The 115,343-nt window shown below is 40.0% G+C and carries 104 protein-coding genes, 3 pseudogenes and 1 riboswitch (1 of these 108 running past the window's edge); of the genes and pseudogenes, 63 read left to right on the forward strand and 44 right to left on the reverse strand.

Features of this window, described 5'->3' with window-relative positions:
- The first annotated feature begins 673 nt into the window (after positions 1 to 673).
- The 6 genes from JN080_RS04415 (at position 674) to JN080_RS04440 (ending at position 8,804) form a co-directional block, all read left to right on the forward strand.
- On the forward strand, positions 674 to 2,056 hold the full coding sequence (locus JN080_RS04415; protein WP_256234709.1) for a dihydroorotase: 1,383 nt from the start codon (positions 674 to 676) through the stop codon (positions 2,054 to 2,056).
- A gap of 3 nt (positions 2,057 to 2,059) precedes the next feature.
- On the forward strand, positions 2,060 to 3,445 hold the full coding sequence (locus tag JN080_RS04420; RefSeq protein ID WP_256234710.1) for an MmgE/PrpD family protein: 1,386 nt from the start codon (positions 2,060 to 2,062) through the stop codon (positions 3,443 to 3,445).
- Positions 3,426 to 4,616, forward strand: a complete 1,191-nt coding sequence (locus JN080_RS04425) for a M20 family metallo-hydrolase (RefSeq protein ID WP_256234711.1) — start codon at positions 3,426 to 3,428, stop codon at positions 4,614 to 4,616. Before JN080_RS04420 ends, JN080_RS04425 begins: the two co-directional genes overlap by 20 nt.
- 52 nt (positions 4,617 to 4,668) lie before the next feature.
- Positions 4,669 to 6,138 carry an NCS1 family nucleobase:cation symporter-1 gene (locus tag JN080_RS04430; protein WP_256234712.1) on the forward strand — a complete coding sequence of 490 codons (1,470 nt, stop codon included), beginning with the start codon at positions 4,669 to 4,671 and terminating at the stop codon, positions 6,136 to 6,138.
- 326 nt (positions 6,139 to 6,464) lie between these two features.
- Complete coding sequence (locus JN080_RS04435; protein ID WP_256234713.1) at positions 6,465 to 7,772, forward strand: Zn-dependent hydrolase; 1,308 nt, start codon at positions 6,465 to 6,467, stop codon at positions 7,770 to 7,772.
- Between the two features lie 300 nt (positions 7,773 to 8,072).
- A complete protein-coding gene (locus tag JN080_RS04440; RefSeq protein WP_256234714.1) occupies positions 8,073 to 8,804 on the forward strand; it encodes an IclR family transcriptional regulator in 732 nt (243 codons plus the stop codon).
- Positions 8,805 to 8,968: 164 nt separating this feature from the next.
- On the opposite strand, the gene JN080_RS04445 is transcribed toward JN080_RS04440, so the two are convergent.
- A complete protein-coding gene (locus JN080_RS04445) occupies positions 8,969 to 9,136 on the reverse strand; it encodes a hypothetical protein (protein WP_256234715.1) in 168 nt (55 codons plus the stop codon).
- A 239-nt stretch (positions 9,137 to 9,375) separates the two neighbouring features.
- Here JN080_RS04445 and JN080_RS04450 point away from each other — a divergent pair, with 239 nt between their 5' ends.
- Complete coding sequence (locus JN080_RS04450) at positions 9,376 to 10,254, forward strand: LysR family transcriptional regulator (protein WP_256234716.1); 879 nt, start codon at positions 9,376 to 9,378, stop codon at positions 10,252 to 10,254.
- A 55-nt stretch (positions 10,255 to 10,309) separates the two neighbouring features.
- On the opposite strand, the gene JN080_RS04455 is transcribed toward JN080_RS04450, so the two are convergent.
- On the reverse strand, positions 10,310 to 11,491 hold the full coding sequence (locus JN080_RS04455) for a YeeE/YedE family protein (protein WP_309144658.1): 1,182 nt from the start codon (positions 11,489 to 11,491) through the stop codon (positions 10,310 to 10,312).
- A 306-nt stretch (positions 11,492 to 11,797) separates the two neighbouring features.
- On the opposite strand from JN080_RS04455, the gene JN080_RS04460 reads away from it, so the two are divergent.
- Complete coding sequence (locus JN080_RS04460; protein WP_256234718.1) at positions 11,798 to 13,051, forward strand: ATP-binding protein; 1,254 nt, start codon at positions 11,798 to 11,800, stop codon at positions 13,049 to 13,051.
- A 66-nt stretch (positions 13,052 to 13,117) separates the two neighbouring features.
- Here the strand turns inward: JN080_RS04460 and cysK are convergent, their stop codons facing one another.
- On the reverse strand, positions 13,118 to 14,041 hold the full coding sequence (gene cysK / locus JN080_RS04465; RefSeq protein ID WP_256234719.1) for a cysteine synthase A: 924 nt from the start codon (positions 14,039 to 14,041) through the stop codon (positions 13,118 to 13,120).
- 290 nt (positions 14,042 to 14,331) lie between these two features.
- Positions 14,332 to 15,201 (reverse strand): LysM peptidoglycan-binding and 3D domain-containing protein, encoded by an 870-nt coding sequence (locus JN080_RS04470; RefSeq protein WP_256234720.1) that lies wholly within the window; start codon positions 15,199 to 15,201, stop codon positions 14,332 to 14,334.
- Between the two features lie 503 nt (positions 15,202 to 15,704).
- Between JN080_RS04470 and JN080_RS04475 the strand changes: the two genes are divergently transcribed.
- Together JN080_RS04475 and JN080_RS04480 are read left to right on the forward strand one after the other, a co-directional pair.
- Positions 15,705 to 15,881, forward strand: coding sequence for a hypothetical protein (locus tag JN080_RS04475; RefSeq protein ID WP_256234721.1), 177 nt, complete (start codon positions 15,705 to 15,707; stop codon positions 15,879 to 15,881).
- Positions 15,882 to 15,907: 26 nt separating this feature from the next.
- A complete protein-coding gene (locus JN080_RS04480) occupies positions 15,908 to 16,369 on the forward strand; it encodes a zinc ribbon domain-containing protein (RefSeq protein ID WP_256234723.1) in 462 nt (153 codons plus the stop codon).
- Here JN080_RS04480 and JN080_RS04485 read toward each other — a convergent pair.
- Positions 16,335 to 17,237, reverse strand: coding sequence for a CPBP family intramembrane glutamic endopeptidase (locus JN080_RS04485; protein WP_256234724.1), 903 nt, complete (start codon positions 17,235 to 17,237; stop codon positions 16,335 to 16,337). The genes JN080_RS04480 and JN080_RS04485 overlap by 35 nt on opposite strands.
- Before the next feature lie 503 nt (positions 17,238 to 17,740).
- On the opposite strand from JN080_RS04485, the gene JN080_RS04490 reads away from it, so the two are divergent.
- The 3 genes from JN080_RS04490 (at position 17,741) to JN080_RS04500 (ending at position 20,642) form a co-directional block, all read left to right on the forward strand.
- On the forward strand, positions 17,741 to 18,682 hold the full coding sequence (locus JN080_RS04490; RefSeq protein WP_256234725.1) for an L-lactate dehydrogenase: 942 nt from the start codon (positions 17,741 to 17,743) through the stop codon (positions 18,680 to 18,682).
- 223 nt (positions 18,683 to 18,905) lie between these two features.
- Complete coding sequence (locus tag JN080_RS04495; protein WP_256234726.1) at positions 18,906 to 20,126, forward strand: MFS transporter; 1,221 nt, start codon at positions 18,906 to 18,908, stop codon at positions 20,124 to 20,126.
- Between the two features lie 258 nt (positions 20,127 to 20,384).
- Complete coding sequence (locus JN080_RS04500) at positions 20,385 to 20,642, forward strand: hypothetical protein (RefSeq protein ID WP_256234727.1); 258 nt, start codon at positions 20,385 to 20,387, stop codon at positions 20,640 to 20,642.
- 94 nt (positions 20,643 to 20,736) lie between these two features.
- Here the strand turns inward: JN080_RS04500 and JN080_RS04505 are convergent, their stop codons facing one another.
- The 7 genes from JN080_RS04505 to JN080_RS04535 all read right to left on the reverse strand — a co-directional run bounded on the left by JN080_RS04505 (position 20,737) and on the right by JN080_RS04535 (position 25,685).
- Positions 20,737 to 21,111: a FixH family protein gene (locus JN080_RS04505; protein ID WP_256234728.1), complete on the reverse strand. Its 375-nt coding sequence runs from the start codon at positions 21,109 to 21,111 to the stop codon at positions 20,737 to 20,739.
- A 183-nt stretch (positions 21,112 to 21,294) separates the two neighbouring features.
- The gene (locus JN080_RS04510) at positions 21,295 to 21,759 is read right to left on the reverse strand and encodes a sigma-70 family RNA polymerase sigma factor (protein WP_256234729.1); all 465 of its coding nucleotides are present in this window, start codon (positions 21,757 to 21,759) and stop codon (positions 21,295 to 21,297) included.
- 360 nt (positions 21,760 to 22,119) lie between these two features.
- Positions 22,120 to 22,425: a hypothetical protein gene (locus tag JN080_RS04515; protein ID WP_256234730.1), complete on the reverse strand. Its 306-nt coding sequence runs from the start codon at positions 22,423 to 22,425 to the stop codon at positions 22,120 to 22,122.
- 392 nt (positions 22,426 to 22,817) lie between these two features.
- Positions 22,818 to 23,780, reverse strand: coding sequence for an LCP family protein (locus JN080_RS04520; RefSeq protein ID WP_256234731.1), 963 nt, complete (start codon positions 23,778 to 23,780; stop codon positions 22,818 to 22,820).
- A 611-nt stretch (positions 23,781 to 24,391) separates the two neighbouring features.
- A complete protein-coding gene (locus JN080_RS04525; RefSeq protein WP_256234732.1) occupies positions 24,392 to 24,850 on the reverse strand; it encodes a universal stress protein in 459 nt (152 codons plus the stop codon).
- A 114-nt stretch (positions 24,851 to 24,964) separates the two neighbouring features.
- Complete coding sequence (locus JN080_RS04530; RefSeq protein ID WP_256234733.1) at positions 24,965 to 25,258, reverse strand: DUF2653 family protein; 294 nt, start codon at positions 25,256 to 25,258, stop codon at positions 24,965 to 24,967.
- Positions 25,259 to 25,271: 13 nt separating this feature from the next.
- Entirely contained in the window at positions 25,272 to 25,685 is a 414-nt protein-coding gene (locus JN080_RS04535) for a hypothetical protein (protein ID WP_256234734.1), read from the reverse strand.
- Between the two features lie 741 nt (positions 25,686 to 26,426).
- Here JN080_RS04535 and JN080_RS04540 point away from each other — a divergent pair.
- Entirely contained in the window at positions 26,427 to 27,182 is a 756-nt protein-coding gene (locus JN080_RS04540) for an REP-associated tyrosine transposase (RefSeq protein ID WP_483861535.1), read from the forward strand.
- A gap of 63 nt (positions 27,183 to 27,245) precedes the next feature.
- Here JN080_RS04540 and JN080_RS04545 read toward each other — a convergent pair whose 3' ends face one another.
- Positions 27,246 to 27,824: a TerD family protein gene (locus JN080_RS04545; RefSeq protein WP_256234735.1), complete on the reverse strand. Its 579-nt coding sequence runs from the start codon at positions 27,822 to 27,824 to the stop codon at positions 27,246 to 27,248.
- Positions 27,825 to 28,945: 1,121 nt separating this feature from the next.
- On the opposite strand from JN080_RS04545, the pseudogene JN080_RS29745 reads away from it, so the two are divergent.
- The 3 genes and pseudogenes from JN080_RS29745 to JN080_RS04555 all read left to right on the forward strand — a co-directional run.
- Positions 28,946 to 29,122 (forward strand): annotated as a pseudogene (locus tag JN080_RS29745) (HAMP domain-containing protein); the annotation flags it as partial.
- 120 nt (positions 29,123 to 29,242) lie between these two features.
- Positions 29,243 to 30,061: a methyl-accepting chemotaxis protein gene (locus JN080_RS29750; protein WP_375141584.1), complete on the forward strand. Its 819-nt coding sequence runs from the start codon at positions 29,243 to 29,245 to the stop codon at positions 30,059 to 30,061.
- A gap of 221 nt (positions 30,062 to 30,282) precedes the next feature.
- Positions 30,283 to 31,086: a formate/nitrite transporter family protein gene (locus tag JN080_RS04555; RefSeq protein WP_256234737.1), complete on the forward strand. Its 804-nt coding sequence runs from the start codon at positions 30,283 to 30,285 to the stop codon at positions 31,084 to 31,086.
- Positions 31,087 to 31,631: 545 nt separating this feature from the next.
- On the opposite strand, the gene JN080_RS04560 is transcribed toward JN080_RS04555, so the two are convergent.
- The 3 genes and pseudogenes from JN080_RS04560 to JN080_RS04570 form a co-directional block, all read right to left on the reverse strand.
- A complete protein-coding gene (locus JN080_RS04560; protein ID WP_256234986.1) occupies positions 31,632 to 32,936 on the reverse strand; it encodes a sensor domain-containing diguanylate cyclase in 1,305 nt (434 codons plus the stop codon).
- A pseudogene (locus JN080_RS04565) lies at positions 32,934 to 34,052 on the reverse strand (PAS domain S-box protein); the annotation flags it as partial. The gene JN080_RS04560 and the pseudogene JN080_RS04565, both read right to left, overlap by 3 nt.
- Positions 34,053 to 34,576: 524 nt before the next feature.
- The gene (locus JN080_RS04570; protein ID WP_256234738.1) at positions 34,577 to 35,914 is read right to left on the reverse strand and encodes an MFS transporter; all 1,338 of its coding nucleotides are present in this window, start codon (positions 35,912 to 35,914) and stop codon (positions 34,577 to 34,579) included.
- A gap of 429 nt (positions 35,915 to 36,343) precedes the next feature.
- On the opposite strand from JN080_RS04570, the gene JN080_RS04575 reads away from it, so the two are divergent.
- Both JN080_RS04575 and JN080_RS04580 read left to right on the forward strand, forming a co-directional pair.
- On the forward strand, positions 36,344 to 37,579 hold the full coding sequence (locus tag JN080_RS04575) for a serpin family protein (protein WP_256234739.1): 1,236 nt from the start codon (positions 36,344 to 36,346) through the stop codon (positions 37,577 to 37,579).
- 117 nt (positions 37,580 to 37,696) lie between these two features.
- Positions 37,697 to 38,533 carry an aldo/keto reductase gene (locus tag JN080_RS04580; protein WP_256234740.1) on the forward strand — a complete coding sequence of 279 codons (837 nt, stop codon included), beginning with the start codon at positions 37,697 to 37,699 and terminating at the stop codon, positions 38,531 to 38,533.
- 173 nt (positions 38,534 to 38,706) lie between these two features.
- On the opposite strand, the gene JN080_RS04585 is transcribed toward JN080_RS04580, so the two are convergent.
- Positions 38,707 to 39,030, reverse strand: coding sequence for a BC1872 family protein (locus JN080_RS04585; RefSeq protein ID WP_256234741.1), 324 nt, complete (start codon positions 39,028 to 39,030; stop codon positions 38,707 to 38,709).
- Positions 39,031 to 39,401: 371 nt separating this feature from the next.
- Here JN080_RS04585 and hpaB point away from each other — a divergent pair, with 371 nt between their 5' ends.
- Together hpaB and JN080_RS04595 are read left to right on the forward strand one after the other, a co-directional pair.
- A complete protein-coding gene (gene hpaB, locus JN080_RS04590) occupies positions 39,402 to 40,856 on the forward strand; it encodes a 4-hydroxyphenylacetate 3-monooxygenase, oxygenase component (protein WP_256234742.1) in 1,455 nt (484 codons plus the stop codon).
- A gap of 44 nt (positions 40,857 to 40,900) precedes the next feature.
- Positions 40,901 to 41,974 carry an LLM class flavin-dependent oxidoreductase gene (locus JN080_RS04595; protein WP_256234743.1) on the forward strand — a complete coding sequence of 358 codons (1,074 nt, stop codon included), beginning with the start codon at positions 40,901 to 40,903 and terminating at the stop codon, positions 41,972 to 41,974.
- 258 nt (positions 41,975 to 42,232) lie between these two features.
- Here JN080_RS04595 and JN080_RS04600 read toward each other — a convergent pair whose 3' ends face one another.
- Positions 42,233 to 43,720 (reverse strand): aldehyde dehydrogenase family protein, encoded by a 1,488-nt coding sequence (locus tag JN080_RS04600; protein WP_256234744.1) that lies wholly within the window; start codon positions 43,718 to 43,720, stop codon positions 42,233 to 42,235.
- A gap of 445 nt (positions 43,721 to 44,165) precedes the next feature.
- On the reverse strand, positions 44,166 to 44,603 hold the full coding sequence (locus JN080_RS04605; RefSeq protein ID WP_256234745.1) for a carboxymuconolactone decarboxylase family protein: 438 nt from the start codon (positions 44,601 to 44,603) through the stop codon (positions 44,166 to 44,168).
- 248 nt (positions 44,604 to 44,851) lie between these two features.
- On the opposite strand from JN080_RS04605, the gene JN080_RS04610 reads away from it, so the two are divergent.
- From JN080_RS04610 to JN080_RS04630, 5 genes are all read left to right on the forward strand, one after another.
- Positions 44,852 to 45,529: a response regulator transcription factor gene (locus JN080_RS04610; protein ID WP_256234746.1), complete on the forward strand. Its 678-nt coding sequence runs from the start codon at positions 44,852 to 44,854 to the stop codon at positions 45,527 to 45,529.
- A complete protein-coding gene (locus JN080_RS04615; protein ID WP_256234747.1) occupies positions 45,526 to 46,869 on the forward strand; it encodes a sensor histidine kinase in 1,344 nt (447 codons plus the stop codon). Before JN080_RS04610 ends, JN080_RS04615 begins: the two co-directional genes overlap by 4 nt.
- A 158-nt stretch (positions 46,870 to 47,027) precedes the next feature.
- Entirely contained in the window at positions 47,028 to 50,252 is a 3,225-nt protein-coding gene (locus JN080_RS04620; protein WP_256234748.1) for an efflux RND transporter permease subunit, read from the forward strand.
- Between the two features lie 325 nt (positions 50,253 to 50,577).
- Positions 50,578 to 50,766, forward strand: a complete 189-nt coding sequence (locus JN080_RS04625; protein ID WP_256234749.1) for a hypothetical protein — start codon at positions 50,578 to 50,580, stop codon at positions 50,764 to 50,766.
- A gap of 17 nt (positions 50,767 to 50,783) precedes the next feature.
- Complete coding sequence (locus JN080_RS04630; protein WP_256234987.1) at positions 50,784 to 52,247, forward strand: MDR family MFS transporter; 1,464 nt, start codon at positions 50,784 to 50,786, stop codon at positions 52,245 to 52,247.
- Between the two features lie 71 nt (positions 52,248 to 52,318).
- On the opposite strand, the gene JN080_RS04635 is transcribed toward JN080_RS04630, so the two are convergent.
- From JN080_RS04635 to JN080_RS04655, 6 genes are all read right to left on the reverse strand, one after another.
- Positions 52,319 to 52,921: a sulfotransferase family protein gene (locus JN080_RS04635; RefSeq protein WP_256234750.1), complete on the reverse strand. Its 603-nt coding sequence runs from the start codon at positions 52,919 to 52,921 to the stop codon at positions 52,319 to 52,321.
- A 79-nt stretch (positions 52,922 to 53,000) separates the two neighbouring features.
- Complete coding sequence (locus tag JN080_RS04640) at positions 53,001 to 54,110, reverse strand: molybdopterin-dependent oxidoreductase (protein ID WP_256234751.1); 1,110 nt, start codon at positions 54,108 to 54,110, stop codon at positions 53,001 to 53,003.
- Positions 54,111 to 54,313: 203 nt separating this feature from the next.
- Complete coding sequence (alr, locus tag JN080_RS29590) at positions 54,314 to 55,018, reverse strand: alanine racemase (protein WP_309144654.1); 705 nt, start codon at positions 55,016 to 55,018, stop codon at positions 54,314 to 54,316.
- Positions 54,984 to 55,502: an alanine racemase gene (locus JN080_RS29595; RefSeq protein WP_309144655.1), complete on the reverse strand. Its 519-nt coding sequence runs from the start codon at positions 55,500 to 55,502 to the stop codon at positions 54,984 to 54,986. The genes alr and JN080_RS29595 overlap by 35 nt, the downstream gene beginning before the upstream one ends.
- A 73-nt stretch (positions 55,503 to 55,575) precedes the next feature.
- Entirely contained in the window at positions 55,576 to 56,709 is a 1,134-nt protein-coding gene (gene ald / locus JN080_RS04650; protein WP_256234752.1) for an alanine dehydrogenase, read from the reverse strand.
- A gap of 130 nt (positions 56,710 to 56,839) precedes the next feature.
- Complete coding sequence (locus JN080_RS04655) at positions 56,840 to 58,078, reverse strand: PucR family transcriptional regulator (protein ID WP_256234753.1); 1,239 nt, start codon at positions 58,076 to 58,078, stop codon at positions 56,840 to 56,842.
- A gap of 468 nt (positions 58,079 to 58,546) precedes the next feature.
- On the opposite strand from JN080_RS04655, the gene JN080_RS04660 reads away from it, so the two are divergent.
- Positions 58,547 to 59,947: an amino acid permease gene (locus JN080_RS04660; RefSeq protein WP_256234754.1), complete on the forward strand. Its 1,401-nt coding sequence runs from the start codon at positions 58,547 to 58,549 to the stop codon at positions 59,945 to 59,947.
- 90 nt (positions 59,948 to 60,037) lie between these two features.
- Here JN080_RS04660 and JN080_RS04665 read toward each other — a convergent pair whose 3' ends face one another.
- A complete protein-coding gene (locus tag JN080_RS04665) occupies positions 60,038 to 61,294 on the reverse strand; it encodes a benzoate/H(+) symporter BenE family transporter (protein ID WP_256234755.1) in 1,257 nt (418 codons plus the stop codon).
- A 230-nt stretch (positions 61,295 to 61,524) separates the two neighbouring features.
- Here JN080_RS04665 and pdxR point away from each other — a divergent pair, with 230 nt between their 5' ends.
- From pdxR to JN080_RS04690, 6 genes are all read left to right on the forward strand, one after another.
- Positions 61,525 to 62,958 (forward strand): MocR-like pyridoxine biosynthesis transcription factor PdxR, encoded by a 1,434-nt coding sequence (gene pdxR / locus JN080_RS04670; protein WP_256234756.1) that lies wholly within the window; start codon positions 61,525 to 61,527, stop codon positions 62,956 to 62,958.
- Positions 62,959 to 63,285: 327 nt separating this feature from the next.
- Positions 63,286 to 64,164, forward strand: a complete 879-nt coding sequence (locus JN080_RS04675; RefSeq protein ID WP_256234757.1) for a hypothetical protein — start codon at positions 63,286 to 63,288, stop codon at positions 64,162 to 64,164.
- Between the two features lie 281 nt (positions 64,165 to 64,445).
- Positions 64,446 to 64,574 carry an RNA polymerase factor sigma-54 gene (locus tag JN080_RS29755; RefSeq protein WP_375141576.1) on the forward strand — a complete coding sequence of 43 codons (129 nt, stop codon included), beginning with the start codon at positions 64,446 to 64,448 and terminating at the stop codon, positions 64,572 to 64,574.
- Positions 64,575 to 64,875: 301 nt separating this feature from the next.
- Entirely contained in the window at positions 64,876 to 66,741 is a 1,866-nt protein-coding gene (locus JN080_RS04680) for an LPXTG cell wall anchor domain-containing protein (RefSeq protein WP_256234758.1), read from the forward strand.
- A gap of 269 nt (positions 66,742 to 67,010) precedes the next feature.
- On the forward strand, positions 67,011 to 69,176 hold the full coding sequence (locus tag JN080_RS04685; RefSeq protein WP_256234759.1) for a beta strand repeat-containing protein: 2,166 nt from the start codon (positions 67,011 to 67,013) through the stop codon (positions 69,174 to 69,176).
- A gap of 115 nt (positions 69,177 to 69,291) precedes the next feature.
- Positions 69,292 to 69,843, forward strand: a complete 552-nt coding sequence (locus JN080_RS04690) for a hypothetical protein (RefSeq protein WP_256234760.1) — start codon at positions 69,292 to 69,294, stop codon at positions 69,841 to 69,843.
- 125 nt (positions 69,844 to 69,968) lie between these two features.
- Here JN080_RS04690 and JN080_RS04695 read toward each other — a convergent pair whose 3' ends face one another.
- A complete protein-coding gene (locus JN080_RS04695) occupies positions 69,969 to 70,166 on the reverse strand; it encodes a hypothetical protein (RefSeq protein WP_256234761.1) in 198 nt (65 codons plus the stop codon).
- 262 nt (positions 70,167 to 70,428) lie between these two features.
- Here JN080_RS04695 and JN080_RS04700 point away from each other — a divergent pair, with 262 nt between their 5' ends.
- Complete coding sequence (locus JN080_RS04700; protein WP_256234762.1) at positions 70,429 to 71,232, forward strand: prohibitin family protein; 804 nt, start codon at positions 70,429 to 70,431, stop codon at positions 71,230 to 71,232.
- Between the two features lie 188 nt (positions 71,233 to 71,420).
- Positions 71,421 to 72,578: a metallophosphoesterase family protein gene (locus JN080_RS04705; protein ID WP_256234763.1), complete on the forward strand. Its 1,158-nt coding sequence runs from the start codon at positions 71,421 to 71,423 to the stop codon at positions 72,576 to 72,578.
- Positions 72,579 to 72,992: 414 nt separating this feature from the next.
- Here the strand turns inward: JN080_RS04705 and JN080_RS04710 are convergent, their stop codons facing one another.
- From JN080_RS04710 to JN080_RS04720, 3 genes are all read right to left on the reverse strand, one after another.
- Positions 72,993 to 73,226 carry a hypothetical protein gene (locus JN080_RS04710; protein ID WP_256234764.1) on the reverse strand — a complete coding sequence of 78 codons (234 nt, stop codon included), beginning with the start codon at positions 73,224 to 73,226 and terminating at the stop codon, positions 72,993 to 72,995.
- A gap of 599 nt (positions 73,227 to 73,825) precedes the next feature.
- Positions 73,826 to 74,809, reverse strand: a complete 984-nt coding sequence (gene guaC / locus JN080_RS04715) for a GMP reductase (protein ID WP_256234765.1) — start codon at positions 74,807 to 74,809, stop codon at positions 73,826 to 73,828.
- A 70-nt stretch (positions 74,810 to 74,879) separates the two neighbouring features.
- A complete protein-coding gene (locus JN080_RS04720) occupies positions 74,880 to 75,392 on the reverse strand; it encodes a DUF3189 family protein (RefSeq protein WP_256234766.1) in 513 nt (170 codons plus the stop codon).
- Positions 75,393 to 75,598: 206 nt separating this feature from the next.
- On the opposite strand from JN080_RS04720, the gene JN080_RS04725 reads away from it, so the two are divergent.
- Positions 75,599 to 76,552 (forward strand): methyl-accepting chemotaxis protein, encoded by a 954-nt coding sequence (locus JN080_RS04725; RefSeq protein ID WP_256234767.1) that lies wholly within the window; start codon positions 75,599 to 75,601, stop codon positions 76,550 to 76,552.
- A 196-nt stretch (positions 76,553 to 76,748) separates the two neighbouring features.
- Positions 76,749 to 77,534, forward strand: coding sequence for a sugar phosphate isomerase/epimerase family protein (locus JN080_RS04730; RefSeq protein WP_256234768.1), 786 nt, complete (start codon positions 76,749 to 76,751; stop codon positions 77,532 to 77,534).
- A 622-nt stretch (positions 77,535 to 78,156) separates the two neighbouring features.
- Here the strand turns inward: JN080_RS04730 and JN080_RS04735 are convergent.
- The 3 genes from JN080_RS04735 to JN080_RS04745 are packed head-to-tail and all read right to left on the reverse strand — an operon-like array spanning position 78,157 to position 81,946.
- Positions 78,157 to 78,699 carry a 4Fe-4S dicluster domain-containing protein gene (locus tag JN080_RS04735; protein WP_256234770.1) on the reverse strand — a complete coding sequence of 181 codons (543 nt, stop codon included), beginning with the start codon at positions 78,697 to 78,699 and terminating at the stop codon, positions 78,157 to 78,159.
- Entirely contained in the window at positions 78,692 to 80,716 is a 2,025-nt protein-coding gene (locus JN080_RS04740; protein ID WP_256234772.1) for a molybdopterin-dependent oxidoreductase, read from the reverse strand. Before JN080_RS04740 ends, JN080_RS04735 begins: the two co-directional genes overlap by 8 nt.
- An 18-nt stretch (positions 80,717 to 80,734) precedes the next feature.
- Complete coding sequence (locus tag JN080_RS04745) at positions 80,735 to 81,946, reverse strand: PucR family transcriptional regulator (protein ID WP_256234773.1); 1,212 nt, start codon at positions 81,944 to 81,946, stop codon at positions 80,735 to 80,737.
- Between the two features lie 259 nt (positions 81,947 to 82,205).
- On the opposite strand from JN080_RS04745, the gene JN080_RS04750 reads away from it, so the two are divergent.
- The 13 genes from JN080_RS04750 (at position 82,206) to JN080_RS04810 (ending at position 95,304) form a co-directional block, all read left to right on the forward strand.
- Positions 82,206 to 83,522 (forward strand): radical SAM protein, encoded by a 1,317-nt coding sequence (locus JN080_RS04750; protein ID WP_256234774.1) that lies wholly within the window; start codon positions 82,206 to 82,208, stop codon positions 83,520 to 83,522.
- A gap of 27 nt (positions 83,523 to 83,549) precedes the next feature.
- Positions 83,550 to 84,266, forward strand: a complete 717-nt coding sequence (locus tag JN080_RS04755) for a TorD/DmsD family molecular chaperone (RefSeq protein WP_256234775.1) — start codon at positions 83,550 to 83,552, stop codon at positions 84,264 to 84,266.
- A gap of 15 nt (positions 84,267 to 84,281) precedes the next feature.
- On the forward strand, positions 84,282 to 86,861 hold the full coding sequence (locus tag JN080_RS04760) for a molybdopterin-dependent oxidoreductase (RefSeq protein ID WP_256234776.1): 2,580 nt from the start codon (positions 84,282 to 84,284) through the stop codon (positions 86,859 to 86,861).
- Positions 86,862 to 86,882: 21 nt separating this feature from the next.
- The gene (locus tag JN080_RS04765) at positions 86,883 to 87,425 is read left to right on the forward strand and encodes a DMSO/selenate family reductase complex B subunit (RefSeq protein WP_256234777.1); all 543 of its coding nucleotides are present in this window, start codon (positions 86,883 to 86,885) and stop codon (positions 87,423 to 87,425) included.
- Between the two features lie 20 nt (positions 87,426 to 87,445).
- The gene (locus tag JN080_RS04770; protein ID WP_256234778.1) at positions 87,446 to 88,279 is read left to right on the forward strand and encodes a dimethyl sulfoxide reductase anchor subunit family protein; all 834 of its coding nucleotides are present in this window, start codon (positions 87,446 to 87,448) and stop codon (positions 88,277 to 88,279) included.
- A gap of 181 nt (positions 88,280 to 88,460) precedes the next feature.
- Positions 88,461 to 88,706: a twin-arginine translocase TatA/TatE family subunit gene (locus JN080_RS04775; protein WP_256234779.1), complete on the forward strand. Its 246-nt coding sequence runs from the start codon at positions 88,461 to 88,463 to the stop codon at positions 88,704 to 88,706.
- Positions 88,707 to 89,163: 457 nt separating this feature from the next.
- The gene (locus JN080_RS04780) at positions 89,164 to 89,874 is read left to right on the forward strand and encodes a TorD/DmsD family molecular chaperone (RefSeq protein WP_256234780.1); all 711 of its coding nucleotides are present in this window, start codon (positions 89,164 to 89,166) and stop codon (positions 89,872 to 89,874) included.
- Positions 89,875 to 89,889: 15 nt separating this feature from the next.
- The gene (locus JN080_RS04785; protein WP_256234781.1) at positions 89,890 to 92,472 is read left to right on the forward strand and encodes a molybdopterin-dependent oxidoreductase; all 2,583 of its coding nucleotides are present in this window, start codon (positions 89,890 to 89,892) and stop codon (positions 92,470 to 92,472) included.
- Between the two features lie 18 nt (positions 92,473 to 92,490).
- Positions 92,491 to 93,033, forward strand: coding sequence for a DMSO/selenate family reductase complex B subunit (locus JN080_RS04790; protein WP_256234782.1), 543 nt, complete (start codon positions 92,491 to 92,493; stop codon positions 93,031 to 93,033).
- Between the two features lie 19 nt (positions 93,034 to 93,052).
- A complete protein-coding gene (locus tag JN080_RS04795) occupies positions 93,053 to 93,886 on the forward strand; it encodes a dimethyl sulfoxide reductase anchor subunit family protein (protein WP_256234783.1) in 834 nt (277 codons plus the stop codon).
- Positions 93,887 to 93,928: 42 nt separating this feature from the next.
- Positions 93,929 to 94,852 carry a 4Fe-4S dicluster domain-containing protein gene (locus JN080_RS04800; RefSeq protein WP_256234784.1) on the forward strand — a complete coding sequence of 308 codons (924 nt, stop codon included), beginning with the start codon at positions 93,929 to 93,931 and terminating at the stop codon, positions 94,850 to 94,852.
- A gap of 14 nt (positions 94,853 to 94,866) precedes the next feature.
- On the forward strand, positions 94,867 to 95,112 hold the full coding sequence (locus JN080_RS04805) for a twin-arginine translocase TatA/TatE family subunit (RefSeq protein ID WP_256234785.1): 246 nt from the start codon (positions 94,867 to 94,869) through the stop codon (positions 95,110 to 95,112).
- 33 nt (positions 95,113 to 95,145) lie between these two features.
- On the forward strand, positions 95,146 to 95,304 hold the full coding sequence (locus JN080_RS04810) for a hypothetical protein (RefSeq protein ID WP_256234786.1): 159 nt from the start codon (positions 95,146 to 95,148) through the stop codon (positions 95,302 to 95,304).
- 369 nt (positions 95,305 to 95,673) lie between these two features.
- On the opposite strand, the gene modB is transcribed toward JN080_RS04810, so the two are convergent.
- Positions 95,674 to 96,330: a molybdate ABC transporter permease subunit gene (modB, locus tag JN080_RS04815; protein WP_256234787.1), complete on the reverse strand. Its 657-nt coding sequence runs from the start codon at positions 96,328 to 96,330 to the stop codon at positions 95,674 to 95,676.
- A 5-nt stretch (positions 96,331 to 96,335) separates the two neighbouring features.
- On the reverse strand, positions 96,336 to 97,145 hold the full coding sequence (modA, locus tag JN080_RS04820) for a molybdate ABC transporter substrate-binding protein (RefSeq protein WP_256234788.1): 810 nt from the start codon (positions 97,143 to 97,145) through the stop codon (positions 96,336 to 96,338).
- Positions 97,146 to 97,298: 153 nt separating this feature from the next.
- Here modA and JN080_RS04825 point away from each other — a divergent pair, with 153 nt between their 5' ends.
- Together JN080_RS04825 and JN080_RS04830 are read left to right on the forward strand one after the other, a co-directional pair.
- A complete protein-coding gene (locus JN080_RS04825; RefSeq protein ID WP_256234789.1) occupies positions 97,299 to 98,234 on the forward strand; it encodes a substrate-binding domain-containing protein in 936 nt (311 codons plus the stop codon).
- Between the two features lie 116 nt (positions 98,235 to 98,350).
- The gene (locus JN080_RS04830; RefSeq protein WP_256234790.1) at positions 98,351 to 98,701 is read left to right on the forward strand and encodes a VOC family protein; all 351 of its coding nucleotides are present in this window, start codon (positions 98,351 to 98,353) and stop codon (positions 98,699 to 98,701) included.
- 121 nt (positions 98,702 to 98,822) lie between these two features.
- Here the strand turns inward: JN080_RS04830 and JN080_RS04835 are convergent.
- From JN080_RS04835 to JN080_RS04855, 5 genes and pseudogenes are all read right to left on the reverse strand, one after another.
- Positions 98,823 to 99,542 (reverse strand): annotated as a pseudogene (locus tag JN080_RS04835) (sensor histidine kinase); the annotation flags it as partial.
- Entirely contained in the window at positions 99,515 to 99,679 is a 165-nt protein-coding gene (locus tag JN080_RS04840; RefSeq protein ID WP_256234791.1) for a response regulator, read from the reverse strand. The pseudogene JN080_RS04835 and the gene JN080_RS04840, both read right to left, overlap by 28 nt.
- The gene (locus tag JN080_RS04845) at positions 99,673 to 99,969 is read right to left on the reverse strand and encodes a hypothetical protein (RefSeq protein WP_256234792.1); all 297 of its coding nucleotides are present in this window, start codon (positions 99,967 to 99,969) and stop codon (positions 99,673 to 99,675) included. The genes JN080_RS04840 and JN080_RS04845 overlap by 7 nt, the downstream gene beginning before the upstream one ends.
- Before the next feature lie 232 nt (positions 99,970 to 100,201).
- Positions 100,202 to 100,738 (reverse strand): PilZ domain-containing protein, encoded by a 537-nt coding sequence (locus JN080_RS04850; RefSeq protein WP_256234793.1) that lies wholly within the window; start codon positions 100,736 to 100,738, stop codon positions 100,202 to 100,204.
- A gap of 17 nt (positions 100,739 to 100,755) precedes the next feature.
- The gene (locus JN080_RS04855) at positions 100,756 to 101,457 is read right to left on the reverse strand and encodes an EAL domain-containing protein (RefSeq protein ID WP_256234794.1); all 702 of its coding nucleotides are present in this window, start codon (positions 101,455 to 101,457) and stop codon (positions 100,756 to 100,758) included.
- Positions 101,458 to 101,541: 84 nt separating this feature from the next.
- Positions 101,542 to 101,624: riboswitch (cyclic di-GMP riboswitch) on the reverse strand.
- Between the two features lie 314 nt (positions 101,625 to 101,938).
- On the opposite strand from JN080_RS04855, the gene psiE reads away from it, so the two are divergent.
- The gene (psiE, locus tag JN080_RS04860; protein WP_256234795.1) at positions 101,939 to 102,382 is read left to right on the forward strand and encodes a phosphate-starvation-inducible protein PsiE; all 444 of its coding nucleotides are present in this window, start codon (positions 101,939 to 101,941) and stop codon (positions 102,380 to 102,382) included.
- A 110-nt stretch (positions 102,383 to 102,492) separates the two neighbouring features.
- Here psiE and JN080_RS04865 read toward each other — a convergent pair whose 3' ends face one another.
- The 3 genes from JN080_RS04865 to JN080_RS04875 all read right to left on the reverse strand — a co-directional run bounded on the left by JN080_RS04865 (position 102,493) and on the right by JN080_RS04875 (position 103,358).
- Positions 102,493 to 102,636 carry a YvrJ family protein gene (locus JN080_RS04865; RefSeq protein WP_256234796.1) on the reverse strand — a complete coding sequence of 48 codons (144 nt, stop codon included), beginning with the start codon at positions 102,634 to 102,636 and terminating at the stop codon, positions 102,493 to 102,495.
- Positions 102,637 to 102,780: 144 nt separating this feature from the next.
- Entirely contained in the window at positions 102,781 to 102,999 is a 219-nt protein-coding gene (locus tag JN080_RS04870) for a DUF2922 domain-containing protein (RefSeq protein ID WP_256234797.1), read from the reverse strand.
- 137 nt (positions 103,000 to 103,136) lie between these two features.
- On the reverse strand, positions 103,137 to 103,358 hold the full coding sequence (locus JN080_RS04875; protein WP_256234798.1) for a DUF1659 domain-containing protein: 222 nt from the start codon (positions 103,356 to 103,358) through the stop codon (positions 103,137 to 103,139).
- Between the two features lie 414 nt (positions 103,359 to 103,772).
- On the opposite strand from JN080_RS04875, the gene JN080_RS04880 reads away from it, so the two are divergent.
- The 9 genes from JN080_RS04880 to JN080_RS04920 all read left to right on the forward strand — a co-directional run bounded on the left by JN080_RS04880 (position 103,773) and on the right by JN080_RS04920 (position 114,693).
- Positions 103,773 to 105,212 carry a GntP family permease gene (locus JN080_RS04880; RefSeq protein WP_256234799.1) on the forward strand — a complete coding sequence of 480 codons (1,440 nt, stop codon included), beginning with the start codon at positions 103,773 to 103,775 and terminating at the stop codon, positions 105,210 to 105,212.
- 88 nt (positions 105,213 to 105,300) lie between these two features.
- A complete protein-coding gene (locus tag JN080_RS04885) occupies positions 105,301 to 106,086 on the forward strand; it encodes a 3-hydroxybutyrate dehydrogenase (protein ID WP_256234800.1) in 786 nt (261 codons plus the stop codon).
- 131 nt (positions 106,087 to 106,217) lie between these two features.
- Complete coding sequence (locus JN080_RS29600; protein WP_256234801.1) at positions 106,218 to 107,639, forward strand: sigma-54 interaction domain-containing protein; 1,422 nt, start codon at positions 106,218 to 106,220, stop codon at positions 107,637 to 107,639.
- Positions 107,640 to 107,905: 266 nt separating this feature from the next.
- Positions 107,906 to 108,607: a CoA transferase subunit A gene (locus JN080_RS04895; protein WP_256234802.1), complete on the forward strand. Its 702-nt coding sequence runs from the start codon at positions 107,906 to 107,908 to the stop codon at positions 108,605 to 108,607.
- A 31-nt stretch (positions 108,608 to 108,638) separates the two neighbouring features.
- Entirely contained in the window at positions 108,639 to 109,292 is a 654-nt protein-coding gene (locus JN080_RS04900) for a 3-oxoacid CoA-transferase subunit B (protein ID WP_256234803.1), read from the forward strand.
- A gap of 418 nt (positions 109,293 to 109,710) precedes the next feature.
- Complete coding sequence (locus tag JN080_RS04905; RefSeq protein WP_256234804.1) at positions 109,711 to 110,385, forward strand: uracil-DNA glycosylase; 675 nt, start codon at positions 109,711 to 109,713, stop codon at positions 110,383 to 110,385.
- A gap of 262 nt (positions 110,386 to 110,647) precedes the next feature.
- Entirely contained in the window at positions 110,648 to 112,021 is a 1,374-nt protein-coding gene (locus JN080_RS04910; RefSeq protein ID WP_256234805.1) for a sigma-54 interaction domain-containing protein, read from the forward strand.
- A gap of 186 nt (positions 112,022 to 112,207) precedes the next feature.
- Positions 112,208 to 113,200, forward strand: coding sequence for an agmatinase (gene speB / locus JN080_RS04915; RefSeq protein WP_256234806.1), 993 nt, complete (start codon positions 112,208 to 112,210; stop codon positions 113,198 to 113,200).
- Between the two features lie 101 nt (positions 113,201 to 113,301).
- Positions 113,302 to 114,693 carry a purine-cytosine permease family protein gene (locus JN080_RS04920; RefSeq protein ID WP_256234807.1) on the forward strand — a complete coding sequence of 464 codons (1,392 nt, stop codon included), beginning with the start codon at positions 113,302 to 113,304 and terminating at the stop codon, positions 114,691 to 114,693.
- Positions 114,694 to 114,830: 137 nt separating this feature from the next.
- Here the strand turns inward: JN080_RS04920 and JN080_RS04925 are convergent, their stop codons facing one another.
- On the reverse strand, positions 114,831 to 114,995 hold the full coding sequence (locus JN080_RS04925) for a hypothetical protein (RefSeq protein ID WP_256234808.1): 165 nt from the start codon (positions 114,993 to 114,995) through the stop codon (positions 114,831 to 114,833).
- A gap of 212 nt (positions 114,996 to 115,207) precedes the next feature.
- Between JN080_RS04925 and JN080_RS04930 the strand changes: the two genes are divergently transcribed.
- Positions 115,208 to 115,343, forward strand: the 5' portion of a protein-coding gene (locus JN080_RS04930) for a hypothetical protein (RefSeq protein WP_256234809.1). Its footprint extends 329 nt past the window's final position; the window shows 136 of its 465 coding nt (coding positions 1-136); its start codon is at positions 115,208 to 115,210; its stop codon lies off the right edge, out of view.

Here is a 115,343-nt window from a genome sequence, read left to right on the forward strand (position 1 = left end):
GGACAACCTGTAAAGGGTTGTCCTTTTTTAGTAGACTAGTGCCTCGATGCCGTCGTAAGCAAATAGTAGGTTTTCGTAAAAATTCAACTTAGGCAACCACCATCCTGACGGTAAAGGTTAGGAATCAATGGAGAGAAGTTATACCTAAATTCCACCTCATTCGACTTGTTTTTTAAGAATTAAGTCTTAATCAATCATTTGATTAATAACCTTTTAAATACTTAAAATACTGACTTACTTTCTCACCAAGTAGAAAAAGAATGTCGGATTTTCAATTTAAATAGCTGATTGGACAACCAAAGGCACGTATACATTTCACCATTCATGTTTTATGAATGTTCTGAAATGTGTTCGGTGCCTTTTTTGTTTGCTTAAGGCTTGGAGAGGAGGAGATATGGGGACGGTTCTTGTGTCCGGTTAGTGGGACACAAGAACCGTCCCCATGAAAACCCCCATGAAAACCCCCATGAAAACCCCCATGAAAACCCCCATGAAAACCCCCATGAAAACCCCCACGAAAACCCATGTAAAAAGTATTTGACAATTCAAAAATAAAAGTTTAATCTAAACTAAATAATGATAAGTGATAATCAATTATCATTATTTGATAAATATATTGAAAAGCAAGTTTAATAGATTAAAGACTATCAAGAAGATAGAGGGGAGTATTCAGATGGAACAAATGGATTTAGTTGTGAGAGGAAAGCTCGTTTTAGAAGATGAAGTGATCAGCGGTGAAGTTGGTGTTAAGGATGGAAAGGTAGCGGTCGTAAATGATACATATGGATCGTTAACTGGAGAAAAAACGTTAGATTTTGGAAACGCTTACGTTTTTCCTGGGATGATTGATACCCACGTGCATTGTTACAGCAATCCTGATGAAGGGATCATAGCAACAAGTAAATCTGCTGCAGCGGGAGGTATCACTACCTTTGTAGACATGCCATATGATTTGCCAAATCCGATCAACAATGTGGATCAATTTCAAAAGAAAGTGAGCACGGTTGAAGAAGAAGCGGTGGTGGACATGTGCCTTTGGGGAACCATTGCCAAAAGGGGCGGTACAGATCAGATTGTTCCTCTTGCAGAAGCTGGAGCAGTCGCATTTAAGATGTCGACATTTGAAACGGATGAATATCGTTTCCCAAGAATTCCTGATTCTGAAATTTTAAAAGCGTTTAATCTCCTTAGGGAAACAGGTCTTAGGGCTGCGTTCCACTCTGAGAATGATGAGCTTGTCGTAGACATGCTAAAAGGATTTCAAGAACAAAATAAAGTGTATCCACGTGCCCACATGGAGTCACGTCCACCGGTAACAGAAACCAGTGCAGCAATCAAACTGATGGAATTTGCTTATTGGACAAAATCAAAACTTCATATCGTTCATGTTAGTCACCCAAGAACGATTGAACTCGTTCGCATGTTTAAAGAGCAAGGCGTCGATGTGACGGCAGAAACTTGTTATACCTATTTACTTCTTGATGTAAACGACTTAGAGAAGTATGGTCCAATTGCAAAAAATAACCCACCTCTAAGGAATCCCGAGGATTCTGAAGGATTATGGAAGTATCTCCAATCAGGAGACATCGAATTGGTAACCTCCGATCATGTCGCTTGGGGACTGGAAAAGAAAATTTCCGGCAAAGATAATATTTTTAAAGCAGCGTCAGGGATGCCTGGTCTTGAAGTGATGGTTCCATTGATGTTTGACAGAGGCGTTTCAAAAGGCCGGCTAACACCTGTTCAATTAGCAAAGGTTCTGGCACAGCATCCGGCAGAAGTCTTCCAAATTCCAAACAAGGGAAAAATTGCGGTTGGCTATGATGCGGATTTCACCGTTATTGATCCTGAACAGACATGGACGATCGATCAAAATGATTTCCATTCGAATTCGAAACTATCTCCATTCCATGGACAAACCGTGAAGGGGAAGGTCATGCAAACCATTGTTCGCGGTGTAACCGTTTATGATGGGGAGGATATTACCGTCCAACCGGGATTCGGAAGTTTTGTTCCGGGCAGTGCTTATAAAAAAGCCTTAGTAGGGAGGATCTAAAGGTTGTCCATAAAAAATTTTACTGAGATGCTGGAATATCTTCTTAACGTAAAGTGGGAGGATATCCAGGATAGTACGATTGAACGGGCAAAATGGATGATTGCGGATACCCTTTTTGCTGCTTGGTACGGCGTACGATCTCCTGAAATTCAAAGGTATATTCAAAATGCTGGTACGACACAACGAGATCCACTAAACACCATCCCAATTGTCGGAACGAACTTTTATACAACCCCATCAAATAGTGCCATGATCCATGGCACTGCAATGGTCTGTAACGAATTAGATGAAGGAAACCAATTTGCAAAAGGTCATCCAGCATCCCATTTGTTTGCTCCCGCCTTCATTGCAGCCATTCAAAATGATGTATCAGGCCGAGATTTCATTCGGGCGTTCATTATTGGGTACGAGGCTGCTGCACGGCTAGCTTATGCAAGCAATATGAATGATGATATGCACCCGCATGGAACTTGGGGTATCATTGGAGGAACAACAGCAGCAGGCTTGCTTCAGCAAAAAGATAATAAGGAAATCATCGAAGCTGTGCTTTTATCTGCTACGTTCCCTTTGGCTACATCATGGGAAGCGGCAGCTACCGGGATGACGGCAAGAAATTTATATACAGGATTAGGAAGCCTGCATGCATGGCAGGCATTGGAATTACAAGCTTATGGGTTTCAAAGCAGTGCTCACGTCATCGATCATGTATGGGGAGAAATCATGTCAAAGGGAATCGATTATGACTTGTTCTTAAAAGATCTATGGTCCCCGCCCCTTCTGGAAAAGAACTACTTTAAATTGTATCCGTCCTGTCGTTTTACCCACTCTGCTATTGATGCTTTAGTAAATTGCATGCTGGAAAATGACATTGATGTTTCGCAAGTTTCGTCTGTTTTAGTAGAAACATATGGTTTGGCAGCCCGTCTTGGTGACCCGGATCCCAAAAATCGTTTGGCGTCGAAGTTTTCCATCCCGTTTGTGCTTTCTGCTTTATTGCATGGGAATACACTCTTTGACAGTGATAAAGAACCAGTTTTCTCGGATCCTTCTATTCGTCGTTTAGCAAAGAGGATCTTGGTTAAAGAGGATCCTGACATGACAGCGATGCTTCCGGATAAGCGGGCAGCAAGGGTAACCCTTAAAATGAGTGATGGCATTCAAGTAAGCTCTTTTGTAAGAGATGCATCAGGTGGATATGACCAGCCACTGCCAAAAAATAGATTAGTAGAAAAGTTTGAAAATATGTTAAATTCTACTGAAAGAGTTGAAAAAGTGGAATTGGTTCTTCAAGCTACAATGCAATTGGATAAGATTCATTTTAAACAGTGGCTGGAGCTGATTATGAATAAAAGTTCGGAGGAATATCGAAGTGAAAAAGTTACAGATTAATATAGAGCGTCTTAAGAAGAATCTCCTTGAATTGGGTTCAATCGCGAATGCCGGGGATAGGGGGTATACAAGGGCAGCTTTTTCATCAGAGGAAAAACAAGCTTTAAACTGGCTTAAAGGAAAACTCTCCGATCTTCCGTTACACGTATCCCAGGACAAACTGGGTAATGTATTCGGAAGATGGGGGGACCTAAAACAGGCTGCTGTAGCGTTCGGCTCCCATCTTGATACCGTTCCTGAGGGCGGCCTGTATGATGGAGCTCTTGGAGTTGTTGTTGGGTTAGAATGTTTACAAACGTTGGTCGAAGAAGGCTACGAGCCTAAAGTACCTCTTGAGTTAACGGCTTTTGTTGGAGAAGAAGCGAATCCGCTGGGCGGAACATTTGGAAGCCGGGCGGTAGCGGGTTTGCTATCCCATTCGGAAGAGTTTGAAAAGAAATTACAGAATTTTGAAATTACATGGAATGACATTCTTTCTGTCAGTAGTACGAGCAATGATTATCGCTGTTTTCTTGAACTGCATATTGAGCAGGGGGCTGTGTTGGAAAACAATCAGAAGGAAATCGGAATTGTAACGGCGATTGCCGGTATTTTAAGATTATTTGTCACTGTCCATGGACGTGCAAGTCACTCTGGAACCACCCCAATGGGTTTAAGAAAAGATGCACTATTGAATGCTTCTCAGCTAGTTCAGGAAGTAAATAAATTAGCTGTAGAAGCAAATAGTGATATTGTGGCTACCGTTGGGGAAATGAAAATCTTTCCTAACCTTGCCAACGTCGTTCCTGGTGAAGCTGAATTAATGCTCGAGATTCGCGGCAGCAAGTGGGATGAAATGAAAGGCATCGAAGAGTCGATCCGAAGATGGTCAGAGGAAAACATTGACGCAGAGATTACGGTATCTGTGGAGAAACATCCAAATTCGTTGTCAACGTCTATCCAGGAAAATATCGAAAAAGCATGCCAAGAGGAAAACGTGTCCTATCAATATATATTAAGTGGAGCGAACCATGATGCGAATTCCTTAACCCATTTAACGGATGTTGGCATGATTTTTGTCCCTAGTAAAGATGGTGTAAGCCATCATCCGGATGAATACACATCATGGGAGGATATCGAAAAAGGGGCAAATGTCATGCTTCAAACCATTGTTTCTTTATCAAAAAATTGATTAAGCTGCTTTTTGCAAGTTTAAAAATTCAACTATAAAGGAAGTGTTAGGATTGGAAACAAAAGGAGTTCAGAACTATGATAGCCGGCTTATGAATGAAGATTTGAAACCGATACCAAAGGGTCAAAGAAAATGGACTTGGTTCAGTTATATGGCCCTTTGGATGGGGATTGTTCATAATATTTTTAACTATTCAGTAGCTGCCTCGCTCATTGTCTTAGGGATGAATATTTGGCAGGCCCTCTTAACGATTTTTGTGGCTAATATCGTTTTAATGGTTCCGTTAGCACTTAATGGACATGCCGGGAGTAAATTTGGTATTTCCTTTCCCATTTATGCACGTTTATCTTTTGGTGTATTTGGCGCCAATGTTCCAGCACTCATTCGCGCATTTGTAGCGATTGGCTGGTTTGGCATCCAATCCTATTTAGGTGCAATGGCCCTGAATGTTTTGATGCTAAAGGTGATTCCTTTTTGGAGTGATTTATCAACGGTCTTCTTCGGGCTGCCAATCAACAGCTGGATTTCCCTTATTGCCTTTTGGATTTTAGAAGCAGTACTTGCCATTCATGGGATGGAAGTCATTCGTCGTTTTGAAAACTGGGCAGGCCCTGTCATTTTAGTTCTGATGTTAGGTCTTGTTTATTGGGCCTATAACATTTTACATGGTGTTGGTCCGATCCTTCATCAACCGAGTAAATTTCATTCAGTCGGTGAATTTTTGCCTGTGTTTTTCCCAGCAGTTATCACAGTTGTCGGTTCCTTCGCCACGATGGCCTTGAACATACCGGACTTCACGAGATTTTCCCGCTCTTCTAAAGATCAAGTAATTGGGCAAATACTTGGTCTGCCAATCACTACCTTTTTCTTTTCTTTAATGAGTGCGTTCATCACCTCTGCGACGGTTATTGCCTATGGAAAAGCCATCTGGGACCCGGTTGAACTTTTTAAACACTTTGACAATACAATTGTATTAGTTATTGGAGCCGCTTGTTTGGCTGCAGCAACGATCTCCGTCAATGTCGCTGCAAACCTGGTTTCACCGATCTACGACTTAATCAACGCTTTTCCAAAGAAGCTTAACTACAAAAGGTCAGCGATCATCAGCATTGTCTTGGCCTTTCTCATCATGCCGTGGAAATTAATGCAATCGCCTGACTCTGTACACCTGCTTTTAAATACGGCCGGGGCATTTTTAGGACCGGCAACAGGGATTGTCATTGCCGACTTCTGGATCATTCGCAAATGTCAGGTGTCCGTTGACGATCTATATAAGGTAGAAGGAATTTATGAATACAAAAAAGGATTTAACATCTATGCGCTCATTACCATGGTAGTAGGAATGATTTTATCATTTGGGGGGAACTTTATTCCTGCCTTAAAGTTTGTATCAGGTTACGGATGGCTGATCGGAATTTTAGTCGGATTCTTTGGGTATTATGCGTTAATGAAGCTCACTGGCACAGGCCCATTGCAAATAGATACCGCCGAATATGAAAAAAATGAAGCACAGAAGTTATAATTTAATCGTGTTATTTTTTGGCTTTGTTATTCCATAATGTTGATATTGTATAAAAATATTTAGAATCATGAGGGGGATATGTTGACTGGCCTTCATCAAGCTTTATGAAGGACAAACTTCATAGCTTGAACCAAGAAGCTGTCCTTCATTGGCTTTATGAAGGACCAAATCGACAGCTTGAACCATTAATTTATCCGTTAAGAATATCAACAATAAACATTTGTAAAAAAATCATTTTGTAAAACAAATAAGTAGAGCCGATGACTTTCGTTTCAGAGGCTGGGTATAAGTTATTTTTTCCAAAATGTAAGAAGGGATGATAGGTTATGTTGCAGACATTAGATCCATTAAACCTGCAGGAAAGATTACTGGAGACATATGATCATGCTCTTGATCATTCTGGGATCAATGGGGACAGGCTGGCAGCAAGACTCGCGGCATTATCATCGATTGGCTTGACGAAAGATGGAGGCTCCTATCGTCTTGGTTTTTCGAAAGAGGAAAAAATGGCCAAGGATTTAGTCAAAGGCTGGATGAAAGAAGCGGGGCTTGCTGTAAGAGAAGATGAAGTTGGAAATGTATTTGGGCTTCTTCGGGGTAAACAAAAGGATGGGTCCGTAGTATTATCCGGTTCCCATGTAGACACTGTCCCAAATGGAGGACATTTCGACGGAACTTTAGGAGTACTTGCCGCATTAGAAGTCGCTGAAGCATGGAAGGAAGTCAACTATCTTCCTGACCAATCATATGAAATCGTTATCTTCTCTGATGAAGAAGGTGCAAGGTTTGGCGGTGGTTTTATTGGCAGTGAAGGGATTACAGGTGATCTTGATATTGGTGATTTAAAACAAAGGAAGGACTTACACGGAATCCCATCTGAAAAGGTTTTTGAATTGTATGGCTTAAACATTGAGAAATTTGGAAAGGCAAAAAGAGATTTAAAGAAAATATCTGCTTTTGTTGAACTCCATATTGAGCAAGGAAAACAACTTGAAAAAGCGAATGTATCAACGGGAATTGTGAATGGGATTGCTGGTCCATGCTGGTTGGAATTCACCTTTTCGGGAGCCTCCGGACATGCGGGTGGTACGCCGATGAATGATCGAAATGATGCATTGGTGGCGGCGGGAGAATTGATTGCAGCGGTCAATCAGCTTCCCCAACAGGTAAGCCCTACTGCGGTTGCAACGATCGGGAAATTGGATGTCTACCCGAATGGGATCAATGTTATTCCGGGACAAGTCATTTTATATGTTGACATTCGTGATATTCACCTGGAAACAAGAGACCGGTTAGTGAATCTAATCATTGAAAAGGCGGAAGCCATTTCGAAAAGCCGACGGATTCATCTATCTTATCAGGAAACATTACGTGTCAAACCGGTCCCCATAAAGCAGGACATGCAACTCAAATTGGAACAATGTGTCAAGGATCATAATATGGAACCAGCCTTCCTGCCAAGCGGAGCAGCCCATGATGCGATGAATTTAGGGCAGTACTTGCCTGTTGCGATGATTTTTGTCCGCAGTAAGGATGGGATCAGTCATAATCCGAAAGAATGGTCCACATTAAATGATTGCGTTAAGTCCATACACGTTTTAAATGACTTTTTAAAAAAATTGCTATCCTCGTAAATCTGTAGAGAAACTATAAATCCAAGGGCCAGGCTTACAAGGGTATTTCTGAATTTTTCAAAATATAGCGCATTTGCGCTTTTTTTTGATAGTAAAAAAATATCCAACAGGAAGGTAAGAAGGGCTTCTAGCAAGAACTAGGGATTGTGAACTTTAAAGTAATTGACGCTGTACTAGCATTGAAATAGAATGAAGGGGGATATATCCCAATAACTGATAATCAATTCTTAATTATTGGAAATTAGGATAAAACTCAGGTGCTTTTTTTTATAAAAATCAAGCAGAAAAAGGGATGAAATAGTGAGTGCGGAGAAAACTTTAGAAATATTAGATTTGTTTACTTTCGAGACTAGGGAATTAAACGTACGGCAGATTGCTGAAATGTTAGAACAGCCGCAAAGTTCCGTTTATCGGCATCTTCGGGTTCTGAAGGAAAAAGGGTATGTGATTGAAAATAATGGGGGCTTTTACAAGTTAGGCTATCGATTTTTGGAGCTTGCTAAAATTGTGAAAACAGACATCAGTATTTCCTCTATTGCTTTTCCAATTATGCAAAAGCTCACGTACGAGACAGAGGAAACTTCTATTCTTACGATTGCTTCGGGACTGCATGCCGTTTGTTTAGAAGTGATTACAACACCTCAACCGATTAAAGTATCTTCTGCCCAAGGGAGAATATCACCCATCTATGCAGGTGCATCTTCTAGGATTCTATTGGCGTATATGCCAAGTACAACTGTAGATGAATTAGTAAACCAGGGCTTATTAAAAGGTTTTACGCCGAATACGATCGTTGATCCAGAGAAACTCAAAGAAAGTCTTGAGGGAACTCGTCAAAGAGGTTATGCTGTTTCAGACTCAGAAGTTGATGAAGGAGTTGTCGCTTATGGGGTTCCCATCCGGGACATGGACAATCAGGTTGTTGCTGCGTTAAGCATCGCAGGACCGAGGGAAAGAATGCTCAAAAAAAATGAACAGAAGCTCATTGACACCCTTCTGTCAGCAACAAATGAAATACAGAAGTATTTGTAGGGAAAGATTATGGAAAGATCATGGGGACGGTTCTTGTGTCCTATAAGTGTGACACAAGAACCGTCCCCATGAACGCCCATGAATGTCATGCCGGAATGAATTGGCTGCGCCCAGTTTTCAAGCATGCGGAGAAATTCAAATCGTTTGATTACAATTTTAGCACCTTAAACAGCAACAGCAACTAGCTCTTTAAAACGGGAATCGTTGTAGTAAACAACTTCAGAAAGAATTTTACAGCATTTCATGTTTTTGCAAGCCTCTCTTGCTTCCTTTTCTGTCTCATATTCATACATTGAAATATTTGAACCTTCATAACAAGTAATAACCCACATGTTAATTTCCTCCTCATTTTTAATGTTTTCCTGCCAACTGATAAACATCTATAACTTGACTAAGTTTACATAAGCTATGTATACCTTAGAGATCATTTCACTTCAATGGAGTCTGCCCTATAGAAGTAATTATTTTTTGCTACTGCCTTATGATAATGCAATAATAGAAATAAATAAAATGCTAAAAAATTATAGTTAGATATAACAAAAAGTTATATGGCGAAACCTGGGGGAAAATGATGGATTATCGCGATTGGGAAATACTAAAGGTACTTCATAGTAAGAAAAACCTTACGAAAGCAGCCAAGCTCTTGTTCATTACCCAGCCTGCATTAACAAATCGTATCAAGCATATGCAGGAAGAATTAGGTGTTCAAATCATAACTCGTGAAAGCAGAGGGGTTCACTTTACGCCGCAGGGAGAGTATCTTGTTCAATGTGCCGATGAAACCCTTGCTCGCTATCATAAAATCATAGAGCATGTTCGGAGTATGAGTAACGACGCAGAAAATGAAGTTACTGGTACGTTGAAATTGGGTGTATCTAAATTTTTTGCTAATTATGAACTACCGCATATTCTGAAATTATTTAAAAGTGAGTATCCTCATGTGGAATTCAAAATTACTACAGGCTGGAGCAAAGATATCGCTCAACTAATACATAATAAGGATGTTCAAATCGGCTTTGTTCGAGGAGATTATAATAATAAAGGTCTAAAGAAACATTTAATGTTTGAAGAAAAGATGTCCGTTGCGTCAAGGGAACCGATTGATATGGTTGATTTGCCTAATCTCCCAAGAATCCACTATACCGGGGATTTCTTATTAAAACAATTAATCGATCATTGGTGGGCTGAAAACTATACACACCGGCCTTATATCAGTATCGAAGTAGACCAAGTAGATACTTGTAAGGAAATGGTTATAAATGGATTAGGTTATGGGATATTGTCCAGCGGTATACTCAAGGATATAGAAGATTTATATAAAATAGATTTAACAGACCAAAAAGGAGATCCGATATTACGCAGAACATGGATGTATTACCATAAAGAATCTTTGGAATGGAATGTGGTAAAGGCCTTTGTAAATTTCGTCGAAAATTATAATTGGAAATAACATGGGGACGGTTCTTGTGTCCCCTTTTGGGATCACAAGAACCGTCCCCATGAATTTAACAAAATGAATCGTTTGAATTTGGGTTTTTTAAACCAAAAAGCGGACGGATAAATAATGCACAGTAGGTGCCAAGGATTGCCATAATCATCCATACCCAACCGTGTAAGCTGAAGGATGCGATTCCACTGAAATAGGCACCGATGTTGCAGCCAAATGCAAGGCGGGATCCGTAGCCCATAAGAAGACCGCCGATCAGGGCTGCACCTGCAATCCCCGGCTTAATTTTTTTCGGTTTAAAGTTCCCCTGGAATGCTGCGGCAATAAATGCTCCCAGAATAATTCCAAAGTTTAATACACTAGTAGAATCAGCTAAGACTGTATTTTTCAAAGCCGCTCCGTTTGGTCCGGTAAAATAATTCCAGGTTGAGACATCAAAGCCTGTGGCCATCAGGAATTTTCCTCCCCAAAGGGCAAAAGCGGAAGTAATCCCCCATGGGTTTCCTCTGACCGTTAAAACAAGCGCGTTCAGCACGGCTAAAATGATCGCAGCAGTAAACATTGGCCAAGAACCGCGAAAAACTTTCTTCCAGCCAGTTGTGGTCGGAAGTGGTTTCATCATTGGCGGTTTCTTCTTTTTGGCAATCTGAAGAGTGATCCAATAAATGACAGCAAAGGCGATCATCTGGATGACCCACGCACCAAAATAGCCCAGCCCTGTTGATTGCGCCAAAGAAATCGGCGGGAGGGATGGAGTGTCGTTCAACCAGAACTGTAAGTGATACGCTCCAAGGGTAGAACCGGCAATAAAGGCAATGATCGTGATGATCATCGAAGACGAACCGCCTCCAAGCTGATAAAGGGTGCCTGAAGCACAGCCGTTTCCGAGCTGCATTCCGATTCCAAACAGAAACGCACCAAAGATGACGCTGACGCCGACGGGAGAAACATAACCGGCAGGCTTGATTCCCGTAAAGCTGAAGCCAGTGCCTAAAATAATCGCAAATAATGTGGAAGCAATCGCCAGCATCAGCAAATGTGCCTGAATGGATTGCACATTTCCAACCGACATGAGTCGGCGAAAAGCAGATGTAAACCCAAAACGGGCATATAATAAAGTCAACCCCAACATTAACCCAATAATAAACAAGGTTCCTTGAGTCCAATTAGCCTTCGAAACGATTGCTAATAAAAGACTAATGGCAACTAGGATCCCTATCACCGCTAACGGTTTTTGCATGGGATTCAGTTTTGCTATAACGGTAGTGGTTGGCCGTTTTTGTTGTGTTGGTATATTCAAAGCTGTTTGTGCCAATTTTATTTCCTCCTTACCATAGTAGATTAATCGGAATTAATGGTATTATACTCCCAATAGAAAACTATGACAAGGGGACGGTTCTTGTGTCCCCTTTTGAGACACAAGAACCGTCCCTATATGTTTCCTTATATTTCTAGTTAATTAACTTAATAGATTCATATACTATTAATAGTAAAGAAATCGGAAATCCGGTTTTAAGTTCGTAATCATTTGGAGAGGGAGCTATACATGCAAAATAACGGCCGTTGTTATAGTAAGAAAGTCTCTTTAAAAATATCTTTTCTCTATATTCTACTTAGTATTATTTGGATCTATTCAACCGATTGGATTTTATCAGTGTCTGATGAACTTCATATTGTTTGGGTAAGTACGTTAAAAGCCTTTCTTTTTGTGACTGTAACGGCATTTTTTCTATATAAACTAATTCAACGAAATATCCAAAATATCGAAGAACGGAAGCAGCTATTAGACAGCCTTATCGAAAATAATATGGATGCCATTATTCATTTGGACTTAAAAGGTCAGCTCGTCTCTGTTAATGAGGCAGCCGAGAGGATAACAGGATATCGTTCAGAAGAGTTAACAAAGAAAACTTTTAAAGAACTCGTTTGCGAAGAGGATTGGGATAAAGTTCAAGAGTACTTTTTAGAAAAAGAAAAAGGAAAGTCTTTATTGGTAGAGTCCAGATTTAGGGTCAAAAGTGACCATTGTATTTTGGTGAGTATGAAGAGTGTGCCGATCATCATTGAAGGTAAAATGATAGGTTATTTCGTTATTGTCCGCGACATTACAGAATTAAAAGATAAAGAGGAACTTATAAGGAAATCGGAAAAGCTTTCGATTGTAGGGGAACTGGCCGCTGCTGTCGCACATGAAATTCGTAACCCGTTAACATCGATAAAAGGCTTTCTCCAATTGCTTAATTATAAAGCTGAAGCAGATGAAGATAAACAGTATTATCAAATTATGTTATCAGAAATTGACCGGATCAATTTGATTGTCAGTGAATTTATGATCCTTTCGAAGCCGCAGGCGGTTACCTATCAAAGTGAAAATATAACATCTATATTAACCGATGTCATCACGTTGCTTGAGACACTGGCCATTGTTAAAAATATAGAGGTCACAAAAGCACTTGAACCGGATATGATTGTCAAATGTGAAAGAAACCAAATGAAACAGGTATTTATCAATATTTTTAAAAATGCCATAGAAGCTGTTTCGAATAACGGAAAAATTGATATTACTGTAACAAAGTCGAAAGAAGACCGCGTATGTATTCGTTTTACCGATAATGGCAGCGGGATTCCAGCGGACTTACTATCAAGGTTAGGTGAGCCCTTTTATACCACAAAAGAAAAAGGAACCGGTTTGGGCCTAATGGTCAGTCATAAAATTATCGAAGAGCATCGGGGAAACATCAATATTAAAAGTGAAATGAACAAAGGCACCACCGTTGATATTATCCTTCCAGTATCATAAGTGCAGGGGGGTGCATGGGGACGGTTCTTGTGTCCCTTTTTGGGACACAAGAACCGTCCCCATAAATTACTCTGCAAATAAATCCGATGATAAATATCGTTCTCCTGTGTCAGGGGCCATACAAAGTACTCTGGCGTTGGCTGGAAGTTTCTTCGCTATTTCAACAGCATAATAAGCTGCTGCCGCCGCAGATGCGCCTACGAAAATCCCTTCTTTTCTAGCAAGCGAACGCGCCATTTCTTGGGCGTCTTCATCCTTAATTAATAAAATCTCATCGAACACTTCACGGTTCAGCAGGTTCGGAACAAATCCTGGGCCTGTACCTGGAATTTTATGCGGCCCTGGTTTTCCTCCTGATAATACCGGAGATCCAGCAGGTTCAACAACGTAAATTTTTAAATCTGGAATTTGTTTTTTTAATTCTTCACCAGTTCCGGTGATCGTTCCGCCTGTACCGGCTGTCAACACAAAGGCATCTAGTTTTCCCTCAAATGATTCTAATATTTCGACAGCCGTTGTTAACCGGTGGGCATCGGCATTTGCGGGATTTTCAAACTGCATCGGAACAAAACTGTCCGGAATATCTTTTGCCATTCGGATTGCTTCATCAATGGCTCCTTGCATCCCCAATTCTTGTGGAGTTAGATAGACTTCCGCACCGTAGGCCTTTAAAATTTTCACACGCTCGGCCGTAGCATTTTCTGGCATTGTAATAATACAAGGATAGCTTTTTGCCGCACATACCATCGCAAGTCCAATCCCAGTATTACCGGAGGTTGGCTCGACAATTGTACTTTTTTTAGGAATTATTTTTCCTTCTTCTTCTGCTCTTTCAATCATTTTCAGGGCAGCGCGGTCTTTAACGCTTCCGCCTGGATTAAATGATTCCAGTTTAATATATACACTTGCACCCTTTGGATCAGGAATATCATTTAATTTTACAATGGGAGTATGTCCAATAAGTTCAAGAACCGAGTTGTAAAGCTTCATATCATAAACCCTGCCTTTTCTAATTATTTCATCAACCTTACTATAACATACTTTGTTTTCATCTCAATGATGCTCATGAGGTTCACGGGTGAGGTTCATGGGTGAGGTTCATGGGGACGGTTCTCTTGCACCTTCTGTGGGACGGAAGAACCGTCCCCATGCACACCCATGCACAAATGAAAGGGAAAGAGAAGAGGATCTAAATGTAATGACCCCTTCTCTTTCCCTCATGATTTACTATATCGTTTTAAACTGACCCAGCAATTTCTTTCTGCCTTTTCGTCTGCCTCTTAGTTTAGTAATGTTACCTTTACTTGTTTTACTCCGAAATTGATTGCATCCTGTTCAGAAGGAATAAAGACATCAATTCGATTTCCTTTAATCGCTCCGCCCGTATCGGCGGCGGTTGCTTCACCAAATCCTTCTACATAGACTTTACTGCCAAGCGGGATAACAGATGGGTCAACCGCAATGACCTTTTCATTTGGGTTTGCTTTAATGTCAATTCCAGTTGCTGTAATCCCGGAACATCCCTCACATGAAGCTGTATACGCTGTGGCTCTCACTGTAATTTCCTTGGAGCCTGTACTACTTGTTGGTGCAGCTTTTGCAGCAGGTGCACTAGGTGCTTGCTTAGCAGGCTGTGGCGCAGGTGCTGCCGTTGCCGGTTCTGATGCTTGTGCAGTCGGTTGTGGTGCAGGAGCAGCAGGCTCGGGAGCAGCCGCAGGTGTTGTGCTTGGAACAGTTGAGGTTGGTGCAGCTGGCTCGATTGTTTTTTCTGTTACAGCATTATTAGTAGTATTTGAACCATCATAGATTACTAGAGTTAATCCAGGATGGATGAGATCGGTCATTAATTTGTTCCATTCCATTATTTGTTGAGCGCTTACGTGATGAGCCATGGCTATGTCCCATAATGTGTCACCCTGTTTAACTGTATACTGTGTTTCCTGTGTAATTGTTAGTACATCCCCAGGGTGAATAAGATCCGTAGTAAGATGGTTCAACTTTTGGATATTTTCTACTGAAGAATTATGTACGCGTGAAAGATCCCAAAGGGTATCTCCCTTTTGTACTGTTACCGTTGCTGCTTCTGCATTAGCACTTACAGTTCCTGAGAGTACAGCAACTGCTATAATTGTTTTAATCTTGTTAAGCATTCTTTTACCCTCCATGTTCTTTGGTTGCTAATTTTACATAATCTTAACATTGATTTCTCTGAAACAAAGAACAGGGAGATGTTAAATCGTTTACAAGAGTGGCATTTATATTGCAATAGTATTTCTAAGTATGCCGAATAATTGAAAAATAACTTTTCTACAGACTCTCTTAAAGCAAAAAAGGCCCAGTGGTATGCCCCTCTGAGCTCAACTTCTATTTATTACAATTATGTCATGTAAGATGAGTTGGAAAGCTATATATTGATAATATTTACCAAACATACCATTAATTTTTACACATGGGGACGGTTCTCTTGCTCCTTTTGTGGAGCACAAGAACCGTCCCCATGTAAATAAAGGGGGAAAGTCTGATGGGTGATTTACAGATGAAATTGGGCGGGGGGTTAAATAAACTCCAGGATTCTCTTCAACAAGGGAAGCAAAAGCTTCAAACAGTTTAAGAGATTAGTCAGTTCAAAAAAGGGATTTAGGAATTCTCTGAATTGAGGAGCGACCTAATTTTAAAACTCGGGGAAGATACCAATCGAAAACTTCATTTAGTCGAGATTCAAGATCCGCAGCTCCACGAATATTTTCATAGTATAGCAGAGCTTGACCGCCAAATTTTTAATGCCCAAAAATCTTTAGAATCATTAGACCAAAAAAGCAGTACTACGTAACCAAAGACAAAAAGCTGGATGAAATTGTGAATGAACTCAAACAAAATGGCCCGGGAATCAATCAATATAAAAAGCTTACTCCTGTTAAAGATTCTTCCGGTAACAATTTAGTTGAACTCGGAATGGGTTCCAAAAAAATTGGGATTTATCACCAATATGATATACAGGCCTTTTCATTTACGATTAAAGCAGACAGTATTTTGGACAATCCCGAAATTTACTTTAATGGTAAAAAGGTAAAAATGCTTAAAAGTAGAAGTGATTCTGTCACGATCGGTAAATTTTTGCCAGGGGATTATTCGATCAAAGCCATCTATAAGGGTGACTATGTGAATCTAAATGCGGATAAAAAGGTAGATTTTTTGGAGGCAAATAACGGAGTGCATGGGGAGTGCATGGGGACGGTTCTCTTGCTCCTTTTGTGGAGCACAAGAACCGTCCCCATAACACCCCTTATTCGGCCGCTTGGATTGGGTCAACCGTCTTAAGCCGGTGCTTTAACTGTCTTTGTTTCGATTTTTCCAAGCTAAAAAGGATCAAGTGGATAACCAAAACTCCTAGGGCAAATAGTTCAACGGAGTATTCGGCATAGTACCATGACAGCGTCGTATTTATATCATAAAGTGCATGAACGAGGACAGTCACCCAAAGGTTCCGCGTCCATAATAGGATGATACCAAATAAGAACCCCATATCGGCAAAGGTGACGATCGCTCCCATTTTAATCGCCCATGGTTGTTCTACATCTAAAGTATGATCGATACCAAAAAGAATCGAGGTGAAAAACAGCGCTGCCATCAAGAAGATGTCTCTTGATCCTCTTTCCCAGCGCCGGGAAAAGATCTTTTTAAAAATAACAAGAAAAAGAATCAGATAGGCCAGGCGCCAAACCTCTTCCAAACCCGCAAGTGAGTCAGTATATAAATCATAGCCAATCGTATCTACCTTTTCAAAAAAGGTCCAAACCGGACCTGTTGCGGAGACGCCATTATCTTTCTCTTTAGATGTTTGCATATCAGTATAGTCATGAACATATTGATCATAATCATTGTTATAGTCTTGGAAGGCCATTGTTGAATACGTATTGATCACCGTACTTCCAAGAAAGAAAATGAGAAAAGCACTCGTAAACTGAAGTGTTAACTGACGTTTGGTTTTCGGATTCTGCTGCGGACTATCCAGCCGCCGATAAAGCTTCCAGCCAATAAAAAGGGAGGATACCATGACAGCATCATACAAAGTGCTGGCCATGTCGCTGTAACGGGTTAGGTAGAGAAGAACCTCCGCGCCAATTGTTACAACGAGTATCGCAAACAGTAATTTTTTTGAAATTGGTTTTGTTAAGTTATTTGTCATTTAGGTCATTCCCAACCTGTAAATTTTGGTGAAAAAGTCTAGGTTTCTCATTATTTACCTAAAAATTTTACTGCTAGTACTCCGAGCACATTAAAAAAAAGCAGGAAAAAGAAACAGGCAATCGTCCACTTCCATTTTCTCGTCACGGATTTGTCTCCTTTGAATGTATTGGTGGGATTACTTCACCGAGGTAATGAAAAGATTGTAATAGTAATAATTTAACATATCAGTAAACAAATATCAGCAAAAAAAATCATGGGGACGGTTCTCTTGCCCCTTTTTTGGGAGCGCAAGAACCGTCCCCATGCACTAAGCATAAAGAAAATAAAATGTAAACGGATTCATATAAATGTTCATATTTTTTTCATAAATTATGTGAAATTATTCACATGTACGATGATATACTAACCTCGTTAACTTAATAATAAGTAAAAAGATTACTACTTGTAGCAATTTTAAATTTATAAGGTTTAGTAAAAATTAGTTTGAAGGAGACGATCATCTTGAATAACAAAAAGATAAATCGAGTGGTATTAGTTGGAACAGGCGCTGTAGGCTGCAGTTATGCTTATTCTATGATCAATCAAGGAGTTGCTGAGGAATTAGTTCTTATTGATTTAAATGAGGCAAAAGCAGAAGGGGAAGCGATGGATCTTAACCATGGAGTTCCATTTGCACCCTCACCAATAAAGGTTTGGAACGGTTCTTATCAAGATTGTGAAAGTGCAGACTTAGTTGTTATTACCGCTGGGTTGGCGCAAAAGCCAGGTGAAACTAGATTACAATTGGTGGAAAAAAACACGAAAATATTTAAACAAATTGTAAAAAGCATTATGAAAAGTGGATTTGACGGAATATTCCTGGTGGCAACTAATCCTGTTGATATCTTAACCTATGTAACCTGGAAGGAATCAGGATTACCAAAAGAACGTGTGATTGGTTCCGGAACCGTACTTGATTCTGCACGTCTTCGTTTTACGCTAGGACAGTATTTCAACGTAGATACAAGAAATGTCCATGCTTATATCATTGGAGAACACGGGGATACAGAGCTTCCTGTTTGGAGTAAGGCTTCGATCGGAGTTGAAGGACTTGATTCAGTTTTGGCAAAGAAGAACGATCTAAAAGAAGAATGTTTAGAGAAACTTTTCGTTAATGTCCGTGATGCCGCTTATCATATCATTGAGCGAAAAGGGGCTACGTTCTATGGAATTGGAATGTCTCTTGTTCGGATTACCAAAGCGATTCTAAATAATGAAAACAGTATCCTGACCGTTTCGGCTTATCTGGATGGAGAATATGGACAAAAGGATGTCTTTATTGGCGTTCCCGCTGTTATTCACCGTGGAGGCATCCGGGAAGTACTTGAAATTGACTTGAATGAAAAGGAAAAGGAACAATTTAATCACTCTGTTTCCGTATTAAAAGATACGATGAAGCTTTAATATACATTTCATAGTTGAAGGCTCAAACCCCAAGATGTTGATATCGAATCCAAGTAGGTTGATATATGGGGAATAGCGGTTGAAATAATCCGAAAACAGGTCGATTTTTTAGAAAAATTAATTTGAAAAGAACTAATTTTTACTTTTTACTTACGTTATTTTTAGAACAGTTACACTCCTTTAGGGAGTTTGCGTTATATTTTTCATGACAGAAGGTGAAATAATGGAAACTATTAATCATCGAAAAAAAGGTTACTTTATGATGGCTGTTTTATGGCTAGCATATGTAACCTTTGCAATGAACTGGGTGGCCGGTTCTTCATTGACCCCGCAAATCACTCAAACCTTTTTTGGCGGGCCGGTGGATCCTCTTATCTCACAATTAGTGAATTATTCGATTACAACCGCCCGGGTGTTTGCGAATATATTAGCTGCCGTTGTGTTAATGAAAATGGGTCCTAAAAAAGCGGCTGGGACTGCAATTGGACTGTTAATGATGGGGCTTGTTGCCATATATCTCCCTAATTTTTGGGCCTATACAGTGGCGAGAATGGCCATGGCCATTGGGGGTTCGATGGTCATTGTCTATATGAACCCGGTTGTGGCGCATTATGTGACAGACTCAAAAGCTAAGCTGAAGATTAATGCAGCCAATACGGTTACGTATAATGCCGGTGCTTTTATTGTTGCAGTCCTGTTTACCATTTTTGCTAAGCAAATGGTTGTCAACTGGCGCTTAACAATGACGTTTTTTGCTGCTTTAACGATCTTGTTTTTCATCGGCTGGCTTTGGAAAGCTGAAAATTTTGAAACAAAACAAAATGATAAAAAAGAAGCATATGGCTATAAAGATGCGCTTAAGGATGGGTTTTTATGGCGCTACGGCTTGGCATTTGCTTCGTTCCTGACACTTTATGTATTGGCACTTGTAAGCTTTAAGGCTATTTTTGATCAATACACATTATTAAATGGTTCCGTTACAAACTTATTAATCTCTGGTTTTGGAATTCTGGGGACATTTGCAGGGATTCGAATCGGAAATAAGGGAGTGCCGCGAAAGCCGGCACTTTTGTTATCAGGAATTGTCATGGTGGGAACCTTTGCCATAGCGCTTGTTTTTGCCAACAAAATTCCGCTTCTTTCGTACACGTTACTTGCCATTTCTGGATTTGCGATGTATGTTCAGTACCCGATCTTTATGAATCTGCCCCATGAATTAAAGGGAATGACGCCACAAAGATTAACGATTATGTTTGGTTTATTCTGGGCATTGGCATATGCGGGCCAAACCATCGCGACAATTATTTGGAGCTACATTTTGGGCACTAAAGGCTACGTACCATCGATGATTTTCTTTATTGCAGTATCTAGCGTTTACATTTTCCTGGTAGCTACCTTCCCAGAAACAAGACAGAAGAAAGCAGAAATCAGAAAAGCAGCATAAATTCATGGGGATTCATGGGGACGGTTCTTTTGTATCGTTCCGTGGGAATTAATAAGTGTCAGGGACGGTTCTTTTGCGCACATTAATGGGAGGACTAGAACAGACTTTATGCCGGTCAGATCCGATCGTCATAGTGAGGTTTGCAGAATCAGAGAGTCATCATGACTCTCTTTTTTTGTCGATTTTTTATATGCATTATTATGCAGGAAAAATTCCTCTTTTCATCGAATAATAAGGTCAAAAGGAGGGAAAATAGCTATGGGATATATGGAAAAAGAATTGAATGATTTAGAAAAAGGGACTATCTATACCACTGAAGAAATAGCCAGTATTGTTTACCACAAAAGTAATGCCACTGTTTTGTGTGAAGATACTTCTTTTTTTCGTAAAGAAGATACTTCATCGCGATATTTAGTGATGAATAGAATAGAATCCTTTATCCATCGAAATGATGGAGGATCCTATTTTATCCCGAGCTCAAAACAATTAGTTTATATCGTAAAAAAGTGTATGTAGCCTATTAGAAAGCATCCTCTTGGGTGCTTTTTGTATGATGAGGTGATGGTTCTTTTGTATCTCTTCAGGATACGCAAAAGAACCGTCCCCATGTCTACTTATTTAAAACAAGAGAAAATCGCTTTTCTTGTTCAAACTTTTTCCCGGTTTTATCCACTTTGATGTTTGCGGTATAGTCCCCTTCCATTTGCAGATTGGCGTTCCCGCTATACAATCCATCTCCGGTTTCTTTCGCTGTCATCGACACATTTCCGTTTGACATACTCATCCCTTCCATATTAAATTCAACGCTTACTTTGGCGCCTTTTACGGGATTTCCTTTATTGTCAATAACTTTTACTTTTATAGGTGAAACTTGACCAGGAGTATATGTTTTTGGTGTAATAAGGTCCACTGTTAATTGATCTGATCCGCATCCGGCTATAAAAATAAGAACCATACTAACAATGAAGAAAGTTAAACTCTTCATGATATCCAACCTTTCAAAAAAATTTGGTGGCTTATCCTCTTACCTTATGAATGGCATATTGATGAGGATGGATGGCAAACTCTATGATTACGAGTATAGCAATAGGGACTATTTTAAGTCTAGTGGGGAGCCCGATTACAATCATGGAATCATGGGGCAATCATGGGGACGGTTCTTTTGTGTCTATTCATGGGACACAAGAACCGTCCCCTTGTACTCCCCCTTGTACTCCCGATACGTTTTCGCTTTCGGCAATTTTTTTACTGATAATCTGGTGAAGCAGGCCTTGATGAGCCACTTGGTTTCTTTTTCTGTTAGGCTTTGGCCGTGGGTGCGGAGGAACTCCTCCTCAAAGGACTGGTCATCATGCGTATCGGCGGTCATTTCCCAATCCTCTTCCTCTGGATAGATCATCCTCGCTGCATTCGTTTTATCTTTAGCCATTTCATTTAGAATTCTACCCTTGATCGACGTATAGGCTAAGCTGGTAAAGCTGCTTTTTTCTTCGTTAAAGCATTTCTGAGTATCCCAAAGTGTGATAAACCCAATTTGATAGAATTCATCGACATTCTTATAAATATTTAAGGATCGGATAATTTTGTGGATCATCGGCTGATATTGGTGTGCTAATTGCTCAAAGCTCTCCATTGCGAATCCCTTTAGGATAGCGCGCTTCCAATGTATTCCCGGGTATCTTTACCATACATGGAAGGGAAAATTTCAGCGAATCACTCAAAATCACATTTGAGGGGAAAGAAGGGGATAAGCATGTGGTTTTTGCTTCTGAAAATCACTTTTGAAGGCGATTTTCGCTTTTTGAGCCTAATAGGATATGAAATGAGAGAATGATAAAAAATTTGCAGACTTCGACAGTTTTTCTGATTATTACAGCTTAATCAAACGTTTGATTAAATTTATATTCACTACCCCAATTCAGGGATCAAGTTTAGTCATTCATTGTAAAAGAGGGACATGGGGGACAGGAGTACCCCGTGTCCATTGAGAGGATTAATCATCATAGCGTACTTGATCTACTCCTTCAATGATTAACTCAAGTTCTGTAAGAAAGTTGAGTTCAAGCGGTTCAGGCATTCGTTCAGTGATTTCTCTAATTTCAATAAGATTTTCGGCCTCTTCGATTGTAGTTGGTGGTTGTTCTAAATGATGGTACCAAACCTTTAATTCATCAATGAATTCATAAAAATGCATCTCAAATCGTTCGGCACAATCTCCACTTTCATCTTCTGAAGCTTTCTTCATCATCTCCCAATCTTCAAGGGCAACTTCCAATTTCCTTTTAACACGATTTATCACATAATCCCTCCTTTTTTTGGTACCTTTGCGTTTATTGACAGCTGACAAAATTTTTCATATAAGCATTCAGCGAAATAACTAACTACTATGTATTTAGAGTATACAAAAGTAACCCCATTAAGACAAAGGTTTCAAGGTTTCGGTAACTGTTGGAGCAATGGATAAAAGGACCAGTAATTTCCCAATTCATAACCTTTAGTATGGATAAGTCTGGGTATATAGTTCAATAGACGATCAAAAGATTCCTAAAAGAATACTTGTTCAGTCACGCTTACCATCGATTTGAAGGGGGGAAGGTCCCGAAAACGAAATACGCTTGAAGATTAGAAAAAAGCGGAAATCATAGATAGGAAGATTATCTAGGTTTCCGCTTTTGTTCTGGGAAAGCCTTTTTAGCTTTGGAAGTCATGTGCGATGATGCTTTTCATTTTTTCTTCATCAATCACGATTTCGGCGTTATTTGCTTTGAGGATGTCATCGTACATGCTTCTTCCAACTCCTGGGAGCTGTTGGTAGCTTAATTGTTTGTCAGGGTCAATATCCTTCACTGCAAGTCCGAGACTCACCATATCTGATGTTGACATATTGGTAGCAATCATAAAATTAGATACCGAGTTAACGAGTGAAGGCAACTTTGGAATATTGCCTGGACTCAATGCTTCTTTTCCAATCCCTTTTAAAGCCTCTAATTGAAGCAGCTGCCGTCCGTAATCCCCATTTGCAAGAGAGTGGCGCTCACGAACTAGCGATAACACTGTTTTTCCATCAAAGTAATGGGAACCGGCATTTATTACTTGCGAACCGACTTTGACATCAGTTGGTACGTTCATTTGGACTCCACCCACAGCATCCACCATCGATTGAAAGCCCTCAAAACTGGTTTCTACATAATAATTAATCGGTACTCCTGCTAACTCACTGACTGCTTGTACAGCCCCTTCGATCCCTTGCTTAGTTCCCTTTTTAGCCTCCAAAATATACTGGACGCTCGTTAGTTTGGTGTAGCCATAACCATCTAAATGAACACGAGTGTCACGAGGAATACTTACCGCATTGATTTGGTTTTTACCCAAATCAACATGCATGAGCAGCATTGTGTCGGAGTGTCCAAGAGTCTGGCCGGGCCTTTGATCTGAACCCATTATTAAAAGGTTGAATGCTTGGGTATCAGCTTTATCATTGGTTTGCGCCGTTGTCTTTTCTGTTTTCTTGGAACTAACAACAGGAACAGTTTTAAAGTGATTTTTAGGCTGTAGCTGATAGTATTCATATGCGAAAGCTGCTCCGGCTAAAATGATAATTCCCAAAAAACTGAATCCAATAACTTTCCATTTCCCTTTTTTCTTCTTTTTCATCATTTTCCCCCATAGTTATCAGTATGTGAATCTAATTAATAGGTTTATAGTCATAGAGTCATTTTACTATCTTTTTAGACAAATGTCTGTTGATTATGGCAAAACCTGCTGTGAATTGCAGGAAAATACGTCATAATGGACACTTCTGGGAATTAAGTCAATTTGCCGCATTTTGCACTATAGATGAAGAAGAAATAAATAGAATACTGGGTGAACAAAAATGAGGGTTGTATGGAGAAGGTCAGTAATTGTTCCATAATTGGATCTTTACAAATGGAGAGCAACTGTTGCGGATAGGCAGGAGAAGACGTGATTACACATATTTCCATTTTGGAAGCGATGACGGTAAAACGCTCGGGGCTCCATAAACAACAAAGTATCGCGAGGGAAATATAAATGTCCTGTCAGATAGGAAGGGACAATAGAACAGAAGCGAGAGGAATATTGTGATAGTTTATTGCCGGTGGTCAAAAAAAAGAGGACTCCAGTATAATACAGAGGTCCTTTGTTGGAACGGTAAGCCCTTTTACTATTTGTCTATATTCGGGTACAGTTAAAACTAGGATATTAGGAAACCATCTTCATGCTGCTAGATTCTTTTGTTCGGTATACTATGCTTCTTCCGTCTCTTTCCGGACAACAAGAACATCACAGGGCGCGTATCTGGTAATATGTTCTGAGACACTGCCCATTAAGAATCTTTCAACTGCGCTCATGCCTGTTGCACCACAAATTATTAAATCACAGTTGTTATTTTTGGCAATTTCCTTCGGGATTTTTACTCTAGGAGAACCAAATTCAATGGCATAATCCACATCTGTAATGCCTACTTTAACGGCTGTTTCTTTATATTTTTCCAACAATTCAGATGCAATTAATTTTCCTCGTTCAGAAATGGTTTGATCGTTAGCCTCAACTGTGGAATACGCATACGTTCTTGTTTCAATGACATGAGCTAATAAAAGCTTTGCATTATTTTTCCTGGCAATTTCGATTGCCTTTTTAAAAGCCCATTCAGCTTCCTCAGAACCATCAATTGCAACTAAGATATTCTTATACTCGAGTCCCATTGTCCATCTCTCCCTTATCTTAATAGGGGGACGGTTCTCTTGCAATATCAGTGGGATGCAAGAGAACCGTCCCCTTGAACTCACCCTTGAACTCACCTGAACTCACCCTTGAACTCACTTCACTTGAATGGAAGCGGTGATTCCTTCCTTTTCGGTATATCGTAAATCCACAAGCAGCCGGTCCGGATTGAAGTTATGGTAGTCACGTAAGTAAATCGCGACTGAATCGATCAAATCCTGCTCATTGAGATTTCTAGTTTTCCCGTGTGCGTTGGCTGTCGCAGAAAATCCAACGGATGGATTATAAGCTAAGTCGGCCTCAATGCTTTCCGGATTGTTGGATTCCTTTGCGGCTGTATAGACACAGACACTGTCGACAAGATCCTGTTCATTAAATAGCAATTCCATGGAAACGCCCTCCCTAATATCTTCTTCTTGTGAAAATCCTTTTGATGACCCAAACAATAATCAAAATAATCAGGATATCCACGAGAATTCCAGTCATTGAAAAACCACTGGACTGTCCCAAATAATTACCTCCAAATGGGTGAAACATACTTCCCAGGAACGTTCCTGCCCCAAAAGCTGCGGCATGACTCCAAAAGCTGCTTCTTTTTGAAGGTTGGGTACCATTATATTTTGAACTCGACACACTGCTCGATGGAGATTTGTATCCAGAGCGATAGGTGCCGCTCGATGTTGTTGAAGACGAATGAGAGCTGTATGAGGAACTATGGCTAACGGAACTATGTCCCCCACTAAATCCTCTCGCTTCAGTCATGCTCGGAACTATAAGGGTAAACAGTAAAACAAACGCAATAATTAATTTCTTCATCTATCATTCTCCTATAATTAATTCTAGTTAAACACCACTATATTACTACGAATAGCACGTTAAAAGGTTTCAAAAAATCGGGAAACAAGGGCGGCAAACAAGGGGAAGGTTCTCTTGTATTTACCGTGGGACGCAAGAACCGTCCCTTTAAATAAATCGAAAAATAAGGTATGATGGATTTGTAAAATGATAGAATATGTCAAAGGAATGATGCCATGTTTTAAAAAGTATAAATGCTAGTTTCCACATTGCCATCCTCGATCAATCGGAACTGCTTGGCTTGAAGGAAGGGAAGATACTCTTATTTATTTTACTATCCTCGAGATATTCAATGCAAGTATACCTTTATTTACAACCTCCTGTTAAAAACCAATCACATTCATATTTATAAACAAAATCGACGAACTGCATGTTAGCTATGAAGAAAGTATTAGGATAATTTTTTCTATGAAGTTTTGATGTTAAGTTGAGCAGCTACTGCTTTTATGTATCGTAGTTTGATCCCCGACAACGAAAGACTCTTCTAATTTTCCCTTTCAAAAAAAATATTCAATCTCAGCAATTTATTAGATAGAAGGAGAAGAAACCTTCATACAATTCAAATGTCCTTTTTTAAAAAAAATCAGAAATCCGTAAACAAGTTTTTTCGGTTCCCCATTTCCTCTTTTGAGAGTAACTTTCTTTCGTTTTCCAATAAAAATACTCTGGATAGTGGTGATAGAGATGGCTCGTGGAGCTAGGATGAAAAGTAGAAGTGGAATATACCATATTATGCTGAGAGGTGCTAATAGACAGGAAATATTTCACGATGACGAAGACTGCGAAAGATTCCTTGATAGTATCCAAAGATTCAAACTGAAATCAGAGATGGGCATCTATGCGTGGTGTTTGATGAGTAATCATGTACATCTGCTTCTGAAAGAAGGCAAGGAAGATCTATCTACAACAATGAAACGTATTGGTGTGAGCTTTGTCTGGTACTATAACGAGAAGTACCGAACAACAGGGCATCTTTTTCAGGGGCGGTTCAAAAGTGAAAATGTAGAATCAAATAGGTATTTATTTACTGTCATAAGGTATATCCACCAAAATCCAGTGAAAGCTGGAATTGTTAATCAGGTTGATGGATGGAGATGGAGTAGCTGCCTGGGCTACTACGGTAAAGATCCTTATCCCAGAAAGTTGCTGGATCATGATTTTATTCTTAGGAAGCTTTCAGCGGATACTAGGATGGCTAGAGAAAAATTTAAAGAATTTAATGAAAGAAACAATAATGATGAATGCCTAGATGAAAATGATAGACGAAGATTAACAGATGAAGAGGCAAGAATGGGAATCAAGGAATTGCTCGGCGTAATTGAGATCGCGCAAGTGAAAAGCCTACCTAAGCTGCAAAAAAATGATGTGCTACGAAAAGTAAAAGAAATCGAGGGACTATCACAACGCCAGGCTGCAAGAATTTTAGGTGTGTCTCCTAATCTAATTTCTAAATCATAGGGACGGTTCTTCCGTTCCCGCGAAATAGGCCAGGGGAGACGGAAGAACCGTCCCCATGAACTTTTAAACTTGCAATCCAAAGTCTGTTGCGATGCGGGCTAATCCGCCTTGGTAGCCTGAACCGACAGCTGAGAATTTCCATTCTCCATTATGGCGGTATAATTCTCCAACGATGATGGCTGTTTCAATTGAGAAGTCTTCACCTAGGTCGTAACGAGTGACTTCTTGGTTGGTATCTTCATTCACAATACGGCAGAAAGCATTAGAAACTTGTCCAAAGTTTTGGCCGCGTGCTTCAGCATCATGAATGGTAATAACAAAGGTAATTTTTTGAACGTTTGCTGGAACAAGTGACAAGTCTACCTTAACTTGCTCATCGTCACCTTCACCTTCACCAGTTCGGTTGTCCCCTGTATGGACGACTGATCCGTTCCCACCTTCGAGCTGATTGTAAAAAATGAAGTCACTTTCGGACGCACACTTTCCCGCCGCATCTAAAAGAAAAACGCTGGCATCTAAGTCGAAATCTGCTCCTCCATCGTACCTGTTTGTATCCCACCCAAGACCGACGACTACTTTCGAAAGGCCAGGATTTGTTTTTGTTAAATCAACCTTTTGACCTTTAGATAATGATAACGCCATTTTCAAAACCCCTTTCAACCATATTAAACCCTCTAATCAACCATATTAGCCAAAACATTTTCAAACCATCCTTGAAACTGCATCAAATGGGTCTAAAATCCTACTTTTAATTAAAAAGAAATATGTATGATCCAAAGAAAGTATAAAAAAATGTCCTTTTTAGAGAGCTATTATTATTTTACGAGAAGTAAATCGAATTGAATAGTCTCGAAAAGGATCGATTGTCGACTAATTTCGACAAAGTATTTAATATTTCTTATCTACTATTAGAATAAAGGTCTTTTGAACTAAATCCTTATTAAATTTTTCCTGCAACCATTAAGCATTTTGGATTTTTCATAGGATTCTCGTATCAAAATAGCAAAGGGGACGGTTCTTCCGTCCCCTTTGCTATTTTGAGACAAAAGAACCGTCCCCATGCACCACATGACCCCACCTAAATTTTTATATAATTAACTATGGTGTATATAGTGAAAAAGTAGTATCTTAAAATTAGGACTATTTACATTATTTTGTTGATTTGGGGGATATATTGGGTGAAAAAGAGTATTACATGGCAATTGGGGATTATTATTGTAAGCGTCATCTTTCTCTCTTTAATGATTACATCGTTGTCAAACTACTGGGTTAGTTATCAGAAAACGTATGAAGCAGCAGGTATTGAAGCGGTTGGCTGCGCTAATATCACAACAGGTTTAATTAGACCAAGTGAATTGGAGCAAGTCATTAAAGGTGATACAAAGAAGCAGGAATCGTTAAATAAAAAATTAAATTGGACAACTGAACATAAGCGGATTTTTGAAGATCAATACATATTAGCTTTAGATGGAACCATTTTAGCGGAAGATTCAAATTTGGAAAAGCAAGGATTCAAACCGGGTGATAAATTTCCAATTGATCAAGAAATCGTAAAAATGATCCAAGAAATGAAGCACCCGCAGTATTCAGCTATCTATGAATTTGGCGGAATGAAACGCATCACAGGATACGCTCCAATTTTTAAAGACCAGGATCCAAATAAAGAAATCATTGGATTAAATGCAATCGACTTTAATGCGAAAATAGTAAGTGAAAGAACATGGGCATCTGTTCAAGGAAGTCTACTTTTGGGACTTCTGCCGATGGCGATTGCCTGTGTGATTACGATTTGGCTGATTAGAAGAAAGACCAAACCAATTATAATGTTAATTGATTATGCCAAAACAATTGCAGACGGAAACTTATCGGTTGAAAACGTTTATGTGAAAAATAATGATGAGATCGGTGATTTAGCTGCGGCATTAAACTACATGGCAAAAAATCTCCGTGAACTAATTCAACAGTTCCGGTTAAGTGCTGAACAGGTTGCCGCGTCTTCGAAGGAGTTAACGGAAAGTACTTATCAAACCAATGATGCGACCAAACAAATTGCGGCTACGATGCAGCAGCTGGCTAATGGAGTAGACCAGCAGGTTGGTAGTCTTACAGAAGCCTCCCAAACTGTAAACGAAATATCAAATGGCATTCAACAAATTGCTGATAATGCCGAAACTGTTTCGAAAACGGCACTTGAAGCCTCTGAAAAGGCCTCAGAAGGCGGCCTCGCGATTCAGACAGCAGTAAAGCAGATGAATTCGATGAAAACGACGGTCAATGGTTTAGAAGAAGTAATAAAAAGTTTAGAAGACAGATCGAAAGAAATCAATCAAATTATTGAGGTGATTACGAGTATTGCTACGCAGACCAATCTGTTAGCTTTAAATGCAGCGATTGAAGCGGCCCGAGCAGGGGAACAGGGGCGTGGATTTGCCGTTGTGGCAGATGAAGTGCGAAAGTTAGCAGAACAGTCGGCATTATCAGCTCAAAAAGTATCTAATCTAATCTCTATGATCCAGGAAGAAACGAAACATGCGGTTCAAAAGATGGCAGTCGCTGGAAAAGAAGTTAACACGGGAATCGGGGCGGTCAACATAGCAGGGGAATCATTCCAGGAAATTCAGGAATCAGTTAACGAAGTGACCTTCCAAATTCAAGAGGTTTCGTCATCTGTTCAGCAAATATCAGCCGGCACGGAGCAAATGGTTGCCGCGATGGAATTCATTACAGAAGTGGCGGAAACAGCCTCAACCAGTACACAAGATGTGTCCGCCTCAACCGAAGAACAGTGGGCCTCTATCGAGGAAGTCTTATCCTCTGTTAAGTCCATATCCACCATGGCAGACGAATTACAAAAACGCATCCGAAAATTTACAGTTTAAGAGTTCAAGAGCTCACGGCTGTTCAAGGGGGTGTTCAAGGGGACGGTTCTTCCGTCCCCTTTTCGATTTTGAGACAGAAGAACCGTCCCCATGTCACTTATTGAAAACGCTCTAAAAATGGTAACGAAAGGTTCACAAGATAGAGAGAAAAATAGGGTGAAATCGTAGTAATATGTGAATATATTCACATAAAATAATGTCTTTTAATAGGGGCGAAAACTATGGCATATAGTAAACCAGAGAAAATTATGGAGATCACAGTAGCAAACGGAACGAAAAAAGTAAAATATCCACTCTCAGAAACGCTGATTTTGGGTTTCGAAGCAGGGGCTTTCATTGCGCTGGGATATTTGCTGTTTATTCGTATAACAGCAACTTTGCCAGTAAATTTGGATGGTCTCAGCAGTTTGATCGGGGCGTCAGTTTTCCCTATTGGATTAATACTAACTTTACTTGCTGGTGGAGAATTATTAACAGGGAACATGATGGCAGTGCCGTTGGCAAGGCTGGCAAACAAGATCAGCACAAGGCAGGTATTATATAATTGGTTTCTTATTACAGTTAGTAATTTTGCAGGAGCTATTTTTGTAGCCTACGTTTTCGGACATCTTGTCGGTTTAACTGAAACCGCGCCTTATTTGGCAAAAACAATCAGTATTGCTCAGCATAAATTGGAGGCATCCTTTCTCCAAGCCTTCCTCTCCGGGATTGGATGCAACTGGCTGGTTGCTTCGGCTGTATGGCTTTGCTATGGTGCCGAAGATATGATGGGGAAAATTGCCGGCATCTGGTTTCCAACAATGGCATTTGTGGCAATCGGATTTCAGCACGTCGTTGCGAACATGTTTGTCATTCCGGCAGCAATATTTGCTGGTCACTTTACTTGGATGGAATATATTCATAATTTTATCCCCGTATTTTTAGGAAATGCAGTGGGGGGATCGGTATTCATTGCCCTGGCCTACTGGCATGCTTATAAGCGAGCTATTATGTTAAGCGAGAAAAAAACCAAAGCAGTTGCATAATGAGATTGAAACCATTTCATAATGAAAAATGGAGAAGTTTACTCATATGGAGAGGGGTTTGGACGAGGAATAACAATAAATCAACTTAGAAATAGGTGGAAAAATTTATTATTTTCCTTCCGTAAAAGATTATAATAGTAAAAATGACTATCAAAATATACTTCAATTTTGATAGTCATTTTTGTGGTGTGTAGGAATGAAAGTTAATGCCCTTGATTATGTTTGTTGCACAGTATGCTGTTTTCTTAGGACTTTTGGTTTTCAAGATTAGATCTTAAATTGCTATTCTGGTTTATGATTATACTGCTGAATATTGTTGTTCCAACAATGCCTAAAATGGAAAAGAAAAGCAGAACAACGAAGTTATTATTACTCACAAAATTTACCTCCCTATTATTGGTAGGTATAGTTTTTGATTTATGTTCCAATTTTATTCGTTTTAATCTAGGGAACACAGGGACGGTTCTTTTGTTACACTTTGCAACAAAAGAACCGTCCCCATGATCACCCATGATCAACATGATCAACATGATCAACATGATCACCTATTCATAGGATCGAACGCAGTTTCGTCCATCAAATTTTGCTTTGTATACTGCCTTATCGGCATTTGAAATGAGATCCGTATAGGAGGTATACAGACTTGGTATCATGGTTGCTGTTCCTGCGCTTATGGTAACCCATGGAAGGATTTTTGAACCAGAGTGGGGAATTTTCAATGCTTCAATGGCATTCCTAATTTTCTCCCCTACTGCCTTTGCCCCGGAATCATTTGTTTCTGGTAGAATCACGCAAAATTCTTCCCCGCCATAGCGGCAGAGGAGATCAGTGGATCTTCCCAACGTTTCTTGGATCACGGAAGCAACTTGTTTTAAACAGCCGTCTCCGCCTTGATGTCCGTAAGTATCGTTATACGCCTTGAAATAATCAATATCCAACATAACTAAAGATAGAGAAGAAGAGTTTCGGCTGCCACGATTCCATTCTATTTTCAATCGTTCGTCAAATGCACGGCGATTCGATACACCAGTCAGTCCATCGATGGTGGAAAGATGTTGTAAGAGTTCATTTGCTTCTTGAAGCCTTTGTTCAACCAACTTTCTTTCACTAATATTACGCGACACCACAATTAGTTTTTGTCCACCCGAAAGGAGTTCATCTAATAGTTTAGTCGCAGACTCAATCCATACATACTCACCATCCTTCCGACGAATGCGGTAGGTCGTTACCGAATAGCCGGTGGTCAGTAAAGTTTGATTACTCTTTTTAACTATTTCTATGTCATCCGGATGAATAAAATGGTAGGCACTACGCCCTGCCAATTCATCCTCAGCATATTGCAAAATTTCTATACACGCAGGTGAAGAATAGAGGTATGTTCCTTCCACATCATGCAGCGTGATCATATCGCTCGAATATTCAGCAAGCAGACGGAATCGCTCCTCGCTTGCTTTCAATTCATCTTCAGATTCCTTACGCTTAGTGATGTCATTCAGTGTGCCTAGTGTGCCGGTAATTTCACCTTGATCATTTAAAATTTTCCGAGCAAATACCTCGACCCAACAGTATCCTCCTTCTTTCATTAAATACCGAATCTCTTTTCGATAGTATTCTTGTTTCCCTTGGAGCCAGGATTGAAAAAGCTTGTCATTTTGTTCTCTATCGTCCCTATAAACATAATCATGAAAATGATTTCCGATGGTTTTTTCAATCGAATATCCTGTGATTTCCTCCCAGGCTGGATTTAAAAATGTCCATATTCCTTGAGCATCAGTATGGAAGATGACTTCTTTAACGTTTGCAACCACTGGACGATATAGTTCCTGAGATTTATTCAGCTCTCTCTCCATTTCCTTTCTTTTAGAAATGTCAGAGATAATCACTTGAAAAGTAGGTTTGTCCATATACATAATAGGCGTAGCAATGACTTCGACATCAACAATTGATCCATCCAAGAGAACATATTTTTCTTCTAAAGATCCCACCGATTGATTTCTTCCTAAATGTTAGATCCGTACTTTGACGATTTCTTGATAGTCGGGATGTACAAATTGGAGGATGTGCTGCCCAATGATGTCATCTTCAGAAGTTGCATTTAAAAAACGGATAAATCTAGGGTTTGCATAGACTATTTTCCCTTCCTGATGAACGGCGATTCCATTTGGAGAGGACTCCACCAAAGCACGGTAACGCTCTTCGCTTTGTTTTATTAGTTTTTCACTGTGCTTTCGCTCTGAAATATCATGAATCATACTAAGAGCGTACACTTCTTCAAGATTTCTTGTAGCAGTTACTGTTATAGTAACAAGGAGAATGTGTCCATCCTTATGTAAAAATTGTTTTTCCATCTGATAATAATCTCGATGACCATTTATTAGCTCTGAAAATAGTTTCTTTTCTTTTCCTATATCATCTTGGTAAATAAGGTTTGTAGATTTAGCCGCATCTTCTTCGTTATACCCTAGCATTTCTAAGTAAGTAGGATTTACCTCTACAACTTTGCCTTTTCGATCTCGCAGAATAATTCCAATACCTGATTTCTCAAAAATAGCCTTAAATCGATCATTACTTTTCTGTAATTCTTTTTCGATCCGTTTTTGCTCTGTTCTATCTTGAATTTGTGAAATGAAGTACAAAGGATTATCATTCTCATCCTTCACCAGCGAGACACTTAATAACCCCCAAACAATGCATCCATTTTTTTTAAAATAACGTTTTTCCATTTCATAATACTGTGTTTCTTCCGTTAACATTTTATAGAGATTGTTAAGATCCAATTCTAAATCATCAGGATGGGTAATGTTTTGAAATGTCATTTGTTCAAGTTCTGCGGCAGTATAGTCCACGATTTTACACAAAGAAGCATTGACTTTTAACAACCTTCCGTCCATGGATACGATTGCCATGCCAATAGCAGAGAAATTAAATGCATTCATAAAAAGGTCATTATTTGAGATTTCAATCATTACAAATCTTCTCCTAAAAATGATTTGGGAACATATAAATTTTTTTACTTTGGTATTTAAAAATACAAATTTTATATGACACTCCTAATCCAATAACCTTTTGCTTCGTTCGTACGAATTGTAAAAAATAGTGCCGTAGTAATCACACCATTTTTGAGCTGAACAAGTATATTTCCATATTTTGTGATAAAAGTAGTGGATTTCCTATGTAAACTCTACTGTTTTTATGCTTATTATATTACTTTTTTTCTATTAACTGTACAAAAAGAGCACGGCTAATCTATAAAATCTTAAGATGGGAGGGAGGTTAATTAAATTGAAAATGAAGAGATGAGAAAGTCATCAGGTGAAAAAGAAATAAACGGAATACTGGGTGAATGGAGAGAGTCAGTAAATTTTCTTGCGATAGGATCCACAAGAAAACCACCCAACGCCAGACAAGCATAAGGTGGTTCTTATATATACTAAACTTCGACAACCATCACTATAACGGTAGTGGTTCATTGGAAAAACTAGAAAATTTTTTATTCATCTAAGCCCTGGCCTTTCTTCTCTCGAGTAAACGAAATCGCAATGAATGATACGATACCAGTGAAGATAATAAACAAGCCAACTGGAATATAGTTGTTGTTGAACTTTGTTAGTAAGGCTAAAGCAATAAGTGGTGCAGGTCCACCCACTAAAGCTGCTCCTACTTGATAACCTAACGAAACTCCAGTATATCTTACATTTGCACTAAAACTTTCCGCAAAAAGGGTTCCTAGTATAGCCCCGTACATTGGCCAAATAATAGCAAATCCAATGATAATAGCGAACGTTAGTGCAATAGCAGAATGGAATGATAAAATCCAAAAATATGGGATTGCGTATAGCATCATTAAAACAATACCAGTAATAAACACTTTTTTTCTTCCAAATCGATCTGATATTGAACCAACGATCATCATAACAGGTATAGCTATAAGAGCCGCATACAAAATACCATTTAAGGCAGTATTTTTATCATATCCTAGTGTGCTAACTGCGTAGGAAATAGTAAACGTTGCAAAGATAAAGAACGTGGATGTTTCAATAAACTTTGCTCCGATTGTCGTCAATACCGCACGCCAATGCTTGGTGAGTGTTTCAAATAATGGAACTTTAACCGTATTACCTGTTGAGACCACATTTTTAAATGAGGGAGTTTCCTCAATACCGAATCGGATCCATAAACCAGTTATTACGAGTATAAAGCTTAGTATAAAAGGAATTCGCCAACCAATACTTAAAAAAGTTTTATCAGAAGTAAAATGTGTCAATAGGGAAACAGAAAGAGAAGCTAAACTTAATCCAATCATTGCACCTATTTGTGGAATACTGCCATAAAAACCCCGTTTGTTTTTTGGAGCATATTCAACGGCCAGCAGAAGACCTCCACCCCATTCTCCACCAAGAGATAATCCCTGAAGGAGCCTTAATAAAGTAAGCAATATAGGCGCCCATATTCCTACTGTTGCATAATCTGGTAAAAAGCCCATTAAAACTGTCGAACTACCCATAATCGATAAGGTTATGATTAATGTTTTTTTACGACCAATACGATCGCCAATATGACTGAATAGAATACCGCCAATCGGACGAACAAGAAATGCTAATGCAAAAGATGCATAAGAAAGCATTAAGCCTATATTTGCATTATTATTCGGGAAAAAAAGTTTGTTAAAGACTAAAGCGGACATTGTTCCATAAAGAAAAAAATCATACCATTCAACTGAGCTTCCAATAGCACTTGCAACAAGAGCTTTTACCCTAGTCTTTTTATCAATTGTTTGCGCTCCAGTAGAATCATTATCGTGAGAACTCATTTTAGGAATTGATCCCATTAGTATCACTCCTTTTAGTTAAGAATGTGAGTTTCATAACTTACACATTCATACCATCCGTAGAAAAGTAGTAATTTTAATAGTTAGGTTAGCGCTATCATTTTCTACAATAGTATTCTACTAACTTGTGCCTCAGTTTCTATAAAGCACCGGCGCTTTATTGATAACCCAATTTTATAATATTTTATATTTTAAGATAATTCAATATTTTTCTTGTGATATTTGTAATTTCTGGAATTATAGGCAAAATTAATAAAAAATATTGATACTGAGGTCACAGAAACAAGGGGACGGTTCTTTTGCATTTGAAGTGGGGACGCAAGAACCGTCCCCTTGAATGACCTTAAATGCTGATTTTTAAACACCATTTTGTGGAAAAACAGGGTAGAATTGGAGTGTGGAAGATTAGATTAAAAGGCGGTGAGGAGTTTGAGAAAATTAATAGCTATACTTATCATAGTGTGTTTCTTTTTAGTAACGGGGTGTGGGACAGGCAAATTGAAGGTCTCTAACGGTATAGACTTTGCTAAAAGTGACAATAAAAAAATCGTTTCCTTCAATAATAAACTGGGATTGGAAATGTTGCCGATCGTCCCGGCGAATGGAGATGGCAATACATTCATTTCCCCGACGAGTTTATTCATGGCGTTGTCCATGATTTATAACGGAGCCGATGGGGTGACGAAAGCAGAAATAGCTAAGGTTTTGCAGAATGAAGGAATGGATGCAGCCGAGCTGAATAAAGCAAATGCCTCAATGATGTCCATACTTGATCGCCACTCAAAGAACATTCAGTTGAAAATCGCTAACTCCATTTGGTTAAACAAGAAATTTCATTTTCAAACTGATTTTGCCCAAAATAACAGAGATTATTTTCAGGCTAAAATAAAGGAAATGGATATAAACGATCCTCAGTCTCCCAAAATGATTAATGACTGGGTAAAAAAATCGACGAACGATAAGATAGAAAAAATGATCGATGCGCCGTTAGATGATAATTTAGTAGCCATCCTCATTAACGCCATTTATTTTAAAGGGAACTGGAAGGATGAATTTGATAAACAGCAAACAGAGGAACGAACTTTTTATTTAGCGGACGGAACCACAAAAGCAGTGCCGATAATGACTCTTACTAGAAAGTGGGCGTACATGGAAAATGAAAACTTCCAGGCTGTTTCTCTCCCTTACGGCGATGGTAAAATGAGCATGAAAGTATTTCTCCCTAAAGAAAACTCCAATTTAGTAGAATTTAAACAAATGCTTACAAATGATAACTGGAAGAAATGGGGCTCAAAGTTCCGTGGGACAGAAGGAAAAGTCATGCTGCCGAAATTTCAACTAGAATACGAAGTATTGTTGAATGAACCATTAAAGAGGCTTGGGATGACGACAGCGTTTGATAAAGGTGCAAATTTCACGAAAATGATTAAAGAAAATGATCCGATTTGGATTAGTAAAGTAAAACAAAAAACATTTATTGATGTGAATGAAAGGGGTACAGAAGCGGCTGGGGCAACCTCCATAGAGATGAAGACAGAGTCGGCTACCTTGGATCAGCCATTCCATATGGAAGTTAATCGGCCATTTTTCATTGTAATTACAGATGATGACACAGGAATGATATTATTCATGGGTTCAATTTCCAATCCACAGAAAGGGAAGTGACCATGGGGACGGTTCTCGTGCACTCCTGCATTTTTCCGTGGGAACGAAAGAACCGTCCCTTTGCTTTTCTTGAGATTTTCCTTTAATCTATGTGGTGTGATAAGGGAGGAATAACGTATGTCAACAAATTTGAAAAGTACTACTACATTACATAATGGTGTGGAGATGCCGTGGGTGGGATTAGGTGTTTTTAAGGTAAAAGAGGGAGAAGAAGTCATCGAATCTGTCAAAGCAGCGATAAAGAATGGATACATAAGCATTGATACTGCCGCTATTTATGGAAATGAAAAAGGGGTGGGACGTGCGATTAAAGAATCTGGCGTTCTCCGTGAAGAGTTATTTATTACTACGAAGCTCTGGATTGCAGACCAAGGGTATGAAACCACGTTGAAGGCATTCGAAACAAGTATGGAGAAGCTTGGCCTCGATTACTTGGATCTTTATTTAATTCATTGGCCTGGCAAGGATAAATATAAAGAAACATGGAAGGCATTTGAGAAGCTTTACAAGGATGGCCGTGTACGAGCAATTGGCGTAAGCAACTTCTTAGTCCACCACTTAGAAGACTTAATAGGTTCTGCAGAAATTAAGCCGATGGTTAACCAAGTGGAGCTTCATCCCCATCTAACACAAAAGGACCTTCTCTCTTATTGTAAAAAAGAAGGGATTCAAGTTGAAGCATGGTCACCTTTGAAACAGGGACAATTACTTAACGATCCAACTCTTACTGAAATCGCTCAAAAGTATAATAAATCGGTAGCGCAAATTATCTTACGTTGGGATCTTCAAAATGAAGTCGTCATCATTCCAAAATCGATTAAAGAGCCTCGAATAATTGAAAACACCACTATTTTTGATTTTGAATTGACAAGCGAAGATATGGAAAAAATTGATGGAATGAATCAGGACAGCCGCGCCGGATCACATCCAGACACAATGACTGCTGGTTTTTAAAATCGGATACACATACTAATACTAGTAAAAAAAGAAGTTGGTTATCTGCTTTATGTAGATAATCAACTTCTTTTATTGATAGTCTGTTGAAGAAAATACGTATTTATTTTTCAAAGCTGTTCCTTTCCTCAGTCCGTTTTTCCCACTATACCTTCACCAAGGTGTAATAACTTTTAGCAAAGCTGATGCAAGGTTCTAGAGTTATCAACTACTGCGGTTCTTTCAATGAGTGAATAGGCTGCATTCGTGATTGCTTGTGATAACGTTTCTCCAGTTGCCTGGACGTCATTAAAGTAAACCTCTGAAACTCCATTTGTTTTAAATGTATACCCAAATTCTTCTAATCTATCAACGATTAGGAAGGCATGATCAAGGTTTTGTTCGGGTTGGAAGTCAGTATCATGGATGAAAATACCCTTTTCAACATCATACCATCTATCCCATCTATTTAATGCCCAGCCTAAAATTTTACGTGCTATTGAGTCTGTTTTGTTCATATTCTTTACCCCTTTTCTCATTTGTTATATAACTGTTTTTATTAACTGTTTATATTATATAACAGAATGCAAAAAAACGTCTACTATTTTTTCATTTTTTTACTAGATTTTTCTGAATAAGGTAAAAATCCCCGTGCTATCAAGCACTGAGGGATTACATAAAACAAAATCTAGGGTAATACCCTTTAATCTACATTCGTATCATCATGATTAATGCCTTCGCCGCTTTTTTATGTACAATCACTTGGGAATAATATAGCGGGTTTTTTCAGCTTTCCATTATTTCATTTGTCCATTAGGGACAAATGTACAGTCACAAAACAAATTTTTTGACATAAAACAGTAGTAATCTTTTAAAAGTCGGTGATTTCGTGACGGTTATTTCAGGAAAAGAATATATAAATAGGATTAATCGAATGAAGGCTGAAGTTTGGATAGATGGGAAACAGGTGGAAGGCAACCTATCAGATCATCCATCCTTCTATGGTGTAATGAAAAGTCAAGCGAGATTATATGATCTTCAGCTTGAAAAGATGGATGAAATGACGTATCCATCTCCTAAAACAGGAGAGAGAATTGGACTCTCATTTCTTGAACCAAAAACAAAAGAGGATCTTGAAAGACGACGGCTGATGATTCAAGAATGGGCCAAAATGAGTGCAGGAATGTTAGGTCGCTCACCGGATTATATGAATACAGCTGTCATGGCATTCGCGGCGGCAGCTGACATATTTGCTGGAGAAAATGAGCCATTTGCACAAAATCTGCAAAGCCTGTACGAAAAAGCAAAAGACAACGATTTGTCTTTTACTCATACATTTATCAATCCGCAAGTAAATCGTTCATCATCATACCTCGAAGATTCCTCCAAAATCATCTCAGCCCAAACCATCCAAAAAAATGATGATGGAATCGTTGTAAAGGGAGCACGATTGTTAGCGACCCAAGGTGGATTAACGGATGAAATTCTCGTTTTTCCAACCCATGCATCAGCCATTAATAAGGATTTTGCTTATGCGTTTTCGATACCAAGCAATACACCGGGAATGAAGTTTATTTGCCGAGAGTCATTCCGATATAAGGACTCTGCCTTTGACCACCCGCTTGGTTCACAGTTTGATGAAATCGATACGATCGTTGTCTTTGATAACGTAATGGTTCCGTGGGACCGTGTCTTTTGTTATCAAAATCCAGAAGCCTCTTTTAAAATTTTTTCTGAAAGCAGCTTTTATCCACTGACGGCACACCAAATTACCTCGAGGAGAATTGTTAAAACTGAATTTATTCTTGGTGTTGCCCAAATGCTTGTGAATACGATCAATGTGGGGGAATTTCAACATATTCATGAAAAGATAACAGAAGTGATTACAGGACTAGAAACGCTTAAAGCACTTTTGTGTACTTCAGAAGTGAATGCCAAATTGGACAAATGGGGGACAATGATTCCTGATTTTAACCCATTAAGCACAGCCATTTTACTGTATCCCCGTCTTTATCCTCGCATTTGTGAAATTTTGCAACAAATTGGAGCGAGCGGACTCGTATCAATTCCAAGTAAAGCAGACTTTGCGTCTGAAATAAAAAGCGACCTCGACCTTTACTTGCAAGCTGCGAATGCCAATGCGAATGATCGAGTAAAACTTTTTCGCTTGGCTTGGGACATAAGCATGAGTGCATTTGGCAGCAGGCAATCGTTATACGAACGCTTCTTTTTCGGTGATCCTGTCAAAATGGCCAGCAGTATTTATCAAAATTATAATAAGGACCAATGTATTTCACTTGTAAATACATTTTTAAGTGAAAACTCGCTGCTTAATGAAACGTAATAAAGGGAGCAAGAAGCAGCAGGTACCCCTTATGGAGGAGACTTATGGAAAAAGAAATCAATGTACATCAGTCTGAAATTGAAATAGGCATCTATACGTTTGGGGAACTGCTTTGTAATCCTTATACTGGTCAAGTAACTAGTGCAAAACAACGTATCAATGAAATTGTGGAGGCAGCTAAGCTGGCGGATGATGCAGGACTTGATGTGTTTGGGATTGGTGAGCACCACCGCTTGGATTTCGCTGTGTCATCACCTCACGTTATTTTGGCGGCGATTGCCCAAAAGACCCGCCAAATTAAGCTAATAAGTGCGACAACCGTTCTAAGTACAGTGGATCCAGTCCGGCTATTCGAGGACTTCGCAACATTGGATATCCTGTCAAATGGCCGTGCTGAAATTGTAGCAGGACGGGGGGCGTTTTTGGAATCATTTCCGCTGTTTGGATATAACTTGAATGACTATGATCGTTTATTCTCTGAGAATATGGAACTATTATTAAAATTAAACGAGAATGAGTGTATTACCTGGAAAGGTCATTTCCGCCCAGAGCTTTACGATGCTGATATTTCTCCCCGTCCGATTCAACAAAGAATTCCCATATGGATCGGCGTTGGCGGTTCCCCCGAAAGTGCCGAACGTGCCGGAAGGCTGGGGGCAGGGTTGATGGTAGCGGTGCTTGGGGGAGACCCCCTCCAATATAAGCCATTGGTTGATGCCTATCGGTATGCAGGAGAAGAAGCTGGCCACGATTCAAAAAAATGTAAGGTTGCAATTGGTGCACATGGTTATCTTAGTAAAACATCTCAACAGGCTAAAGAAGAATTCTACCCTTATTATACAAACTACTTCAGGTCGTTTATGAAAAACGGCGGGCTATCAAAGATCTCCCAGAGCGATTTTGAGCAGATGGCTAGTCCGGATACCAGCTTGTTTGTCGGAAGTCCGCAGGAGATTATTGAAAAAATTCTCCGCCAGCATGAATTGTTTGGACATCAACGTTTTCTTGCTCAAATTGACATCGGTGGTTTGCCTTTTTATAAAGTTGCAAAAAACATCGAGCTATTAGCAACCGAGGTAGCTCCCGTGGTCCGCAGAGAAACGAAAAAAAGCTGTTAAAAGAAAAGCTTTAGCAGCTTTACCTTTGAATGACGTGGATAATAAAACGTTGAAGTTAAAAAGGTTTTTTAAAAAGTCCTTCTTAGCAAACTGAGTGCTGATGAATAGTTTTTCACCTTCCTATAAGGAAGCTTCAGTCCTAATATGTGTGGGTGCTTTACTTTGTCGGGGTGTGCCTCGAAGAAATGTCAGTAAAACGAAAAGGACCCTTTACCACAATTGAATGTGATAAAAGGTCCTTTTTGTAATCAATATAGCTTAATATAAGCCGTCTGTTTCTTCTTTCATGCTGATAAAGATATTTTTCGTTTGTGTGTAAGCATCTAAAATGCTCTTATAGGTTTCACGGCCGATCCCTGATTTTTTATATCCGCCAAATGGTGTGCCAGCTGAGAAATTGGTATATTGATTAACCCACATACGTCCCGTTTCAACTTTTCGAGCCACACGGAGTGCAGTGTTGAGATCGCGTGTCCAAACACCGCCGCCAAGACCATACTCAGAATCGTTTGCCATGCGAATGACGTCTTCTTCTGTTTTGAATTTAATAACAGTCGCAACTGGTCCAAAAATTTCTTCCTGTGCGATCCGCATATCATTAGTAGCATCAGCTAAAATGGTTGGTGCCATGAATACACCTTTATCCAATCCATTTTCTTTTAACTGATAACCGCCAGTAACAAGTTTTGCTCCTTCTTGTTGGCCAATTTCAACGTATTTCAAGATCTTGTCAAGTTGTTTTTGATTAATTTGGGCACCCATTTGAACGCCATCTTCCCAAGGAAGACCTACTTTTACGCTTTCAAATTTTTCTTTTAATGCACTGACAAATTTATCGTAAATTCCTTCTTGAACAAAGATACGGGAACCTGCGCTGCATACTTGTCCTTGATTGAATAGGATTCCGTTTGCTGCACCTTCAACCGCTCTTTCCCATGGTGCATCATTGAAGAAAATATTAGCGGATTTACCGCCCAATTCCAATGTTGCTGGAATTAATCGGTCTGCAGCAGCTTTGGCTACGTTATAGCCAACCTCGGTTGATCCTGTAAATGCTAATTTTGCAAAGCCTTCATGATGGAGCATATAATCTCCTGAATAGGAGCCTCTTCCTGTAATCACGTTAACAACACCAGCTGGAAGCACTTGATCCAATAATTTTGCTAATTCCAAAACACTGAGCGGTGTTGTAGAAGATGGGTGAATGACCACTGTATTACCAGCAGCAATAGCAGGGGCTATTTTCCATGCTGCCATCAGCAAAGGAAAGTTCCAGGGAATAATTTGTCCAACGACACCAATTGGTTCTTTCAACGTAATCGTTAATGAGTTATCATCCAATTCTTTGGCAGTTCCTTCTTCTGAGCGAATGACACCAGCAAAATAGCGGAAGTGGTCTGCACTTAGGGGAACATCAGCACCCATAGTTTCTCTTAATGGTTTCCCATTATCCAACGTTTCTACCATTGCTAAATGTTCTTTATTTTCATCTATTAAATCAGCGATTTTAAGTAATAGTTTGCTTCTTTCTTCAACACCGACTGTTTTCCAAGTCTTAAAGGCTTCTTGTGCTGCTTTAACCGCAGCATCAACGTCGGCATAGCTTGCATCAATGAAATCAGCAAGTTTTTCACCAGTACTAGGATTATAGGTTGCTATTGTTGTGCCTTCTGCACCTTTAACCCATTGACCATTAATGTACAGTTTATATTCTGTATCTACTACACTACTAGCTACAATACTCATATCTATTCCCACCTTTGATATTATTATATTGAAAGCGCTTGAAAATTGTTTTCATTGACATTATATGACTTATTGTAAAAAATACCAAATAATTTGCCTTACTAGAGTACTAACTTCACGATCTATACATTCCGGTTACTCTTTTGAAATTATCTTAAAGTCCATGACGAAAGAAGAACATAAAAAAGATAACCTCAAAGAATTCAGCATTCTCAGAGGTTATCTTTTTCTTTCGGTCTCGTCTAGGAAATTATAAAATATTAAGCTGTTAATAACTTTGAATCAAGTTAATTTACGTCTAGCTCCAGCGTCCAGCGACTAGTGTACTTCGCCCACTTCCCTGCGATAAGTCAAGCACGAATGTGCTAACGCCTTTATCTCAGTCAGTGTGCTCCAGTCCTGTCGTGCGCTAAACGGACGCTTGCGCTTTTGTTTTTCTGTGCTGTTATTTTGCGAAATTGCCCATTGAAATCGATAGACGATTCCAACTGTTAATTTGATTGATCATTATAATAAGATCGACATAATCCTTTTCATCAAAATACTCACGAACCCGGTTATAAAGTTCATCCGGTACACGCTTCGTTGGGATCAATGTTACATGTTCAGTTAATTCAAGTGCTGCCTTTTCTGCATCCGTATAGAAATCACAATCATCCCAAGCGCTTACGCAGTATAAACGCTGTTCCGTTTCACCTAGTTTGCGGGCATCTGTTGTATGCATGTTGAGACAGAAGGCACAGCCGTTTATTTGTGATGCCCGGATTTTAATAAGTTCACTAAGTTTGGGATCTATTTTTGTTGATCCGATATACTTTTCCATTTCCATCATGACTTTAAGTGCTTCTGGAGCCACATCGTAATAATGAACACGTAATTCCATTTTCAATTCCTCCTCGTTCCATTTCAATACTATTCCTTTCTATTCTTATCATAATACCGGAAAAAAATCATGGGGACGGTTCTTGCGTCCCCTTTGACTCAAAAGAACCGTCCCCATGAATGCCCGTGAATGCACATGAAAAAACGTTGAAGTTCCGATAGGGTTTGTAATAAAATAGCGAAAATAATAAAAATCCTTTTCATTATTGTTTACAATAGACTTATCTCGATAAGAGGAGTGCGAACATAATGAAGACCACGATATTAATTGCTGATGATGATATAAATATTCGGAGGGTGACACAGCTTTATTTGGAGAAAGAAGGGTTTCAAACGGAAATTGCCTGTGATGGCAAAGAGGCACTTGACTTATTAGAGCAAGAGAAAATCGACTGTGCGGTCATTGATGTGATGATGCCGAATGTCGATGGCTGGGAGCTTTGTGAAAAAATTAAAGCTTTTTATGAGATTCCCGTTTTGATGTTAACCGCTCGAGTTGACCCCGATGATACCATTAAAGGCTTTAAACTAGGCACCGATGATTATGTGACAAAGCCTTTTCATCCAGTCGAGCTTGTTATGCGGGTGAAGTCACTATTAAAAAGATACCGTGTAGCATCAGCGGGGAAAATCACTTTTAATGATATCACGATTGATCAAAGCAGCTATAAAGTTCAAATTAAGGATCAGGATTTCATGCTGCCGACTAAACAGTTTGAATTATTGTATATGTTAGCCAGTCAACCTGGAAAAATTTTTACAAGAGATCAGCTGATTGAGAGTATTTGGGGACTTGATTATGAAGGTGATGAGAGAACGGTTGATACGCACATTAAAAAGCTCCGTAAGCAATTTAAAAATGACGAGGACTTGCTGCAAATCATTACAGTAAGAGGGCTTGGGTACAAATTAGAGGTTTTATCATGATCCGCTCTATTTATATCAAAAATATTTTAAATTATTTTTTTGTGATTATTGTGTCATTGATCCTTTCTTTTTTAATCGCGTCGCTTTTTTTTCAAAATCAAATCATCAAAATTCGTGAAACAGAGGTCATTAACCAAGGAAAAGGAATGATTAATTTATACCAAAATTTGGGAAGTAAGGGTTTTAATGAATATTTAAACAGCATTTCCTACTTACCTTATGAGGTATACCTTTATGATCAAAATAGCTTGGTAGCAAAAACTCCTAATGCTCAAAAGTCTAGCAAGCTTAGTGAAAAAACGATTAGAGATGTCATTGCTGGTGATGTCTATCGAAATGAAGCTGAACCACGCAAAATGTTGATCGGACTGCCCTTTGAAACGAAAAACGGGAGATATGCGTTATTTCTTAAACCTAGTATGGAGGAACAATTTAGTCAGATTCGGGAAGTTTTATTGACTACATTATTTATCGTCTTGTTTATCGGAAGCTCGCTTATTTTAATCACGACCCGTTTTTTAGTCAAACCGATTGTCCGAATCACCAATGCCACCAAAGAATTAGCAAGAGGAAATTTTCAAATTCGTTTGGATGTAAAAAGTAAGGATGAAATCGGGCAGTTAGCCAACAGCTTTAATTTCATGGTAGAGGAATTAGATAAAACGGAGCAAATGCGGAAGGACTTCGTTGCAAATGTGTCCCATGAGCTTCAGTCACCGCTTACTGCCATTAGAGGGATGGCAATCGCATTGAAGGATGGTGCTGTGGAGCAAGCTGAAGAACAGCATTATTTTGAACTGATTGAACAAGAGAGTGAACGTCTTTCAAGTCTAACGAAACAATTGCTGAACCTGTCCATTTTGGAAGCAAACAAGTCTCCGTTTCATCCAAAGAGATACCGTCTTGATCAACAAGTGCGAAATCAGATTGTTGCGCTGCAAACGTTATGGACGGAAAAGGGCCTTGAAATCGATTTTGACCTTCCCAAACTCGAGGTATTCGCCGATGAAGCACTAATGAATCAAGTGTGGACCAATTTATATTCGAATGCCATTAAGTATAATTGCCATAATGGCAAAATTACGGTTCGCGGATATGATCATGCTGATTATGTCGATGTGGTTATTAGCAATACAGGCCCTGGTATTCCCCAAAATGATTTGCCCCATATTTTTGAGCGTTTTTACCGTGCAGAAAAAGCTCATTCGCGAACAACTGAAAGTTATGGGCTTGGCTTGGCAGTAGTCAAGCGGATTATCTCCCTCCACAATGGGAAAATCGCTGTGGAAAGTGTAGAGGGTTCGGAAACAACCTTTAGGATTCGTTTAGGGAAAAAATAGGAATAATTAGTTTTGGAAAGCAGCCCATATGGTGGGCTGCTTTTTTATGTGGAAAATTTAGATTCTTATGTTTTTCTAAAATTGCTCAAAAGGTCACACTGAGGACACATTCCTGTTTTATTATGATTAAGTAATTTGTACAGGAGGAGTGTTTTTTTTTGAATAAAATACTGAAGTTTAGCTTGAAGAATACGGTCGCCATTATTTTTCTTGTTGTTCTCGTGATCGCAGGTGGAATTTATTCCACTAATGGCATAAAAGTAGAAACGTTTCCGAACATCACCTTTCCGGCCCTATTTGTTCAAGCAACCTATTTGGGCCATTCGACACAGGAATTGGAGGATCAGCTGACCAATCCAATCGAAAGTAGCATTAAGCTGCAAAAAGGATATGACACTTTAACAAGTACTTCAAGAAACAATGCGGCGACGATTACGGTTGCTTATCCATTCGGAACCGATATTGAGAAGCAAAAAACCTCACTGGAAGATGCAATCAATAAGGTAGCATTACCAGATGGTGCAAAGGTAGAAGTAAAGAAAATTGATATAGGTGCCCAAGCGGTTTATGAGGTCGCCTTTGCAGGCAAGGGCAATCAGGATATCCAGCCATCAATTGAAAATGATCTTGTTCCAACACTTGAGAAGGTAAGCGGCGTTGGAACGGTAAACCTTGATGGGGCAAAAGCCCAAAAAATTTCAATTGAATTAAGCCAAGACAAGGCAAAACAATATGGTTTGACATTGACAAACATTAAAGATGCCATTCAATTGAAAAATTATAACGTTTCTTTTGGTCAAATCAACAGTGGGGGGACCAGTATCCCGCTTGTGATGAAAGGGAATAGTACCAGCATTGATGACTTGAAAAACATTGAAGTTACGGTTGCGGGACAAAGTCAGCAATCCAGTATGACTGCTGGTCAAACAAGTATGACTGCTGGAAAAGCTAGTACGAAAGCCGGTTCTGCATCTGGGGCAGCAAACCAGCAAACCAGTGGAGCGACAGGGACGGGCTCGATGACAGCAGCAAACGGACAAATAAACATTTCTCCTAACGCGGCCCAACAACAAGCTGCAGTCCTGCCGGTGAAATTAAAGCTCTCAGATATTGCGACAATCACCACGGTATCGAGCAAGGATGTCATTACCCGATTTAATGGCAAAGACAGCTATTTAGTCTCGGTAACAAAGACACAGGATGCCAATACGGCGGAAGTTGTGAATAATGTAAAAGACAAAATTTCCTCGTTTAATAAAAGTCATCATTACACGATTTATACGGTGACAGATCAAGGAAAAGATGTGGAAAACTCGATTTCTTCTCTTCTTAAAGAAGGCGGCTTTGGAATCCTTTTCGCTGTTATAATCATTTTGCTCTTCTTACGTAATATTCGCGCTACCTTGATTGCGATTGTATCACTGCCAATCTCGATTTTGTCGACGATTGCGCTGTTAAAACAATTTGATTATTCCTTAAATATCATGACGCTTGGCGGAATGGCCGTTGCCGTCGGACGGATTATCGATGACAGTATTGTTGTTATCGAAAATATATTCCGCTGGCGCCAAGAAAACAAAGACCTCAGCATGAAGCAAGTAGCACTACATGCGACAAAGGAAGTGTTTGGAGCGGTGACCTCCTCCACTTTAGCGACATTGGTTGTATTTGCACCAATCGCTTTTGTGACGGGAATCATTGGAGAAGTTTTCCGGCCGTTTGCACTTGCTGTTGTGTTCTCGATTGCGGCTTCATTAATCGTTGCCATGATTTTGGTGCCGGTATTAGGAAGCTTATTTTTCAAAAAGGTTAAACATGTGGAAAAACCAAGCTGGCTTGCAGGTCTGTATGAGAAGTTTTTAAGAGGAGCGTTTCGCAAAAAAGCTCTGGTTATTGTATTATCCCTGCTGCTTTTAGTCGGGTCATTTGCCCTGATCCCTAAACTAGGTGTAGCGTTCTTGCCGGCGGATGATTCTAATCCAGCTATGCAAGCAAGGATTACCGTTCCAAGTTCGTTAAGTCTTGAACAAATGGATTCAGTGGCAAAGGATGTCGAAAGCTATTTAAAAAATAAACATGGAATTAACTATAGTCAAGTATCCATTGGTATTTCAAACAATCGAGCGATGATGACAGGCGGCAGCAATAATGTCATTCAATTCCTCATCCAATTGAAGAATGGGCAAAATATTAATGATCTTTTAAGTGTCTACCAAAAAGATATGGAGAAAATTGTCCAGCAAGATTATAAGGATTCTACTGTTGCGATTTCGCAAACTCAAGGCGGCGGTATATCATCCGGCAACAATATTGATATTCAGCTTTACGGTTCTGATTTAACGAAGCTGACAGACGCATCCAATCAAATTACGACTCTATTGGCGAAAAATAATCAATTGAAGAATGTCACGAGTAACTTAGGGGATGATCAAACACAGTGGAAGCTTGCGATTAGTTCAGATGGAGACAAAGCAGGCGTTACCTATCTGCAATTGATGTCAGCCATTCGTGAGTATGTGTCGTCGGTAACAGTTGGCAACTATGACATTAACGGGACTACGCAAGAAGTAGACGTAAGTTATGATAAAAAAATAGCTTCAAAGGCAGATCTTGAAAATATTGAGCTTAAAACATCAGCAGGTATGAAAACGGTAAATGATGTAGCGACGACAATCGAAGAAGTAAAGGTTCCGACTACTTTATACCATGACGATGGCAATCAGCTTGTCAAAGTATCTGCGATTGTAAAAGGGAACAACACGACCAAAGTATCAAATGATGTCAAAAAAGATATAGATTCCTTATCCTTACCAAAGGGGATTACCGTTTCATATGGCGGAGGACTGAAAATGATCTCAGACGGTTTATCCAGTATGGGACTTGCCATGGGAGCTGCTGTCGGTCTTGTATTACTTGTGCTAATGGTTACTTTTTCAGGAGTTTTGACACCACTTGTGATCTTGTCATCGCTGTTATTTGTTCCAATCGGAGCATTGGGCGGCTTATTAATTAGCGGCCAGCCTATTTCAATGAGTGCGATGATTGGGATGTTAATGCTGATTGGAATCGTCGTTTCGAATGCGATCGTCTTGCTCGATCGTGTTGAAAAAAATCGGAAACGAGGTTTGGAACTCGATGAAGCCATTGTTGAAGCTGCCAAGATACGGTTACGACCGATCTTAATGACAGCATTCGCAACCATCTTTGCTCTTATTCCATTGGCAACGTCGACGTCATCATCAGGTCTCATCTCACAAGGATTAGCTGTCACTGTCATTGGTGGCCTAACCACATCTACATTGCTGACATTAATCTTTGTTCCAGTACTTTATTCACTAGTTGGTAAATTTAGAAAGCATCTAACAGATGATGATCTTAAATAAATAGAATCTCTATGGAGCATAGGGACGGTTCTTGCGTTCCAATGAATAGAACCGTCCCTGTGCTTACATTGCTTAATTTTTGAAGAAGTCTTTTGAGATGAATTAATTTTACTTATATAGCATAAACATGAAACGGTTTTTTAACTAATAGTTGGACGTAAGGGGTATCTTACGCCATCAAATCATTCAAAACTGATTAGCAAAAATTAACCTCGATTACTTGGATTCTTTTGTGCAGAATTTAGAAAAGCTGGCGATCATTTCTCAAACCATAGAGAAAAAAACAATCATCAGATCAGCTAACGAATTGGAGGAATAGTGAGCTATGGCCCAATCAGTCGTACAAACAACGAACCGTATCTCCGGTTCAAGAAAGTGGTGGGCACTTGCAACGGTGCTATTGACGATGTTCTTTTCGTCAATGGATCAAACGGTTGTGTCCACTGCATTGCCCACTATCATTGGTGATTTACATGGATTTAGTTTATATGCATGGTCTTTACCGCCTATATGATGGCTTCTGCGGTGACGATGCCGATTTATGGGAAGCTGTCAGATGTATTTGGCCGTAAGCCGTTTTATTTATTTGGACTGATCATGTTTGGAATTGGATCTGCCATATCAGGTCAAGCGCACACGATGAATGAACTGATTTGGGCGCGTGCTCTTCAGGGGATCGGCGCAGGTGCTATGATGAGTATGCCCCGTGCCACGATCGGTGATATTTTCGATCCAAAAGAACGCGGTAAATGGATGGGCGTTATGGGGGCTGTTTTTGGGGTTTCTAGTATTCTGGGACCGACCCTTGGAGGCTGGATCACCGATGCTTTTTCATGGCGATGGGTTTTTTACATCAACTTACCATTTGCGGTTCTCGCGATTATTGGGGTGCTTGTTTCATTGCCAAAGGTTCGGGCCGAACATCGAGTGAAAGTGGACTGGCTTGGTTCTGCATTCTTAATTATTGGCTTAATTCCCATTCTTCTCGGCTTCACATGGGCGGGTTCAAAATATTCCTGGGGGTCACCGATCGAATTAACGCTCTTTATTGGTGGAGCCATCGTTCTTACCCTCTTTATGTTTTGGGAACGCAAAGCATCAGACCCGTTATTGTCACCTGTCCTGTTTAAAAATCGCATCTTCAATACATCGTTGGTTCTCGGTGTATTAATTGCGATGACGATGTTTGGGAGTATTATGTTCTTGCCTGTCTACGTTCAAGGAGTACTTGGACTTAATGCCCAGGGCAGCGGCTGGGTTATGGCACCGATGATGATCAGCTTTATCATCGGTAGTGTTGTGTCCGGACAATTTATGTCCCGTACAGGTCGATACAGAGTCTTGGCTTGGGTCAGTGGTGCTGTTATTGTACTTGGTTCTTTTTTATTAAATCAAATGAATGTTCACACGACTTGGTCTACGGTCGTCATTAACATGGTTGTACTGGGGCTCGGGATTGGATCGCTGATGCCTATGATGAACGTGGCGGTTCAAAATGCGTTTCCATACAGCATGATGGGTACCGTAAACTCCACTCAACAATTCGTACAATCGCTTGGCGGAGTCATCGCTTCACCGATATTCGGTTCCATTTTAAACAAGGCGTTTACGAATAAACTAAGTGATACATTACCCTCTTCGTTGCAACAGTTTCAAAGTAAACTCGCTGGGGTAAATCCGCAATCGTTGTTGACCTCACAGGCACAGCAATCGCTCTCAGCACAGTTCAGTAAATTGGGAACGCAAGGACATCAGCTGTATCTCCAATTAATGGATGCGGTAAAGGCTTCATTGACATTTGGGATTCAACGACTGTTCGAAGTCGGGTTGATTTTTGCAATTCTTTGTTTCATTGGAACCTTCTTCTTGCCTGAAGTTAAACTTAAAGGTAAAGAATACTTTCAGACTACTGGTTCTTCGGATGATGGTTTAAAAAGTAATGAACACAAAGAGAAACCAGTGGAAAAAATGAACCGAGGGACTAGACCGTCTTAAGGGGAATCATTGAATCGGGCAACGCTTTAATAGCGTTGCCTTATTTGTTTAGTTAAAGTTTGTTTAATGAGTTAGCCCCAATCGCTCCTGCGGTTGACCCATGGGAACGGAATAGTGGGCTCAGCAAGTACGAGTGCTCGGCAAATCGGTTCCCAACCCTCTGAAACGCGCCACTCGAGTAAGCGGTGAGGGGCAATTTTCTTCCGTACTGCGGCATTGTACCGCTCATAGGATGCCATCATTGTCACCGGATCGTCCCACTTCGTTGTACCTGAAAATCGTTCCAATAAATCTAACAGTCCCTTGCCTTCGTTCCAACCCTTCGCCTGGGCGATTCGCGCCGTCAGCAAAACCGTATCATTAAAGCTGTCCCACCATTCTTCAGCGCTATCACGAACTGACAACACCACCAATGCATCGGGATTCGCCTCACTCAGTTCACGCCAAAACAAGGATGCAGGCCAGTCCACTGCCACGGCGAACCCATTGAGCAGCTTGTGCCAATCGGTAGTTTCATCTGCTAAAGCACCATTCCAGCCATCGCCAAGATTAAATGGATGCTCCGGAATATCACTCATAGTGTAGCATCGTCCACCGATCAAATGCTCAAGAGCAACACCAAGGGACCTTGTTCCTGTGCGCGGAAGACCGGCACCTATGATACGTAGTTTCATACTTGAATCCTCCTCTTTAATATGGGGACGGTTCTAGCGCTCCCACGGAACGAAGCAAGGGAGCCCTTGGAATCGTTAATCAAAACGTCGCTTCGGAATCATAGCCTCGTTGTTCCCAGTAGCCTTGGATACGAGTTGATGCAAATTCGACACGGTTCACCCATTTGATGGATTTGTATCCATACATACTTGGCACCACTAATCGAATCGGATAACCTTGTTCGACGCGAAGTGCTTGGCCATCCATCTTAAAAGCAAGGAGAACATCGGCTTCCATTGCTTCTTGTAAGGTCAGACTTTCTGTATAGACACCGTCTGCTGAATAGAAGGTGACGAAATCGGCTTTTGAAGTGGGGTTTACCAAGGGAACAAGCTCCCGTATGTGAATCCCTTCCCAGCCCACATTGGCTACCGACCACCCTGTAACGCATTGGAAATCTTTCGTTTGTTTTGTTGCAGGTAGAGATAGTAATTGTTCATAAGTGATCGATTTTGGCGTGGCCACCAATCCATCGACCTGCAACCGATATTTGTCGAGCATGACTTTCGGGTAGGAGTCGGTCACAGTAAAGTATTCAGGAAACTCGTGCACACCTGCATTCGCACCGGTCGATGAACTCGATCGATTCCCGAGTGAAAAGAAAAACTGCGAAAATGGAGTCATTGCAATTGCGCCGCCTACTATCCCTGTAATTCCCCAGCGTAAAAATTGCCTGCGTTCTGGATCCAGTTTTTTGGTTACTTGGGCTTCAGGATATTTGGTTCCAAAAGCTTTAAATAAACCATGTAAGACAAACCATATCCCTAGGAGATAAGACAAATTCCCGTGCCAAGCGAAGGCTTGTTCTCTTAAAGCCGCTGGAAACCAATGGATCTGCCATAAAGGGAGCCCGGTTAGAACGATGGCCATACCAAACGTGATAGGCATAAACCAATCGACGATTCGTATCCGGTTCACTTTGGGCAGCTTTTTCATGATCGGAGAAAATAACGACAGGAAGAACAGGATTCCAAGGAAAATATGCGCATCATGGATGAGGGTAAGATAGCGAATCAACCTGACGTGCAGAAACGGAACATAGAGAACAAGCCCAGATAAGAGGAGTCCTATAAAGGATACAATCGAGTAATGGTGAAGCCATACATAATATTTCGGCCATTTTCCATGGGGAAACCAATTTTTCTTCATCTTTCACCTCCATTTCTACTATCTATAAAGTGTTTTTTTATCTTAACATGAAAATATGAAGAAAGTATTAAAAGATTATCAAATAAACAGAAAGAAGGGACGGTCGAGACCACTGAAGAACACAAAAGAACCGTCCCTCTGCACGAAGGACCCTTGACAGATTGTCGTGGCTCTTCGAGTGCTACATGCTATGCTCCTGAAATTTAATTAACCGGCAAAATTTCCAATGTGCTGGCGTGCTCTATTGCTTTTTCCTCCAACCACACATACACTCTTGGCACCCTTTTTCCAATTAAACAAACGACTTCATAATTGATGGTTCCCATTAAGTCAGCAATCGTATCTACCGATTGGAACGAGGAATGGTTATGTCCAAAAATCGTCACGATATCTCCCTTTTGGGCATTTGGAATATCGGTACTATCAATCATCGTTTGGTCCATGCAAACACGTCCCCTAATTGGAGCACCTTGTCCATTTAGTAAAACATGGCCACGATTCGATAGGAGACGGGAAAGCCCATCTGCATAGCCAACCGGTATCGTAGCAATGATGCTCTCCCTTGTCGGCTTCCACGTACATCCGTAACTGACAGGCTGTGAAACGTTTATTTTTTTTAGGTCTGCAATCTTTGTTTTCAAACTCATTGCTTGTTTTAAATGGATCGGGTGCTTTTTTAAGGATGCATCAGGATACAAGCCGTATAGGGCAATGCCAATTCGAACCATATCGAGGTGCATGACCGGAAACTTCATGGTAGCTGCACTATTGCAGCAGTGCTTCACGGGTATTTGGATGCCTTCTGCTTCTAAATGCTCAATGATGACTTGGAATTTAGTAAATTGGGTAAGTGTAAAGGTCGGGTCCTCGCTGTCAGCATTCGCAAAATGGGTAAAGATGCCTTCCAAGTGAACAAAAGGGGAGGTAAGGGTCTTTTTCGCAAGCGCGGACAGCTTGCTCAGCCGAACTTACCCCAATTCTTGACATGCCTGTATCCACTTTTAAATGAATCACAGCCTCTGTTCGCAAGCTAGCGGCTTGAATAATAATCTCATCTAATACTTCATGGTCAAATACGGTTATCGTTATGTTCTCTAAAATTGCTTCGCGAATAGAACGGACAGGAGTATAGCCAAGAATAAGAATCGGAGCTTTTATTCCTACCTTTCTTAGCTCTATGGCTTCATCTAAAAAAGCAACCGCAAGGTAATTTGCACCTGCCTGAATCGCGGTAATGGCCGCCTTTTCTGCACCATGACCATATCCATCTGCTTTTACAACAGCCATTATCTTTGTTTTGGTTTTTAGATAGTGTCGAAACTGCTTCAAATTATAGCTAATATGTTCAAGTTCAATCTCTGCCCATGTATCCCTGTAACTAAATTGGCTCATCCAAAGCGTCCTCCTTTACTAAAAATCCCCCCAAGGGCATCTTGAGGGGATAAAAAATGAAAACTGAAAATTATTAGTGGGTAATTAGTGCTCTTTCAAAAGCATCCTCTACGGTTACATACTGATAGCCGAGATCTTTTGCAACTGCTGCGAAGGTGATTTCTCCATTTAACACGTTGACACCACATTTTAGTGCTTCACTTTCCATAATTGCTTTTCTTCCACCTTTATTGGCAATTTCTACAGCGTATGGAATGGTAACATTTGTTAAGGCAATGGTTGATGTTCTAGGAACTGCTCCAGGCATATTGGCAACTGAATAATGAACCACGCCATATTTTTCGAATGTTGGCTCATCGTGAGTCGTTACGTGATCACAGGTTTCAACAATCCCGCCTTGGTCGATGGCAACATCGACGATCACGGAACCTGGTTTCATAGATTTGACCATTTCTTCTTTTACAAGCTTAGGAGCCTTTGCACCAGGAATTAAGACAGCACCAACGAGAAGATCAGCTTGTGATACAGCTTCTGCGATGTTCATTGGGTTGGACATTAAGGTTGTGATTTGATGGCCAAAAATATCATCCAGTTCACGTAAACGATCGGCACTTAAATCAAGAATGGTTACATCTGCACCTAAGCCGACCGCCATTTTTGCTGCGTTTGTTCCGACCATGCCGCCGCCGATAATGGTTACTTTTCCACGGCTCACCCCAGGAACGCCTGCAAGCAGAATTCCTTGTCCGCCGTTTGTTTTTTGTAAAAATTGGGCCCCGATTTGAACAGACATTCTTCCGGCTACTTCACTCATTGGGGTAAGGAGCGGCAGCGTTCTGTTAACCGTAACCGTTTCGTAGCCAATTGCCGTAACACCACTATCTTTAAGAGCTGTCGTCAGTGTCGGGGCTGCTGCAAGGTGTAAATAGGTAAATAAAATCAAACCTGGACGGAAGTATTTATATTCGCTTTCAAGCGGCTCTTTTACTTTTAGGATCATTTCAGCGTCGGCCCAAACCTTTGTTGCACTTTCAATGATAATAGCACCGACATTTTCATACTGATCATCAGTGAAGCCGCTTCCAATTCCTGCCCCTTTTTCTACTAATACTGTATGACCGGCGTTTACAAATGAAACAACTCCTGATGGAGTAAGGGCCACCCGATTTTCATTATTTTTAATTTCCTTAGGAACTCCAATAAACATTCTTATTTCCCCCTTTGTTTTGTGGTGCTTTGTTGCTATGGTTTTAGTATAGAATGTTTATTTTATAATTGCTTTGTCTTGAAAAGAGAAAGTTCGGATGCCCTTTTGGGGAAATTCACAAAAAGGACCGTCACCGCTCTAAATATTTTTCGAGCTTTACATCAATATATAACATCATTTTTTGGTTTGGATCCTTAAAATCTATTTCACTAATTTCAGTGATCCTCTTAAGGCGATAGGTTAGTGTGTTTGGATGGACAACTAATTCCTTCGCTGCTTCAGTAACATTCGTGTCTTTGTCCAAAAAAACCTCAAGTGTTTCGAAAAGATTGGAATTGTGCCTTTGATCATATAGATGGAGCTTCCTTAGTGCTTGATTTTCATAGCCTTCGTTTCGGTGTTTCTCTAAAATAATATCGAAAAGCTGATAGATACCAAGGTTTTGATAGTAATGGATATTTTGCGTATTGAATGGGTATTTTTCTTTTGTTGCTAAAACAGTCAACGATTCTTGATAGGCCTGCTTCATTTTTTGATAGTCCTCATATAAATTGCTGACGCTGGGCTGAACTTCTGTAATTTTGTAACGATCACGAAGATAACCCTTAAAGGTATCAATAAAATGGTCAAGCTCTTTAACAGGATTATCACTAGCAGGTGGTGAGACGAGTAAAATAAGTTGGCAGCTGTCAAATGTATAGAGCATAATTTTTAGCTGCTGACTCGTTTTTAATAGATAAGAAATTTGTTGCTCCAGTTTTCTCGTTATATTTTGTTGAAACTGGAAAGCAATTACAGCAAAGGAAGGGGAGGGTGTAATTTTATATGTATGAAAATGCTTGATAATTTCTTCATGTTCTGTTAAATGCCCGGTTAGAAGCTGCCAAAAAAATTCTTGAAAGTGATCTTCCTTTTTTCGGTTCCGGACCTGCAGCTGTAACAGTTCATTCGTTGCCGCTTCTGCAGCTTTTTTTAATAAGTCCATTTGATCCTCATCTAGATCTTTATCAACTTCTAATGCCCAAATAAATCCAATGACTTCTTTCTGCTTCCAAATGGAGATTGCAACTCTGTTTCCAAGTCCGATTTCATTCATGCATTTTACGCGAATCGGTTCAGTTGTACTTAATAGGGCGGGAATGACTCCTTCTTTCCATAACTGATTGATCACTTTTTCAGGTACCCGGCGGCTAATAATGGTGGCAATTCTCGCCTGGTCCGTTTTTTCATCGTGGAAGCTGTAGGCAAGGAGCCGATGGTTTGCATCTTCGATTGTTATTGGACACTGGAGTGCTTGTCTAATGGCGTCGGCAAACTCCTCTAGACTTTCAAAAGATAGTTTAAAAGGATTATTCAATTTCGTGTTCAAAGTCAATCCCTCCGCATTTCTAGTAGAGTCTATTTGTTTTTAAAAAAATAAATGATCAATCTTTGTTTAAATTCACCAAAAAGAAAATATAAATTCATATTTTCTAACAAATAGGAATATTCAAAGGTATGTTAAAATAGTGTTGCGTTTACAACATAAAGTTTAAACAATATTTGAAAACGCTATCAATTATGATTGGGGGAAAAAAGCCTCTTTAATTCTAGCGTAAAGACTTTGTTTATTCCGAACTCAATTCTATGCAGATAGGAGATGATTATTTTTATTAATTGTATTCGCTTACATAAATAGACAGCTATTTTTATTGTACACAATTTTGGAAATATTTAAATAGGTAATACATTAGGTTACCGAAATTTTATTTTGAAATACTGTTATCGAAATAGGGGATAGGTCTTTCTTAATAGAGGGGGATCGGCGATTACTAGTACGACTTAAGGGGGATGAAGGATGGGCAGTGACATTCAGGACAAAAAACTTAACCGTGGTTTAGAGGAAAGACATATTACTTTGATGTCTTTAGGAGCTGCGATTGGCGTTGGTCTTTTTCTTGGTTCAGCTTCCGCGATCAAAATAGCTGGGCCAGGAATTTTGGTTGGATATGCCGTTGCCGGAGTTATTATGTTCTTTATCATGAGGGCCCTTGGGGAAATGGCTATACAGAGACCTGTTGCCGGTTCATTTAGTCAATATGCTTATGATTATTTAGGACCGCTTGCCGGTTATTTAACAGGCTGGACTTACTGGTTTTTATGGATCGTGACTTGTATGGCGGAAATCACAGCAGTTGGTATTTATATGGAGTTTTGGTTTCCAACAGTTCCGCACTGGATCTGGTCACTTGCTGCCCTTATCATCATGGCTACGGTGAATTTTCTTGCCGTAAAGGCTTATGGTGAATTGGAATTCTGGTTTGCCCTCATCAAAATTGTTACCATTATTTGCATGATAGTTGTTGGAGCAGCGATGATTTTCTTTGGAATTGGAAATGGAGGTATTGCGACAGGGATCCACAACCTCTGGAGTCATGGTGGTTTCTTTCCACATGGGATAAAGGGAATTTTCATGTCCTTGCAAATGGTCATGTTCGCTTACCTTGGCATTGAAATGATTGGAGTAACTGCTGGAGAGGTTAAAAATCCAGAAAAAAATATTGCCAAAGCGATTGATAATGTATTTTGGCGCATTCTTATTTTTTATGTGGGAGCCTTATTCGTAATCATGTCCATTTTTCCATGGAATGAACTTGGTACAAAGGGAAGTCCGTTTGTTCTTACCTTTAAACAAATAGGAATACCGGCGGCTGCAGGGATTATCAATTTTGTTGTGCTAACGGCTGCACTCTCATCATGCAACAGTGGGATTTTTAGTACATCACGGATGCTGTTTAACCTTGCTGAAAATGGAAAGGCACCACGAAAATTAGATAAGGTTACAAAAAATGGGGTGCCAGGCCTGTCTGTCATCGTTTCAGCTGTAGTTTTATTGGTAGGAGTTTTCTTAAATTATGTCGTCCCAGCAAAAGTATTTACATTGGTTACGAGTATTGCGACATTTGCGGCTATTTGGACATGGGGGGTTATTTTATTAACCCAAATTCGTTACCGCAAAAGTTTAAATACAGAAGAAAAGAAAGCATTGAAATATAAAACTCCTTTATTTCCTTACTCTTCTTATCTATCTCTCGTATTTTTAGCCCTTGTTCTTGTTGTAATGGCCTTCAGTCCCGATACAAGGATTGCCTTATACATCGGACCATTTTGGATTATCTTCCTAGTTGCTGTTTACTATATAAAAGGATTCCATAAAAGTGAGGAAATACCTCATCAAGATGCTGTTCATGTAAAATAATGTTCGAAGTAAACATGGGGACGGTTCTTTTGTATCCTTTTGCGGAAGGAGGTACAAGAACCGTCCCTGTGTTTTCTTACGCTTTTGATCTTACTTTCTTGCGGCAAGAGCAAGAGAACCGTCCCTATCAACCGCCTTTTCTAGCTTTGGTCGCAGGGCAAAGTGTTCTTTCTCGATTAGAAATGAGACGAATAGGCTTCCGACAATGGCCCACAGTGGCGCGCCGATGTTGAAGAAATGCACATCTGACATCCCGATGATCATGGCGAAGAAAGCACCCATTTGAAATTTACTATCGGAAAAAGCTGTTTTTAGTGAATTGGTGAGTACACCTAGCATGGCCAGTCCGGCGATCACGGTAACGATCACGGCCGGCATCGCGATAACAAATGGAACAATCAATGCTGCGAATAGGCCAAAAACAGAAAAGAAAAATCCGTTTGCAACCGAAGCCGCGTACCTGCCGTCTTTTTTTCCTACTTCATTGGAGGAACAGATTGCCGTCATCGGTCCGGCGATATTGATCGCATGAGCACCGAAGAGTGAACCGACAAGGCCAACCAGAGAACCGAAAACAGCCATTGCACTATTAGGCGGCTTGTAGCCCTGAGCCATTAATACTCCAGATGCCTGGGCATTTTCCGTACATATAATCAGCAATGCAAGGGGAATGCCGATCGATACGATGGCGTTAAGGCTAAATTCCGGCATGACTACATGTGGGAGAACCAGCGTATCCTGTAAATTTTTAATATGAAAGGCATTTGTCACTACTGCCAGCAAAACAGAAACAATTAAGGCTGATAACACAGGTGGAACCTTTTTTAAAAATCGAGAAGATAGCAAAAACACGATAATCGCTGAACCTGCCAATAAAGGTGAAATCGTAACAGATTTGATCATTTCCGTTGCAAACCGGATCATCACTCCAACTATCATTCCCATGACAATCGGCAACGGTATCCATTTCATGACTTTGTCAATTAAGCCCGTTGCCCCGAGCAGAATAACAAGGATATTGGCCACGAGATATGCTCCAATTGCTTCATTTAATGAAAAATGGCTTAAGGATCCTACTACTAATACGGCCCCTGCAATCGAATGTGCTCCTGAGATCGGCTGTCGATGTCTTAATGCTAAAAATATTCCAAGTAAGCCACTAAAGAAATAAGTAGCAAATATCCAACTGATTGTTTGCGTATAAGTTAATCCACCGCTCGTGGCTCCGCCAATAATAATTAACGCAGGACCCGTACATCCAAAAATTGCAGCGACTAACCCTGCACTAATCGTATTTATATTTAGATTGTGACGTAAATCTTTGAAATTTGTACCAAACTGTTTCATCGCTTCCTCCTTATTCCTTTTTGCAAATATATTTTAGAAATTCTTTATTCTCTCAAAATTGGCAGATACTACTTAGATGTAAATCCTCCTCCTTTTGATAAAAGTTATTTCTAATGTTGTAAATATTATGATAAATTAATATAATCTCTTTGTATTCATCCAATCGGATGACAATGGACTAATCCAATTAATATACCAATTCATTTTTTATAAATAGAGGTGAATCAATAATGGAATGGAAAGTGGATCGTGAGGCGAATAAACCTCTCTATCAGCAAATTTTTGAATTAATCGAAGAAAGAATCTCCTACGGCGAATTTCCCCCTGGAAGCTTATTGCCTTCAGAACGAAAATTGGCTGATCAGTTAGGGGTCAACCGAATGACCATTGTACATGTTTACGACGAACTCCAAGCTTCCGGTTTAGTTGAACGAAAAAAAGGCAGCGGCACACGGGTCAGCACACATAAATGGGGGATCCTTCCTAAAGGAGTTACGAATTGGCGGAAATATATTGAAGGGGGTTCGTTTTTACCTACCTATCCGTTGATTCGACGCGTCCGTGCAGAAGCAAAGCAGATGACAGACGGCTTTAATTTATCAAGTGGTGAATTGTCTGCAGACCTATTCCCGGCGCGCTTTTTACAAGCTTCCTTTGTTGAACAAACGTTTCCGGGCAATTTAGGATATACGCATCCACAAGGACATCTTCCCTTTCGCGAGACGATTGCTGACTATGTGAAGAACTATCACAATATAAATACAACCAGTTCTTCTATTCTAATTACATCAGGGGCCCAGCAGGCTTTACATCTGATTACACAGTGTTTGCTTAACCCTGGCGATGCCGTAGCGATTGAGGCACCATCCTACTGTTATTCACTGCCGTTATTTCAATCGGCCGGATTAAGGATTTTTGGGCTGCCGGTTGACGAGCATGGGATTAATCCGGACGATATTGTATCCTTATATCGCAAGCATCAAATTCGGATGATTTTTTTAAATCCAATCTACCAGAGTCCCACAGGCAGCGTCCTTCCTGAGACACGCCGAAAAAAAGTACTGGAGATTTCGGCAGAATTAGGTATTCCGATTGTAGAAGATGATCCGGTTAGTCTGCTTTCATTCGATGGTGAGACACATTTTCCAATTAAATCCTATGACCGGAGTGGCAACGTGCTCTATATTGGCTCGCTTTCCAAAGTGATTGCCTCCAGCCTGCGGATTGGCTGGCTAATTGGACCGCAATCGGTCATTAACCGTTTAGCGGATGCCAGGCAGCAAATTGACTTTGGCTTAAGTATTTTTCCACAGCTGATCGCCAATCAATTTTTACAATCGACTGAGTATCCTGCTCATCTTACCTTCCTGCGTCAGGAGCTATTGGAGCGGAGAAATGTAATGATTTCGGCTTTACGGGAAGCATTGGGAGATCAGGTTGATTTTACAATTCCGAAAGGAGGTCTTCACATCTGGTGTAAATTGAACAAGGATGTGGATGATCAAAGGCTGGTTGAAGAGGGGATCAAAAACAAAATTTTGTTTATGCCAGGAAGTGTCTACGGGGCGCCGAACGGATATGTTCGGTTCACTTTTGCCCATTTGGAGCGGGACTCGATCAGGGAAGCGATCGGGCGGTTTGCGGATGTGCTGGCGCGGGTTTGATCAGGTGCATTCGCACGTCGCGGAGTTTGTCAAAATTTTAGCTGGGAATCATTCAAATCCTCGGGTTTTGAAAAATCACTTCCCTTTTTTAAACAAATATGCTGAAAAAAGTGGACTTTTTCACGGTTCGCTTGTTTCTTCGATGAAGCAAGCGAACCGTCCTTTTCGTACACTATTTACATAATTTATTATTTTTCGTATAGTGAAATTATACTGTAATTGGAAATTCCAATTTTATTATTGCGAACAAAATAAAACCAGATTAACGCTGCTTACTTATTGTACGCTTGCCCTTTTTTATCATCAGTAAATGGGAGGCTTGGCATCATGGGTCTTTTTGACTTGTTTGATGTTATGAAACAAAGTGCTAGAAAGAGAAGGAAAACGGAAAAATACCGTAAAAGTGCGAAGGAATATATTCAGGGCGGAAAAAGTCTCTACAACAAAGCCTATGCTGACATTGTTTTCCATGTGAAAGAGACAAACGATAGAATCGTACAGCATTACCATTACAAACAGCATTTACTATGGGAAATTAGTCAGGATGTTAAGCAAGTGCTTCATCAATGTACGAACTTTTACATTGATCGGAGAGTATTAGAGACACCAAGATTTAGCTCTTCTTTAGTTGATTCATATAGTGGTAGAGGAGTAATTGCCGTTTTTTCAGCAACAATTGTTCCAAGTTATAGTGTGCCAAGTGTACTTTCTTTACATAGTAACTCAAACGAAGAGTATGAGAAAGCAAAAAGACAGAGGAATAAGTCAAAAAAGTTTTATGAAGAAATGATCCTTAAGCGAGAAAGATTTCACCACGCTAAGGAAAATATGAAGGAGATCTCCAGCTTTATTTATGTTGAAAGAAAATTGCTGGATAGAATCATTACGAAGGTGAAACAGATTACAGCACAATTTAATTCAAGTATAAAGAAATCTAGTTTTTCAAGGTTAGAAGCGGAATATTTAAAAGTTATTCATAAAATTGCCGAAACAATAAATGAATTATTAACAACTAAATTTCTCACTGATACTATGAGGGTCAGTGGACAATATGAAGATGTTTTTGAAAAAATCAAGATCATTCACAAAGCACTTAAGAAAGCGCCTTCAACAATAAGAAGGAAAGATATTGAAAAAATAATAAAACCCCCCGCAACGAATCACAAATGGTATGTGGTCAGCAGTAAAGCAAAGGGACGGTTCTAGTGTCACCCGAAAAGAGTCAAGAGAACCGTCCCTATAACGATTCTGTAACGATTCAGTTTCTAACTTAACTAGTATATTAAATATGATTTAATTGTTTGTTAATAGTCTGTTAATATTCGTTTGATACCCTTAATTAGATATAAAAATTATTTCATTAGGGGTCCTATACAAATGAAATTAAAAGCTGTTATTTGTTTTTTACGTAGATATCACAAATTTGACTATTATACAGATAAATGTATTACCTGTGGCAAGAAAAGCAAAAGATAAAAAAGTTGATTATGTTGAATAGAATTGCTCAAAGAAAACAAACGCTATACAAAGTTACTCAAGCGATTTCCTGCCGTACCGTTGCCAAATATCGAGAGGAAATTGGAATCCCCGGTTCTTCTAAAAGAAAGAGATTTTAAAGGTATTGGTGCGCAATAAGAAAATATGACAGATCACGTCAAATCCTGGAGAAACGCAAAGAACACAATATCGACAAAAAAGTCAACAAAGCTACAAGGCTAAATTGCCACGTTCTTTTAAAAATACAAAAAAAGTTCATTTTAATGAAAAAGTGAGAAAACAGAAGAAAAACATATTATAAAGAACGAAGATGGTTCTTTAATAAGAAAAACTGCTGAAAACAGCAGTTTTTTTTTGTTTATAAGTTCTTTATAATGAACAAAACTATCCTAATAAATTATACTTGAAAGGTGGGAAAAGATGCTAAAGAAACTCTTATTTACTTGTTTGTTGATATACACTTCTACAATCGGTTTTACCTCAGCAAACGCCAAGGCGGCAGAACCAGTTGCACCTAATGTCCAAATTGGTGGGAATCCGGCTGCGGGAGAGCCTAGTGATATCAATGAAACCAGCACTGATCTGTCATTACTAGAAAAGGAAACACAAAAGCAGCCATCTTCTGGCTCGACTGAGGAAAATATAGCAAACAAGGCTCCATCAGTGCCGTCCGAAGCTATTCAGGGTGCCGAGAACGAAAATGGTCAAGCAAAAACAAATCCTGAGAATAATATCAATAATGGAAATGCAGAAGCTAACATGGTCCCATCAATACCGACTGAAGACATTCAAGGTGCCGGTAATGAAAGCGATCAAGCAGAAACAAATCCCGAACATAAAATGAATGAGGGAAATGCAGAAACTAACAAGGCTCCATCAGTGCCAGCTGAAGATATTCAAAGCTCCGGGAATGCAAGTGGTCAGGCAGAATCAAATCCTGATAATAATAAGCCAAGTCAGAATCAGTCAACAGACACACAAGTCATTCAAAACCAAACTGTAACAGGTGGAAAAACGACTGACCAAAATCAAACGGCTAATGTCACTATTTGTCAACAACAAACGATTCTTGCATCTGTTTCCTGTCAGGGTAATGTTACTAGCATCCTAGATGGGCATACGGATCAAAGCAAAACAGCAACTATTGTGGCTGCTCAAGTGCAAAATGTTGATTCTTCTGCAAATGTGAAATCTGAACAAACACAGAAAACCGGTATCACCTCTGACCAAAAACTAGAAATTATGTGCCCCTGTGGGGAAACGCAATCACCCCAACAGGGAACGAATATTTTAACGAACCAAGCCCAAAGTATCAATACAAGCTTAAATGCTGAATTATTTCAGGGACAGTTAACAGAAGTGAATCATTCACAAGATCAGCACCTTGAAACATCAGGTGGCGGTGAGAATGGGCAAAGGCAATTAACGAATGTCGAAGAATTGCAGGCTCAATCATTAAGTACATCAGGTCCTGTGAAAATAGAACAAACCCAAACAGTAGAAGTGAAAGGCAGTATCGTCAATACAATAAAGGACTTTGTCGAATCAGGAGTTAAAGTAACATCTCGGAACTATATCGAAATAATTAAAGAAACAACGACAACAGTTGCAAATTTTATTCAAGAAATTTTTGTTAACAATGAGTTGGTTGATCGCTTTACGAATGATTATTCACTTGAGGGAAATGACTCATATCATTCCCAACAAGCATTTCAAAAGCAATATGATTGGGGAAATCTGAATGTCGAAAATTTAGCCTCTGTTCAATACAATGAACAATTGCAACAATTTGAAACATCCATGTCCAGTTATCTATCTCTTGTATTTGGCATGATTGGTAATATAGATTGTCCAAAGCCAGCACCAAATGACAATAATGAACCTCCTGCAGAAAACAATAATGATGACAATACAAGTACTCCTCCTGCTCCGCCAACAGAATCCGGTGGGGGAGACAAAGGAAATTCTGACGTTCCGGCATCCGACACTGTACAAGAACCTACAGGAAATAGTGAAACAAACACAGGCAGCGGACAGCAAGCAACGAGCGGGCAGGCAGTGCAAACCATTGCAGTTTCAGTCAGCCAAGATCACGTCCAAACCACTGTTGCTCCAGTCAGCCAAGATCATGTCCAAACCATTGCAGCACCAGTCAGCAATAATAATGTCCAAGGGAACTCGCTTCCTAATACGGCTACAAATAGCTATAATCTATTAGTTCTTGGATTGGTACTAATCACTGCAGGAGGTCTGCTTTACTATACTGTCAGGAAAAAACTAAATTAAATATCTCACTTAAGTTGAAAAAAGGTTTTTTTGCTGGAATATTGAGCAAAAAGGCTTTTTTTTATGGGATATTATGTAAAAAAATATAAGAATATTTATATTTTTCAAAAAAAACTAAAAATTAAGAAATAATAAGCGTGAACTAGGTAGAGAACGAAAATGTTCTCAATTAAGAAATAAACGGCTGAATTTGAGATTTTTTAAAAGAGGACTGACATTGTATACTAACCCTTGCAAGTCAAACCCAAAATGTTACTGGAGGTATGAAAGTGAAAAATTTTAAAGAAGTCAGAAACGTACTTAACATGAAAAAACTCATCAGTGCAGGAGTCATTGCTGGGACTTTATTGGGTGCCACATCCGCATTTGCTGCTGGCGGTGTTAACCAAAGCCAAACTGCCAACTCAAATAAATTTGCTGCTAATGGAGCTCTTGGAGCTTTCGTATCTCAAAATCAAGCTGCTAATGACTATTCTGTTCTTCTTCAAGATGCAACTCATGCAAACAAATCTAATCAAACTCAAGATTCTACTAAAAATACTTATCAACTTCAAGGGGCACTTGGAGCTTTAACTTCTCAAAATCAGGGCTCTTCAAATGAATTGTTACAAGCACAATCAATTTCCTTTGGTAAAAAATCAAATCAAACCCAAAACTCAACTGACACCAATACCCAATTGCAAGGTGCATTAGGACTTCTAACTGCACAATCTCAAGGGGCTGCAAATGGAACTCTTCAAGCTCAAGTTTCTACTGGTGTTCATAACAATCAAGATCAAAACGGCAGTAATACAAACCTTCAAGGCCAATTGGCTGGTGGCATCCTAATTGGACAGGATCAGGGTTCTGGTAATCTTGGCGGCCAATATCAAGATGCACTTGGAGTAGGTAATCATCAAGCTCAAGGTTTCGAAAATAATACAGCACAAGGCCAGGCTGGATTGGGTGCTCTTATTGGCCAAGCACAAGGTTCTGGAAACGTTTCCGACCAAACTCAAGGGGCAGTTGGATTTTTAAACAATCAAAATCAAGGTGCTGTCACGAATACAGCCCAAGGTCAGCTGGGAGTTGGAGCCCTTATTGGTCAATTGCAGGGTTCTGAAAATTATTCTCAGCAAGCTGCAGGTGCAACTGGTTTTGCCAACAGTCAAAATCAAGCTGCAATCGGTAACACAGAGCAAGGTCAATTAGCAATGGGTGCGTTAATAGGCCAAGGGCAAGTCTCTTCAAACAATGCCGTTCAAGGTGCACAGGCAACAGGCGCCCTTAACAATCAATTACAAGTAGCGGCAGCTGATACACACCAAGGCCAAATCGGTGCCGGTCTTGGCGTGTTACAAGGTCAGAGTTCACAAAATGGTGCATTGCAAGTTGCTAATGCCCAAGGAGTCAACAACACTCAAGCACAGTTTGCAGCAAATGGTACAGCTCAAGGTCAAGTTGGTGCTTTCGGAGCTCTTCAAGGTCAAAATGCAACAAATGTAGCACTTCAAGGAGCAGATGCTACAGGTAAGAACAACCTTCAGGTACAAGGATCAGCTAACCAAACTGCCCAAGGTCAAGCAGGTGCACTTGGTACAGCACAAGGCCAAAATGCAACAAATGGAACTTTACAAGGAGCAGCAGCTGTAGGCAAGAATAACACCCAAGTCCAGGGGGCAGGAAATGCAGCCGCTCAAGGCCAAATCGGAGCAATGGGTACTACACAATCCCAAGCTGCAGACAATTCGGCAGCCAATGGGGCACTTGCTGTAGGCAAGAACAACACCCAAGCTCAAGGAGCTGGAAATATCTCCACTCAAGGCCAAGCAGGAACAAAGGGTGCTGACCAAACACAAACAGCAGCCAATACAGCTGGCAACGGGGCAACTGCTATAGGCAAGAACAACACTCAAGCGCAAGGAGCTGGAAATATCTCCACTCAAGGCCAAGCGGGAACAAAGGGCGCTACTCAAAACCAAACAGCAGCCAATACAGCTGGCAACGCTGCAACTGCTGCAGGTAAGAACAACACCCAAGTCCAAGGAGCTGGAAATATTTCTACTCAAGGTCAAATCGGAGCAAAAGGTGCTACTCAAACACAAGCTGCAAACAATACAGCTGGCAACGCTGCAACAGCTGTAGGAAAGAACAACACTCAAGTGCAAGGAGCTGGAAATACATCTACTCAAGCCCAGGCTGGAACAAAGGGTGCTAATCAATCACAAACAGCAAACAATACAGCAGCCAATGGGGCACTTGCTGTAGGAAAGAACAATGTTCAAGGCCAAGCAGCAACGGCAGATACAACCCAAGTTCAAGCTGGAACAAAGGGTGCAACTCAAACACAGGCTGCAAGCAATACAGCAACTAATTTATCAGCCGCTATTGGTCAGAACATTCACCAAAGCCAATCTTCCAGTTCTACGGTTGTTCAAGCACAATCTGCAAACTAATCTGAAGCTTTAGATTGAGTTCAGCTCCATCTAGTATATTGCTGGATGGAGCTTTTTATTAAACGCAGAGATGTAGCCATGTGATTTAATCCGGATATTGGAGAGGGGTAATGTCATGTTCAAAAAGGGAGTAACATCTTTATTAGCGATTTCGTTATTAACGGTTGGCGGTGAAGCAGCCTTTGCAAGTACTGGAACGACACAAGAGCAAACGAATAATGCTTCTGTAGCTCAATTTCAAGGGGCACCTTCATCAAGTCATCTTATCCAGTCCCAATATGTGAATTCAAAAGTACTTCCAGTTCAATATGGTACCAATTCAGCAGCCGGACAAGTGCAGGCTGGAAGTGTTACTAGCGCTCAAGTTCAATCAGCTGCTACTTCAGGCCCTGGAGTATTTACACAGGCAGATCAAACAAGGCTGGCAATGGCTGATCAGCAAACGTTTAATGGTACACATCAAGCGCAGTCAACAGATGCGAACCATTCTTTAAATCAATCGACTGCTGTCCAGGATCCAAGCCACGTGGTACAGGCTCAAATTGGCCATACAGCTGCCATTCAGTTTCAGGCATCCTTCGCGAATGGTCCGACGATTCAGTACCAACAGGCTCAACGTACATCGTTCCAATATCAGGTTGCCATAAAGCAAATGGCGCCAAAATAATAAGGAAAGAAAAGAAACCGAGGTTAAAAAAAGCCTTGGTTCTTTTTTGAAAGGTAAGTATTTTGGGAATTGTCCAGCTACAGCGCCCAGCGACTAGTGTACTTCGCCCACCTCTCTACGATATGTCAAGCAAGAATGCGCTTCCGCTCTTCGTGTTTCCTTAATCTCAGTCGGTGTGCTCCAGTCCATTCGTCGCTAAACGAGCGCTTCCTCTTTTCTTGTACAGCAGGCAGTCTCGCTCTGTTTAGATCGAAATCCCTGCCTTTTCGAACCATAACGTCAGCCCTCCTCCATATATCCATCACTTTTGTTATCGTCCTCATTTGGGTAATATTCCTTAAAAAATTTTTAGTTAAAAGTAGCTTAAGAATTTTTAAAGTCCTACAACATATTGTTGGAAGAAAATCTACTATTGTTTTGCGGATACAAGTTATACACAGCTAAAAATATGATTAGTAAATAATGGCAATATTGTGGTATATTAGTCTTGTAATCTATTTTTAAAGAATGTAATAATTTGAAGATAAATTCATAAATTTAGTTTAGTAATTATCGGAAAAAGGTTATCGAGGGGGAGTCGCGGAAATGAAATACACAAAAGTGGTTTTAGGCGGCCTTATTGCGATTGTGGTTTTGATTCTTGTTTTTTCGTCTGTTACAACGGTTGCTTCTGGGTATAGAGGGGTACTTTTGCAGGTAGGGGAAGTAAAACCAACCATCCTAACAGAGGGACTTCATTTTAAAATTCCGTTTCTTCAATCCGTCCAACCAATTGAAGTCCGGGTCCAAAAAGAAGAAAGCTCACAGTCTGCTGCTTCAAAGGATCTGCAAATTGTAACGACAAAGGTGGCAGTCAACTATTCTGTTGATCCAGAAGCTGTAAATAAACTCTATCAGGAAATCGGCTTGGATTACCGGTCACGAATCGTTGACCCGGCGACTGCAGAAACACTAAAAGCAATAACGGCCCAATATACAGCTGAGGAGTTAATTTCCAAACGTCCGGAAGTATCAGCACAAGTGAAGGAAATGCTTTCAAAAAAATTAACAAAATATTTTATAAAACTAGAAGATATCAATATTAAAGAATTTGCATTTAGTGAAGAATTCAATAAAGCAATTGAATCCAAACAAACGGCTGAGCAAAACGCATTAAAGGCCCAAAGAGATTTGGACAGAATCAAAATTGAGGCCCAGCAGCAAATCACGCAAGCAGGGGCAGAAGCCGAAGCATTGAAGTTGAAAAAGCAGGAAGTAACACCTGAGTTAATTCAACTTAAACAAATTGAAGTACAGGAAAAGGCCTTGGAAAAATGGGATGGAAAATTGCCAAGTGTAACAGGCGGGGCAACGCCGTTTATTGATTTGAGTGGAACCGAGAAAAAATAAAAAGATGACTGCACTTCTAACGAAATTACTTCAGTCTGCAACATAATAAAATAACAATGTCATGCACACGTAATTTCATATATCGTGTGCATTTTCATTTACATAAAATTAAAAATATCCCCATTAAAAATTAATCTTGTCCTACTATAATTTATTTGAAGATTCAAAATATTAAGGGGATGAGTAGGTTGCAGAACAGATTAAAAATTAGGACGGCTGTAAGTGTGGTTGCTCTATGTTCCGTTATCGGGTTAACTTCCATTTCAAATGCGGTTCCGCAAAAGGCTGATGCCAGCAGCATTCAGGAACATCAAGATGACAAAAAGGATAGTAAAGTGGTTCTGACCTTTTCTACAGTGGGAGATTCGCGGGCAGATGCCACCCAACCAGGTTTAACAAATCAGGATAAAATTTGGCTGCAGAATACGAAAGCGATAACAAGAATTTCCCGTGAGGTACAAGCCCAGAAAGCAAATTTGTTTATTTTCAATGGAGATATGATTATGGGTTACAGCCCAAATTCTGACCAGAACCTGTTAAATCGCCAGTATGCCTACTGGCGCGGCTTAATGGCAAATATGTTTGAAACCGGGACGTATGTGGTACCTGTACCAGGTAATCACGAGGTACAAGATAAGTATAAGGATGCAAACGGTAAAACGGTCAAAATAGCAACTCAAGCTAATGAAAACACGTGGAGAAGCAATATGGGCGATATCATCATGGATACGGAGCGCTTTAAACAAATTGTAGGTGCTGACATCCAGGGATGGAATCCTGACAATCACCCGCAAATCGGAACGAATAATATTGTAACGGACCAAAAACAGTTGTCCTATTCATTTGATTTGAAGGGCTCGCATTTCGTTATTATCAATACAGATCCTGTTGGCAACGACAGTCATGCTCCGATTGAATGGTTGAAAAGCGATATAGCCAATGCTAAAAAGAATGGGGCCAAGCATATCTTTGTTTTTGGACATAAAGATGCGTTCCCATATGTTGCTGAACCGGCAAATCCACCATCTGCGGATGGCTTAGATGCTGATCCGAAAAGCAGGGACGAATTCTGGCAGGTGATTGAAGATAATGATGCGACCTATTTCTGCGGCCATGAGCATGTCTTCAATGTCAGTCAACCGCATGGTAAAGCGTATCAAGTGCTCGTAGGTTCCGGCGGCAGTCCTTTCGAGGTGAATGCACCGGTGCAAAATCCAACGGATAGAATGTATGCTTGGGCAACTGTAAAAGTATACGCGAACGGAGATGTTCGTGTGAATTGCTATGGATTTGATGAAAACTATGGAAAAACCAAACTGATTAAAAGCTTTGAACTGGCAAAATAGTTTGGGACAACCGGTGCTTTACGCAAAATTTTAGAGAATGATGAAGGGTAGGTTAAAACGGAGCGGGGTTAGCAAAAAAAGCATTAAATAATGATAGGAAATATTTAATAAGGAGTGAATTATTAATTGGCATCACACATCATTGTGGATGTATTCCTTCAAACGAAAACTTGCGTCTTAACCAACGCAGGTTTTCGTGGCATTCTTTTTGTGATTCAGTTTGTTTAAATATCTTCGAATAGAATCTTTGTTTAAGTCAACATAATTTTGTAAGCTGTCCGGGATAAACTTGTCAGTGCACTCGAGCGTGTCAGGTTTTAAGGAGACTTTGAATAATACGTGTTCTTGTGAATCGAGACACCTTATGTTTACTGTTGTTTCTTTATTTTTAATTTCTACAATTTGATATCGCATTTAGCTAGTCGCCCGCATTTCTGTGTTTAGAAGTCTGAAACATGCAACCTCTAGGTTTTCAATACATTCTTTTCGAATTGTTTCTGCACAAACAAAATCAAATAACAGCTCATCCTTTAATCTCGAGTAGATCATCAAAATTTGATCTTTTGACAGTATCTTCAAATGATTTTTTGCCGTATACATAGTAAATTCTCTTTCATAGTATTCGACAGTTCCAAATAAAAAAGTCACTTTTGTCTACATCCTCCCAGCATAAGTATTAGATCGTAATTGATACTTTTATACTATATCTAAGGATAGAGTGTTTCAACATAGTTCGGCAAAAATTTACATAAAAATGATAAATCTGAATATTTAGATGCATATCTATACGCCTATAGTTGTCGAATTTCTCAAGTTATTTTGTATAAAATATGTTATTAAAGTCGTTTTACAAAAATAATACAAAGCATTTATATAATGTTAATAATTAAAGTGTAATATACATATTGCCCAAACAAATTCATGTGTTTCTCAAACTTCCACCCTTTGTTGAAATCCGGCCTCAAACCGGATTTTACTTTTGTTATCTTTTTTTAATGGCCCTGTTAAACTTGGCTGTTGATTTGCGTTCCGGGCACGAACGGTTCGCGGGCGTTATGGGGAGCCTCCTTGGCGCTTAAGTGCCTGCGAGGTCTATACCCCGCCCTGTACTCCCACAGTACAATGAATTACATCCTTGAATCTGTCCATGCACGAAGGAAATGCGATAGCACTTTCGAGGAGTCTCACCGCTTTTCACTCCAATCAACATTGTTACAAAATCAACAATGGCCTTTAACAAAGCCTTTTTAATAAATTTGATCCCCGTTAAAGATTGAATTTTTAACAATGACATAATCGACATTGCGGATGGCAGCCAGCTTGTTTCCGCCTGCATAGGAAATAGCGGATTGAAGATCCTGCTCCATTTCGATCAATGTATCCTTTAAAGGTCCTTTGTACTCGACAAACATTTTTTTGCCTTCGACATTTTTCTTTTCACCTTTTTGAAATTCCGAAGCTGAACCAAAGTATTCTTTATAGCACTTTCCATCTTTCTCATAAGTTTCGCCTGGAGATTCTTCATGCCCGGCAAACAATGAACCGATCATGACCATCGTGGCCCCAAAGCGAACGGATTTGGCGATATCGCCATGTGTTCGAATACCTCCATCAGCAATAACCGGCTTACTGGCTGCTTTTGAACACCACCTTAGTGCCGCCAATTGCCAACCGCCCGTTCCAAATCCAGTTTTAATTTTCGTGATACATACCTTTCCTGGACCGATGCCTACTTTTGTTGCATCCGCACCGGCATGTTCCAATTCTCTGACCGCTTCCGGAGTCCCGACATTTCCCGCGATCAAAAAGCTTTCCGGTAAGTGCTTCTTAATATGATGAATCATTTTGATCACGGCATCGGAGTGGCCATGGGCAATATCAATTGTTATGTATTCCGGTGAAAGCTGTTCATCTGCTACTTGTTGGATGAAGCTATATTCTCCCTCTTTGACGCCGACACTAATCGATGCGAATAAGCCGCGTGCTTTCATATCTTTCATAAAACCCAGCCGCTTCTCCGGTTCAAAACGATGCATGATATAAAAATAACCATTTTCCGCCAGAAAGATTGCGATCTTTTCATCAATAATCGTTTGCATATTTGCTGGTACGACAGGAAGTTTAAATGTCATTCCGCCAAAGGTTACACTTGTATCACACTCAGATCTGCTATTTACCACAGATTTTGCCGGAACCAATTGAATATCTTCGTAATCAAACACATTATCCATAGTTACACCTCTGAACGATTATGATTGTTAGATAAAATTCTCGCATATATGGAAATTACCTTCTTAGTCATTATTTAAACATTTTATTATCTAAAATAATTACTTTTTCATCGAGAAGGGTTTCTCCAATTTCTTTTGTATGTTCCACTAAACGAAAGATATTGCCACAGCATTGCTTCGCACCTTTAACTAATAAGGGTACACCAATAAAGTTAATGTGAATTCCTCTTGAAAAAAATCCTCCTAAGGTCATCGCGAGCGGGACAGTTGGCGAAGTATTAGAGAAGACGATTCTTTCATTAAAATGGAACCTTTCTTGAAGTAACAGTATCATCTCTTGTAAAGCAGGAACCACAAGCTTGTGCCGCTTTCGGCCAATTGAATAAACAGGGTTTCCGTCCTCATCAATACCATGGAAAATAAGCTTTCCAAAATCGGCATGTGTTAATTTATTAAAATAGTTTACATTTAAAATTTCTTCTGTCGTTAATTTCTGCTCAGATTGAGGCAATTGTTTTAAATGATACGCAGCGGCTAAAGAAGTTGTATGTGTTCCACCATAATCATTATAGATATATATCATAGGAATCATCCTTTGTTTGTTCTCATTATTTATTATGGACATTTATACCATTTTTATTAATTTTAAAATCCCCTGTTAGAGGAAAATTAAATTGATGTGATTACTCTCACACTTGTTTACTTTTCGTCCTTTTATAATGAACAGTAAAACATCCTTAAAATAGACCGAGGTTACTAGTTCGGTAAAAAGGACCGGGGGAAAATAGAATGTTTATTAGTGGTAGGAATTATGTAAGTTTGAAGGAAGAAAACGAGGAGCTGAGGAAGAAGCTTGACGTGATGCAAGCTGAAATGCAGAAACAAAAAAGCTTTCAAAAAGAATTTTTTAAAACCTTTGCCCGGGAATTAACAATCACAATTGATCAACATGAATTAGTGAATAGTCAGCACCATGTTATGGGTGACCTAGTCGGTAAAATTAAAGAACGCTTCGATAAAGTAAACGCTATTAGTCAATCCTCGCTTGAGAATACGAGGACGCTTGCAAATAAAGGGGGGAGTTTGATTGGATCGGCGCAAGCGATGGTTTCAAACTCGGAGGAAGGACAAAATTCTGTTAGCAAGGTCGAACAATTAATCCTCCAGCTTGGGGAGCAGCTCGGTGCAACCTATAAAAAAATGAATCAATTAAATGAACGATCAAAGGAAATTGAACTAATCGTCAAAGTGATTAAAGAGATTGCAAGCCAAACCAATTTGCTAGCCTTAAATGCTTCCATTGAGGCTGCCAGGGCTGGTGAGCAAGGGAAAGGGTTTGCGGTAGTTGCTGATGAAGTGCGAAAGTTGGCTGAAAGTACGGCGACAAGTACAAACACGATCAGTGAGTTAACGCAAAATATTCAAAAGGATATCCAGGAAACGCTCCAATCAACAACAACTAGTACGGAAATTGTGAAGACCGGGATTGACCTGAGTGCCGATACTTCGCAAAAAATTGATTACATAGCAAGCATCATGAATGATGTGCAAACAGAAGTGAATGAAGTTATGGATAAGATTGAAGAACAAAACCAATATTCACAGCATGTCATGAGTGAAATTAGCCTTACCAAATCTGTTTTTGATGAAGTGAATGAGATGATTCTTACACACATCGATGATGCAAGTATCGTGGACACAAAATTAGACAAGGCTTTGAAAACAGTTCGTGCATATGGGTAACAATTTGGTAAGAAGATGCGGATAAATAATGATAAGAGGTCGATAAAATCCAAAAACAGGTTGATACCCATGCCGCAAACCAGAAAAAAGGCATTCACGGGGACAATTGTTTACATCAAGTTAACGGTATCACGCGTGTTCTTTTGCTATAATAGATAAAAACCTGTCAGCTTGCTTGAGAAAGGGGTGATATTCTTTGTTGAAGCTAGGTGTAAAAAGTTCTTACCATCCAGAACAGCTTTATGATCGATTAACCTATAAACCTGATATTATTGAACTGCATTTAGTTGCCGACGATTTGTTTGGTGAGAAAAGAAAGCAATTAGAAGCAACCATCTCCATGTTGAAAAGCCAAGAGTGTGAGGTGTATTTACATCACCCCTCCAAATATAATGGAAGGTTTTTAGATATCATTCACGAACAGAGGGAAGATTATCTTTTCTATCATTTATCTACCAGGATCCTCGCAGATATTTGTGCCACACATTCAATAAAATGCGTGATTCACCCTCATTACTCACGATCGAATACCTCCGCAATCAATAAAGGGAATCGGGATAAAATGGTCCATGAAATAAGCAGGATTTTAACATACGGGAATGATTCGTTTTTATGGGAAAATTCCATAGTGGGTCTCTTTACTGCTGAAAACCCTTATTGGTTTGAGGATTTTATTCAGCCGTTAGGCTTGCCATTGACGTATGATATTAGTCACGCCTTTATCTCCTTCAAGGGTAATAACCAATTATTATTAGAGCAGATTAAGAAATTAGCTGCTTATATTCAATATTTCCACGTTGTTGATAGTAAAGGTCAAAAACATGACGGATTGCCATTAGGGACCGGTCACATTCAATGGAAGCCGATTATTCCGTATTTAATGAGCCGGCCGTATATCTATGAAATTACGCTTAAAGACCAAACGAATGCGATTGAAATGGTTCAGAGCCATACCTATTTAAGCTGTCTGTCCAATCAATAGCAGCACTCAAAAGTTATTTAATGGGAATATGTTAATAAATATGTAACTATTTTTTCATAGAAAATTAATAAATAAGGTTTACTATAGATTTTGTAGCTAGGACAAACAAGTTACCTTTCTCTATATTTTAACCCCTTTTTTAGATCCGGCATATTGGATGTCGGATCTTTTCGTTGCGGTTTTAAATGAAGAAACAGAAAAGGGAAAAGGCTTCCAGTGCCTTTTCCCCAAAAAATCTCTATTTGTTTTCTGCGACTAGTTTTTTGTCTAAATGACGGTGGATGAGTATATAAACGATTCTAATTGTTATCCCAACTCCTACAATACCGCCAAGTAGCAACCCATTATCCATTTTTATGCCTCCCATTAGGTGAAGTTTCTGTTACCGAATGAAAATTATATGAAGAAACTTTAACGTTTTTCTTTAATGGTATTGTATTCATTATATGGCAATATCCAGTTAATTAGTATAGAAAAAATGTATCAGTTTTTTGACAAATTACAAGAAATATGAGCAAGTAAGCATGGTTAGCTTGGGGGTAAGCATGGGGGTTAGCATGGGGACGGTTCTTGTGTCCAAAAAGAAACGGGAGAACCGTCCCCATGAGACACTTCGATTGGATTAGGATGTTAAAAAAAAGCGTTTTTTCGGCTTTATTGGATAAAAAACAATCGAGGGGCAGGTTATCGTGATATCGGGGAAGCCTGGCAGGCAGCGAATCGCCTCATTGTCTGTAAAGGTATTTAGATCGACCTCATTCAGCGCTCCCGTTGTACAAGCCTCGACACACGCTGGGATCATCCCGATATCCTGTCTTTGGTAACACATTTGACATTTGCTGACCTTTTGCGTTTCCGGATTAAATTGGGGGGCGTGATAGGGACAGGCTGAAACACACAACCGGCAGCCTGTGCAGAGATTTTCATCGATTTGGATGATTCCGTCCTGCCGCTTTAAAAAAGCCCGTTCGGGACAAACCCGGAAGCACTCCGGGCTGTCACAATGAGAACAGGAATGGGAAAGATACAGTTCGGGCGCGAGTTTACTAACTTTCCGCCACTGAATGCCGATGGGGGTTTGGTTTTCATTTTTACAGGCGATCTCACAGGCTTTGCAGCCGATGCACTGGTCAGCATTAAAGCTAAATCCAACTCGTTTAAACACGTTTCTCACCCCATTTCCTGATTTTTACCGTACTATCATAAAAGAACGTACTCGATTCCTGTGACTGTTTGCCGTTACACTGAGTGATTAGCTTATTTATCGGGTTACTGCCGGCTTGGGCAGTAAGGACGACATTAGTTGGTAACGACGGGTTGATTTTTGCAGTACCAACAATCGATCCCTCCTCATTAAAAATCTCAATCTTCATATCCTCAGTAATGTGCTGGTCATTTGCAGCTGCTGGTGAAAGCTCGATGATATCCTCCATTTGTCCTTGATTTAGCCATGGGATCATTTCATATTGCGAATGAATTTTCAACAAGGATTGTGGTGTTAATAATTTATACGTAAATGGTTTTAGCCGTACTTCGGTTTGGGTCAGTTCTTCATTTTGCTGGATGATGATCTGATCGAATGGCTCCAGCGTAAACTTATCATGAATCGACTGGGGAGCTGCTGCTTGTTTAATGTGAGGCCCCGCTAGCAAATCCTCATAGGATTTTAGTGAATACCGCTCCATGATCTCAGGAGTAAGCTCTGCTTTTATCCAGTCGATCGGCTCTTTTTCAAAGGGAAAGTTTGAAAAAGCAGGTGACAGTTCATTTAGTTTCTTTGTTAACTCCCTAGCAATCTGTAAATCACTTTTTGCTTCGTAATAGGGAGGAATGGCTTTTTGGTTGAAAGAGAGCCAATAGTGCCAATAGCCGACATGTAAATCCTCTTCTTCAAAATGAGATGCAGCTGGGAGAACAAGATCGGATTGTTCGGCCGTTTTCGTTAAATAAAGATCGACGGTCACAATCAATTCCAATTGGTTTAACAACTGCTGCCAAGATCTTAAGTCCTGGTCCTGCGTAATGACATTTCTCGAAGCAAACCATAAAAATTCCAACGGCGGGTCTGTCAAGGAAAGAGCGTTTCTTGGGTAATGACTGAAGTCAATTTCTCGCGATGCTTGAATAGATGGATGGACAGGCCCCTGGTGATTAAGTAAGTTTTGCGGAAAATGGTCAACGTCAAAATGCATATAGTACAGCCCCCCAAATGGGACACTGAGATTCCCGGTAATTGCAGCAAGGCTGGTTATGGCACTAATGCTGCTGCTCCCGTGTTCGCTTCGCTGGACACCTAATCCATTCCAAGTCACAGCAGGCTTCCGCTTTTCATAGAATTCAGCAAGCAATTCAATTGCTTCGAGCGGGGCCCCTGTTCGCTGTGCTATCTCCTTCATGTCTATATTTGTTTGGATAAAATGTTTGTACTCATTCCAGCCAAGCGTTTCCTCCTGAAGAAAGTGATCCGCAACATTTCCCTTGTCAATAAGCAGCTTGGCGACGCCATATGCGAGCCATGCATCCGTTCCGGGCTTTATTTGGATATAGACATCGGCTTTTTCCGCTGTTCTTGTAAAAATCGGATCAATGACAACGAGTTTAGCCCCGTTTCTTCTTGCCTCATAAAGATATTTCATTTGGTGGACATTGGTTACCGCAGGATTTGCTCCCCAGATGACAATCAGGCTTGCATGTGCCATATCCTCGGGGATGGAGCTGAAGTCGCGGCCAAATGACCGATTGATGGCAAGTTTACCTGATAAAGCACACGGATTGCCAACTGGTTTTGTATGCGGTCCAATACTATTGAACATCCCCTCCACCGCATAATGGAGGATCCCGAGATTACCTGAAAATTTGTTGTAGCCGCAGGAGAGATTTGAGCCATAGCGTTGATTCAGTTCGATTATTTTTTCGGCAATGACCGAGTAAGCTTCATCCCAGGAGATTCTTTTCCAGTTGCCTGAACCTCTTGGTGTCTGCAGCATTGGATACTTCAGTCGCTTCGGATTATAAACAAATTGGGTGTATGCATAGCCCTTGGCGCACAGCCTGCCCTTTGTATAACCATGCTTCGGGTCCCCGGTCACTTTGGTCAGGCGGTCATTTTTGACATAGGATAAGATGCCGCAGGTGCCGAAACAATTTCGGGGACAAGTATTACGATAAATTCCATCCTTCATCCTAACCACCTTCGTTCTTCATAATTTCCTTAATAGTTTAATTTTGAAAGCAGCGGTTATATTTAAACGCTCATTTATATCATCAAATTTCACATTAAGGATTTCTTCCATCCTTTTAACACGATACCGCAGTGTATTGCGGTGGAGAAATAAGGCATTCGCGGTTTTCCCCATATCAAATTGATTGGCGTTAAGCGCATCAAGTGTTTCAAGCAGATTTCCTTCATGGTCAGCATCATAGTCGATCAGAGCACCAAGAGTGTGATCAAAATACTCCCTGAGATCCTGCAGGTCATGTTTATATAAAATTCGCTCTAAGCCTAGATCGGTGAAAAATGGTGTTGGCATTTTGAGGAGGATACCTAATTCAAAGGCCACTTTTGCTTCTTGATAGCTGCGAAAAAGCTCGGCAGGGTTACTGTAGATTTTCCCCATTCCGCAAGCAATGTCTGGCTTCAGCTCAATTTTTTTCGCTTGGGAAAGGATATAATTCGCAAAACTCTCTAGTTGAAGTTTAAATTGACCAACGTCAGCGGTATGCTGCGGAATCAGGGTAATAATCTGGGCTTGTTTGGCCATTGTAATCGGGTTTAGCTGATGGTGAATAAGTTCTTTTTCAACAAGCTGCAAGAGGATGTTGACAGGGTTCTGATCCGTGAAAAAGTGATCGTATTCAATAAAGGAAAACACCATGATCATATAAGGAACAGTAAAATCCCAGCCCCAAATTAAGCCGTAGTCGATGATATCGTCCTTTTTTTTGATATTTCCATAAAGCAAATCAAACAGAAAGGCATCTTTAAACTTGCCCTTTTCTTGCTTTATTTCAACCTTTTTCTGAATTTGCAGAGCACATAGAGAAGCGCTAAATTGAAGGATTTGTTCATAAACAGAGGCGCCAAGCAGGTCCCTGTCACTGACTACTATAAGAAAACCCATCTGTTTATGATTGAGATCAATTGAGCTGGCAAGACCATTTTTCAGCGAATCAAGCGTCGAAATCTGACAAGCAAAAAGAGAATGGCTTTCCTCGTCTCTGCTTGGGATCACGACGATTTCAGCCATATCTGTGTGCACCATTGAGCATGAAATCGGTTGATAAAAGGGGTCAGTGACGAGAACAGGACAGGACAAGAAAGCGGAGAGCTTACGAACAATCTGATCAACACCTTTGCTTGATTCAGTCAGCAGTTCTTGGACAAAATTGGGAATGGCAAGCTGTTTGTTCATTATGTCTGCTCCCTTCTACTAAAAAATCTAGTATACCTTCATCATATAGTAGTCTGTTAAATGGAACAATGAATGTCACAGAATCGTAAATTCCTTTCGTCACCGCGCACAAAAAACCTGCTGATTATTCGTGTAGCGGGGCCATACCCTCAGAGAATCAAAAAAACTATAATGAACGCATCAGGAAATGTGAATCAGTTCACAAAACGAATCATGTTCGGAATCATGTTCGAAAAATAGCCAACAAAGGGTGTTCGTTATGATCGCAAAGCTAACAAAAGACAAATTACGGACGTTTCAAAATAAAGCACTTGTTCAATATGGAAATATTTATACAGATATCGAGAATGCAACTATAGAGCAGATAGAGTCCTTCGGTTTGCCGCTATCAAGGCGGAGGCACCATGTTCTTCAGCAAACCGAGCAACTGAGGGCTAAGGGGGCGATCTTTCGAAATAATGACAAAAGTATCCTCTCAAACGGAAGAATTTCAAGTGCATGTGAGGCTTGTAGGACAGGGACGGGAAGCTATACAACCTTTGTTTCATTGAAATGCCACCGAGATTGCTATTTTTGTTTTAACAAAAACCAGGATGAATACAACTTCTACTTACAAAATAAGAAAAATGTAAATCAAGATTTACAGAGTTTAGTAGACCAGGGTGTTAAATTGACGCATCTTGGCTTAACGGGTGGGGAGCCGTTGTTGCATCCGGCAGAAACACTTGCTTTTTTCCGGTTGGCAGATGAACTGGTGCCGGATGCCCATACAAGATTATATACAGCTGGTGACTTGATTAATGAAGACATTTTGCAAGGGTTAAAGGATGCTCACGTAAATGAGCTTCGTTTTAGTATCAAAATGGAGGACACCATTCAAAAAAGAAACTATATTTTACAAAAAATCGCCCTTGCTAAGCAATATATCGCTGATGTGCTTGTCGAGATGCCAGTTATTCCCGGGACCGGCGAGGATATGAAGGAGCTGTTGCCCGAGCTCGACAAGCTTAACGTATTTGGCATTAATTTATTGGAGTTTTGTTTTCCGCTTGGGAACGCGAGTGCATTTAAAGAAAAGAACTTGAATCTGAAAAACCCGCCATATGATGTGTATTACAACTTTTGGTATGCTGGCGGTTTGGCAGTAGCTGGAAGCGCAGAACTCTGCTTAGAGCTTGTCGACTTTGCCATCGACAAAAAGCTCAAGCTTGGTGTTCATTTTTGCTCTTTAGAGAACAAATTTACCGGGCAAATTTATCAACAAAACCATGATCAGGCTTTGGATGAAACTTTCATTTTTTCAGTAAAGGATTACTATTTTAAAACTGCCAAGGTGTTTGGGAAGGAGCGGGGAACAGTTAAGAAAATATTAGAAAAACACCATGAGCCGTTCACTATTAATAATGATTACCAATTTCTTCAATTTCCGATTCAATCAATTAAATTATTGAAAAATCGGGATTTGGATATTGTTATTTCATCCAATGTCGTTGAGATGGAACAAAATCAGCAGGTGATTAGGGAAGTAAAGCTTGAATGGACGACACCTAAAATGTTTGAAATGCTTGAGATTTAAGTTCATTCGTAGAAAAGGAGTGATCGTATGGAGCTAGTAACGAAGTCCCTTTCGTTTAAAGAGATTGAGAATGTTTTATATGCAAGGCAATTTGCCTTTGACATCCTAAGAAGGTTTTTTGTCGAAGAACCTTCCAAAGAGTATTTAAAACAATTTGTTCAAAAAAATATGATTCATTTATTCCCTTTTAAAGATGATTCTCCTGAAATACAAGCGGGGGTCAATGATATTAATGCCTTTTTAGCAACACATGATGTTGTCAATATTGAACGACATTATCAAGATTTACATTGGGATTATACTAGGATGTTTATTGGGCCTTTTTCGTTGTCAACTCCTCCCTGGGAATCCTCTTACGTGAGGAAGGACGGACTTTTATTTCAAGGCACGACGATGGAAGTTCGCAAGCTTTATGAAAAATATGGGATCTTCGTTCGGGACTTTAACATTGAGGCAGATGATCATTTCGGGCTCGAGCTCGACTTTATTTATCACTTAAATGAGCTTTGTCTGCAAATTTGTGAATCTAATCAGGAAGCAGACTTTGATAAAATAACCCAATTACTAATGGAACAAAGTAAATTTCTGAAGGAGCACCTTTTGCAATTTGTTCCACAGCTTTGTAATGGAATCATCAGTGAAGCCAATACTAGCTTTTTTGTTGGCTTGGCAAAAATAGTACAAAGCTATTTAAAAATTGATTTGGAGGTTCTGAACGAGCTTTTGAATATTGATATTTTATAAGAGGAGGCAAATGGAATGATTGATTTAATCAATAAAATCAAAGATTTCAAAATGACAAGAAGATCATTCATTGGCTGGACATCAGCAATTGCAGCAACTGCTGCGGTCCCAGTCAGCCGAGGATTAGTTGCCAAAGCCGAAACCAACATTGGGACAAAAGACAGCGAGGGCGAAGGAATTTGGAAAACAGCCGCATGCTGGCATAACTGCGGCAGCCGCTGTTTAAATAAGGTTTTGGTCAAAGACGGCATGGTCATTCGCCAAAAAACTGATGATACCCATAAAGACAGCCCGGATTTTCCGCAGCAGCGCGGATGCTTGCGCGGGCGTTCACAGCGCCGCCAGGTATTCAATGCGGACCGTTTAAAGTATCCAATGAAGCGGAAGCACTGGTCACCGGGCGGGGGAAATAAGGAGCTGCGCGGAAAAGATGAATGGGTGCGCATTTCCTGGGATGAAGCCCTTGAACATGTTGCAACTGAAATAAAAAGAATAAGCAAAAAGTATGGGAATGACTCCATTCTTATTACAGGCGAAAGTGATTCAAACATTAAAAGTGTACTTTCTTCAGTGGGAGGATACAGTGAAAACTATGGCAGTACTTCATGGGGTGCTTGGAGATGGATATGGGAACAAATGGGGATCGGAGAGGGTCTGATTGTTAATAGCATCAACGACCGTATCGATTTAAGAAATTCCCAATTGATTGTTCTCTGGGGTGCAAATCCTGCATGGAGTACGATGGGAAGTGTAACTTACAACTATTTGCAAGCGAAAAAGGCTGGTGCTCGTTTCTTAACAATCAATCCACTTTACACTGATTCTGCCAATGTATTTGGAGCAGATTGGGTTCCGATTAGACCGGGAACAGATGATGCTTTAGCATTTGGTATCATGTATACCCTGCTTGATGAAGACAGCCCGGCAAATCCATTAGTTAAATGGGATTTCTTAAATAAATACACAATTGGATTTGACGCCGACCATATGCCGGAAGGTGCCGATCCTAAAGATAATTTAAAAGATTATATTCTGGGAACGTATGATGGTCAGCCCAAAAATCCTGAATGGGCTTATGAAATTTGCGGAGTAGAACCAAGTAAAATTCGTGAGCTTGCCCGTGAAATTGGCGGAACAGAGCGAGTCGCTTTATTAACAGGATGGGCACCTGCACGCATTGCGAATGGTGAGGGCTGGGTTCAAGCATTCTCAGCACTGGGAATGATGACGGGCCATATGGGAAGTTCAGGTAATATGACAGGTGTCAGTTGCTGGGAATATGCAGGAAATATGGGGCCAATGCTTGTAAAAGCAGGACCAAAAGGCACACCTGCAGTTAAAAATCCTATTACCAATTTGATAAATGAAAATGAGGTGTGGGACGCAGTTTTAAATGATAAATTCCTACAAAGATATGAAGGCGAAAGACAAGTAAATATTCAAATGCTTTACCATAACTACAACAATGTATTGCAAACACGAAGTAATATTGCAAAGGGTATTAAAGCACATAAAGAAGTAGAATTTGTCGTTACCAATGCATATGCCTTAACGACAAATGCTAAGTATTCTGATATTGTCCTTCCTGTTGCTACTCAATGGGAAACACCAGGAGCAGTTAAGGGGGGAAACCGCGAAATATTAATTACTTGGTCTAAGATTATTGAGCCGTTATATGAATCAAAATCAGATCAACAAATTGCCGAGGGACTATTAAAGAAATTAGGGAAAGACCCTAAAGAAGTATTCCTATTATCTGAGAAACAACAATACTTTAACCAATTAGCAGGAAGTACAGTTGTAAAGGAAAACGGTGTTGAATACGAACCGTTATGTACGATTACTGCTAAAGACATTGCGGAATGGGGCGTTCAAGGTAAACCGCAGCAAGGTCGCATCCCGCTAAAGGAATTCGTCGACAGAGGAATTTATCAAGTACCCAGAAAGCAAGGGGATAACTTTGGCTTTATTGCCTATAAAAATTTTATTGACGATCCTGCCGGCCATCCGGTCTCAAGTGAAAGCGGCAAATTTGAAATTTATTGCAGAGCCGTAAATGAAATGTCTAAAAAGGCCTACTCAGAAATTGCGCCTATACCAAAATATGAGCCAAAGGTTCATGGTTATGAATCTACTTTTAAAGATTGGAAGAATAAGAAAAAAGGCAAATATCCTTTTCAAGTCATTAATCCGCATTATTTAAGACGTTCACATAGTACTTTAGATAATGTTCCACAATTGCGTGAGGCATGGCCAAATCCTATTTATATCAGTAGAAAAGATGCTGATGAAATCGGAATTAAAGATGGAGATACAGTTCTTTTCTACAATGAATTCGCCAAATCTTTACGTCCGGCAAAGGTTGTTGAAACCATCATGCCAGGTGTTCTCGGACTTCCGCACGGAGCATGGGTAGATATTGATGAGAAGACCGGCATCGACCGAGCAGGAGCAGATAATTTATTTGTGCCCCACATTCCAAAAGGACTTGGTTCATCCGGATTTAACTCAGCCCGTGTTAATGTTGAAAAATGGACCGGAGAACCGCTTGAAGAAGATGTGAAGTGGGCGCAGCGTATCATTGATTATAAATAAACAAGAAGGAGGACGTAAATCATGACGCAATTGGGATTTTATATAAATGTGGCTGAATGTGTCGGCTGTAAAACCTGCACAATTGCATGTAAAGATAAAAATGATTTAGAAGTAGGAAGAAATTTTCGGAGAGTCTATGATTTTGTAGAAGGAAGTTTTCCGAAACCGTCAATTTGTCATGTCTCGATTTCTTGTAATCACTGTGATCAGCCTGCTTGTGTGCAAGGCTGTCCTACAGGTGCTATGCACAAAAGGACTGAAGACGGTGTGGTAGTCGTTGACCAGGATAAATGTGCAGGCTGTAAGTATTGTGTGTGGAACTGTCCTTACGGCGCCCCACAATATAATAAGGAAACTGGGAAAATGACGAAATGTGATACATGTCTTGATCTCCGTGAAAACAGGGAAGAGCCGGTATGTGTGACATCTTGTATTATGCGTGCCATTAAATTTGGCCCAATCGATGAATTACGCAAGAAATATGGTAAAAATGCGGATATTAAAGGTATTCCAAGTTCTTCAATCACCAAACCAAATCTAGTTATTGGTGTTAAAAATAATTAAAATGAAAGGGAGGGAATGACATGCATGAATGGGCATTATTAATTATGACGGTTTGTGTCCCCGCAGCAGTTGGAGGATTCCTATTTCTAGGACTCTTCCATAACAAAATTGCAAAAGCAGATCAGGATTCTTATAAAGCTATGAAACTTCCGGTACTGACTTTAGCTGTTTTATCAATCGTTGGATTGTTTGCTTCTTTCTTCCATTTGGGAACACCAGCACATGCAATTTATACGATTTTAGGCTTCGGCCGTTCTTGGATGAGCAATGAAATTGTGTTTACGGGTGCTTTTATTGGATTAGCAGTAATTACAGCTGCACTGGTAATAGTACAAAAGAAAACTAATCCAATCTTTATGATGGTAACCGGTATCGTTGGTTTAATTGCTGTTTATTGTATGGCTAGTATTTACACAGCTACACGGGTAAATGGATGGGATAATGTGAATACGTATCTTGTCTTTTTTGGAACAGTATTCACACTTGGTCCAGTCCTTGCTGCAAGCTTAATGAGTACAGCCCTTAAAGGCGATCTATTAAAAAGCATTATCAAATGGGCATTCGCGATTACCGTATTTGGCATTGGCATTCAAGTAATCGGTACAGCAGTATTCTCTGTATCAAATGCGGAAATTGAAATGATTAATGGAGCAGCTGCAATTGAGAGTCTGTCAGGATACAGTACGATGATTACATTCCGCTGGGTACTTGAAGTAGCAGGGCTTGTACTGCTCGGATTCTTAGCAATCGCTTCAGTGAAAAAAGTAAACTATGCACTTATCTATGCAGCGGTTGCCGTTTTAATAATCGGCGAAGTAATGAGCCGATATGCATTCTATGTTATGGGCGCCTAAGTGAAAGCAATGTGTTGCTTTTGCAAAAAGGAAGTGAAGATTTTGCTTTCCTTTTGTAAAAAATCGTTCAAATCTTGCGAGTGATGTGGAAGCAATGGAGTTTTAGAAAGATGGGTCAGAGAAATCATTCGTAAAGACTCTGCTGCGCCCATGAATAAAAAATTTAAAGGAGTGAATGTCGATGTTATCTAATATCGGAGTACCTGGTTTAATTCTGATTATCATATTGGCCCTGATTATCTTTGGCCCTAAAAAGCTGCCAGAGCTTGGTCGTGCTGCGGGGCAAACGTTAAGGGAATTTAAACGTTCAACTCAAGGCTTGATTGAGGACGAAAAAGAAACGATTGTTGAAGCTGTAAAATTAGAAAAAGAAAATGAAACGATTGCCGAAGCTGTAAAATTAGAAAACGAACCAAAATCTAATTGATGGTGAGAATTTCCCGCAGGAAGGGATAAAATAGAAAAAAAGCGAACCCGCAAACTCTAGGAGTGTTGCGGGTTCGCTTTTTTGCGTCAATAATTAACGTTTCATGACGTGCACACAAACTTCTTACAAAGGGGAAAAATAATCCAGTTTAGGAAACGAACTAGCTTCGGAAATCACAAGAGGCAATTGATAATTGTTGTCAACTATCACAAATTAGTAACTTAATTATTAAGAAAATGTGAAAACAATTATCGCAAGAAAATATCCGCTACTAAATTGTTTATAATGAGTTATACAATTTTGTGAACATAATCACATTGAAAAGATGAAAAAGATTAACTCCTATCGAAATCGTGAACATAATATAAAAAAGTCTCTAAAGAATCCATCGAGTTATCCATTTCGATGTTTTCGCAGGAAAAGACTCTACTAATCTTGATTGAAATGAGGAATGAAAATGACCACCACGGCTATTCCAGCGATAGAGGCAGTGAATATTTTTTATGCGAGGCAATATGCCTATGATATTCTAAGAAGATTTTTTGTTGAAGAGCCATCCAAGGAATATTTACAGCAATTTGTTCAGAAAAACATGATCGACTTTTTTCCGTTTAAAGAGGATTCAGCAGGAATTCAGGACGGAATTCAAGATATAAAGACGTACCTATCTACTCATGATGTCGTTCATGTTGAACAACACTATCAAGATTTACATTGGGATTATACGAAATTGTTTATTGGACCTTACGAGCTGCCGGCTCCTCCGTGGGAGTCCTATTATGTAAGAAAAGATAGTCTTTTATTTCAAGAGACTACGATAAATGTACGCAATTATTATCAGACATATGGGATCTTTGTCCGTGACTTTAATTTCGAAGCAGATGACCATATTGGCTTGGAGCTTGATTTTCTTTACCACTTAAATGAGCAGTGTTTGGAAATTGCAAATACTCCCGACCAAAGGGGCCAAAATGAACTTAAACGTTTATTGGCCGACCAAAATAAATTTTTGCAGGATCATCTCCTTCAATTTGTTTCAGAACTAGCAAATAGGATCGCAACGAATGCCGACACTGGATTCTATAAAGGCTTAGCTAAAATTTTACAAGCATACTTACAAATTGATTCAGAAGTTCTTCAGGAACTTGCGAGCATAGAAATTTTATAAAAGGAGGTACTTGAAATGATCGATTTAATCAAAAAAATACAAGATTTTAAACTGACCAGAAGATCTTTCATTGGCTGGACAGCGGCAACGGCTGCAGTTGCGGCGATTCCCGTAACAAGAGGGCTGGTTGCTCATGCGCAAGCGAATGGAAATAGCCAGGCTGCCGATTCCGAAGGTGTATGGAAAACAGCTGCATGCTGGCATGATTGCGGCGGCCGCTGTTTAAACAAAGTCTTAGTGAAAGATGGCGGAGTCATTCGGCAAAAAACGGATGATACGCATGAGGACAGCGTTGATTTTCCGCAGCAAAGAGGCTGTTTACGAGGCCGCTCGCAGCGTCAACAAGTGTTTGGCGCGGATCGCCTGAAATATCCAATGAAACGGAAGAATTGGCAAGTAGGCGGAGGGAAGAAGGAATTACGGGGAAAAGACCAATGGGTTCGTATTTCATGGGATGAAGCCTTAAACACCGTTGCCAGTGAAATCAAGCGAATTTCAAAGAAATATGGAAATGAATCAATTTGGGCAAGCGGCTATGATGGATGGGGAGAACACGTGAAAATGCTTTCGATGGCCGGCGGATGTGTAACAGATTGGCGGACAGCTTCCTATGGTGCATTTTATAAAACAGCCCCCCTTCTGGGAATGGCAGATGGTTGGGAACTAACCAGTGTGAATGATAAGTTGGATTTAGTAAATTCGCAGCTGATTGTTCTGTGGGGAAACAATCCATCCTGGTCATCACCAGGGACCCCCGTGCTCAATTTCTTGAATGCAAAAAAAGCCGGAGCAAAGTTTATTACAGTGAATCCGATCTATACAGATTCAAACGGGATTTTCGATGCCGATTGGATCCCTGTGCGTCCGGGTACAGATGATGCCCTGCTTCTCGCGATTATGAACGCATTACTGGAAAAGGATGATCCCATCTTAAATCCATTAATTGATTGGGATGTTTTGTATCGTTGTACGGTTGGCTTTGACAAAGATCATATGCCAGCTGGAGCAGATCCAAAGGATAATTTTAAAGATTATTTACTTGGAACCTATGATCATCAGCCAAAAACACCCGAATGGGCGGCTGAAATTTGTGGTGTCGAAGCACAAACGATCCGGGAACTGGCCCAATTAATTGGCGGGACAAAACGGGCAGCCATTCTTTGCGGATGGGCGCCGGCCCGTATTAATAATGGGGACTCATTTGTCCAAGCCTTTAATACGCTTGGATTTATGACCGGACATATTGGCAGGCCAGGGCGGATGACAGGTATATCTGTCCATGCATTGGCAGCAAACGGAGGCCCAAGTTTAGTTGTTGGCGGCAGTGATGGCTTACCTGTGATTGAGAATCCTGTTACTATTTCCATTAGTACAGCACAGATTTTCAAAGCGATCACAGACGGGAAATATTTAGAGCCGGGTAAGGGAGAAAAGCCAATTAACATCCAAATGGTTTACCATGAACAACAAGCCCTGAACGGCATGCTTGGCATCAAACAAGGGCTTGAAGCAATAAGAAAGGTTGAGTTCGTGGTTTCAAATTCCTATGTGCTCACAACCAGTTCTAAATATGCTGATATTGTTTTGCCGATTACCACTCAATGGGAACGTGAAGGCGGAGTGTTATCCGGAAATCGTGAAATCTTAATTGCTTTTACAAAAATCATTGAACCAATGTTCGAAGCTAAAAGTGACCAGTGGGTTGCCACAGAGCTGATGAAGCGGTTGGGACTTGATCCAAAGAAGGTTTATCCGATCAGTGAAAAGCAGCAATTTTTCAATGCGTTAGCTGGAGCTACGGTGGTTAAAGAAAATGGTGTCGATTATGAACCGTTAGTAACCATTACGGCTAAGGAATTGAAAGACTGGGGCGTAGATGGAACTCCTCAAAAAGGAAGAATCGCCTTGAATGAATTCATCAATCGTGGAATCTATCAGGTGAAAAGAAAGCAAGGAGATCAGCTTGGGTATATTGCTTATCAGCAGTTTATCGAAAATCCAAAAGCAAATCCGCTTCCCTCAGCAAGTGGAAAATTTGAAATTTACTGTAAAGCATTGGCAGAGGAATCAAAAGGCTTATACTCTGAAGTTGCGCCAATTCCAAAGTATGTTCCAAAGGTAAATGGATATGAGGCTACCTACCAAAACTGGGAGAAGAGGATAAAAGGAAACTATCCATTCCAAGTGATCACTCCTCATTATCTAAGGCGTGCCCATAGCACCTTTGATAATATCCCGAACCTTCGTAAGGCTTGGCCGAATCCTGTTTATTTGAATAAAACAGATGCGGATAAATTGAATATTAAAACAGGCGATACAGTTTTATTGTCCAATGCATATGGAAAAACACTTCGTCCTGCCTACACAACCGAAACAATCAGGCCGGGTGTTGTCGCCATGCCGCATGGAGCATGGGTGCAGATTAATGAACAGAACGGCATTGATCAAGCAGGTGCAGATAATATGTTAACTGCCCAGATTACAACGGGCCTAGGCGTAGAAGGTTTTAATACCGTTGTTTGTAACGTTGAAAAATGGACAGGTGCTCCGTTAAAAGAAGATTACAAATGGGAACAGCGAATTATAAAATTTAACTAAGAGGAGGTGCAGCGTATTATGGTACAAATGGGATTTTGCATTGATTTGCGGAAATGCATTGGCTGTAAAACTTGTGTTGTGGCATGTAAAGATACTAATAATCTGGATGTAGATAGAGATTTCAGGCGTGTTTATGATTTTGAAGAAGGAACCTTTCCGAGACCATCTATTTACCATCTTTCCATTTCATGCAACCATTGTGATGAGCCGGGATGCGTAAAAGGCTGTCCGACAGGTGCGATGCATAAGCGCAAGGAAGACGGAGTCGTGGTTGTCGATCATGATAAATGCGTTGGGTGCAAATATTGCGTTTGGAATTGTCCCTACGGAGCGCCGCAATTCAATGAAGAGCTTGGAATGATGACAAAATGTGATACTTGTTTGACATTGAGAGCGAACGGAGAGGATCCTGCTTGTGTGGCTTCTTGTCCATTACGTGCGATTTCGTTTGGACCAATCGATGAATTACGGAAGAAATATGGCCATCAGGCTGATATAAAAGGTCTGCCGAGCTCCTCGATCACGAAACCAAATTTGGTCATTATTGGAAAAAATAATTAAATTGAAGGGAGGGACATACATGCATGAATGGGCATTATTGATCTTAACCATTTGTGTTCCGGCAGCGATTGGCGGCTTCTTATTTTTGGCATTGTTGCATAAAAAAATTGCCAGCAGCGGCCAGGATCCATTTAACGTAATGAAGCTTCCATTGCTGGTACTTGCGGGATTTTCCATTATTGGATTATTTGGCGCATTTTTTCACCTTGGGAAACCAACACATGCATTTTATACGATTTTAGGCTTTGGCCGGTCATGGATGAGCAATGAAATTGTCTTTACCGGCGCTTTCATCGGATTGGCATTTATCACGGCAGGGTTAGCCATTCTGCAAAAGAAAACGAATCGGCTGCTTATGCTCGTAACAGGACTAGTGGGACTCATGGATGTTTTTTGTATGGCAAGCATTTATACAGCAACTCGGATCAACGGTTGGGAAAACATTAATACCTATCTTGTCCTTTATGGGGTAGTATTTACACTCGGCCCCGTTCTTGCCGCAAGCCTGATGAGTACAACGTTACATCCTGAAATGTTTAAAAACATTGTCAAAAGGGCATTTGCGATTACTATTTTTGGTATTGGTATACAGGTAATTGGCACAGCTATTTTAGCTGTATCAACACCGGCCATGCAATTGATCAGTGGAACGACAGCAGTCGCCAGTCTCTCTGCTTACGGGGAAATGATTGCCATTCGCTGGGCGCTGGAGGTTGCAGGACTAGCCTTACTGGGATTTTTGGCCATGGCATCACTGAAAAAAGTAAATGATTTCCTTGTGTATGCAGCTTTCGCGATCTTTTTGATTGCCGAAGTGATGAGCCGGTATTTGTTTTATGTTATGGGAGCGTAATGTTAGTAAATAATCAACCGCAGGTTTAGGGAGGTGGTTTCGTTGAGCTTATTGGGTAAATGGATCGAGAGTCTTGATTATCAAATGGAAATTTTAACAGACTGTACTCGGTATAAAAGTCCGCGTTCCACTTGTCAAAAATGTTTGGATGTTTGTGAGAACGAAGCAGTCACTTTCGTGAATCATGTCCCAGTTATTGCGCGCGAACGCTGTGTGGAATGTGGGAAGTGCATGTCAGTCTGTCCCGTTCAAGCAGTGGCAGGAATTTTTCCAAAAAGAACGGTGGTTCAAAATCAACTGGTGCTGGCAACGGAGGACTTTCCTACCGTTAAGGAACTGCTTGTACTTTACAAAAAAGGGGTCAGAGAAATCATCAGTGAAGATCCTACTGTGCTCGAGGGCGGGAAACAAGTGCTTGAAAAGGCAAATAAGATGCTGGATCAGCTTGGGGAAGAAGCGATTTCTGTTTCGACTGCACCTTTTGAAAAAGCAGAAAAAATTTATTCCCGCCGCGAGCTTTTTTCACTTTGGAATAAGGAGGGTCAAACGTTCGCGAAGCAAGCGGCTCCTGCAAAGTGGCGCTTTAACCACACACACCTGGATGTGGCAAAGTATTATCCCGCTTTTCAATTTACAACTATATCTGTAGATACAGCTTCATGCACATTATGCAAGGCCTGTGAGCGTCTGTGCGGGAAAAACTGTTTGACCATTTCGGAGACAAGTTTTTCGATTACAGCACAAGCTTGTTCGTCGTGTCAGCTCTGTTCGGATATTTGTCCGGAGCAGGCAATTTCGATTGAGGATCAAATTTCACGGGCACATGAAGTCCATTATCCTATTTTTAAAAAGACCTGCAGTGTTTGTCAGCAGCCATATCAAACAGTGCGAGAGCATGATGATGACAAATGTGTCGCATGTACAAAACGAGAAGGATTTCTATCCACACACGAATCAAGAATTTAAAGGAGTGAATGTCGATGTTTTCAAATATTGGAGTTCCCGGTTTAATTATGATTTTAGTTCTTGCCCTAATTATCTTTGGCCCTAAAAAGCTGCCAGAGCTTGGCCGTGCTGCCGGGCAAACGTTGAGGGAATTCAAACGCTCAACTCAAGGCTTGATTGAAGAAGAAAAAGAAACGATTGTTGAAGCAGTAAAATTAGAAGAAGACAAAGAAACGATTGTTGAAGCTGTAACATTGGAAAAAGACACAAAATCTAATTGACGGTAAAAATTCCCTATATAAGCAGGGATGAACATGACAGATAAAGAATTGCGATTAGTTGATCATTTAGAAGAATTACGAAAGCGAAAGCGGATGAAGGACAGTTTTCTGGTTCCATCCGACGATTTTGTCCTTCATGAAGCGGATGAAGGACAGTATCCTGGTTCCATCCGACGATTTTGTCCTTCATGAAGCGGATGAAGGACAGTATCCTGGTTCCATCCGACGATTTTGTCCTTCATGAAGCGGATGAAGGACAGTATCCTGGTTCCATCAGACGATTTTGTCCTTCATAAAGCGGATGAATGACAGTATCCTGGTTCTATCAGACGATTTTGTCCTTCATAAAGCGGATGAAGGACAGTATCCTGGTTCCATCCGACGATTTTGTCCTTCATAAAGCGGATGAAGGACAGTATCCTGGTTCTATCAGACGATTTTGTCCATCATGAAGCTATATATTTTTATAAAATATCAATAATATGAAATAACCAAGCCAATAGAAACAAAGCGAACCCGCAAACTTTAGGAAAGTTGCGGGTTCGCTTTGTTATCTGGCACTTATTGTTTCATGAGGTGCACACAAACTAACATGAAAAATGAAATAGCAATCATGCTCCCCACCCATAGCCAAGCGATATTCATATTGTTTGCGTCAATGGCCATATAAATAGCCAGCGGTGTGGTTTGCGTTTTCCCTGGGATATTCCCGGCAAACATGATCGTAGCTCCAAACTCGCCTAATATTCTTGCAACGCTCAAAATGCCGCCGGAAATAATTGCTTTAATGGACAGAGGAATGGAAACCAAATAAAAGAGTTTGAATTCACTTGCGCCATCAACACGGGCGGCATTCTCAATATCGCGATCGATCGCTTCAAACCCTGTCTTGGAGGATTGATACATGATTGGAAATGCAACAATTGCAGATGCAATTACAGCCGCCCACCATGTAAACATAACAGGCTGTTTAAAAATGCCTACAATCAAATGCCCAATGGGGCTTTGCCTGCCTAATAAAATAATTAATAAAAAACCAACAACTGTTGGAGGTAAGGCGAAAGGCAGCAGGATTAGTGTTTCAATCACAACTTTTCCTTTGAAATTCCGATTCGCCATTATCTTTCCTAAAAATAATCCAAAAATAAAAACGAGCGATCCTGCGACTGCTGCGATCTCAACCGATAGTTTTAGAGGTGACCAAAAGTCCATTGGCATTTTCCTTATTTATGGCCACTAAATCCATACTTTTCAAAGGTTTGGATCGATTTTTTATTTTGAAGATAGTCGTAGAATAATTGTGCTTCCTTTAAATGGGAACTGCTGTCTATGACACCTACTGGGTAAATAATCGGTGAGTGCGTATTTTCATTAGCTGTTGCGACAATTTTAACCTTAGGAGAAATCAAGGCATCGGTTTTATAGACAATTCCGGCGTCGACATTTCCTGTTTCAACATAGGTGAGAACCTGACGTACGTCCTTGGCAGGTACGATTTTTCCTTCAATAGCATTCCAAACGTTTATGTTTTGCAACGTTTCCTTCGCATACTGTCCTGCCGGTACTACTTCAGGAGTGCCAATGGCTATTTTCGCGGCCTTGGTGAGACTGTCAAATGAATCAATTCCTGCACTTGCTCCCTTTGGAACAACCAATACGAGCTGATTACCAAGAAGGTCTGTCCCATTCTTCTTAGCTATTACACCTTCTTGAACCAGTTGTTGAAATTGATTTTCTCCAGCTGAGAAAAAAAGGTCCACTGGAGCTCCCTGTAAAATTTGTTGTTGTAAAGCACCTGAGGCTCCAAAGTTATAACTTATTTTTACATTAGGATGTTCTTTTTCAAAAGTCCCTTTAATGTCATTTAATGCATTTTGTAAGCTTGCCGCAGCCGAGATGGTTAATTCCACCTGCTTATCAGGTACAGCTTGTTTTTTCTCAGTTGCTTTTTTACTTTGATCATTCGTGGAGCACCCAGCAGCCGTAAGCAATAATAGTAGAAGTGAGAAAAATAAAAAAGCTTGTTTCTTCAATCAACATCTTCCTTCCAAACTAATTATAATTAGATATAACCTATTATAACTATTCATAACAATAGGTACAGTGAAAATCATCACTTTGACATTTTCTATGTTAAATATACTTTTAAAGGAAAGTAAGCTAAAATACAAGCTGGAGGGATATAAATGTCGAAGGAGCTTTCTTATACAATTGAAGAAGTGTCGAAGCTTTTAAAGGTGTCAAAATTAACCATATATGACCTTGTGAAAAAAGGAGAGCTTCCTGTAATCCGTGTTGGAAGACAAATGAGAATAGATGCAAATGACTTTGATCAGTATATAAGCAGTCATAAGACAAATCAGAGTCCTTCATTCCAAGTCCCCGTTGCCAAGCTCCCTAGTACAGTTGGAAAGGATCCACAAAGCATTGTTATTAGTGGCCAGGACCTGGTTCTAGACATACTAGGGAAGCATATTGAGAAAGTTTCCACCTTTAAAACATTACGATCCTATAATGGAAGTTTAAATAGTCTTATTTCGATGTACAATGGAAAATGTGACATTGTAAGCTTACATATGTTTGACGGTGATACAGGAGAATATAATCTTCCTTACGTAAAGAAAATTTTAGTGAGCTATCCATATATTTTGATCAATCTTCTTTCAAGAAAAGCGGGTTTTTACGTGAAAAAAGGAAATCCGTTAAATATTACTGCGTGGACGGATTTAAGCCAGAAACATGTACGAATTATTAATCGAGAAAAAGGATCCGGGGCAAGAATTTTACTTGATGAGCAGCTTCGAATTAACAGGATTCCTTCTAGAAACATAAAAGGTTATGAAAATGAGGAGCAGAGCCATTTAAGTGTGGCTTTAGCCGTTTATAATGGGGGCGCCGATGTTGGAGTGGGAATTGAAAAACCAGCTAAGATGGTTGAGATCGATTTTGTTCCACTAATAACAGAACGGTACGACCTGGTTATTCTTAAAACTTCCCGGAATGAGCAGCTTATCAGCGTTCTAAAGCAGGTTTTATCGTCAGAGTCCTTTCTGTCAGAAGTAAATTCACTAGGGGATTATGATACCACTCAGACAGGAAATATTATTTATGATACTAATTAAAAAGGATTGATCTATAGGATTTTCTTTTAAGGTGCAAAAGAAAAATAAAATACCTGATATCATGATAACAAACAGAGGAAATGGCCTACTCATTTCACAGAAATGGAGGAAGATGCATGTTTAAGAACGGAAATGTTACAGTAATGGTGTCCGATTTACATAGGGCAGTCGAGTTTTATGTGGGAACGCTGGGGTTGAAGTTACAATACGAGGTGCCGGGTCAGTGGGCACAGGTTGAAGCACCGGGTCTCACCATCGGGCTCCATCCAGCTGGAGAAGACACACCACAGCCTGGGAAATCAGACAGCCTCTCAATAGGTTTTGAGGTTGAAGATATTGCAGCAGCGGCTGAAGCCTTGCAAGCCAAAGGAATTGTTTTTGCACCGATCGTTGATGAGAAATCCACAAAGTTAGCTTTTTTCAATGATCCTGATGGTAATCCGCTTTATTTAGCAGAGGTAAAATAACAACTGGATCAGCCCCTCTCCCTTGAATGGATAAAGGAGAGGGGGCTGTCCTTAGTTAATCACCAAGGTTTATTGTTATTTCACTCTGCAAAGGAATTGTCTCCTTCATCCCATCCATTTCTATAACAGCTGGAAACAGGATTGTAAACGTACTGCCCTTCCCATAAGTTGATTGGACGGTAAGTTCACCACCATGGGCCTTCACAATTTCTTGAACGATAGATAAGCCAAGACCGGTACCACCAATTTTTCTTCGATCCGAGTTATCCACCCGGTAAAACTTCGTAAAAACTTTGTCTAGTGCCTCCTCTGGAATTCCTAAGCCATTGTCGCTGACGGCTATTTTTACCTGGTGATTTCCTTCCGATACCTGTACTGTAATGATCCCGCCACTAGGAGAATACTTAATGGCATTGTTTAGTAAGTTGGTAAAAACCTGTTCGATTTTGGCTTGATCTCCTAAAATCATTGGACTTGGCGAACCAGATTCAAGGATGATCTGGTGCTTGCTAGTATTTATTTGTTGAGACTCAATGGTATGATTTAGAATTGGCAATAGTTTGATCACCTTGTTATGGTAATCCTGTTTTCCAGCTTCCATCCTTTGAACGTCAAGGAAATCATTAATTAAGGCGGTCAGGCGTTTGGTTTCCTTTAAGATCGTGGCTAAATATTTTTTTTGCCGATCTGTCTTTAATTCACGATTTAACATTAATTCAGTAAAACCGAGAATACTGGAAAGCGGAGTTCTTAATTCGTGATTTACGGTGCTAACCAATTCTGATTTCATTTGATCGACTTCAAAGTCTTTTGTTATATCACGATGAACAAGGATCGTACCCTGCTATGTTTTTGGATATCCCGGATTACTTCAAATCCGTTCTTATTTGGTAGATTCACATCAATGATGACACAATCGGGATTTAAATCAAAATACTGAGAAATCGCGTTTTCTGGGGTGGAATTTGTAATCACCATCCAACCTTTTCTTTCAAGGAAATCTTTAGAAGGATAAGTAGAGTAATATCATCATCAATAATTTGAATAAGTGGGATATTTTCATCTCGAGGCTGAATCTTCGTTTCCTCTGCATCCTTAAAATGCTCATAATTGTAAACAAGGCTGATTAATTCAGTAAGAAAGTGTTTTAACTCGTTTCTTTTCCAGGATTTTTCCTTCTTTTCATCTACTTGAAGCATCAATTTTCCAGCAAGTTGGTGAATACCGCCAAGTTCGAGTGTTCCCGAAGTTCCCTTTATCGAGTGCAAAAAAACTGTATACTTCTGAATTTAAAATGAATTTTTCCTCATCCGCTTCAGACCAACTACACATTTGGGCTTTTATTTTTGTTAAGAGCAAATTCTTATATTTATTTAAATTCATGTTTTCCCTCATTATCAAATGATCGTTTGTCATATTGGAGTACTAAGAGATGCGTATGATGACAAAAATAAAGCCTGAGCAGGCACCTATGTTTGAACATTTACCAAAAGGCAGGCTTTATAATCTGTCCACATAATTTCCCTTCAAATGGTTATTTAGCCATCCGTTTAATTGTTTTTGCTGATTAGGCAGCAAATCAGTAAACTCAATCCCATATATAACATTTTCAAACTTTAAATGATCCTGTCTGCGAACTATTTTTCCTTTCAGTGAAAAAACAAATTGATCCAGTTGAAAGGAAGTGGTGATTCGAATGTCAGATCGAACCGGCAGTTCATAATTACTTACAAATTTCATTCCAGTTAAACTAATATCTTCAATGTAACCTTCAATGGTTTTATCCTTTAATTTTTGGAGCTTAGGGTCGCCAAAATGATCAAACTTCACGATACAATAAATGTCATTTGCTTTCACTCGAAAGTTTTTACGTTTATTTTTCTGTGTTCCATTCGGTTGGATAACAGTTTTTGGTGGAATCTCAGCTTTGGCTGAATCCTTCCTTGCCTTTTTAACCAATAGTTTATTTTCGATAGAAGGGATTACTAAGCTAAATAGCAAAATAATGATCGAAAGTAAAAGGATAATATATTCCAATTTTTCCACCTCTTTGCTTAAGGAAGTTCTGTTGGCATTCCAAGAAAGTACCCTTGGGCATATTGGATGCCCATACCTTTTAAGAGCGCTAGGCAAACTTTGTCTTCAACCCCCTCAACAATGAGACTGGAGTTGAATTTTTGACAATAATGGAGCAAGGAATTGACAACGTCCTGTTTTTGCTCGGATATACTGAGATCTTCTAAATAGTATTTATCTAGTTTTATAAAGTCAGGATTTAGCTCAATGATTGACTTCACTGAGGAGAAGCCTTTTCCGACATCATCAATGGCAATTCGGAATCCTAGGTTCTTAAGGTTATGTACTTCCTTTTTTACATTTTCAAAGTCCATTACCTCATTTTCATTAATTTCAAAAATGATTTGTTGACTTGAAACCTTCTCTTCATTAATCAGTTGATGGATTAAAGTAAGAAATAAAGGGTTTGTTACTGTCGAGGGGAAGACATTTAGAAACAGCATTTCTTTCCTTGATATATAACCAGCATTTTTAAAGGTTAACAACGCTTTATAAATGGAGTTTGAATCAAGTTCATAGAGTTTTTTTGCCTTTTTAGCCCAATTGAAAGTAGTTTCAGGGTTTTTGACATTCTCTAATCTAAATAGTCCTTCGTAACCGATTATTTTCCATTCTTGGATATCAAAAATCGGCTGATAATGGTGAAAGAATTCATTGTTGAGTATAGTAGATAAATACAACCTTACATAACCCTCCTTAATAAAAAAAGACACGAAACTCCAATGAAATGGGGTTTCGTGTCTTTGTGTTTACCCACTTTTTCTTTTGGTAACTCAGCCACCATGGCGAATGCTTTAGGTCTGGAGCTTTGCGCCCTTATCTTTCGGTAAGTTTGCTATTATCATAATAAAGTGAAAATCAGATTAAAATTTCATGAGTTTTAATTAAATTTGTTATATATCAATCCTAAGATATATCAAAACAAAAGTCCATATATTATGACAAAATAATGGTTATTTTTCACTGTTTAGCTGTAAATATATGTGTGAATATAGGTGAAAAGTATCGATTTTTGTAGAAAATTGGCAATAAAAACTTTTGCAAAGGTAGCTGTCTGGTGTTAATCTATTAATTTTCCGTAAAATTAAAAAAATAAGCAATTATCCATGATAAAATTATCCTCATAATCTATTTTTATGAAAAAGTGAGAGGAGGATTTCTATGGTAAAGATGAAAGAGGAATTTGCTTATATTTCGCACCTGATCCCCAAGGTTCTCCAAATGTTATTGAATATTTCACTCATTTTTTTGGCGATGATTCTCTCGTTTTTACTCGTTAAGGAATTAATTATTTTTAGTCGGATTTTGATCGAAAAAGGCAGCGATGATTATCAGCTTTTCCTTGCCAATATTCTTATTTTCTTTTTATATTTTGAGTTTATTACGATGATTGTTAAATATTTTAAAGAAGAGTATCATTTCCCGATTCGCTATTTTATCTACATTGGGATCACGGCACTAGTAAGAATTATTATTGTTGATCACGAACACCCTGTAAATACTTTACTATATTCACTTGCGATTTTAGTTCTAATCATTGGGTATTTCATCATTAATTTAACCCCTCGTGAAAGACCAAATAACAATTGGCTCTTTAAAAAATAATGATTTGCTTTAACCAACAACAAAAAACCACCGTTTTCATTGAAGATAGGAAAGAAATTTTCCTACTAGGAGATCAAAACGATGGTTTTTTTAAGTTTATGTCAAAAAGGCTACGTCCTCTCCTTCAATCGATCGGGAAGACTTTGAATGGATTGAACAACTAAGTCAAGCTTTGCCTCAATTCGGTAAAGCAAATAAAGTGTCACCACAATCGGAAATCCTACCTCACTAATGATTGGAATGAGCTGCTCCACAGTTTATCACCACCTTATTTTAAAGGAAAACATAAATTTTAACCTTGAGAATAGTCTAGCTTCGCCGCTAAACGGGCGCCTTCGCTTTTCGTATAGAAAAAGAGCCGGATTCTGTTCGAAGCCGACCCTTTGTTACAGTGGTTATTAGACAATTTCGTAATCAGTAATCGTGCGCTCAATTACTCGTGCCCCTTGCGAAGAGACAAAGTTGCCATTGACCGTATAAAAGGCACCGGCTGCAATAATCTCATCCATAGATTGCTTGACCACAAGCTGGTCAATTGGTTCCTTTGGATTATCAAGTGTAAGCCGTGCGACCTTGCCATTCTCGGTCACGAATTGCAATTCCAATGTTTTTGCCATTCTCGTTCACCTCCTTATTTATTCATGAAACAACTTTGATAACTGTCTAGCTGCGACGCACAGGACGTTCTAATGCTAGGGCGGCGGCGCTACGCGACTAGTGTACGTCGCTAAACGGACGCTTCCGCTTTTCGTCCTTAAGCCCCCATAATGTCTGAGTTGTCATTTCGTTCAATCGCGTTAAGGGTATCGCTGCACAAGACGCTTAGGGCCTGTGCTGTTTGAAAAAGTTGATCGGTAGTTGCCTCCTTTTTAATGTTGTTAAATGTTTTTGCTTTGTAAATAGGCTTGCCTTGTTCATCTAAGCCTGCTTCAAAAATCATGCGAAGCTTTGTTTCAGTTAAGTTTGCTACTGCCATTGTTCATCACCTCCTTTCACCTTCTATATACAAACGAAAGAGGGAAAAGGACAGGTTGAATAAAAATTTTTTGTACCATCGTTTCCATTCCTTTTTTAGATATCCACCTGTTTTGGATTATATCTACCATTTTCACCCAGATATCGACTGTTTTTGTATTTTTTTCAACCTCTATTGACGCGATATCGGCATCCATGTTCCGAACCTTAGATACTTTTTAATTAATCAACATATTCCGATTTTTCGGAATTTTTATGCCTATTTTTCCGTTAAACTGGAATTTTCCGTTTTTATGGAATGGATATCAACGGGTATTTCTCTATAAATCTACTTTTTCAAGTTGGCACGATGCTTGCATATTAAAATAGTGGAGAAAGAGCTTATTTTATCGTTATTAATTTAAGGGGGATGTTTATGGATTTGTTTGTGATATTGTTGGCACTCGGGCTGTTGATGTTCGTTGCTTACCGCGGGTATTCGGTTATTCTATTTGCACCGATTTGTGCACTGTTAGCTGTTGTGCTGATTGCTCCAAGCCATGTGCTGCCGTTCTTTTCCGGTGTGTTTATGGAAAAAATGGTCGGCTTTATTAAGTCGTATTTTGCGGTCTTTTTATTGGGAGCAATTTTCGGTAAGGTTGTAGAAATGTCGGGAATTGCCGAATCAATCGCGAGGACAATTGTCCGCCTGCTCGGCGCAAAACGGGCGATGGTGACAATTGTTTTGCTGGGCGCGATTTTAACCTATAGCGGTGTAAGCTTGTTCGTTGCCGTGTTTGCGATTTATCCATTTGCTGCTCAAATGTTCAGACAGGCGAATATTCCAAAAAGGCTGATTCCGGGTACGATTGCGCTTGGTGCCTTTACGTTCACGATGGATGCATTACCAGGAACGCCGCAAATTCAAAATGTTATTCCAATTGCTTTCTTTAAAACAAATATTTACGCTGCACCAACGCTGGGTGTCATCGGCGCTATTTTTGTCTTGATTGTCGGCCTGCTGTACTTGGAGTGGAGAAGAAGAAGTGCAGAAAAAGCTGGTGAAGGCTATTACGGGTTTGATGCTGAAACTGCAGCTGCATTGGAAAGTGTACAAGCAGATCCTAATGAGACTGCTGACCTCGATTTAACGGCTAAGCAATCGATTGGCAGACAGATTTTTGCGTTTGTCCCGCTGATTCTTGTTGGAGTTATGAATAAATTGTTTATTACCTATATCCCTCAATGGTATCCAAATGGATTTGATTTTTCAGCGATTGGTTTGAAAGCGTATACAGTTGATGTTACTGCGGTTGCTGCTGTTTGGGCGATTATCATGGCACTGATCGTCGGGATTATCTCATCCCTTCTTTATGATTGGAAACGGGTTACGAAAAATTTGAAGGAAGGCCTGAACACAGCCATAGGCGGTTCACTGCTTGCCACGATGAATACAGGTGCTGAGTACGGGTTTGGAGGAATCATTTCAGCACTTCCAGGATTTGCAAAGGTCAGCGGCGGGATTGCCGGGACGTTCCATAATCCGCTTGTAAACGGTGCGGTAACGACGAGTGCCCTCGCCGGGATGACTGGTTCTGCATCTGGAGGTATGGGGATTGCGTTAGGGGCGATGGCCGATAAGTACAACCAGGCGATTGCTGCAGCAAATATTCCACCTGAGGTCATGCACCGCGTTGTGGCAATGGCGTCCGGTGGTATGGATACCCTTCCGCACAACGGCGCAGTCATCACTTTACTTGCTGTTACGGGGTTAACCCATAAGCAATCCTACCGGGATATATTTGCGATCACCATGATAAAAACATTGGCTGTCTTCTTTATCATTGCCCTTTACACATTCTTTGGCATTGTTTAAATGAGGAGATTCATATAGTAGGTAAAGGACAATAGTGAAATGATCCAGCACCTGAGCAAAGGTTTAATTTTAAAGGAGGGATAAAGAAATGACAAAGGCGTTAGAAGGAAAAATAGCATTTATTACGGGTTCAGCAAGCGGAATCGGTTTGGAAATCGCGAAAACATTTACCGAAGAGGGAGCAAAAGTGGTGATTTCGGACTTGAATGCCGAAAAATGTGAGCAAGTCGTTTCGGAATTAAAACAGCAGGGATTCGAAGCCTTAGCTGCCCCGTGTGATGTAACCAATGAGGAAGCCTTTAAAAAAAGTATTGAATTAGCACATGAAACGTTTGGAAGAATTGATATTCTCGTCAATAATGCCGGACTGCAGTTTGTTTCACCGATTGAAGAATTCCCAACGGAAAAATTTGAGCTGTTGGTAAAAGTTATGCTGACTGCTCCATTTATCGGGATTAAGAACGTGTTCCCGTACATGAAGGAACATGGGTTTGGCCGAGTAATCAATATGGCTTCTATCAATGGATTAGTCGGGTTTGCCGGCAAAGCTGCCTACAATAGTGCGAAGCACGGGGTTATTGGTTTGACAAAGGTAGCTGCACTGGAAGGCGCTGAGCATGGTATTACGGTAAATGCCCTATGCCCGGGTTATGTTGACACCCCGCTTGTCAGAAACCAATTAGGGGATTTAGCAAAAACAAGAAATGTAAGCCTTGACAGTGTTATTGGTGAAGTACTCTTGCCGCTTGTTCCGCAAAAAAGGCTGTTATCGGTATCAGAAATTGCTGATTATGCCGTCTTTTTGGCCAGTGATAAAGGAAGAGGAGTTACAGGCCAAGCTGTTGTTCTTGATGGCGGGTATACAGCGCAATAATGTTCGATTGAAGAATCAAATTCGGTGGCAAACCAGGATTCTTCGTTGGTTCGCTTTTAAGAGCGCCATCTAGTCCTACAAGTTTTCATCACCTTTTTTGCTATAATGTAGATAAAAAAGGTGGGAAGACAGTGGCACGAGGATTTGAAAGTGTACCCTATAGCTGGCATGAACAGATTATTAATTTATTAGCTGAACGGGTCGTCATCGTCGACCGTGAAGGCATTATTCTCTATATTAATGAACCTTATAGTGAGTTTATCGGAACGACCGTTGAAAAAGCTCTTGGCCGCCCAGTGCAGGATGTCATTGAAAACTCACGCATGCACATTGTTGCAAAAGCAGGGGAAGCGGAGCTCGCGGCTGTGCAGCCGATCAACGGGAGTGAAATGATTGCCAACCGATATCCGCTTTATGAGAATGGAGAACTGGCAGGCGCGATGGGAACCGTGATGTTCCGCAGTCCAGAGGAATGGCGGATGTATAAGAGCAAGATTCAGTTTCTTGTCGATGAGCTGAAGTATTATCAAACGAAGGTTCAAAGGGATTTAAAAAGTAAATACAGCTTTAATGATTTAATTGGGATGAGCCCTGCTTTCCTTGCGGCAAAAAAACTGGCTGAAAGAGTTTCAACCAGCCATTCATCCGTTTTGTTGATGGGGGAATCGGGCACCGGAAAGGAATTGTTCGCCCATGCCATTCATCATAACAGCATCCGTTTTTCCGCACCATTTGTAGCGATCAATTGTGCTTCGATCCCAGAAAATTTGCTGGAATCAGTGCTGTACGGTTATGAGGATGGAGCTTTTACGGGAGCAAAAAAGGGCGGGAAAATGGGACAGTTTGAAATTGCGGATGGAGGAACTCTTTTTCTTGATGAAATCGGCGATATGCCGCTTTCCATGCAAAGCAAACTTTTACGGGTTCTCCAAGAGAAGGAAGTCCAGCGCGTCGGCGGATCAAAATCGATTCCAGTCGATGTCCGAATCATCGCGGCAACACATCGGGATTTAGAAAAGATGGTCGCGGAAGGGGAGTTTCGTCATGACTTATATTATCGGTTAAATGTTATTAAAATAGAAATTCCTCCGCTGCGAAAAAGAAAAGAAGACATCCAGCTGATTTCGATGAGCCTTTTAAAAAAGTTGGGAAATCGGTTTTACCGAAAAGAAATCGGGTTATCGGATGAGGTGAAAGAAAAGCTCATGGAGCATGCCTGGCCGGGAAACATTCGCGAACTAGAAAATGTGCTGGAGCGCTGCATTAATGTCTTAGACGGCAAAACGATCCAATTGGAGCACCTCCCATTATATTTACGTGATCAAGAGACTAAACCGGACGATAAAAACGTGCAGAATCCTATTAACGCAGATCGAGCAAACACACCTTCATTCCCGATTCAACCGTTAAAAGAAACACTCGCCCTGGTTGAAAAGCAAGCCATTCAACAGGCACTAGCGGCTGCGGAAGGAAATAAAATGGAAGCTGCTAAGCTGCTGGAAATTGGAAAAACCAGTTTCTATGAAAAATGCAAAATATATGGCATTAAATAACGAAGCCAGGAAGAAAAGAGTAAGAGAGGAAAGTCAAAATGATTAAAAACATTACGATTATTGGTTCAGGTGGAAAAGCTCAATAAACGAGACCGTAATTTTATAAAGCTTGGAAAAATTAAAGCCGGGGTTACTCCACAAACAGTTTACGTTTAAAATATAGAAACATAGTGTAATAGGTTGTATATTTTTTGAAAATTAAGACTAGCACATAAAAGTGGGTTTATAGATAGAGGAAGATTATATCGAAAGGGTGATAAATTTTTATGAAAAAGGATAAAATCATCGATTCATTTGAAGAAGCAATTCAAGATATCCAAGATGGTGCCACAATCATTGTTGGCGGTTTCGGCTTAAGCGGGATTCCGGAAAAGGCGATTCTTGCTTTACGTGATAAAGGAACGAAGGATTTAACCATTGTGAGCAATAACTGTGGGGTAGATGATTGGGGCCTTGGTCTTTTATTGGAGAATAGACAAATTAAAAAGATGATTGCGTCCTATGTCGGAGAAAACAAGCTGTTTGAACGCCAATTTTTAAGCGGGGAGATAGAGGTAGAATTAGTACCTCAAGGGACACTGGCTGAGAGAATTCGTGCCGGCGGTGCTGGAATTCCCGGATTCTATACAGCCACCGGAGTGGGGACAGCGATTGCAGAGGGAAAGGAACATAAGGTTTTTAACGGACGGACTTATATTTTAGAAGAAGGAATTGTTGGGGATTTTGCCTTAGTAAAAGCATGGCAGGCCGATCCGCTTGGAAACCTAGTCTATCGAAAAACAGCTCGTAATTTTAATCCGCTAGCGGCTATGGCCGGCAGGGTCACGATTGCGGAAGTGGAGGAAATCGTTCCTCTTGGTCAATTAGATGCGGATCACATTCATACACCTAGTGTTTTTGTTCAAAGGATCTTACTTGGAACAAATTATGTGAAAAGAATTGAAAGGCTTACGGTTACAAATGGATAGTTAGAAAACATATTTGGGAGGGGAAAACAAGATGAGTGATAGTCGGCAAAGAATTGTAAAACGGGCGGCACAAGAGATAAAGGATGGCATGAATGTTAATCTCGGGATTGGAATGCCAACGCTTTTAGCAAATGAAATACCGAAGGATTATAATGTCTTGCTTCAGTCTGAAAATGGCTTATTAGGAATTGGCCCATACCCGGTTGCCGGAGAGGAAGATCCTGATCTTATTAATGCAGGAAAAGAAACGGTCACGACCGTAAAAGGTGCTTCCTTTTTTGATAGTGCAGAATCGTTTGCGATGATTCGGGGCGGGCATATTGACCTTGCGATTCTTGGAGGTATGGAGGTTTCTGAAACAGGAGATTTAGCGAATTGGATGATTCCGGGAAAAATGGTAAAAGGAATGGGCGGGGCGATGGATCTTGTTCATGGTGCCAAGCGCGTTGTCGTTATTATGGAACATGTAAATAAACACGGGGAATCAAAAGTTAAAAGGGAATGTTCTCTTCCATTAACAGGTCAACAGGTCGTTCATCGATTAATCACGGATCTAGCTGTTTTTGATTTCACTTCAGAAGGTATGGTTCTAATGGAAACGCAAGAGGGAGTTTCGGTGGAAGAAGTAACGGAAAAAACAGAAGCCGCTTTTTCAGTTAGCCCGGGATTGCGCGCAGCAAAGTAAAACAGAAAAGAAGTACCCCTGTTCTTTAATAGAACCGGGGTTTCTTCTTTTCGTTTATGAAACCAGTCGGACCCCTACTGGTATGCGGAGTTGGCCCGTACATTCGTACGATCAGCCCCGCGATTCGATTCGATATACGATTCGGAAGCTCATGGTGATGCGTTATGAACCATTTCGGATGCGTTATGAACGATTTTCGATGGTTATGAACGATTTTCGAGGGATTATGCACCATTTTTCAATAGTTATGAGCATTTTACCATAATATGTAAAATTAGACAATTATTTATAGGGTTATAAAGGCCAACACGATTGTCTTGCCAACATTTTCTTGGACTGCTTTTACGATTGATGCCTGCTTTATTCACTACTATAATAAAAATAGTTTAGTATTTTAGGAATCGAGTGTGGAGCAGCAATGGCTATTTTGAAAAATGATTGGGCGCCTTTACTTGAAGGGGAATTTGCAAAACCGTATTATCAGCGGCTGTGGGGGGCGCTGCGTGATGAGTACCAAACACGAACGATTTACCCCGATCAATACGATATTTATAATGCACTGCATTACACCCAATTCGAAGACACGAAGGTTGTGATCATTGGTCAAGACCCTTACCATGGTCCTGGGCAGGCCCATGGATTAAGTTTTTCGGTTAAACCAGGAGTAGGAATTCCTCCATCATTGAAAAATATTTATAAGGAATTACAGAATGATTTAGGATGCTATATTCCGAATCACGGTTATTTGGTTGAGTGGGCTAAGCAAGGGGTATTGATGCTTAATGCCGTATTAACAGTCCGGGCTGGAACCCCAAACTCACATAAAGGCCTTGGCTGGGAAATGTTCACCGACAAGGTTATTGAAACCTTGAACAAGCGGGAGACACCTGTTGTGTTTATCCTGTGGGGAGCCTTTGCCCAACAAAAGCAGCAGCTGATCACGTCACCGCAGCATTACATCATTAAATCACCACATCCGAGTCCGTTTTCCGCTAATCGTGGCTTCTTTGGAAGCAAGCCATTTTCCAGTGCCAATGCCTTTTTACGAAAAATTGGCCGGGAGGAGATCGATTGGCAGATCCATAATCGATAACCGAGCAATCCAATTTAATAGATTACTAAGAAATAACCTTAGCTTCTTAATAAAGTTAAGGTTATTTTTTTCAAATTAACTCGTTCAGAACAAGGCATGAACGGACATGCATAACGCCTTCATTCTAAGACAGCATTTATTAGACATTATGATTATAAAAGTGAAGTGCTTTTTTTGCCGTAAAGTTTCGTATTATCAAAATAATTTGAAATATTAGTCATTTTTGAATATAATTATATTCAAAAATGACTAGGTGATGAATATGAATGGAAGTTTGGATGATTCAATTATTTTAAAGCATATTCTGCAGCATACGTTTGATGAAATCTTTGTGGCAGACGCTACTGGAATGGTTTTATATACAAGCCAATCTACTGAAAAGGTTTTTGGCATTCCTTGTGAGCAAATTGTTCATCACAATATTTTCGACTTGGAGAAGCAGGGAATGTTTTTACCTTCCGTGATTGCTAATGTGTTAAGAACCAATCAAAAAGACATGCTAATCCAGGAAACAAAGCACAATAGAAAACTGATTATTTCCGGATACCCAATTTATGGACCAACCGGGGAATTGGTTGGAGCGCTTAGTGTTTCAAGAGATGTTACAGAGTTTGAACATTTGAAAAAAGAGAATGAGCAGGTCGCAGAGGCATTAAACTTATATAAAGAACAAATAGAACAATTAAAAAAACAAGCGGCCAATCACTACTTTTTGCGAAATAGCAAAATGGAAAAGGTATTTGATATTGTCTCAAAAGTAGCTAATTTAGGAGTAACCGTGCTTTTGGAGGGAGAATCAGGATCGGGAAAAAACCATATTGCCCAAATGATTCATCAAATGTCTGCAAGAGAAAACCACCCTTTTGTTGAGGTAAACTGCGGGGCAATACCCGAAGCACTGTTCGAATCAGAGCTTTTTGGCTATGAGGAGGGGGCCTTTACCGGATCTAAAAAAGGAGGGAAAAAGGGTTATTTTGAAGCAGCGGGAAAGGGAACCTTATTTCTCGATGAAATTGGCGAATTGCCGATGAATTTGCAGGTAAAACTGCTGTCTGTTTTACAAAACCACAACATCATGAGGGTGGGTGGAAGTAAAAAGATAGAGGTGAATTGCCGAATTATTTGTGCTACCAATCAAAACTTGGAAAAAATGATTGCGGAGCGAAAATTTAGAGAGGACCTTTATTATAGAATAAACGTGGTGAAGATTGAGATTCCTCCTCTTCGAGAGCGAAAGGAGGAAGTTTTTCATTTAATATATGAAATTACCGAAGAAATGAATCAAAAATATGAAATGGACAAGCACTTTACCCCATCAATGATTGCCTGGCTTAGCCAGCAAGAATGGCCGGGGAATGTTCGGGAATTGCGGAACTTTATCGAAAAAAAGATTATTACATCGAATGAAAATGAAATTGCTCTTGAGGTGGAGAAACAGGAAACAAAAAGGGAGGTGTCAGCTGTATCTGATGAAATGGCGTTAAACGATTATCTAGAATCATTAGAAAATGAATATATTGTGCGGATGTATCAAAAATATCCAAGCAGTATTAAACTTGCTGAAAAATTAGGAATCAGCCAATCCACCGCCAATCGAAAAATACGGAAATATGTCAATGAAGGTAGTCAGTTTTGATTATATAAAACGAATTGATAGGGACTATTTTTGTACCGAACCGGACAATCGTATGAACCAACCTTTATATGGTACGCTTCAACTGCCATATAGCATGCTCCACTTTCCCCGTTATTCCCTTAGAAGCTTGGCATGAAAGTTGCATAAATAAAGATGAGAACAAAATTTTGTTGGGGGGCTTCTTTCATGTCAAATCAAGATGAAAAGCAATTTCTAAATCTGCCTTTTACGGGAATCTGTACGTTTGGGAAGTATCCGGTTTGTCCGGATCTAGACAAGCTGGATGCGGATGTCGCGGTGATTGGCGTACCAAATGATATGGGCACACAATGGAAATCGGGGGCTAGAATGGGCCCGAGGGGAATTCGGGAAGGCTCGACATTGTACAGCTTTGGATTGAATGGTGCTTACGATATTGAAAAAGACATCATGTATTTAGGGCCGAAATGGAAAGTAGTCGATTGCGGCGATGTGGACATGGTTCATGGGGACATCATACAATGCCATGAAAATACGGAAGCAGCGATCAGAAAAATTGTCGCAAAAGGAGCGATGCCGGTTGTGTTAGGCGGTGACCACTCCATCACCATTCCAGTTGGAAAAGCTTTGGAAGAATTAGGTCCCTTTCATGTGATTCAAATTGACGCCCATTTGGACTGGGCCGACCACCGTTCTGGGCAGCGGTATGGCCATGGAAGCTGTATCCGCCGTTTGTCGGAAATGGACCATGTTCAGAAAATCTTCCAATTTGGCATTCGCGGGATTAGCAGTAGTATAAAAGAAGACGTTGATGCGGCTAGAGAATATGGCAGTGTCATTTTATCACCAAGGCAAATGAGGAAGATGGGAATCGAAAACGTTCTGGAACTGATTCCAAAAGGTGAAAAATATTATATTACGCTTGATATTGACGGTTTGGACCCTTCCGTAGCTCCGGGAACGGGCACCCCATCACCGGGCGGATTTATTTACGATGAGGTAAATGAATTGCTCGAAGCAATCGCCAAAAGAGGCCAAGTGATTGGTTTTGATTTAGTAGAGGTGGCCCCGCCATATGATCCCGCAGGAATGACCGGCCAAGTCGGTGCTCGGATCGCCCTGGATTTACTCAGCTTTGTTTTAAAAGAAAGAGAGAACGCAGCAGAAGGCAGTGCAAGCAAAGAAGAAATTCACTCTTAATGAGGAGCCTGGTTTTACATAGAAAGACTTCCTTTCTGTGTAAAACGCTCCATAAAACCTATCAACCTATTCTTAAAAAAAAAATATAGGGGGTTTTGTTGATGAAGTTTGAAACGAGGAGCATTGAGTATATTCCTGCCAATGAGCGTCATGGAAAAGCAAGAGGATTATTTCCTGTTTGGTTTGCGGCAAATATGCACATGACGACACTTGTGACAGGAGCGCTATGTGTGACCTTTGGTTTAAATCTTTTTTGGAGTGTTGCGGCGATTATCGTTGGTAATTTGCTGGGGGCCATTTTTATGGCTTCTCATTCTGCTCAAGGGCCAAAGCTTGGCATTCCGCAAATGATTCAGAGCCGTGCTCAATTTGGCGTAATCGGGGCGGTTATTCCACTTCTACTTGTTATTTTTATGTATCTCGGCTTTTTTGCTAGCAGCGGTTTGTTAGGAGCTCAAGTTTTGAGCAGCTCCTTAAATATCAATTTGACTTGGAGTATCATTATTCTAAATATTATCACGTTTATCGTGACAATGATTGGTCATGATCTCATTCATAAAATGCAAAAATACTTATCATGGGTGTTTTTTATCGTTTTTATAATTGCTACCGTTATTGTCTTTCAATTGCCTGTGCCCGCAGGGAGTTGGTCACCAGCGCATTTTAATCTATCAACCTTTATGTTAAGTGTAAGTGTAGTGGCAACCTGGCAAATTTCCTTTGCCCCGTATGTTGCCGATTATTCAAGGTATTTGCCGGTGAATACTCCGTATAAGCAAACCTTCTGGTATACGTATGCGGGGACGATTCTGGGAACAGGATGGATGATGCTTCTAGGCGTCATTTTGACCACTGCTATTCCAGGGTTCCTAAGCCACTCCGGCGATCATCTGGCACATCAGTTTGGCGGTTTTGCTTTTATAATGTTTGCCGTCATCCTCTTTGGCCAGCTCTCCATCAATGTCTTTAATTTATATGGTGCCTTTATGTCAACCATCTCTACTGTGGAACCGTTTTCAAAAATAAAGGTTACCCCAAAAGTGAGAATGTTCTTTGTTTTTGGGATTGCAGCCATCGGGACCTTACTAGCCATTTGGGGCCAGGGAAATTTCCTTTCCAATTTTATCAACTTTATTTTATTCATTAGCTACTTCTTAATTCCATGGACAGCCATTAACCTCGTTGATTTTTATATACTTCGGCACGGCGAATACAGTATTAAGGATATCTTCGATCTGAATGGGAAATACGGGAAATTCAACAAGATTACCTCACTATCGTTTTTAGTGGCCATTATTGCAGAAGTTCCGTTCATGAACTCCTCACTCTATGTGGGTCCGGTTGCCAAAGCATTGGGAGGGGCCGATATTGCCTGGATTTTGGGAATAGTGGTTCCAGCAGTCCTCTATTATATTATGATGAAAAGAAAATTAAATAGTGTGTCTGAAGCGGACGTCAACATCCAGTCAATTGAGAGTGAGACCATTTTTTAAAACCTAAACAGGCCGACACCTCTTTCGGATATTGTGCCCTCAACCGTGTGTGAACCATTACTGAAAAGAGGAGCTGTTCTTTTTACCTTTCAGCCAAAACGGTGAAATCTCCAACATCGCTAAATGTTGGAGATTTTTCATTTGTTCGATTTTCGCTGAATTCCAACAAGCTCGGTCTCAATACCATGTTCATCGAAAAGAGACTTTAACTTTTTGGCGACAAGGGTTTCATTTTCTGGAGGATTGATACTTTTGATTTTTATACTATCCTGTAAAATTACCTTTGCCTGTTCTTGATTCATTTTTTCTTACCTCGCTGCTGACCTTTTATTTATAAAAGAATTTTTAGAGCAACATCTATAAAGGAAAATTGGATATCTATGACACATTTTAGAAGAGATTTGTACTTAAATAAAAGGATCAGTTTAGATTGAACAACGATTTTTTATCCGACAACTCATTATTTCCAAAAAAAGGTGGATAATATGCTTAAACACGTTTTTAGGGGTGAGTTATGTTGGATAAAAAAAAGATATTCTCATTAGCCCAGTTAATTATTCCGTGGCTAACTGTTCCTTTCATGGGAAAACGTTCATTTTTTAGATTTTTGCCTGTAGCTAGTCTTGTTAATTTATGCCTCAGTGCAACAA

It is taken from the genome of Bacillus sp. EB600 (assembly GCF_024494385.1).
Classification (GTDB): Bacteria; Bacillota; Bacilli; order Bacillales; family Cytobacillaceae; genus JAEVLT01.

Excerpts from the sequence above, each read along its gene's own strand:
- JN080_RS04415 (WP_256234709.1), top strand. The coding sequence starts at position 674 with ATGGAACAAATGGATTTAGTTGTGAGAGGAAAGCTCGTTTTAGAAGAT.
- JN080_RS04435 (WP_256234713.1), top strand. The coding sequence starts at position 6,465 with ATGTTGCAGACATTAGATCCATTAAACCTGCAGGAAAGATTACTGGAG.
- JN080_RS04445 (WP_256234715.1), bottom strand. The coding sequence starts at position 9,136 with ATGTGGGTTATTACTTGTTATGAAGGTTCAAATATTTCAATGTATGAA.
- JN080_RS04450 (WP_256234716.1), top strand. The coding sequence starts at position 9,376 with ATGGATTATCGCGATTGGGAAATACTAAAGGTACTTCATAGTAAGAAA.
- JN080_RS04455 (WP_309144658.1), bottom strand. The coding sequence starts at position 11,491 with ATGCAAAAACCGTTAGCGGTGATAGGGATCCTAGTTGCCATTAGTCTT.
- JN080_RS04460 (WP_256234718.1), top strand. The coding sequence starts at position 11,798 with ATGCAAAATAACGGCCGTTGTTATAGTAAGAAAGTCTCTTTAAAAATA.
- cysK (WP_256234719.1), bottom strand. The coding sequence starts at position 14,041 with ATGAAGCTTTACAACTCGGTTCTTGAACTTATTGGACATACTCCCATT.
- JN080_RS04470 (WP_256234720.1), bottom strand. The coding sequence starts at position 15,201 with ATGCTTAACAAGATTAAAACAATTATAGCAGTTGCTGTACTCTCAGGA.
- JN080_RS04485 (WP_256234724.1), bottom strand. The coding sequence starts at position 17,237 with ATGACAAATAACTTAACAAAACCAATTTCAAAAAAATTACTGTTTGCG.
- JN080_RS04495 (WP_256234726.1), top strand. The coding sequence starts at position 18,906 with ATGGAAACTATTAATCATCGAAAAAAAGGTTACTTTATGATGGCTGTT.
- JN080_RS04500 (WP_256234727.1), top strand. The coding sequence starts at position 20,385 with ATGGGATATATGGAAAAAGAATTGAATGATTTAGAAAAAGGGACTATC.
- JN080_RS04505 (WP_256234728.1), bottom strand. The coding sequence starts at position 21,111 with ATGAAGAGTTTAACTTTCTTCATTGTTAGTATGGTTCTTATTTTTATA.
- JN080_RS04510 (WP_256234729.1), bottom strand. The coding sequence starts at position 21,759 with ATGGAGAGCTTTGAGCAATTAGCACACCAATATCAGCCGATGATCCAC.
- JN080_RS04520 (WP_256234731.1), bottom strand. The coding sequence starts at position 23,780 with ATGAAAAAGAAGAAAAAAGGGAAATGGAAAGTTATTGGATTCAGTTTT.
- JN080_RS04525 (WP_256234732.1), bottom strand. The coding sequence starts at position 24,850 with ATGGGACTCGAGTATAAGAATATCTTAGTTGCAATTGATGGTTCTGAG.
- JN080_RS04530 (WP_256234733.1), bottom strand. The coding sequence starts at position 25,258 with ATGGAATTGCTATTTAATGAACAGGATCTTGTCGACAGTGTCTGTGTC.
- JN080_RS04535 (WP_256234734.1), bottom strand. The coding sequence starts at position 25,685 with ATGAAGAAATTAATTATTGCGTTTGTTTTACTGTTTACCCTTATAGTT.
- JN080_RS04540 (WP_483861535.1), top strand. The coding sequence starts at position 26,427 with ATGAAAAGTAGAAGTGGAATATACCATATTATGCTGAGAGGTGCTAAT.
- JN080_RS04545 (WP_256234735.1), bottom strand. The coding sequence starts at position 27,824 with ATGGCGTTATCATTATCTAAAGGTCAAAAGGTTGATTTAACAAAAACA.
- JN080_RS29750 (WP_375141584.1), top strand. The coding sequence starts at position 29,243 with ATGCAGCAGCTGGCTAATGGAGTAGACCAGCAGGTTGGTAGTCTTACA.
- JN080_RS04555 (WP_256234737.1), top strand. The coding sequence starts at position 30,283 with ATGGCATATAGTAAACCAGAGAAAATTATGGAGATCACAGTAGCAAAC.
- JN080_RS04560 (WP_256234986.1), bottom strand. The coding sequence starts at position 32,936 with ATGGAGAGAGAGCTGAATAAATCTCAGGAACTATATCGTCCAGTGGTT.
- JN080_RS04570 (WP_256234738.1), bottom strand. The coding sequence starts at position 35,914 with ATGGGATCAATTCCTAAAATGAGTTCTCACGATAATGATTCTACTGGA.
- JN080_RS04580 (WP_256234740.1), top strand. The coding sequence starts at position 37,697 with ATGTCAACAAATTTGAAAAGTACTACTACATTACATAATGGTGTGGAG.
- JN080_RS04585 (WP_256234741.1), bottom strand. The coding sequence starts at position 39,030 with ATGAACAAAACAGACTCAATAGCACGTAAAATTTTAGGCTGGGCATTA.
- JN080_RS04595 (WP_256234743.1), top strand. The coding sequence starts at position 40,901 with ATGGAAAAAGAAATCAATGTACATCAGTCTGAAATTGAAATAGGCATC.
- JN080_RS04600 (WP_256234744.1), bottom strand. The coding sequence starts at position 43,720 with ATGAGTATTGTAGCTAGTAGTGTAGTAGATACAGAATATAAACTGTAC.
- JN080_RS04605 (WP_256234745.1), bottom strand. The coding sequence starts at position 44,603 with ATGGAATTACGTGTTCATTATTACGATGTGGCTCCAGAAGCACTTAAA.
- JN080_RS04610 (WP_256234746.1), top strand. The coding sequence starts at position 44,852 with ATGAAGACCACGATATTAATTGCTGATGATGATATAAATATTCGGAGG.
- JN080_RS04615 (WP_256234747.1), top strand. The coding sequence starts at position 45,526 with ATGATCCGCTCTATTTATATCAAAAATATTTTAAATTATTTTTTTGTG.
- JN080_RS04625 (WP_256234749.1), top strand. The coding sequence starts at position 50,578 with ATGGCCCAATCAGTCGTACAAACAACGAACCGTATCTCCGGTTCAAGA.
- JN080_RS04630 (WP_256234987.1), top strand. The coding sequence starts at position 50,784 with ATGCCGATTTATGGGAAGCTGTCAGATGTATTTGGCCGTAAGCCGTTT.
- JN080_RS04635 (WP_256234750.1), bottom strand. The coding sequence starts at position 52,921 with ATGAAACTACGTATCATAGGTGCCGGTCTTCCGCGCACAGGAACAAGG.
- JN080_RS04640 (WP_256234751.1), bottom strand. The coding sequence starts at position 54,110 with ATGAAGAAAAATTGGTTTCCCCATGGAAAATGGCCGAAATATTATGTA.
- JN080_RS29595 (WP_309144655.1), bottom strand. The coding sequence starts at position 55,502 with ATGAGCCAATTTAGTTACAGGGATACATGGGCAGAGATTGAACTTGAA.
- ald (WP_256234752.1), bottom strand. The coding sequence starts at position 56,709 with ATGTTTATTGGAGTTCCTAAGGAAATTAAAAATAATGAAAATCGGGTG.
- JN080_RS04660 (WP_256234754.1), top strand. The coding sequence starts at position 58,547 with ATGGGCAGTGACATTCAGGACAAAAAACTTAACCGTGGTTTAGAGGAA.
- JN080_RS04665 (WP_256234755.1), bottom strand. The coding sequence starts at position 61,294 with ATGAAACAGTTTGGTACAAATTTCAAAGATTTACGTCACAATCTAAAT.
- pdxR (WP_256234756.1), top strand. The coding sequence starts at position 61,525 with ATGGAATGGAAAGTGGATCGTGAGGCGAATAAACCTCTCTATCAGCAA.
- JN080_RS04675 (WP_256234757.1), top strand. The coding sequence starts at position 63,286 with ATGGGTCTTTTTGACTTGTTTGATGTTATGAAACAAAGTGCTAGAAAG.
- JN080_RS29755 (WP_375141576.1), top strand. The coding sequence starts at position 64,446 with ATGTTGAATAGAATTGCTCAAAGAAAACAAACGCTATACAAAGTTACT.
- JN080_RS04680 (WP_256234758.1), top strand. The coding sequence starts at position 64,876 with ATGCTAAAGAAACTCTTATTTACTTGTTTGTTGATATACACTTCTACA.
- JN080_RS04690 (WP_256234760.1), top strand. The coding sequence starts at position 69,292 with ATGTTCAAAAAGGGAGTAACATCTTTATTAGCGATTTCGTTATTAACG.
- JN080_RS04695 (WP_256234761.1), bottom strand. The coding sequence starts at position 70,166 with ATGAGGACGATAACAAAAGTGATGGATATATGGAGGAGGGCTGACGTT.
- JN080_RS04700 (WP_256234762.1), top strand. The coding sequence starts at position 70,429 with ATGAAATACACAAAAGTGGTTTTAGGCGGCCTTATTGCGATTGTGGTT.
- guaC (WP_256234765.1), bottom strand. The coding sequence starts at position 74,809 with ATGGATAATGTGTTTGATTACGAAGATATTCAATTGGTTCCGGCAAAA.
- JN080_RS04720 (WP_256234766.1), bottom strand. The coding sequence starts at position 75,392 with ATGATATATATCTATAATGATTATGGTGGAACACATACAACTTCTTTA.
- JN080_RS04725 (WP_256234767.1), top strand. The coding sequence starts at position 75,599 with ATGTTTATTAGTGGTAGGAATTATGTAAGTTTGAAGGAAGAAAACGAG.
- JN080_RS04740 (WP_256234772.1), bottom strand. The coding sequence starts at position 80,716 with ATGAAGGATGGAATTTATCGTAATACTTGTCCCCGAAATTGTTTCGGC.
- JN080_RS04745 (WP_256234773.1), bottom strand. The coding sequence starts at position 81,946 with ATGAACAAACAGCTTGCCATTCCCAATTTTGTCCAAGAACTGCTGACT.
- JN080_RS04750 (WP_256234774.1), top strand. The coding sequence starts at position 82,206 with ATGATCGCAAAGCTAACAAAAGACAAATTACGGACGTTTCAAAATAAA.
- JN080_RS04755 (WP_256234775.1), top strand. The coding sequence starts at position 83,550 with ATGGAGCTAGTAACGAAGTCCCTTTCGTTTAAAGAGATTGAGAATGTT.
- JN080_RS04760 (WP_256234776.1), top strand. The coding sequence starts at position 84,282 with ATGATTGATTTAATCAATAAAATCAAAGATTTCAAAATGACAAGAAGA.
- JN080_RS04765 (WP_256234777.1), top strand. The coding sequence starts at position 86,883 with ATGACGCAATTGGGATTTTATATAAATGTGGCTGAATGTGTCGGCTGT.
- JN080_RS04770 (WP_256234778.1), top strand. The coding sequence starts at position 87,446 with ATGCATGAATGGGCATTATTAATTATGACGGTTTGTGTCCCCGCAGCA.
- JN080_RS04775 (WP_256234779.1), top strand. The coding sequence starts at position 88,461 with ATGTTATCTAATATCGGAGTACCTGGTTTAATTCTGATTATCATATTG.
- JN080_RS04780 (WP_256234780.1), top strand. The coding sequence starts at position 89,164 with ATGACCACCACGGCTATTCCAGCGATAGAGGCAGTGAATATTTTTTAT.
- JN080_RS04785 (WP_256234781.1), top strand. The coding sequence starts at position 89,890 with ATGATCGATTTAATCAAAAAAATACAAGATTTTAAACTGACCAGAAGA.
- JN080_RS04790 (WP_256234782.1), top strand. The coding sequence starts at position 92,491 with ATGGTACAAATGGGATTTTGCATTGATTTGCGGAAATGCATTGGCTGT.
- JN080_RS04795 (WP_256234783.1), top strand. The coding sequence starts at position 93,053 with ATGCATGAATGGGCATTATTGATCTTAACCATTTGTGTTCCGGCAGCG.
- JN080_RS04805 (WP_256234785.1), top strand. The coding sequence starts at position 94,867 with ATGTTTTCAAATATTGGAGTTCCCGGTTTAATTATGATTTTAGTTCTT.
- JN080_RS04810 (WP_256234786.1), top strand. The coding sequence starts at position 95,146 with ATGACAGATAAAGAATTGCGATTAGTTGATCATTTAGAAGAATTACGA.
- modB (WP_256234787.1), bottom strand. The coding sequence starts at position 96,330 with ATGCCAATGGACTTTTGGTCACCTCTAAAACTATCGGTTGAGATCGCA.
- JN080_RS04825 (WP_256234789.1), top strand. The coding sequence starts at position 97,299 with ATGTCGAAGGAGCTTTCTTATACAATTGAAGAAGTGTCGAAGCTTTTA.
- JN080_RS04830 (WP_256234790.1), top strand. The coding sequence starts at position 98,351 with ATGTTTAAGAACGGAAATGTTACAGTAATGGTGTCCGATTTACATAGG.
- JN080_RS04840 (WP_256234791.1), bottom strand. The coding sequence starts at position 99,679 with ATGGTGATTACAAATTCCACCCCAGAAAACGCGATTTCTCAGTATTTT.
- psiE (WP_256234795.1), top strand. The coding sequence starts at position 101,939 with ATGGTAAAGATGAAAGAGGAATTTGCTTATATTTCGCACCTGATCCCC.
- JN080_RS04870 (WP_256234797.1), bottom strand. The coding sequence starts at position 102,999 with ATGGCAAAAACATTGGAATTGCAATTCGTGACCGAGAATGGCAAGGTC.
- JN080_RS04875 (WP_256234798.1), bottom strand. The coding sequence starts at position 103,358 with ATGGCAGTAGCAAACTTAACTGAAACAAAGCTTCGCATGATTTTTGAA.
- JN080_RS04880 (WP_256234799.1), top strand. The coding sequence starts at position 103,773 with ATGGATTTGTTTGTGATATTGTTGGCACTCGGGCTGTTGATGTTCGTT.
- JN080_RS04885 (WP_256234800.1), top strand. The coding sequence starts at position 105,301 with ATGACAAAGGCGTTAGAAGGAAAAATAGCATTTATTACGGGTTCAGCA.
- JN080_RS04895 (WP_256234802.1), top strand. The coding sequence starts at position 107,906 with ATGAAAAAGGATAAAATCATCGATTCATTTGAAGAAGCAATTCAAGAT.
- JN080_RS04900 (WP_256234803.1), top strand. The coding sequence starts at position 108,639 with ATGAGTGATAGTCGGCAAAGAATTGTAAAACGGGCGGCACAAGAGATA.
- JN080_RS04905 (WP_256234804.1), top strand. The coding sequence starts at position 109,711 with ATGGCTATTTTGAAAAATGATTGGGCGCCTTTACTTGAAGGGGAATTT.
- JN080_RS04910 (WP_256234805.1), top strand. The coding sequence starts at position 110,648 with ATGAATGGAAGTTTGGATGATTCAATTATTTTAAAGCATATTCTGCAG.
- speB (WP_256234806.1), top strand. The coding sequence starts at position 112,208 with ATGTCAAATCAAGATGAAAAGCAATTTCTAAATCTGCCTTTTACGGGA.
- JN080_RS04920 (WP_256234807.1), top strand. The coding sequence starts at position 113,302 with ATGAAGTTTGAAACGAGGAGCATTGAGTATATTCCTGCCAATGAGCGT.
- JN080_RS04925 (WP_256234808.1), bottom strand. The coding sequence starts at position 114,995 with ATGAATCAAGAACAGGCAAAGGTAATTTTACAGGATAGTATAAAAATC.